The organism is Rickettsiella endosymbiont of Rhagonycha lignosa (assembly GCF_964031165.1).
Classification (GTDB): Bacteria; Pseudomonadota; Gammaproteobacteria; order Diplorickettsiales; family Diplorickettsiaceae; genus Aquirickettsiella.
On record NZ_OZ035011.1, the window covers coordinates 173,014 to 280,000 of the forward strand.

Sequence of the window (106,987 nt, forward strand, 5' to 3'; positions counted from 1 at the left end):
CAGGGTACGCTCGAGCCTTATCGGATGTTTACTAGCCGTGCTGAATATCGCTTGTTATTGCGTGAAGATAATGCCGATCTACGTTTAAGTGAATCGGCGTATCGATTAGGACTCATCAATGAAGCTCGTTGGCAAAGTGTCAATATTAAGCGCTCTACCTTAGAACAAGAACAACAACGTTTAAAACAACTTTCAATTAAACCTAATACGTCTTTGAGTACCGCTATAGAAGCACATCTAGGACAAGCTTTAACGCGAGATTATCGAGTTTCTGAATTATTGACTCGTCCAGAGTTAAATTACAAAAGTTTAATGAAAATTGAAGGTTTAGGACCAGGGGTTGACAATTTAGCGGTTGCAGAGCAAATCGAAATTCAAGCTAAATATCAAGGATATATTGATCGACAAATAGTGGAAATTCAACGACAAGCGCGTTATGAAAATATTACGCTACCACTGAGTTTAGACTATAACCTAGTGAAAGGCCTTTCTAATGAAGTGAAAGAAAAGTTGATTCAACATAAACCACTAACTTTAGGCCAGGCTTCACGTATTCCTGGGATTACACCCGCAGCAATTTCCTTGTTGTTGGTCTTTATAAAAAAGTAAAATAAATTAAGCAACTATGCCTATTTCTGACTTTTTAAATTTATCCATTCCCACAATAGCAGGGCAGCGTTTACGTTTAAGCAACCTACAACAAGATAGTCTTGCATTAGCTTTAAACCAGCTAGCGAATAGCTATGAAGGCGCAATTTTAGTGGTTACGCCAGATAATCTAATGGCAAATCGACTAGAAGCTGCATTAAAGTTTTTTTCACCACATTTAACCATCATGAATTTCCCTGACTGGGAAACTTTACCTTATGATCATTTCTCGCCGCATCAGGATATAATTTCGCAACGACTTTCGACCTTGGCGCAATTACATCAAATAAAGCAGGGTTTATTGTTGGTTCCCATCACCACCTTATTGCAGCGTATTGCTCCACTTAGTTACATACTAGCAACCAGTCTGAATGTTTCGAGTGGTGAAAAAAGATCTATCGAGGTTATAAGAAAAAATTTACAGTTAGGTGGTTACCATTGCGTATCACAAGTTTTAACGCGTGGTGAATTTGCTGTGCGGGGATCTATTTTAGATGTTTTTCCTATGGGCAGCGATTTGCCTTTTCGTGTGGACTTTGCTGATGATGAAATTGATAGTATTCGCTATTTTGATCCCGGTACACAGCGCTCTATAGAAAAAATAGAAAAAATAAATTTGCTTCCGGCACGTGAGTTTCCTTTATCCGAGTCTGCAATCAATTTTTTTCGTCAGCAATGGCGCGAAAATTTTGTCGGTAATCCTCTAAACTGTCCCCTATATGAAGCAGTGAGTGAAGGGCGCGCGCCAGCCGGAATAGAATATTATCTACCGTTATTTTTTCCACAAACACAATTATTGATTGATTACCTTCCAAAAAAAGCGTTAATTTTGCAAGTTAATAATATCCGGTTAGCGGCAGAAAATTTTTGGAAGGAAGTCAATGAGCGCTATGAACAACTTAGGTATGATATAGAACGACCAATATTAGCGCCTAAACAATTATATCTAGATGTCGATACATTATTTACGCGCTTAAAAGAGTTTCCGAGGATTTTGCTACAGCAAGCTTCAGCAGCATCTGATGATACTTATCATTCCCGCGTTAAAAACTTTCCTAATTTATCGGTTGATCATAAGCTTGAATATCCTTTACAACATTTAAGTGTCTTTTTAAATGAATTTTTAAAAGATCCACAAGCTCGAGTTTTATTTTGCGTGGAAAGCGCAGGTCGTAGAGAAGTGTTGTTTGATTTACTCAATAAATTTTCTATTCAAGTCCATCGTTGTGAAACTTGGCAAGAATTTCTGCAGGCTTCTGAACGTATTTATATCATTATTGCCCCATTAGAAGAAGGATTCTATTTAGAAAAACCGCCTTTGGTATTAATTGGTGAAGCGCAATTATTTGGTAATCAGATTATCCAAAAACGGCAAATTAAAACTAAAGGTTTAGATGCTCGTACGATTATTCGAAATTTAGCGGAGTTGGCCGAGGGTAATCCAGTGGTTCATGTTGATCATGGTGTAGGACGTTATCGAGGATTACAGCATTTAAAAATAGATGGTCAAGAAAATGAATTTTTGATAGTAGAATATGCTGCTAAAGCAAAATTATATGTTCCTGTATCGTCGCTTAATTTGATTAGTCGATACGGTGGAAATGATAGTGAGCATGCTCCTTTGCATCCATTAGGTTCTGATCAATGGGAAAAAGCAAAACGTAAAGCTGCTGAACAAATGCGCGATGTTGCTGCTGAATTACTCGATATCTATGCCCATCGCGCTGCGCAAAAGGGTTACGCTTTTCATCTGCCAGAACAGGATTATCAAGCATTTATCGCTCAATTTCCTTTTACTGAAACACAGGATCAGGAGCAAGCTATTCAGCAAGTTATCAATGATATGACTTCAGAACGTACTATGGATAGATTAATTTGCGGTGATGTCGGTTTTGGCAAAACAGAAGTTGCGATGCGTGCTGCATTTTTAGCGGTGCAATCCAATAAGCAGGTCGCCATACTGGTTCCGACCACATTATTAGCCCAACAACACTATCAAAATTTTAGCGATCGTTTTGCTGAATGGCCAGTACAGATCGAAATGATTTCACGCTTTCGTAGTGCTACGTTACAGAAAACAATTCTAGAGCGTTTGCAGAGGGGAAAAATTGATATTTTGATAGGCACTCACAAATTATTAAGCAAAGAATTACAGTTTCCGCGATTGGGTTTGTTAATCATCGATGAAGAACATCGTTTTGGTGTGCAACAAAAAGAACGTTTAAAAGCCTTACGCGCAGAAGTAGATATTTTAAGCTTAACCGCAACACCTATCCCGCGTACTTTAAATATGGCTTTATCCGGTTTGCGAGAGTTATCAATTATTGCTACACCGCCAGCGCGTCGTTTGTCGATTAAAACCTTTGTACAGATGCGTAATACCAGTTTGATCCGTGAAGCCATATTGCGGGAATTACTTCGTGGAGGCCAAGTTTATTTTTTACATAATCAAGTCGACAGTATTGAAAAAACAGCCAGAGAATTAGAAGCATTAGTCCCAGAAGCGCGCATTCAAGTAGCACATGGTCAATTACGTGAAACTGAACTTGAGCGTGTGATGGCCGATTTTTATCATCAACGTTTTAATGTATTGGTTTGCACAACAATTATCGAAACGGGAATTGATGTTCCGTCTGCTAATACCATTATCATTGATCGTGCAGATAAATTTGGTTTGGCGCAACTTCATCAATTACGTGGTCGTGTAGGTCGTTCTCATCATCAAGCCTATGCTTATTTAATGACACCACCTAAAGAAATGATGACAGGCGATGCGATGAAACGTTTAGAAGCCTTTACTTCTTTAGAAGATCTTGGCGCTGGCTTTACTTTAGCCATGCATGATTTAGAAATTCGAGGTGCAGGTGAAGTTTTAGGGGAACAGCAAAGTGGAAATATGCAATCCATAGGTTTTTCACTGTATATGGAATTACTCGAACAAACAGTAGCTGCACTAAAATCAGGTAAAGAGCCTGCGCTAAAACCTGCTAATCATGCAGTAGAAATTGATTTACATATTTCTGCATTAATTCCAGAAAACTATCTACCGGACGTACATACGCGTTTAGTGCTCTATAAACGTATTGCTCATGCAAAGGATGTACAAGAATTAGAGCAGCTCCAAGTCGAAATGATTGATCGCTTTGGTTTATTACCACAAGCGTTGAAAAATCTATTTCAACTAAGCGAATTAAAATTAATCGCCAACAAAATTGGCATTAAAAAGATTGTGTCCGGACCTCAGGGAGGACGCATCGAATTTAATCAAAAGCCAAATATTAATCCTGCAGATATCATCCAGTTAATTCAAAAATATCCAACCTTATATAAACTCGATGGGCCCACGCACTTACGTTTTAACTTTGAGCAGTCTTTACCTGAGATAAGAATAAAAAATCTTCACAATTTATTAAAAAAATTTACGTAGATATTTTTTTATTATGTAAACTTCTATGTTTTTTAAAAGGATTAGCTATGAAATTTTCAAACTTATTTGTATAAAATTTAGGATTTGGATGAAATACATCGCTTATAAATTATTTCAGTTAATTTTTGAAAAAATATTTTACTAGAAAATAATTTTATTTTTTATTATTATTTGCTTTTCATTAGGTTTTTTTATATTTTTAAATATAAAAAAATATTCGATGATAATTTTTAAAAGGATTTTTCGACTTATGAAAATATTTAATTATTCAACCTTGAGCCTATTATTTACAACTATTCTGCAAACAGTTTATGGATACACTTGCCCCAATCTCATACAAATTAATAAAAAAATAGATGCGAAACAACCGATGCGTTTTCCATTGGTAGAAGGGCAGCCTCCATTTTGGCGTTACAAAGATTTAAATAATAGAATTAAAAAATTTTATGTCGGAACGGCAAGAGCGACAGAAATTGGAGGTATATATTACCAAGAACCGTCAAAAGAAATTAATTCATCATTAACCTGTATTTATAAAAATAGCCAACCAACGTATTTTTCTTTGGCTGCAGCAAAAAAAAGGGTAAATGAAGTCAATTCTTCATCGATTACAAAGGATAAAAATTGGAGTGGATTTTATCGTAATGGTTTATATGTTTGTGGTGACGATAACCAGCCAAAAGAGAATATAGAGGTGTGTCAATTTAGTCTTAAAGTTTCGCGTTGATTTTTTTCTAAGTTCCAACACCTTACACAGCGTTACCAATAATTAGGCTATAGCGATTTACATAATTTTCACATAAGATTGGTTACGTATTTGACGTAACCAATTTTTTAATGCTTGTTGAAATTTACGTTGATAAACTAACTGTGCAGCTTGCTCGCGTGAAACGTTTTGTGATGTTTGTAATTTTTGCGCTCTACCTAATACTTGTACGATATGCCAACCAAACTGTGTTTGAAAAGGTAAACTAATCTGATTGATAGCCAATTTTTTGATTTGTGCTTCAAAAGTAGGATCGAATAGACCCGGTAAAGTCCAACCTAGATCACCACCTTTATAGGCAGAACCTGGATCTTGAGAGTATTTTTTTGCCAGCTCTGCAAAACTACCACCGCGTAAAATGTCCGCACGAATTTCTTTAAGACGTAGCTCTGCTTGCTGATTGTTAAGTAAAGGAGAGGTTTTAATTAAAATATGTCGAGAATGTGTGGACGTCACATAATGGGGAGTTGAATTATCGCCCCGTATTTCTAATAGGCGAACGAGATGAAAGCCATTGTCAGCTTGAATGGGGTTAGTTATTTCGCCAGGTTTAAGTTTTTGCACAGGTGTTTGAAAAATATCAGGTAAATCATTAAGCAGGCGCCAACCTAAATCTCCCCCGGTTAATGGAGGATTAAATTGCTTAGCTTTTTCTATCAATTCTTGAAAGGAAGTTCCGCTTTTTGCTTGTTGCAGTAGAAATAAAGCACTTGCTTTTATGCGAGTTATTTCAGCGGCCGATGGCTTGGAGGGAAATGGAATAAGCAAATCTTCTACATGGTAAGCTGCTTTTTGCGGAGTTGATTTTGGCATATGCATTAACATATCTTTGGTTTCTTGATCCGTAACGGTAATCTTTGCAGCGACTTCATCTTGCTGTAGCCGACTAATAATAAGTTGTTGACGGATTTGTTGTCGGTATTTTGCATAGGGTATATTTTCTTGTTGCAACTTCTGACGTAATTGCTCTAACGTAAAACCATTGCGTTGAGCGATGCTCATAATGGTTTTATCTAAAGCAGCTTCGTTAATTTTCAATCCTGCAGTAGCGGCTAATTGCAGTTGCAATTCATTATCTATCATTTCATTCAGTACTTGCTTGCGAAAAGTCGCTGCATCTGGAATAGGTTTGTTTTCAGCTAAGGATTGTTGGCGCGACATTTCAATGTGTTCGCTTAGCTGTTGCTGGGTGATGACACTGTTGTTAACAACCGCAACGATACGATCTAAGGTTTCAATAGCATATAAAGACTTAGGAAAAAATACACTACTGAGTAAGATAATGAATGGAAAAATTTTTTTAAGAAAGTCCATAATCGCTCGTTACTAAAAATGGGTTGCACTAGACTGAAAATTATCAGTATAGCCGGGGATATTACTAGTTAAAAAGCTGGTTATATCACTGATGCCTACGGTACTCAAGCCTTTGAGCTGAAATTGGAAATAAACAACATTATTAAATATTGGGCTGCTATTTTGATTTAGAGCAAAAAAAGTTCGGCCAGCGACAATTCGAAACGCCCAACAACAACTATCATATTGTAATCCATAGAAAAAGCTTTGCGAATATTTATGACTAAAATTATAGTTCCATCCGCCGACCGTGCTCCACTGACGTTTAAGTGGTGTTGAGAAAGAAAAGCCCAATCGATTAAAATCATTTTGATGACTATTCGGGGGTGTTGGCGGCGTAGTGACAAACAAATCGCCATAACGGATACGCCCATAATTTATATTAAATAACTGATTAGGACGAGGATGATACTGTACGTTAGCGGCAGCATTAATAATGTCATGACTGGTTGGATCCCAGGCAACATTGGCGGTAGTGCTCCATTGTGGATTGACATTGTAATTGATCTGACCTGCAATAGGAGAAAATTTTTCGGTAGGTGAGGTGGCGCCAGGAACTGCAATAGGATTAGCACATAAAGTTCCAGGTACGCTTAATTGTCTTTCTAAGGGACTACATAAAAAAACGCGCCTGTCTTTAAAATAATATATTTGACCGATACTAGCTCTTAGTTTTTCTTCTCCCGAGTATTGATCCAATAATCGAGTAGTGAGTGCATAACTAATTTGGTTAGCATCACCGATACGATCATAACCACTGAAACGATTTGTCATGAAAAGGCTGTCATAACTAAATGGAATAAGTGCGCTATCAAAAATAGGAATATTATTTTGATCACGATAAGGAACATTTAGATAAAAAAGACGAGGTTCTAATGTTTGTAAATAAGAATGTTCGCCCCAATGAGTCTTGCGATCAAAATACAAACCACTATCTACACTAAATAGAGGCGTTGTGCGTTGGATTTCGCTTTTATAACCTGTAACTTGATTCATTATATTATAGTGAGTCAGACTCAATTGAACGCGTGGAATAAGATAAGCGGCTTTACTTCGCATTGGATAACTGATGGAAGGAAAAAGATTAAGGCGAAGTGCTTGTGGCGGTTTAATTAACTCACCTGGATCATTTAAACGTTGAAAATAAGTAAGTTGATTGCTGATTTGAATATTAAACCCATGAAAATTTTGCGCGATACTATTTAAATCGATCTCAGGTAAACTATTATAAGGGTTGTTAACAGGGGATTGATTTAAAGGGTGGAGCGTTTGATAACGGTTAATACTCGTCGTAAAATTCCAAATATCGCCGGTATAATTTAATTGTGCCTGTTGTGCAAGTTGATTAATAGCGATACTCGGTGGTTGGTTAAAGTCCTCTAAATAATAGTCATCCCCGACCCAGTTAAAGTTAACCGTACTTGTCCATCGGGGCGCCCATAGACGTTGTTCTTGCCATGTAAAAGACTTTCTAGCAGTACTTGGGTAAATCAGTGGGTTGGTGTTGGGATAAAGTAACGGGATCTGGTCAGCAAGCCGCGCCGCAGCTCGGTCATAGGGAAGATAATTGGCAATGATATTCCCGCGACTATGATCAGTCAGGTAACGAAATTGACCGGCTAATTGTACTCCTCTCTTGCTTAAAGCAGTGGGTGTAAATAAAAAGTCATAATTACTTGCCATATTCCAATAATAGGGGAAACCAATACCTATCCCTGATTGTGAAGAAGTTCCAAAATTTGGAAATAAGAAGCCAGATTCACGTCTATCATCAATTGGAAAAGCAAGGTAGGGACTATATAAAATAGGCGTCCCGCGAAAATCCAACCAGGTATTATAGGCTTTGCCGCGACCCGTATCACGATTCAATATTATTTTTTTAGCAGATAGTTTCCAAGTTGGATTAATGGGTGAACAAGTTGAATAAGTACTATTATGTAAGATTATTAATCCAGGGGAGGTTTGCTCCACACTACTTGCCGAACCCCAAGCATTAATCGGCATACCTTCGTTGGTACCCATTAATATAGTGGTATTTCTTAATAAAATTCGATAAATAATATCAGTAAGATAACCCGTTTGGTTATTTAAATTTAAATGGGCTTTTTTAGCTTTGATTAAAAGATTAGGTTCTTGAAGTTTAATTTCACCGAGTAGATCCATATTCGTAATCCTCCCGGTTTTTGGATCACGATAAAAATAAACTTGATCGGCATATAATAAACGGCCTGGTTGCGTGATAATAACATTCCCACTTAAAGTAGAAGTTCCTTCAAAAGAAAAATGGGATTGTGCGGCATCAATATGCGTAAGAGCTTGCCGGACTTTACTTAAAGGTGTTTTCGCATAAGCTTGCAAGGGATCTAAGTATTTTCCTTTGCAAATACCTAATTTACTAGGTATCCAACCCAGTTGTTGTGCCATAGTCGATTCTGCCGCCAAACCAGGTGAAGCAAAACACAAAAAAACAAAATAAATTAGCCAATGAAGGGCTATGGAATTTTCTTTTTGAGGAATCGATTTCCTTTTTTTCCTATTGTTCATTTATTTTTTTTCGCTCTCTCTGGTTCGATCTTAGCCGAGAATTTTAAGGGAGAAAATTGCTTGAGACACAATTATCACCTTTAAAACTTATATGGATAATACGACCGTCAGGGGTTGTTTCAAATGAAGTCCGACAAGAGCGAACGATCGTTTGGTGTGTATTCCAAGGCTCATCATAGCTAGAGAAAAGGTTTCCATTATCGGTACGCAAAGGAGTGCGTTTAGGATTAGGGATAGAATACATTGTTTTTTGAGTGTACTGATAGATTTTATGACCATTTGGCAATTGGATCCCTGCATCAGGCTCACCCCATTTGGATATAAGGCTTTGAATATTTTTCCCTTGCCATTTATCGATTTTCTTTTGATAGTTTGCTGTACTAGCACAAGCACTTAATAAAAAAAAGAGTACGCAAGAGGCTAAGAAGTAACGCATATTATTTTTCCTTATAAATTTAATTCTGATCGTAATTCAGTTAAGGTGACGGCATAATTTTCAGTATTAAAAATACCAGAGCCTAAAATAAAAGTATCTGCACCCGCTTTGGCGATTTCAGCAATATTATTTTTTTTAATCCCTCCATCCACACCTAAACGAATAGTAGGATTGTGAGTTGAAAGTAATTGTTTGACGGATGAAATTTTGGTTAAAACTTCTGGAATAAAATGTTGTTCAGCAAATCCAGGATTAACAGACATCATTAATATTGAATCTAAATTTTCCCATTTATCATCTAAACAATTTAATGATGTTTGTGGATTAATAGCTAAACCGGCATTACAACCTAAACGACGAATTTGTTTCAAGTTTTTCATGACATTAGTACTGGCTTCAGGATGGAAAATAATTTGATTAGCGCCGGCTGCAGCAAAAGCATTAATTAAATGATCGACTGGATTTACCATCAAATGCACATCCAGAAAAGCCATAGGGAGATGCTTGCGTAAAGCACTACAGACTAATGGACCGAAGGTTAAATTGGGTACAAAATGATTATCCATGACATCGATATGCAAACTTTTTGCACCTGCTTGCAATACCGCAGTTGATTCCTTTGCTAAACACCCCATATCGGCAGATAAAATTGAGGCAGAAATAGTTAAATCGTGCATTATATCCCCTTAGCAGCACAAATACGATCGTAAGCAGCCTTGATATTTTGAGTTTTCTCAGTCGCTATTTTTATCATTTCTTCAGGTAAACCCTTAGCTAATAATTTATCAGGGTGATGTTGACTCATTTGTTTTCGATAGGCTTTTTTAATTTCGGCCGACGATGCTTGTTCAGAGATACCTAAGATAGCATAGGCGTCTCTTAGATTCAGCTGATGAGAAGAATGCGAGGATTGGTAATAGCCTTGCTGCCTCTGACCAGAAGATTGCTGGCGGAAAGCTTGCTCAAAATTAAATAGATGTTCAAAAAAGCTGAAATTGAGTGGTGCAAAACCTAAATATTGGCAGATTTTCTGCAATACTCTTTGCTTATCCGCTGTGAGATGACCTTCAGCCAAGGCGGTTTGCATTTGTATTTCTACGAAAAGCTTAAGTAAGACCTTGTTGCGATGGCAAGCTTGGACCAGTTTTTTTAAGGTTTCTTCTAAATTAAAAGAAGCTTGTTTACCCTGATTAAAAAGGTCGATAGCCTTTTGGCGCATGATTTCAGTAAGACCTAGGCGACTCATTATAGCCCTGGCAGCTTGAATTTCTGCCTCCGAAACTCGGCCATCTAGTTTTGCGATATGCCCCATCACTAAGAACGTGCTATCAAAAAAAACTTGTTGTGCTGCGCTTGGATTAACAGAAGAGAAAGTCCAACCCTGGTTTTGATTAAGACCACGATCAAAGAGGTGTCCAATAATGACGCCCAATATAAGCCCAAATGGTCCTCCAAGAAGGAAGCCAAAAAACCCGCCGATGAGCTTGCCCCATATATTCATGCTAAAACCTAAATTCATAAAATTTTGCGTACAAGATTAACAGGATATTATCTTGTCTTAAAGTTGAATAAACGATAAGCTCACCGTGAGAATATTTAATTATAATTTTATTAAGTCATGCGATTCTTATATACAATAATTTTTTATTTATTGGTGCCATTTATTTTATTGCGTTTATGGATAAAAAATCGTCAAATTCCCAATGGTTTGCAATTTTGGCATGAACGTCTAGGGTTCGGTTTACGTCCTTTCTTACCAGGTGGGATTTGGGTACATGCCGTTTCAGTAGGTGAATCCTTGGCTGCGATACCACTAATCAAGCTTTTACAGCAACGTTACCCAGTCACTCCTATTATTGTAACTAATGAAACTAAAACGGGGGCTGAACGTATCCGCGTTGAATTAGGTGATAGCGTCACGCAGCTTTACTTTCCTTATGATTTACCCCTGGTCTTAAGGAGGTTCTTCAAGGCTCTACAACCAAAATTGCTGATTTTGATAGAAACAGAACTTTGGCCTAACCTTTTAGCAAGCTGCCAGTTGTACCAAGTCCCAGTAGCCCTTGTCAATGCTCGATTATCTGAGCGTTCCGCCAAATCCTATCGACGTATTTTACCGCTCGTGCGAAAGATGTTAAATAGCATCAATGCCATCGCGGCACAGTTTCAAGCGGATGCCGATCGCTTTATCGCTTTAGGTTTTCCAGCTGAAAAGATGCAGGTTACGGGGAGTCTTAAATTTGATTTGACCCTTCCCCTAAGTCTGACTGAACAGGCACAGCACTGGCGGAAAATCTGGGGAGAAAACCGGCCAGTTTGGATTGCTGCCAGCACTCATCCTGGTGAGGAAGAGCTTATTCTTCAAGCTTTTACCGAAGCGCGTCGTTTTTATCCTGACTTATTATTAGTTTCTATACCACGACATGTGGATCGTGTTCCTCAATTAGAACAGCTATATAATCAAACTTATAAGAGTATTAAACGCAGTGATCATAATCAATCTAAGATGAGTGATGTTGATATTTTTATCGGCGATACCATGGGAGAATTACTCATTTTTTATGCAGCAGCCGATCTTGCTTTTGTAGGTGGAAGTTTAGTGGAAAAGGGCGGACAAAACCCTCTTGAGCCCGCTGCCGTTGGCTTACCTATATTGACCGGTCCTTATACTTTTAATTTTGTAACAATTACTGAACAGTTGAAACAGCGGCATGTGGAAATTCAGGTGACTAGTGCTAAAGAGTTGGCAGAGCAAGTTATTGCTTTATTATCTGATCCAGAACGACGCCAGCAAATGTCTCATGAAGCTAAAAAGTTTGTGGCAGAGAATAAAGGTTCTGTGTTAAAGCAAATGCAATTAATTGAAAATTTATTGATTTAGGTTAATTTTTTTATGTACTCTGGAATTACACAAGGTTTATTTGTTGTAAAGTCACTTATCAAACGATCTGGATTATTCCATTATAATGTCGCTTTAAATGAAGAGTTGGCAAAAGGTTTAAAAATAGGCTCTAGTGTCTCTATTGACGGTGTTTGTCAAACCGTAGTTGCGATACATGGATATGAAGTCAGCTTTGATGCGATGCAAGAAACTTTAGCTAAAACCACTTTGAATGAACTTTTTATTGGAAGAAAAGTCAGTGTGGAAAGAAGCATAGGTTTTGGTGATGAAATTGGAGGACATGAACTGAGCGGCCATATTTTTGAGACAGGGACGATAATCGATAAAAAAATCAATGGTGAGAATGTATGTTTATCTATTCAAACTTCTGAAGCGTGTTTTGCCTTTATCAAGCCAAAAGGGTACATTGCTGTGGATGGTTCTAGTTTAACCGTAGGTTTGACGGATAAAAAACAACATAGTTTTGAAGTGTATTTGATTCCTGAAACCTTACGTAAGACCAATTTTGGTAACAAAGATATTGATGATAAAGTTAACATCGAACCAGATATGAAAACTATGTTGCTGGTTGAAACTATGCAAAATTATTTTTCCGACATTGATGATCGATTAACAGCGATAGAAAAAAAATTACAACATTTCTTAACAAGCGCGCATTAAGTTTAAAATAAAATAGCCAAAATATCAGCTAATTGTTTAATCGTATACGTTGGATGTAGCGTTAGACAAGCTTTCTCATCTCCATATCCATATTCAGCCCAACACGAGTCTGCGCCAATATTTTGCGCAAATAGTAAATCAGCAGGTGTATCGCCTATCATTAAGATCTGTTTCGGGCTTATATCATTATATTTGGGTTTAATAAAATCGTTATAGGCCATAGGATCGGGTTTTTTTCTCAGTGTTTTCGTGTCGCCAATGACCATAGCAATATATTGCTTTAATTGAAAACGTTCGAGTGCCGTATTCACTGCAGCAATTGCTTTGTTGCTGACCACAATTAGAATGTAACCCGTTGCAAAAAGTTTCGCTAATACTTCAGCGGCTTTGGGAAATGGCGCACTTTTTTCTTCACCCTCAGCTAAATAAATGGCTTCGTATGTACTTAATAAGTGATGGATTTGTTGCTGGGTAAGATTGGGGCTAAGAATCTCTAGGCTTTTTTCCATGCCTAAGCCCGCACGGATGGTTTCATCGATGAAATCATGATTTGGTATCGTCATATGTAATGTTTTATATGTACGCTTAATGCAGAAAAGTATGGCATTGTGTGTAGCGCAAAGTGTGCCATCAAAATCGAGAATAAGTAATTTATAGTTATTCATAAAGCTTTACTTATGTGAGAAGATCAAAGTTCACAGCTCCTATTAAAAGTGTAGCTGGATAAATTTAATTGGTAAAGAAAAAGAATAATGCGACTAGTAACTATAGAATACTATTAGGCTTTAAAAAATTTCTAAAAACCTAATAGTGTTGTCAAATAATTTTATCTGGATGGGCGTGATAAAGGAGTTTCTGTTATTTGATCTGGATTTTGAAGCATTTTTCCTAATTCTTTCCACATGCAGGCTGAATAAGTTTCACCTTTAAAGAAAGCAAAAAATCCCCAGGGATCTCTGTGTTTTGAAAGGATTTCAACTTTATCATGTCTATTCAAAAAATCTTTAATACTTTCCAATGATTCCTTGTTACTAATCATTTTAGAGAGCTCTAAGAATATTTCGATTTTATCAGTGGCAGTTTTCCCAAAAAATTTTGGCCTTTCTAAATGCTCAAAGACTTCACCAATGCTTTGTTGTAGTGTTAGATAGATATCGCGATCAGGGTGTGTATCTCCTTCAAAATGTAGAATTTTTAATTCCTGAGCATTATCTGGGAATTCTTTCAGAGCTTTTTCACTAGCTAGATTTTGGATGGATGTAGATCTATAAGGAAAAAGATAGATTTTATTACTAAGTGTTTTTTCATTATTGATAGAATAGATACAGCAATTAGGGATGACGTTTTCAGTATAAGTTTCAGGAATTTCATAACCCAATTGAGTGTTTTTAGTATTTGTTTGATAAGAAAAAATTTTAAAAAAATTTATAATGTTTTTATCCTTTATTTCTTCTCCATCTTTTCTAAAAAGAACTTTATTATAAATGAATTCTGCATGTTGAATTTCTGGAAATAACTTAAAAAGTTCTTGGGCACGTGTAATTTTATCCATCTGCGTTGGCTTATAGCCTGGATACTGCAATATTCGTGTTTGATATATATTTTTGACGTTTTCTTCTAAATAGTCTTTTAGTATTGAAAAATCAATTTTTTTGGATTTTTCATGGATACATCTAAATTGCAATTGAAAATTTTTATCCTTTGAATCGGTGACATTTAAAATTTGGATGGATTGATTGTCGAAAATAGCATAAGAATTTTCAGAAAAAATTAAACAAGAATCAGTTTTTGGCATAACCCACCTTATTTATTATACTTATAATAAAACCATATCATACACTATAAGTATCAACAACTTGGAAATTTCTTTATGAAAGGTCTGATCTGGTTTCGTGAAGATCTGCGTTTGCATGATAATACAGCACTGTATCATGCTGCACGGCAATGTGAAGAAGGTATTATAGGAATTTACATCATTGATACCCATTTTTGGAAAAAACATCGCATGGCCGCATGTCGAGTTCAGTTTTTACTCACTGGACTATTGGAATTAAGTCAAAATTTGCAATCAAGAAATATTCCCTTAATAATCAAACAAGTAAAAAAAACTGGAGATATTCCAGAAATTTTATATCAAAATATAAAAAAATATAAGCTTGATACATTATTTTTTAATAAGCAATATGAAATAGATGAGAAACGACGGGATAAAATTGTTTGCAATTATTTAAACCAACATGGTATTAAATGTATTGCATATGATGATCAAGTGATATTAACACCAGGAATAGTACAAACAAAACAGGGAAAACCTTTTAGGATTTTCACTCCTTATAAACGCGCCTACTTGCAATTGTTATTGAATAATAAAACTAGCGTTCCGCATTATTCGCTGCCTAAACCTCAACATACACTCGAGATTCGATCCAGCAGAGTTCCGTTAAAGCTTATCGATTTCTCTACCACTATTATTTGGCCTTCCGGTGAAAAAGAAGCACAGCGTCGCTTAAAAAAATTTATAAAAAATGAGTTATTTAGTTATCATAAAACTCGTGATTTTCCAGCATTGGAAGGTACGAGTTTATTATCTCCCTATTTGGCAACGGGAATGATTTCACCACGCAAATGTTTACTGGCCGCCTTAATGGCCAACAAAGGTGAATTTGCTGGGGGAAATAAAGGTGCAACGACATGGATCAATGAATTAATTTGGAGAGATTTTTATAAGCATTTATTAGATGCGATACCACGTTTGTCGATGCATCAGCCTTACCGATTGGAAACTGAAAAATTAAAATGGAAATATAATCAAAAACAATTACACGCATGGCAACAGGGTAATACCGGCTATCCTATTGTTGATGCCGGTATGCGTCAATTAAAAAAAATCGGTTGGATGCATAATCGCTTACGCATGATAGTTGCAATGTTTTTAAGCAAAAACTTATTTTTTGATTGGCGCCTAGGCGAGGATTTTTTTATTCGGCATTTGATTGATGGCGATTTAGCAGCAAATAATGGCGGTTGGCAATGGAGCGCTTCTACAGGAACTGATGCAGTGCCTTATTTTCGAATTTTTAATCCGTTACGACAAAGTGAACGTTTTGATCCACAAGGAGATTTTATTCGTCAGTATTGCCCTGAATTGCGTTCATTTGATGCTCGAACGATTCATGATCCTCATCAGCGTGCACCGGTATTAGCTTTAAAAAGTGGCTACCCCAAGCCAATCATTGACTTTAAAAGTTCACGTATGGCTACCATTAAAGCTTTTAAATCACTTTAATGCTGACTGGAAAAATTAAAAATTTTCAACTATTTTTAAAATTTCTGATTTGAGGAAGCACTATGCAAGCAAAAAGCAAAGTTAGCATGATCCATTTATCAGCTTCATTCTTACTGCTGATAAGCATGTCTCATAAAAGCTTAGCGCTCCCTAATGTAATGAACGTTGCTATACAAGGGATGGAAGCTAAAAAATTATTTGTTTATCTTACGGGTCCGAAAGTACATCCTGATGCAGGAATGAGCAAACAATATTTACAAGGAATCAATGTGGTCTGCCAATATGTAACAGCACCTATCTCACATAATGGCGTAAATGTACCTGTGGGTGATCCCTCCCGGTATTCCTGTACCATGAACTTTGATTACAATGGCTTAGCAGGATCTACTACGCTCCCTTAAGAAGTTTGTTTATATGCGCCGGCCTGAGCAGAAAAATTTGCAGCTTGGTTATTAGCATTTTTTTGTTTAAAAAAACCACATGTCTTTTGCGGAAAAAAAAGACGATGAAATTTAAGCTTTAATTTTTCAATTTCCCTTTTGGTTGCTTTGATATCTGCACGAAGTTCATGAATAAGGACTTCGCATTCAGCATACAAACGCTGATCATCTGCCAATTTTTCTCTTAATATACTGATGTTAGAAGTTGGAAGATTTGTTTGCTGTAAAGCATGATTTAATTTTTCTTCTGAATCTTGAAAAAATAATTTGATTTCTCTTTTTAATTCGTTCTGCTTGGTGAGAGATTTTCGAATAGAAATTAAATGTATTCGTTGTTGTTTAATTTTTTGTTTTATATTTTTATACATATTTGTCCATAAATAGTTAAGCGACGAAGGTTACATTTTTTTTTAGAAAAAAAACAACCTATTTTATTTTAAATGTTATGTAAATAAATTAAAATATTAAAAATATAATAATTTTAAACTTAACCATTCTCTTTAGAAATATGCCTAAAAAGTTTTCTTACAGTTGATAAAGGTAGACGAAGAATGAGCATGTAAAACTTATTGACTTGCTAATGTAATTTATTTCAATCTAGTGACTATGGCTAAAATATGGACCATATACTGCCTTAACAACGTACTTATTTATAGTATTTTTCATAAAAATAACCCAATATTTTTCTCCTTCAGGCGAGACTCTTATTACAATGTCTCCCACAGTATTTTTATAATAGTGTTCGATAGGGTTTTGCTGATTTGGATTACCTAATACCGGTAATGCCAAATCGTTTAATTTAAAGTAATGAAGGGCAAACAAATCCCTTGAATAAGGATAATTTCTAATGTCTAGAGTTCTAAGAATCATTGGCAAACTCGTTTGGGAAACGGCCCAATTTTGTTGAATCCAAACCGTTGGCCTTAATATTTTTACAAAAATATTACTCTGAGCATCATCAAATCCATGATGATCCAAAGTAGCAACGTCCACTTTCCCAATAACGGGTGCCGCTAAAGCTTCAACCGAATTATCAATATCTTTGCCGGTTAATTCACGTCCTGTTATATCTCCACCGGTAAAATACCGAAATGCCCCGTAAGTAATACGAAATCCATTTGAGAGATCATTCTCTTTTTTAGCATTGAGCTGATCCTTGCCAGTATACTGAATACACTGGCAAGTACTTTCTTTCTCTCCAGTCCAAACATAACCATTACCAAGGATATTCCTGACTTTAAAATTAGGATAAAAATGATAAATTAAATGAATTTGTGAATTGCTGCCAACTTTGAACTTCTCAGCTTTTAAATGCTTATGCTTAATTTGATAATTTATAAAACGTTTATAGGATTGCATGGTTAAGGCGGTTAGTTGAGCATATTCATTTATTGTTGAATGAAGATAATTATTTAAGTTACCTGGGATATCTCCGTGATGATCATAATCAGGGTAACTGCGGTCAATAAGCGTATGGATATTTATTTTTTCTCCAAGTCCAGTAATCCCAAATAGTTTAAAATGACCTTGGGTTTGTTCTTCACGCTCTTTATTCCATTCGCCCATATGATCAAAATGGTAATGAGACAACACTACATAATCTAATTTTCCAGGGTGGGGAGAAAATTGATTAATAAATTGAGCAACCCATGCATAACTAGGTTTACTGGTATTGGGTAAAACCGAGGAATATTCAGGCAACAACGATTCCTGTTTTTTATAGCTAATAGAAGCGTCACCCATGTCATAGAGTAACGTAGTGCCATCTGGGAATATCATAAATGTTGAATTACCCGCACCTTCGTGTATGTGATAGATATCTAAATATCCTTTTTGCCAGCTTGGCAATGGTTTTCCTGCCTGAAGTTGAGCACCGAAACACCAGCTCATGCCACATAGAAATAATAAGTTTAAGATATAATATTTGAGTTTAATCATACACATCTTGCCCCTAGTTCGGAGACTTATTTTTTTAAAAATACACTCTGCGTTTATTAGCCCTGAGATAAAAGAAAGCCAGTTAAATCCCTTAATAATACCTTAATCTACTCTCTATATAGTTGATATTAGAAAGAGGATATATCCGGAAATATACCACCATTTACTTTAAAACCTCTAACTGAAAGTTCTTATTTAAAAGCGTTAACACGTTTTATGAGAGGTGTGCCAAAATGGAAAGAGATTTGACAGCAGAAGATAGTCTTTTATTTAATTTTGAAAAATATAAGTATCTTGGTAACCCATTCGACGATGCGATGGATGATGTTTATATTTCCTGTAATGCTGCCAATATTTTATTATATTTAGCACCCATAAGCTTGCCCACCATAATTTTAGGTACTGCGTGGAATCTTATCGATTCTTGTGGGGCATTTATACTTGCTTACCAAGAGGGAAGAAATCATGATCCATGGGCTCAAGGAATCAATGCTTTATCTGGCATACCGTTGCTAACGGGGACAATTGCAAGCCTGCTGTTAAATCCCGATATAGTATTTATAGGCCTCCATGCATCATTAGGGTTGTCAATTATTGCAGCAAGTGCATCTAGTTTTGCCTTTGCAGCGGCTATGTTTTTCTCTTTGGCCTTAGAACATCACAAGGTAAAATTATGCCGCGCCGAAATTGATAAATTAAATATTCCCATCAAAGAAACATTATCTAGGCTGGGTAATTTTTTAGAAGCTGATAAGTTTAAAGATATACAAGATGAGAGAGAAAAAATATCCTTCCTAAAAACATTTTTAGAGAATTTAAGAAAAGAAAAACTAATTGAAAATGAAGATTTAATAAAATTATTAGAAAGTTGGCATTATCAACAACAAAAATTAGAGATACATGAACGTGCTCGACGAGCATGGGGACTCTGTGCCGTATTTATGACCGTTGTTGCCATCGTGTCGGTGGTTATAACGGTTCTTCTTGGCTTAAGTATATTGACGGGTGGGATTGCCATGGCTTTAGCATCTTCGGTAGCGCTTTTAGGTAGTGCTTTGTATCGTCAAAAAGATGCTACTAATACGATAAAAAATGTGTACAGCTTTTTCAAACCTCAACCAACAGCGCATAATCAGGATGATAATTTCATTCCTACTAATAATAATCTAAGGCCTGCAGGTTTTTAAAGTAGAAAATTTGAACTATGCAAAGTCAGTGCTTTGCACAATAAGTAGTCTTTTAAATTAAAGGCTTCATTGCTATTATTCCCTTATTGGACTATGCATAGAATTTCTAAATTAAATTTTAAAAAAGTACTTTCCGCTATTGGAGGCACAATGAAATTAAAGACTCTGATTTTAGCAGTCAGCCTAGGATTAACAACATCTGTTTTGTCTTTGATCCACGCTGACGAGCTCCCAGCAGCTCCACATCTAAGCACGATAGGCACTGCCAGTATCGATGTAACCCCAGATATTGCAACTATAACAATTGAAGTAAACTATACAGCTAAACAGGCAGTTGATGCTAAACAGAAGGTTGATAAACGTGTCACGCAATATTTTGATTTTTTACGTAAAAATGGGATTGAACAAAAGGATATTAATGCAGCTAATTTAAGCACGCAAGCAGAATATGATTATCAGAATAATTCATCCGAACTAAAAGGATTCCGGGCAGTACGTCAGGTTCAAGTTACTGTGCGCGAGATCGGGAAACTTAATCAACTATTGGATGGTGCACTAAAATTAGGTTTAAATGAGATTCAAGCGATAAAATTAGGTGTAGCAAAACCTAGTAACTATCGTGAACAAGTACGTAAAAAAGCGATTCAAAATGCGATCTTACTAGCCAGGTCACTAGCGGAGGGGTTTAAAGTTAAACTGGGACCTATTTATAGCATTCATTATCAAGGAGATATTGACCAATTACCATTGCCAGTTATGTTTCTTCGCGCTGAAAACACATCTACAAGCACTTCCTCGCAAACTTATCAACAAACAAGCATTCATTTTAAGGATCAAGTTGCAGTAGTTTTTGACTTGGAAAATTCTATGAGTAAAAGATAACAAGACTGTCGAGATTTTACTGTGTGCCCGGAGGACTCAAATCTCCCACGCTCAGGTTGAAGTGAGAATGCAAGGTAAGATATTTAAAAAAACAACTTTTTAAGCTATCCATTCACGACGCAACAGATCATTTTCGCGCTTCAGTTGTTAAATTTATTCTTCCTGGAAAGGAGTTGTTTATAATTGACATTTTTTAATGTAAACTAAAAAAGTATTTTGAAAATTAAATTTAAAAAGAAGAAGGAATTTTTTTTATGAAAAAAACAATTGAAGCTGTTGACTCAAAAAAACAAGTTATAAGGAGTTGTTTAGAGGAAATGAATGGTTTTTTTTCAGGAGAGACACTAACTAACTCCCCCTGTAAATCAAGCTTAACGAGCTTGCCTGTTTCTACGCAACAAGCTATTTGTTTCAATCCATTAGCTGAGCTATTAAATGAAAAAAATATATTTAGCTTAGGCGAGAATTTTTTTAAAAAAAAGGCTATTAATGAACTGGGTTGTGATTTGGCAACTCAGTTAATCGTTAATTTTATTCATTTTATACAAAGAAAATCATGCCAATTAATTGATTCTAAAGAAATAATTTCTGTAGTACCTATTAATCAGGGTCTTGAATCTGTAAAGAAAAATAATTGCAGATCATCATTAAATCCCGAATTCATTAATGAATTAAGAGTTTGTTTACCGGATGACAGGAGAGCTAATTTAGAAAAACCAGAAAATTTGGCAATATGTATTGAAAAAATTAATAATCTTCCCTTAGGCGAAAAAATAAAATTATGTGACAATATTTTAAGAGCATTGAGTTCAGATGTTTCGTATCTTCAGGTGGAACCAAATAATTATTTTCCATTAAGCACAGCTAACTCCGATGAAATATTTCCTCAAAACAACCTTTACAAAATATTAAATTTGCAAAGAAACTATTCTTTAAACATAGATTCTATTCTATTTGAAAATTTATTGCATGATAGACGAATAGAGAAAATAGCTTGTACTTCTTTGCAGCGAGATAATGATCCATATGCAGAAGGTAAACCGTTAAATGTATTGTTAGATGAAACTTGTTTTTCCAAAAAAAGACAAGAAAAAAATGAGTCTTTGCAAATAGATTTATGTGAAATTTATACTAAAAAAATAGATAAAGAGGATAAAAGTCTTTTATGCAATGGTATTTCTAATTTTTTCAAATCCAACCGTTTCTGCAAAGAAGGTCTGCAGCGACTGCAATTAATTTGTAATAATTTGACTGAATCTATATTAAATAGTTCTGAAGTACGCCAAAAAATTTATGAGGTAAAGCAAAACGATATTTTTGAAGAAATTAGAAATACAAATCAGAGAAATGGGATTACATCAAATAATTTACAACAAGTAATTGAGCAAAATCAAAGTAAAAGTATGGGGATAACCAATAACACTTATAATAATTCACAATTATTTGCAATTAATCCAGCTAATTCGAATACTACATTAAGTAACTTAACCGATTCATCTTATTTATCCTTCCAATAATTTTAGTATGAGTTAAATGGAAATATTCGGGTGAACTAGCACAACTGCATTCCAACAAAGACGGCTAACAGCTAGCAGTTTCGAAACTATACGGTTACATCCTTTTTCCCTTATGAATGTAGGTCAACCTTACTATATAAAGCAATTGAATGTGCCATGCTTCTGAGTACACTAATTTGTGCGCATTTAATATTTTAATTATAAGGAAGTTTATGAATATTAAGAATGATCAAATAGTCCCCTGGGATCATCAAAGTGGTGCTGGACCTTTTTATGTGGTTTTTGCTAGTCAGATTTGGAAAAATGGTTGGTGGGTAGAAGCAGAACATTGTCCAGGGAAATGGGAAGAAAACCCGAACCAAAATCCTTGGCGTATCGATCGCCCAGCAACGAATGAAGAAATAGCGTTAGGAAATCCAACAAGTTGTGATAGCACTGAAGAGTGCAGCAAATTAATCTGCAAGGATCCTAAAACAGAAGTCACCTATCAACAAGTAGGTTATAAAGCAGATGGATCGGGTACCCATCTTTCGTATACTTCGGCGCGTGTCGCGAAGTCTGTTTACAATATTTATGAAAAGTCTGAAACAAAACCCAAGTTATCTGCTTATATCACTGATTGGTGTCAATATGATGCAAGATTGCAAAATGAGACGGATCCTACCCAAGCTGGACGTGGTTTTGATCTAAATAAAATCGATGCGAATGCATTCGATCGAATTATCTTTTCTTTCATGGGTATTTGTGGGGATTTTGGAGAAAAAGCCGAAGTAATGCAAAAATCAATTGACGGCTGGAATAAGCAAGTGCCCACTGCAATGAAAGAGGGACACATTGTACTAATGGATCCGTGGGGGGATCTCGCAACTTATACCAATGTAGGTTTAAGCCAAGGACATATGGACTTAACTTATGACAATTACCTCAATTTTTATCAACAAGAAAAAGCAGCAGGTTTATTAGGTGGAATGAGAGAACTTAAGAAAAAAAATCCCGATTTAAAATACTCTTTTAGCGTAGGAGGTTGGACCTTATCAGGATTTTTCTCTGATATGGTGAAAAATCAAGATATGCGCAAAGAATTTATCAATAGTTCTATTGATTTCATGAAAAGATTTCCGATGTTTGATGGTATTGATATCGACTGGGAATATCCAGGCGCCGAAGGAAATGCAGGAAATCATGTGGATCCAGAAAACGACGGTAATAATTATGCATTACTAATTAGCGAATTACGCTCGGCATTGGATGATAAGTTTGGTAAAAAAACAAAAACCATCACGATTGCGATGAGTGCTGATCCTGAAAAAATGAAATTTAGTAACATAGCAGGTTTAAAAAATGCGGGTCTAGATTTTATTTTTTTGATGAGTTATGACTTTTTTGGTACCGGTTGGGCACCCAGTTTAGCGCATCATAGCAATTTACAGGAATCACTACTTTCTAATTTTGCTGGGGTCAAAGCATTGGCTTATTTGGGAAGTGTAGGAATTCCAGCCAACATGATTCATTTAGGTGTGGCAAACTATGCACGTGCTGCAGCAGAAGCTGATTTGAGCTCATTAAAATATAATAAACAAGGTAAGGCTTTGGGTAGTTTTGAAAATGGTGCTTATGAATTCTTTGATTTAATCAAAAACGTTTTTGATTTAGAAGGAGAAGCGGCTCAAGGTAAGAATGACTTCCATCTTATGACCGATACTGATGCAGATACCGATGTTTTATATAATCCCAATACCAAACATTATATCTCGCTTGAAACACCCCGAACGGCAAAGAACAAAGGGGATTATGTTAAAAAGCATGGTCTAGCAGGTTGTTTTAGTTGGTCTGGCGATCAGGATGATGGGTTATTAGCCAATGCTTGCAGAGAAGGTATGGGTTATAAGGTTATTAAGGAAAATTTTCCTATGGGCTCTCTATATAATAAAGGCAAAGAATTTAATATGCCTGGAAAATCTAAAAAATAAATAATACTTAAAAATTTAATGTATTTAATTTTAAGAGTGCTGTTCAGGCACTCTTTTTTTAATCTAATCAAAAATCCCTTTAATTAACGTCAATTGTTTCAGCAATAAGCAGTACATGAGCTGGCTTTCAATCAATACACAATCGATTTAAAAAATGCAGCGCACAGGAAGAACTAGTTAACTTAATTCTATCTGCGAATAAATTTTATGATTCCGAGAACTTTTGATCGAAAAGATATTTAAGCGAGCATAGTATCTGTGATGAATGAAAAATATCTTTTGTAATTTTAGTAAAAGAACTATATACCATATAATGCATCTGGAAGCACAGCTTATTCTAATAATCTCAAATGCTTATGACCGATAAAAGTAAATCGTATTGACGACATAATGTTCCATTTGAAAAAACTGCTGCATCAAATATTTTTAATAATATCGAGCTAAATTGAAGCAATGCATGAGCTAAGTTTTAGTCATGACCACTTTAAGTAAAAACAAAACAAATAATTAGATTCTAATTGACTAAAATGATAATTCCTTATTGAAAATAAATTAGCTATTATCAATAATAATTACAACTTTAAAAATAAATAAAATAGTATGCCGAATATAAAAATTATTAGTATGGGAAAATATCTTCCAAAAAATAAAATTTTATCATTTGATCTTGATACTAAGCTTGGGTTGTCGCCTGGAAGCGTAGCAAAAAAATCTGGACTTATTTCTCGACATTTTTCCGAAGCCAATGAAACTACTTCCTTCATGGGCGCAGCAGCTTCTTTGGAAGCAATAAGAAATGCGAATATTGAGCTTACAAGTATAGATGTCATTGTCAGTGCATGTGGAGCGGGTGAACAGCCAATTCCCTCTACAGCCTCATTAATTCAAAAACAATTAGGTTTAGAAAAGTCAGGTATAGCTTGTTTTGATATTAATAGCACCTGTTTAAGTTTTTTGACCGCTATAGATATTCTCTCCTATTTAATTAGCAATGAACGCTTTAAGCGAGCTCTTATTGTATCCAGTGATATTCCATCCGCTGGAATTAATTGGCAAGATATGGAAACATGCACCATTTTCGGCGATGGAGCTGCTGCTTGTGTGATTGAAAAAAGTGATGGTTCCAGTCGAATTTTAAGTTCCTACATGGAAACGCATAGTATAGGCTCGGATTATTGCCGTTTAGAAGCAGGCGGGACGCGTATTCCACCTGCTCGACCATTTAATCATCAAAGTTATGGTTTATTTTATATGGATGGGAAGAAAGTATTTAAATTAGCAAGTCAATTAGTTGTTCACACGCAAGAAGTTGTTTTCAAAAAAGCAGGACTAACCATAGATGACATTGATTGGTTTGTTCCACATCAGGCAAGCTTGCTTGCCATGCATCATATTCGTAAAAAACTTCATATAGCTAAAGAAAAATTTGTTGATATTTATGCAACCCATGGAAATCAAATGGCTGCTTCCATTCCCACGGCATTATATACGCTTATCAAAGAAAAAAAACTAAAACGGGGGCAGTTAATATATCTTATGGGTACAGGTGCAGGCCTCTCATCAAGCGGTATGATTATGAGGTATTAAATGTTAGCTGTAGTAACAGGTGCAACAGGTTGTCTAGGAATGGCCTTGTGCCGCCTGTTAAAAGAACAAAAAGAATTTCATGTGATTGGTTTAGGTCGAAACAAAGCCCTTGGCGAACAGGTGTCAGCACTGGGTGTCGAATTCCGAGCATTAGATTTAGAGGATGAACCTGCTTTGCAGGAAGTGTGTAAAGAGAGTAGTCTGATTTTCCATTGTGCAGCATTGTCTTCTCCCTGGGGAAAATTTCAAGCTTTTTATGAAGCAAACGTGAGAGGAACACAACATGTCGTTCAAGCAACACCAAAAGGCTCCCGTTTAATTTATGTTTCATCCCCCAGTATTTATTTTAACTTTAAATCTCAATATGACATTAAAGAAGACGCATCTTTAGCCTCTAAAGCGGCTAATTTTTATATTGAGACAAAGCGAGAAGCCGAAAAAATCATTAAACATGCACACTTGAATCATGGTTTAGATGTCATCACTATTCGACCTCGAGGAATTTTTGGTCCTTATGACCGATCGATATTGCCCAGGATCATGGCGCTTTATAAAAGAGGTAAAGTGCCAGTTATTGGTGAAGGTCGACAGTTCATAGATATTTCTTATGTGGATAACGTTGCTGATAGTCTTATAAAAGCTGCCAATGCTCCTCCTATTTTTAGTGGAAACATTTATAACATTACGAATGACCAGCCCATGGCTTTGATCGATATTTTAAAGCTGCTCTTTGAACAATTGAATTTAAGTGTTCAATTTAAATATTTTCCCTATTATGCACTAAAACCTATTGCTCATCTATTTAACCTTGTTTATAAATTGCCATTTATAAAATCTGAACCTCCTATAACTCCTTATACGCTAGGCATTATGACATTCGGACAGACTCTTAATATTGAGCGGGCCAAAGCGGATCTGAAATACAAGGCTAGTTTAAGTATCGAAGAGGGCATTAAGCGCTATGTTCAATGGGTCAAGCAAGTATGTTAAGTTTTCAATGGTTCCAAGCAGGGTTTTGCAAGCACTATGCGTGTGTTACTTTACAGGGGGGCAAGTTTAAAAAATTACGATATCCTGCATTATGTTTTTTTATCCAACATCCCCACTTCGGGAATATTCTTTATGATACCGGCTACAGTCAGCGCTTTTGTGCGTTAACCTCTTCTTTTCCCGAGTGTATTTATCAATGGATAACTCCAGTCACACAAACCCAAGATTTAAAAGTACAGTTGCAGGCTAAAAATATTAATCCTGAAACAATTAACTTTATTATTATTTCTCACTTTCATTCAGATCATCTAGGCGGTTTAAGGGATTTCCCAAACGCAAAATTTATCTGTCATTCAGAGGCCTGGGAAAGCATTAAGCATCTAGGACGATATAGGAGTTTATTTAGAGCCTTTATTCCTCGTCTATTGCCAAAAGATTTTGAAATTAGATTACAATTATTAAATCACCGTCAAACCATAAAACTGACATCTGACATGAGACCTTTCGATACTGGGTATGACATTTTAGGAGACGGTAGCTTAATTGTTATTGATTTGCCTGGACACGCTAAAGGCCATATTGGCGTTTTTTTTCAAGACAACATGGGTAAGGTAATTTTTTTGGTCGGTGATAGTTGTTGGCACAAGCAAAGTTTTCAATCACTGCGAATGCCAAGTCTATTAACCTATTTATTTCATGATGATAAAAAAATCTATGTAGATACCATTCAGAAATTACATCAACTTTATTTAAAAAACCCAAAAATAAAGATTATTCCGTCTCATTGTCAACTCTCATTCAAAGATCTAGCATAGGATAACTAATAATGCTATTGACTATTTTAAAACAATATTTCAAAACTCGGTGGGATCAGAGAGTTATAACCAGTCAAAAACGTTTAGAAGATTATCAGAATAGACGTTGGAAGGTTTTTAAAAAAAATGTATTGCCTCATTCTCCATTTTATAGAGAATATATTGATAAACAACTAGAAGAATTTCCAATTATAAATAAATCGATTATGATGTCTGAGTTTAATTCAATTAATACTGTAGGGTTGAATAAAGAAAGTGCCCTTGAAATTGCCTTACATGCAGAAGAAACGCGAGATTTTTCCCCCACCTTAAATGGAATAACGGTTGGCTTATCTTCAGGCACCTCTGGACAAAGAGGGTTATTTTTAGTAAGTCCCAAAGAGCGTGCTTGCTGGGTTGGAGTTTTACTTGCCAAAATATTCCCTAATTTATCTTTTTATCAAGAGTCAATTGCTTTTTTCCTGAGAGCTAATAGTAACCTCTATCAGTCAATAGCGAATTCATCGCGGTTAGTATTTCACTATTTTGATCTAACAGAAAGTTTATCATCGCAATATCAGCAACTAATGAAAATTCAGCCCTCAATTCTCTCAGCACCAGCTACTGTTTTATTCGAGTTAGCACAAGCTAAGCGACAAGGCTTTATAGATATACAACCCCATACTATTTTTTCAGTGGCGGAAGTGTTGGAACCTGTTCATCAAAGCTTTATTGAGTCCGCCTTTAAAGTAAAGGTAAAACAAGTCTATCAATGCACGGAAGGGTTTCTAGGAATTAGTAACCAATATGGGTCTATACAGCTGAATGAAGAAAATTTAATTATCGAAAAAGAATGGATAGATGAATATCGATTTATCCCTATCGTTACTGATTTAAGGAGAACGAGTCAGCCCATCATCCGATATAGATTGGATGACGTGTTAGTTAGGGCGCAACAATCGTTTTCACCCTTTACTGAAATCAGAACAATTGAGGGGCGTGAAGGTGATATTTGTCTTGGAATAAATAGATTCACTGAAAATACCCACCCTGTTTTTTCAGACGTTATCCGACAAGTATTGGCGAAAGTGCGTGTTGAATTAATAGATTATCAGATTAATCAGATAGAACCTCTTTCCTTTGAAATAGCTGTCTTGGCACTATTAAGTAAAGAGGAAAGAAAAATAATTGAGCAAAATTTAAATAGTATATTTGTTAAGTTAAATTGTAAAATTCCGTATTGGAAATGGAAAAAATTTGAAAGAAAAAAATTTTACATAAAACGCCAACGAATCAGCTGTCAAATTACTTGGCAGGGAACTAGACAATGAATATTCTGGTTACCGGCTCTAGAGCACCTGCTGCTCTAGATTTGATGCGTGCTTTACATAGTCAGGGCCATAAAGTATTTAGCGCGGATTCAATGAGATATCCTTTAGGTCGGTTCTCAAAATCCATTGTAAAACATGTTATTTTACCTGCTCCTAACCGTAACCCACAAGTTTATTTTGATAGTTTAGTTCATGTCATACAGGAAAATAAGATTGAGTACCTGATTCCAGTATGCGAGGAAGTTTTTTTTATTTCTCGGTTTTATACAGAGCTCAGTGATTTCTGCCATTTATTCTTAGACCCACTGGAAAAACTATCCGCACTGCATAATAAATATAAGTTCACTCAACTTTGCCAAAATTGCCAGATAAAAGTCCCTTTCACTTGCTTGCTAAAATCAAATGAAGATAAAGATTTAATACCTAATGAAAATATAGTATTAAAACCAATTTTTTCTCGTTTTGGATCATTTGTTTTAATAAAACCCAATGCAAAACAGATCAGAGAGTTGAGCTTGCATGTTCCTTATGTTGCGCAAGTTTTTATTCCCGGCATAGAGTATTGTTGTTATGCTATTGCTCATCAAGGAAAGCTACTAACACATGCCATTTACCATCCTAAATATACGGCAGGTTCATCAGCTGGTATTTATTTCGAACCTAAAAAACTAGAATCTATAGATAAATTTTTATATGAATTTATTGAAAAGATTAAGTTCACAGGCCAAATTAGTTTTGACTTCATTAATGCTAGTGATGGTTTATATGTGATTGAGTGTAATCCAAGGGCCACAAGTGGTCTACATCTGATAGCTAATCAAGTCAACTGGAAGAAAATTTTTGAAGGACAGCCTCAAGAAATAGAATTTTTTAATAAGCCAAAAATGTTGAGACTAGCAATGTTGTTGTATGGCACAAAAAAAATATTTAGCAAAAATAGAAAAAAATTTATTCTGGACTACAGTAATGCAACAGATGTTATACAAACCTCCCAAGACCCATGGATCGAGTTAAAGCTAATATTTTCATTCGCTGAATTTTTTTTTAAAGGAATTAAATTGAAAAAATTCTTTAAAAATGTAACTACAGACGATATTGAATGGAATGGAGAGGAGTTATGAACATCCGCTTTGGTAATGATTTTGCCATTTCTTATTTGATGCCTTTAATAGAGAAGGGTAGTAAGCATTTTATTAATAATGCAGAAACTCAGGCACTATTTTTAACAATCAATGGCATTAAATTTCCAAGCGGTATCAACTATAAGGAATATACGAGTTCTTACGTTTGTTCTATCTATAATGCATTGGTTAGCTATGGCGCTGAAGAGTCACGAAAAATTGGTAACTTAATAATTGAATATCCCATAAGATTCTTAACGGCCGTTTTAAGCTCTCTCTTAAAGTTAGGAAAAATAAATAAAAATATTTTTGTTAACAATTATTTATTGTCGACTAACTTATATCCTGATTGGTTGGGTGAAGGACTAGGGGATTTTACAAAAGCTACAAAGATTAAATATCCTAACCATGCCATTATTTTCCGCTCTTTAAACTATCATACTAACGCCGATCAACTAATTGCTTTTAAAAAAGCGGGTTATCTTTTAGTCCCTACGCGACAAGTTTACATTTTTGATAAGAAATTAGAGGACTATGAGTTGAAGCGAGATTTAAAAAGAGATAGAAAAGTTCGAAATAATTCAAAATATATAATCGAAGAGCATGCAAATATCTTTTCTTCGGATTTTTCTAGAATCGTGGAGCTTTATAATAAACTTTATTTGAAAAAATACTCAAAACATAATCCGCAATATAATGTGAATATGATTTCGCATTGGCATAACAATAATTTATTAACTTTTTTTGGACTTAGAAATTCTGAGGGGGTATTGGATGGTGTAGTTGGCATATTTGAAAATGAAACAACCGTGTCAGCACCCCTTGTTGGTTATGATACTGTGCTTGCTAAAAAGCTTGGATTGTATCGTCAGTTAATTAGCTTAACTATCGATTATGCGGCTAAAAAAAGAAAAATTTTGAATTTAAGTTCAGGGGCGTCTGATTATAAACTTAATAGGGGAGGGAAGCCATTTATAGAGTATGCCGCTGTTTATACAAAACATTTACCATTTTATAGAAGAGTGATGTGGGAAATTATCCGAATACTGCTTGACAGAATAATTGTCCAAATTTTGAGAAAATATAAATTATAATAATTTTATTCATTCGGAGTTTTCTTTATGAAGCTTAATAGAATAGATTCATTGTCGTTGCGATTACCCTACTTACTTAAATTAAAGTTTAATTTACTATTTACTATAGAACATTTTTTCGGACAAAAATTTACAAATAAGTTTTTATTCGAATCAAGATTAAGACTGAAGAATCAAATAGGTGAACTTTTATCTGTAAATAATTATAGAGGAAAAGGCGTGCCTATCACCGAAATTTCTGATTTATCACCACAACAGTTTTATGCGTATAATTTCCTTCCAGGTATTCCTGTGGTTTTTAAAGGAGTGGCTAAAAACTGGTCGGCGTGTAAAGAATGGGACTTTGATTACTTCTCAAACAATTTTGGGAAAGAGCCTGTGATATTTGTAAATCATGAAGTTTATGGAAGTGCATCTAATAAGTCAGATTTTGAAATTTCATCTCTGGAAGAATATATCAAATCAATCAATGACGTAAATGATCAGCGTTATGCAAGATTTCATCCGTTATTGGATAGACATCCTGAGTTAAAAGAATACTTAAACTTGCGATGGTTAAAAGAAAGAATGATGCAGAAATTTTTTAGCGGATTTATATTCAATGTTTTATTTATTGGAAAGTCGGGTTCTACTACAAATTGTCATAATGAGGGTAATGATAATTTGTTTCTACAGGTATATGGAAAAAAGAAATGGTATCTTTGGCCCCCAGATTATTTGTATGCTTTTCATCCGAGAGCCAATAGAAGTCCTGCAAAGTATTGTGACATTAATCCAGAAAACCCTCAGATTAGAGAATATTTGGGATATGAAAATCTTGATTACTATGAAACAGAGCTAGAAGAAGGGGACATTCTCTATGTTCCATCTTATACATGGCATTATACAAAAAACATTACACCTTCAATTGGAGTTGGGACCCGCTGGACCTCTTTAAAAAACAATTTTAGGCGATCCCCATTGTTGTGTATTTTAGAATTTCTTAATACAAATCCCTCGTTATTTTCAGTCTTCTCTAGTAAAAATGAGTTTGATTTTAATAAAATAATACTTAAGTCTATGGGGTATAAGGACCATGATATAAATCAGAAAATGGGCTGCAAGAATATTCACAACAATTAGAAAAAGAGGTAACTCGATGCCATATAAATTTAATCCACATCGGCATGTTAAAATTTGGCTGAGCAAAGAAGCAGATCTATTTATGCCGATTGAAAATCGGATGAATCTTGTAGAAATGCGCCAGAAGAATCCTTCTGATGAAATTTATCTAGTTTATGATAATCGACTGCTCTCTAAAAAGGAAGAAATTAATTTACAGGAATTCTGTGTCTGTAATGAAATTAAGCCAATTAATGTTGTATCGGATATTGAGCCAAACTGTAAAACAATTCAAGAAAAGGAATTATTGGATTGCTATCAAAAGGAAATAGCGGCCATAGGCAAGGGTGGTAATCTTGCCGCAGCTAGTGATATTTTGCGTTGGATTGGTGAAGTCTATAATTTGGGGACCTATACTGATTTTGATATTAAAGTTGATACTCACTTACTTCCTAATAATATAAATGTAGACTTCCCACTTCTCTTAAATATAGGTAGTGTTTCTATTAGAGGAGCTAATATCCTTAGTCTTAATAATGATGTAATTGCTGTAGTGAATTCTGATGCTGCTCTTAGTAATATTCAATCTATTCAAAACGGCATTCTTAATTCTTATCAAAACCATGATGAAAATTTTTCTTACAGCACCTATCTTGATGATTGCATTAAAAAAATAGAGGAAGTGATCCCTATTTTCTTGGTTAATTTTCTAAAAAATTTAGCTAACTTGCAGATCAATGCTATGGCTGAATTGGATGCTATACAAAATGAATCAGAGGAGAAGTGGCTAACTCCCATAGATATACGTGCAAAATTAGAAAATGAGAAAAAGCATCTACCAGAAAAATTTATAAATCGTGTCTTTAGAGTTTTGGGATTATCTCCTGAAATTAATGCAGAAAGTTTGCGTATTTACTTTAGGAATAAAACAGGGTGGTTAGCATGGCTTACCATGCCACAGAATGAATATAATGCGATGCGTGAAAGAATAGTTTTTGATGATAATACACTTTGTAATATTATGGTTGAGGAGGTATATAATGCTCTATATATGCAAACTGTCATTGCTTCAACAGGCCCCTCAGTGGTATTACCGGCGCTTTTTAAGAAGCACTCTCTTAATGATACGCTACGACCATATACTTTTAAATGTTATGGTTTGGAATCGGCTTTTCAACTAGACAGTGCTCTGCCTTTAGACGCGTCATTTTGTAAGTCAATGGCAACTCTTGCGGCTTGTGATAAGCCTAGTGAAATAAGACATCTTTCTTGGACTGGCCGTGGACATGCTGCTCAAAAATTACGAGAAGAATTAATAAAAACAGAGTTTGATAAATTACCTCAGGAATTTTTGGAACTAAAAGAAAATATTCAATATCATATAACAAGGATCGAAGCGGATTTAAACGGTACCTTTAGTTTTTATAGAGAAAGTGCAAGGCATGCTAAAATTAATGCTTTAAAAAAAATTTTAAGTGCTTTGGATGGCGATCATGATAAGCTGCTTGATGTAGAGTCTCTTGCCAAAGAACTACACGATTTCGACAACAAATATCCAGGTTTTGATGCTTCTTTAGGGAAAAGTAAAACTCAAGCCTTAATAGAGAAGTTTAAAAAGAATATCTTTTTTGCCGTAAGTTGTGAGAGGTCGGGCATGGGTAGGGTTATGCTAAAAAGAGACTCTTCTAGCGAAGACTCTTGGCCTATTGCAAGCCTACTTACTTCTTGAGATTTTTTTCTGGCGCGTTATTTGTCCTTTTCATTGAGTCTTATGATCAAGCTTTCCACCCGTTTGGAATATGTAACTTACTCAGTATAGGAAATATTTTGCTACGGATGTTACAAAGTTTAAAAAGTTTTTCTGATAGTAAACTAAAAGAAAAACAGTGAAGAAATTACTCCGTTATACCCTGATTACATCATTATTTATTGGTCTTTAAATTGGCACACCAATTCGCGTAAGAATCTTTTGAAGTTTTATGAAAAAAAGAGGTAAGTATTTGATTTTGCTGGTGCGCCCGGAGGGACTCGAACCCCCGACACCCAGGTTCGAAGCCTGGTACTCTATCCAGCTGAGCTACGGGCGCATGATCCCAAAGAGCCCGGCATTCTAACAGTTTATCCTTCATCCAGCTAGCCTCCTTTTGCTGCCGTTTGGACCGAATGTACCAATTTTGTACCAGACACACGCTCGGCAGCCTTCATAAGCTGATCACTATTTAAATGCGCATAGCGTAATACAATGTCAAAAGATGACCACCCACTTAATATTTGCAATTCTTGTAAGGATGTTCCATTTTGAACATGCCAAGATGCCCATGTATGACGTAAGTCATGCCAGTGGAAATCTTCTATCCCTGCTCGCTTTAACACTTTACGCCATGCAGCTGTATTGCATTGCTTTACAGGTTTTCCTTCATAGGTAAAAACAAATTCAATATGTTTGCCTATTTGCCTAGCAATAATTGCCGCAGCTTCTGCATTAAGAGGTACTGGAATTGCTGTTCTAGTTTTTGACTGTGATGCACTCACAAAGGCATGTCGCCTAACTAAATCAACATTTTTCCATCTTAATCCTATGACGTTGGCTTTGCGCAAACCGGTAGCTAAAGAAAAAGCTGCCATATCGGATAAATGTGAGGGTAACTCTTTAAGTAACCGTTCTGCTTCATCTTTGGTTAACCAACGTTCTCGTTCAAGTCCTTCGTTAAGTAGTGATATGGAAGGAGATTTGTCAATCCAACCCCACTTAATGGAAGCTTTAAGGATAGCTCTTAATACTTCTAACATCCTATTCACAGTTGCTGCTGTTACACCTTTTTCTTTTTTGGCTTTAATAACTTCATCAACCGTAATGTCATTAATTTCATTCAATTTTTTATTCTTTAAATAAAAATCAAGCCATTTAAGATGAAATTTAGCTTCGTCTAAACTACGCATACTTCTACGATTACAAACGCCTAACCATTTAACTACGGCTTCTTGCCATAATGGTTCAGGTTTCTCATTTAGCTTGCTTTGTCGCCACAAGTCAGCTTTTAACTGATCATGTAACTTTTGTGCTGCTAATTTGTTTGAAGTCCCAGTAGATCGTTGTATTCTTTTTCCACTATGAGAAAGTCTGATCCACCAGATATCGTTTCTTTTACAGAGTGCCATATCTTTTCTCTCCTATTATTAGAGACACCCTGCGATACTTTGCAAGGATTATCGTAAAGCGAACGAAGATAATTAACAAGGTCTTCTTCCAAAAAACACCAACACTTTCCTGGTTTACCAGCAGGTATTTTTTTAGTGGCTGCTAATCTTCTAAGTCCTTCAGGATTCATCTTCAGAAACTCCGCAGCTTCTTCAAGATTAAAAGTTTTCATTTAAGAACCCCTTTTTTATTTTTTTAATAATCAAATTAATAACGTTATTTTATTTCAAAAAAACGTCCACATGCGGACGTTTTTTCTATTTAAAATAAAGACCTAATAAAAAATAAAAACAAGGAGCAATTAAAAACTCTAGCAGCTGATGATTGGGATGAAGTGAAAGATAATCCAAGCATGTTAAAAGCCATGGTAGAAACCTATCTCATGCTAAAAGGATTAGATCCCATAATACCTTCACCTATTTACACTAAAACAGTTAATTGTCGTCAGTGCGGCGAAATACAAACTTGGCCAAGTTGTCCTGATAACACCTTTTGCTGCCAATGGTGCTTAGTAAATAATAATTTGGTCTGGAATTAATAAAAAAGGAGATAAAGAGTATGTTCATAAAAAAATTACTACAACGAGTCATAGGCTCCCGAATGAGATTACGAAGAAAGGAACAAGAAAAGCAATTAATAAAAAATAAAAATAGCAGGCTGGCCAAACTGCTGAATGTAACGAGGAATATTAAATGAAATGCCTTAATTTAAAATGTAATTATTGCAAAACCAAAGTATGTGCCTCACTTGATATAGAAGATGGAAATTTCGCTAAAAGAAGACGTCACTGCCATAAATGTCGAACTCGATACACTACACTTGAAATCCCAATATACATAGGGAAGGTCAATATGGGTGCACGTAATACAATAAAACAAGTTACCAATTACTTTGCAGGGACAGATCCTTATTCTCAATGGCAACAATTCTTCGAATCAACCCATAATGATCTATTGCAATAACATAGCAGTATCAGGCACCAAGAAGGTTTGCCATGACCCGTCAAGTAGTATTTATAATAGCCCAAGAATAAGATATCCTGATTACAGTAAGTTTGGGCAATATTATAATAATCACAAGACATAGAGGCCAATAAAAAATGCTATTGAATAAATTGACTCGATTGGTTTTATGTAGCTTTTTCCTTATACCTGCAGTTACTTACGCTAGTGTGACTGTAAAAATAGAACCTAAAGTGGTCGATCCAAGTGATTCTTCTGCATATATCCAATTTTCCGGCCAAGAAGCAAAGAACCTTTGGGAATATTTAGAGAAAATACAAAAAAGCGGAAATGGGTTCGTATTAGGGGAGGCAAAAATGGGGGTATCGTCCCTTACCTCGCCTGTTATGACTTGCAGCAAGTTCAAACATAATCCTTATGGTAACAACATATCCGATAAAGATTCTCATATGTATGATTGTTTTATTGACTTAAATAGCAGAGGTTTACCCACCGTAACAAGGATCTTGACTGGGGTGGTGATGATAAAAACTCCGCATTCTCGTCAAATAACCGACGGCATTAGTTACCATGCTGGCCGCTAGGTACTTGGCGCACCTGCCGAAGATGCATTTATTGACACCACTATATAAGCCATTTGTCAGCTAAAAAAAATGGCAGGATAATTAAAAACTTAAAAGACGGAAAAGGATAATTTTAAGATGAGCAAATTACCTAATGGTTTAACAATTAAGCAAACTAAGTTTTGTCAAAATTTTATCATTCCTCCGCATAATGCGACTCAAGCGGCTATTTCAGCAGGTTATTCACCCCATATTGCTAAAACGATAGGACACCGATTAAAAGCAAACCCTAAAATCCAAATCTATTTAAAATCCTTACAGTCTGATTTAGAAAGTCAAATGACTGTTAGTTATGAATGGAAACTGGATAAGTTAAAGAAGATTGTTGAAGCGTTTATAGAAAATAAAGAAAACTTAATTTCAAGTAAGGTAAATAGTGCTATTCAAGCCATTGCTGAAATGAATAAAATGCAAGGTCACTATTCCCCCGAAAAGCATGTCAATGTCAATATAAAAACAGATCCTGATCTCCAACAATTAGAAGATCTCATAAAACAACATGGTAAAGAATATTGAGATTCCTCATAAAGAAACCTTAATAACAAAAGCTAAGCTTTGGGGATCCTTGTTATTATTTACTCAAGTGTTTTACTCATTACGCACAGGGCGTAAATTTAGCGTTTCTCAGCCTACTTGCCGCGAACCCCATGTGATGACTCTATGTCGAGCATTAACGCAGACCTTACGCGGTGAAGTACCCCTTCTGTTAATTAATATTCCCCCACATTATGGTAAGACGGAATTACTCATTCATTTTGTGGCATGGAGCCTATCACGTTATCCCGATTCACAATTTCTTTATGTTTCCTATTCACATTCTTTAGCAAAAAAACAAACACAGACCATTCGTCAGATTATGGCATTGCCGCAGTACAAAAAACTATTTAATGTTAATTTATCCGAAACCTCTAGCGCTAAAGACAATTTTGAAACAACACAAGGTGGCTGCGTGTTTGCAGCGGGTAGTGGCGGGACAATTACAGGACGTGGTGCAGGGTTACAGAATGTCGATCGTTTCTCAGGTGCGATTATTATTGATGATATTCATAAGCCGGATGAAGTGACCAGTGATGTGATGCGTGAAGGTGTCATTGATTGGTATTACAATACTCTACAAAGCCGTGTGAATTCGCCTGGTAAGACACCGATTATTTTTATTGGTCAGCGATTACATGAAGCTGATTTACCGAGTCATCTGATTAAAACACAATCCTGGGAAACGTTTATATTACCGGCTTTAGATTCTGCCGGTAATGCTTTAAATCCCTTGATGCACAATGAAAAGCAATTGTTTAAGCTTCAAATTGAGAGACCTTATGAATTTGCTGCACAATATCAACAAGATCCACAACCCGCTGGCGGTGGAATATTTAAGCCCGAATGGTTTTATTTATTAGATGAAAAACCTGAGTTTTTAGCAACCTTTATAACGATTGATACCGCAGAGACTGATAAAACTTATAATGATGCAACTGTATTTAGTTTTTGGGGCTTATATCACATTAAAAATGAATCAGCGGAAACGGAGGTATTAGGACTGCATTGGATCGATTGCGTTGAGTTGCATATTGAACCTAAAGATCTCGAAAATGAATTACGACATTTCTATCTACAAGCGAGCCGTCATAAAGTAAAACCTAGCTGTATTGCGATTGAGAAGAAATCCACCGGCGTCACGTTGCTTTCACTTTTAAAAAGTTGGCGAGGCGTTGAGATAAGAGAAATACAACGCTCCGCTCAATCGGGTAGTAAAATCACTCGCTTTCTTGAGATACAGCAAATTATTGCGAGCCATAGAATCTCCTTACCTCGTCATGGTAAGCATACTGAAGCTTGTATTGCTCACTGTAAAAAAATTACGGCTAATAATACACATCGGTTTGATGATATTGCTGACACTTTATACGATGGCATTAAGCTTGGATTAATCGAGCAATCTATTCTTTTTCAAAACCAGCAACGTCATGATGTTAATCGCGTTATCTCAAAATTAGCAGGACATTTTCAGCAAGTTAATCGACTAAAAGAAGAACGTCTATGGTAGCTCAAGCACATCAGGATCAATTATCTGCTATCAAAAAAAATATTGAAAAGAGTCATGAATACTTTCAAGAGAATGTAAAACGATTTAATTATTTTCGCCAATTTGTTTTTCAATCGTCCCTTTCAGAAGCTGATCGAGCTGCTTTACGCGAAACCAACAAACCTATTCTTGAATTTAATAGTCTAGAAGCGTTTATTTCTCGACTAAGAGGTGAGTTTTCTAAGCAAGAACCTTCTATTACCGTGCGTTTATTAGATCAGAGTGGATTAGATCCCAACTTACCTTTAATTTTAGAAGGTCATTTGCGATCGATCTTTGATGAAGCTAATCATAATGGCTGCTCCTATGAAGTTTATACCGATATCTTAAGTGGCGGCTTTAGTGCCATGAAAGTATGGACTGAATATCAACATGAAAAAAGTTTTGATCAAGTAATTAAAATAGGCAGGGTCTATGATCCGACCTTAGTTGGGTTTGATCCTTTAGCTATTTTGCCGCACAAAGGTGATGGTCGTTATTGTTTTGAGTTGATTCCCAAAACAAAAGAAGAATTTCGAGCAGAATATCCTGATATTGATTTATCCACGATTAAATTTTCTAAAAATCTACAAGGATTTAGTTGGTCTTATCAAAACCAACAGGAAGAGGTTTTATTGTTATGTGATTATTATGTAAAAAAGAAAAAATCTAAAAAATTGGTTCGTTTAAGTAATGGTCATACTTTGCTATCAGAAGAATACCAAAAACTTGTTCAACACTGGCAGGAAACAGGCAGATTGGATCAGATCCCTCATATCCTAGAGGAACGAACCACTGCTCTAGAAACAATCCATCGATATCGCTTGATCGAATCCACTGTATTAAGCCATGAAGAAACAAGTTATCAATTTTTACCGATCGTTTACGTCGATGGAAACTCGATACGTTTAAGTAACAATGGTCAAACTAAGCAAGTAACACGCCCATATGTCTATCATGCAATCGGTAATCAAAAATTAAAAAACTTTGCGGGTCAGTGCTTAGCGAATGAGCTTGAAAACATGGTCATGCATAAATGGAAAGTTGCTGCTGAAGCGATACCTGAAAAATATTTAGAAGCCTATACCAATCCTCAAAAAGCCAGCGTCTTAGTGTATAACGCCTTTCAAGAAGGCAGCCAAGGAACGATTCCGTTACCGCCACCACAAGAAGTTGGGCGTGTCAGTGCGCCGCCTGAAATCATTCAAACCTTTACCAGCACAGATGCAACCATGCAATCCATTTTAGGATCCTATGATGCATCACTTGGTATTAACAACAATCAACTCAGTGGAATCGCGATTGTAGAAGGTGCTACGCAATCCAATGCGGCCGCTATGCCGTATGTGGTGAGTTTCTTGCAATCCTTAAATCAAATAGCACAGATTATTGTCGATCTTATTCCTAAGTATTATGTAACACCTAGAACCTTACCCATTACTTTAGCGAATGGTAAACGTAATTATGCACTCATCAATCAACAAGGAGGCATTGATCTCAAATATCGCAGTGAACAGTTAGAAGTATCTATTAGTGCGGGTGTTAATTTTGCGATACAAAAATCTAGAGCTTTACAGAAAATCATTGCCTTGATGCAAGCCTCTCCCTTGTTTGCTCAGTTTATCAATACGGAAGGATTACCCATCTTATTGGACAACTTAGAAATACGTGGCATTGATCAATTGAAAGCACAAGCCGAAACCTTCGTTCAGCAATTAAAATTCCAGCAACAGCAGCAAATGAATCAACCAAATCCTCTTCAAGAAAAAATCAATTTAGAAAAAACCAAACTTGCAGCGGAATTACAACAGAATCAATTACAGCATGCACATAAAACGATGGAATTAGGCTTAACCAAAAACTCCATCGACACCGATCGAATGAAACTTATGGCAGATGTACAAATAGCTCACAACCAAAATCTTGTACAGCTGCAAAAAGCTCAAACTGAGCGTTTGGCAAAGGAAATTGAGTGGGCGATGAAAAATCGATAGTCAAGGTAAACTTTTTTTCTCATTCTTGAAGGCATCAAATTAAGATTTTTGTATATAAAAAATTATATTATCTTATATTTCGAAATAATATTGTATAATAGGTTTAATCAGTGAGAATGGAAATTTCAAATGAAAGAAAAGGATGTATTCGCTCCTCCAATTATATATAAAAATAATTTTTATACTTTAGAGCATACTACTTCTTTCAATATTCCTGGGTATCTCATTCTCTTTTTTAATAAAAATAAACCTTTTCACGAACAATCTCCAGAAATATTGAGCTCATTAGGCCATATTTTAGCCTTAGCAATTTTTTGCATTAAAGAAGTCATACAAACAAATTATGTATACTGTCTTTCTTTTGGTGAGGGATTAAAGATACCTCATTTTCATTTATTTCCAAGAACCGATCAAATAAAGGCTGAATATCAATTAATTAATCCGTCATCTATTCAGGGAAATATTTCTGGTCCAGATTTATTTGCATGGATAATGAAAAGCAAAAATGGCAAATATTCCAATGTAGAATTAATTTCCAATAGAATTACTGATAAATTTTTAGAACAAAAAAATAATTATTTAAAGGAATAAATTAATGTATAAATTAAACACAGAAAAATATTTAAATGATTCCTTTGATAAGGAACAAAGTATTGAAAAAAGAAAAAAAATATCCATAGCTGTCCTAGACTATTATTCAAAAATACCAAATATCTTCGGGATTATGTTAGTTGGATCATTGCAAGGATTACCCAGAGATAAATTTTCAGATTTTGATTTTTTTTTAATTTATCATAAAACTCCACCTGCATTGGAAAGTAGAACTCAATTTATACAAGATCATGTCAGATCAAATTTTATTTATGCATTAAATTATGTTTCCAATGAGTATGGTGTGTCTGATGATTTTGATTGGGACGGCATAGAGGTTTGTACTTCATTTTATTCATTAGATGAAATGAAACAAAATATACAAGATGTTCTTATTAAAATGGATTATAAAAGAAAAGGATTCTATTATCCCATGGCTTTTGTTGCCGCTGTTGCAGACGGCTCAATTTTATTTGAAAGGAAAAATAAATTAAGTGAGATTAAACAGCTATGTAAAATATATCCAGAAAATTTGAGACATAAAGTTTTATTCGAAGAAAAGGGATTTTTATCTTATTATCAAGATAGAATGAATTTAGCCGCATATCGTAATGATTATATATATTTCAATGATCTAGTTCAGCTTTTTATTGATAGTTCTCTACAAACTATTTTTTCTTATAATAAAATTTACTTTTACTCTAAAAAAGAAATCAATAAGAAAATTTACAAATTAATAGATAAACCTGATGATTTAGCGAATAATATACAAGAACTAATAAACATTGAAAATGATAAAGATATATATACAAAGAAAAAAGAAATAGTTGATTCGATTGCAACTAGTTTAAGAAAGTACAATTCTGACTTTCCTGTTTTAGATAAAACTCCTGCAAATGACTCACAGTTTATTTTAAATAAACACAATTGGTTACTACCAGTGGGTATAGTTACAGCGGCTGCGGGAGTAGCTTTTTTTAAACTGGGTTCGAAGAATGTAATAAATACTATTAGTGAAAATTTGTCGCTCTCTAAATAAATAATTTTAAAAAAATAAAATAAGTAAAATAAATCATGTTGACAGATAAATTTATTAATGAAAACTTTCTAGATCCAAAAGAAAAAAATTATAATATTTTATTAAAAAATATAGAATCAATATTGAAAATTAGTTCGGAAAATATATCTACAGAGTCGCCAATTAAGCACAAAAAAATAAAATTAATTGATAAGTCTATATCAAATGAAATTAATGAAATACCACTATTATTGAGTTCAACTGAAAAAATTATTGAAAAAATAGCGGAAATATTTGAAGGAAGAGTGCGTTGGAATAGCCCTTATGCTTTACTTAATATTGCGCCCGCGCCTCTTTTAGTTACAGTAGCCGCCACTACAGTTGCTTCTCTTTATAACCAAAATGCTTTATGGGATTTTACATCTGGTGATATCATATTTTTTGAAAAAAAAGTTATAAAAGCATTAACCGAACTAATTGGATGGGACTTTAAACTTTCAGAAGGACTATCAACCTATGGGGGGAAAGCCACTCTATTGTATGCTATTAAAATAGGCTTACATAAATTTAATATTGATATTATTAATGAAGGAATTAAAAAAGAATATTTTGTTATTGCAAGTGATCGTGCGCATTATTCTATTCCTGATATTTGTAATTATCTAGGTATTGGTTCTGCTAATTTTATACAAATCAATACAGATACTAAGGGAAAAATGATTTTATCTGATTTTTATAAAAAGACAGAAAAATTGCTAAAAGATGATAAAACTATTGTTTGTATTATCCTAAATGCAGGAACCACGATTGATATGTGCATTGACCCTATTTTTGAAATTAGAAAAATAGTTAATATCTTGTTTGAGAAATATAAGAAAGAAAAAATGCCCCACATTCATGCTGATAGTGTGGCAGGATGGGCTTGGCTCTTTTTTAAAGATATTAATATTAATAAGCTCGATATGAAAATAAATCCTAAAAAAATATTAACTATCTATAAATCTATTTCCCAAATAGCTCATGCAGATTCTTTTTCTGCTGATTTTCATAAAACAGGATTATCGCCTTATTGCTCAACTTTCTTTATTGTAAAAAATCATCAAGATATATATTCTCTTACTAAACATGGAGAATCTAACCTTAAAAATTTGAATAATTTTGGAGATTTTCATGTGCATCATTTTTCATTAGAGAATTCTCGAAGTTCACTTGGCATCGTTTCTGCTTATGTTGCTTTACAAAAATTAGGCTGGACTGGTTTTCAACACTATTTAATTAAAATGTTAGCAATTGGAAACCTATTTAGAAAGATTATTTTAGATTCTTATAATATGTATATTCATATAATTAACTCAAATACAAATGGTTTTGAAACTTTGATAAAAATAAACTTTTTTGCAGATAAAAAATCCTGGAATGAGATATTGCTATCATCTATAGATGAGAAAAATACTTACATTAATATTTGTTTAAAATTTAAGGATTTTATTTATAATAAAATATTTAATGAACTTCAAGACTTGCCACTTATAGGATTTGTACCATTTTATAAAATTCAAAGCATAGATGAGCCATTACCTTGTTATTTAATATATCCAATGTCTCTTTTTACAACCGAAAAGGATATAATTAATATTCTAGATTCCTTAATTAGTTTAAAGTATAAATTTGAATCTAATATGGATAATTTAGTTGTAAGTAATGTTTCTAACCTATCTACACCTCCTCGGTAAATTTTTTTTTAATTAATGCATATTAACTTTTCTTTACCTGTAGAAAGCAACCCTGAATTTTCAATCTAATACACTTTCAAGAAAATTTTCCTAACCATACCCCCATATATACCGTTGGCAATTTACATTAGGTATTTAGATAATAATCCAATAAATACTATAAAAGTATTTATTGAGACTCCTGCGTCGTGGAGATTTTACGGAGCTATCCGGAGTAAATAGTCGGGACTTAGACGATTTTAAGGCTTAATCGTGACGGGGATAATGTCGGAGGAAGTGAAGAATGAATGAAAATATAACGATGGAAAATATACCCAATACTGAAGCAAACATTGAAACTGAATCCGCCGTACCTGTTGAAAAAACGATACCGCAATCCGTGGTTGATAATGTCGTTAAACAAGCAAAAAATCATGCGTATGAACAAGGTAAAAAGGTAGCCAAAGAAGAATTAGCTCAACAAGCGAATACTTCTGCTTCTAGCCAAACTTCAACGCCGCTAACGACAGAAGATGTACAAAATATGATTTCCAATCATACGTCTCAACAAGTCAATGAATGGCAAGCTCAACAAATCGCACAACAGTTTTTAAGTAAATTAAGTTTAGCCAAAGATAAATATCCCGATTTTGAAGAAACATTAGCGAATCTAGAAGTACACAAATTTCCTGAAGTAGTGCAACTCGCTAATAATGTTGATAATACCGCAGAAATTATGTATGAATTAGGTAAAAATCCTAGTAAAGCGGTGATATTAAAACAATTAGCTCAATTGAATCCTAAAATGGGTGCTTTAGAAATACAGCGCTTATCGGATTCCATTAAACAAAATCAAGCTGCAAAACAAGGGCCAATCGCACATCCACCTCTTTCTCAACTCTCACCCTCATTAACAAAAATAGATAATGGTCCAGTTACCGTCAGTGATTATCGTAATCAAGCTTGGTTACGCGCTTAACTGCTGATTCACTTAACCATTATCTCCACAATAATAATACGAATGTACGGAGATTATTTTTCATGGCATTGCCAAATAACAATCTAGAACAAGTTGTTACCTATCAAGCCTCAAGTTTAGCTTATTTATTAAATCTTAATTGTTTTGTTTCCACAGCAAATACTCAATTTAAAAACTTTGAAAAAATCGAAGCGAATTTAGGTGATACGATTAGTTTTGATAAACCGCCTCGCTATGTCACCAACGATTCTTTGATTGCAAAATTTCAAGACTCTGAACATCGTGAACATACACTGACTGTTGATAAAGCCGCCAATACCGCATATGCCTTTAATGTGCAGCAGTTTATTTTTAATGTCAGAGATTATATGGAAAAATTTGGTAAAGCTGCCATTGCAGAATTATCAGCCAAAGTAGAAGCCGATGTTGCTTGCAATGCCTTAACACATACCTATCGTTTTTATGGTGATGGAAAAAAAGCGCTTAATAGTTATGGTGATTTGGCGCAGATGTTAGCTAATTACCGTAATTATGGCGCAACGCAAGATTCTCCCAAAGTGTATTTACCGGATATGGCTATCCCCTCCATTATTAATAGTGGTCTTAGCCAGTTTGTTTTAGATCGAAACAAAGAAACGGCTAATTCCTGGGAACTCGGCAACTTTGCACGTGCTCAATTTTATCAATCCAATTTATTACCCATTCATTTAGCAGGAGATTGTGGAAATGCGAGTACTCTTTTAACGGTAGAAAGCACCAATGATCCGAGTGGTAAAAATATCACGCAGTTAACCTTAAGTGGTGTTGATAAGAAATCAGCGAATGCTTTTAAAACGAACGATCTTATTCAATTTCAAGATACGGATGTATTTAAACTGCGTTACTTAACCTTCATTGGCCATCAACCCTCAGCACAACCTGTGCAATGTCGGGTAATTAAAGATGCGGCTTCAGATGATAAAGGCAATGTGACGATTAATATTTTTCCCGCTTTAGTGGCTGATTCGAGTACTGCGTATCAGAATATCACCACTAACATTGTCAAAGGCATGCAAATCAAAGCCTTACCTAACCATCGGGCAGGTTTAATTGTCGGGGGCAATGCCTTATACGTGGGCATGCCCCGTTTACCGGAAGAAGTTCCTTTTCCGACAGCTAATCAAGCTGATTCTGATACGGGTGTTTCTTTACGCATGTATTACGGTTCATTGTTCGGTCAAAATCAACGTGGTTTTGTGCATGATGTGATTTGGGGCTCGACCTTAGTGGATGAATATGCCATGAGGATTGTGTTTCCAGTATAAAAAATAATAAAAAGGATCCCGCATGAGTTGTACGGTGACTGAAATAATTACTAAGGCCTGGAATTTATCGGGCATCGTCGCAGCCCAAGCAGAAACCGTCAGTGGTGATCAACTAAGCGATGGGCTTGAACATCTGAATGATTTTTTGGCCTTGCAGAATGCGAATGCTCGAATGATTCCTTATACGCGTGTTCAACAACTCACTTGTGTAGCGCATTCGGAAGAACTGTTTGTTCAGCATTTACTGAGTTTAGATTCATTAACATTAAGTGAAGAAAAACCCAGTTGTTATTTATTACAGTCCTTACCTTTATTAGGAAGAAAACAATATTTTAATCAAGATTCTTCTTTATTTTTACGACCACGGTTTTATCATTTAGAAAAAACCAAAGGGGGAAGTCTTCTTTTTTTAAGTCCCACACCGGATAAGACTTATTCTCTTAAACTCGTTGGGAAATTTGGTTTAACCGAAGTCAATCCTAATGATGATTTAAGTGCGATCTTTGATCGCGATTATCTTCTCTATCTTCGCTATGGTTTAGCCGATTATTTATGTGATCTTTATAACCATCCCTTTTCAGCTAAAGGAAAACTAAAAGAAATAGAAAGAAAATTACTTGATGCATCCCCCCTTGATCTGAGTATGGAGAAGATCTTCATGTTTCATTCGAAAACAGTATGAAACAGCTTCCTGTCGCGATGGTCGGTGGCAATGGTTTTGGTCGTTACCCAAAAATATCTGCTGAACAAACTTTTAATATGCTAGTGAGTGATGAATTCCTCGTTCCATTTGCCGGTTATAAAAAAGTATTAGCGATTGCAGAAAAAGGATCGGGGCGCGGATTATTTAACAGTGTGCGTTTTAATCATTTAATTGCCGTCATCGATAACGGTGTCTACATCATCGGCCGAACCTTGTATGCACAACATATTGGTAGTCTAGAAACCTTTACAGGCGAAGTATTAATTACAGAAAACGAAAAAGAGGAGATAGCAATTTGCGATCAAAAAGATATATTTATTTTTAATGTCCGTGATTCAACGTTTAAAAAAGCGGAATTAGATTTTGTTCCTAGCTTTATTGCTTATCATAATGGTCGTTTTATCGCGCCTGATAGTGAACATGCTGAGTGGCGTTTGTGTGATGAAGAAAATAGTTTGCAGTGGCCTCAAGATAGCAGCCATGTCGGTGAATTTCAAACTAAAGCGGATAATCCCTTAGCGGTGGTCCCTTTACCAGGAAGAGGTAATGCGCTTTTTGTTATAGGATCTACGGTCACAGAATGTTGGTCTGATATAGGGTTAACTCTATTTCCCTACCAACGTGCTTCCAGTTTCAATATTGACTATGGCTGTTTAAATCCAGCAACGATTGCTGCAAGTGACCAGTTTACTGTTTGGTTAGCGTGTAATGAGAAATCAGGTCCTGTCATTCTATTAAGTGATGGGGGTTCGATTCAGCAAATTTCTACCGAAGGGATTAACTTTAAATTTTCGCAGTTAAAAAATCCAAACAATGCTTATGGGTTTTTATTCAAACAAGATGGACATTTAATTTATCAGCTGACTTTTCCAGAAGATAACTTAACGTACGCCTATGATTTTAATACCCAGCATTTTTTTACACTCACTAATGGATCGTTGGATGCACATATTGCTAAAAAAGCAGTTTACTTTCATGGCAGTTATTATTTTATTAGTTTTATTGATGGCCATGTGTATGAATTAAATTCCTGCTATAACGAAGCCGACGGAAAAGAGATTCCAAGAATTAGAATTACACCACCCATCCGTTCTGCTGATACGAATTATTTTATTGCACAAAAATTAACAATTCCTATCGAGCAAGGTCATAGTTCGTCTCTACAACGGGTGGATTTATCCTTATCCAAAGATGGAGGAATTACTTTTTGTTCAGCGCTATCTAAAGTTTTAAATCCCTTAGCGCATCGACAAAATCAACTAAGTTGGTGGCGCTTAGGTCGCACCAATGATCTGACCTTACAGTTTAATTTCTGGGGGCAGGATCGTTTTGTGGTGGGCAATGGCCTCTTGAGTATTCTATGAAGATTCCTAACTTACCGCATGAAAAACCGATTAATGAAGAGGGACAATGGACTTCTGCGTGGAGTTTATGGCTACAGCAAATAACAACTTTACTACAAACCCACTTATCCGATGAAGGTTTTCAACTGCCACTCAAACCGACTTCCATTATTACGCAATTAGATCAACCCAATAAAACGGGTCGTTTGATCTATGACATGAATACTCAGCAATTTAAAGGTAACGTCAATGGTCATTTTAAAGTATTTCAGTTGGACTAAGACATGAGTGTTTTTGGTGATATTGGAAACTTTTTATGGGGAGGTAATGATGCTGCTAGCCAGGCGGGGAATTATTACAATCAAATACCCGATATCTTAAAACAGTATTTAAAACCTTATGTTGACAGGGGTAATGCGGTTTTTCCGCAATTACAAGGACAATACGATCAACTATTAAACCATCCAGGTGATTTATTAAATAAACTCGGTCAAGGTTATCAACAATCTCCCGGTTATCAATTTCAACTCAATCAAGCATTAAGCGCAGGGAACAGAGCTTCAGCGGCTAAAGGAATGTTAGGTAGCCCTATGCAGCAACAACAAGCACAGCAAACAGCGAGTCAATTTACGAACCAGCTGCAGAATTATTAAATGGGACTGTATTACCATTTTTTGAATTAAATGAAATGGGAATATTACGCATACTGACCGATCGTGGCACTGAGTTTTGTGGAAAGGTAGAACAACATGATTATGAGCTGTATTTGGCCGTCAATGCGATTGAGCATACCAAAACAAAAGCCTATCATCCGCAAACTAACGGAATTTGTGAACGCTTTCATAAAACGATTTTACAGGAATTTTATCAAGTGGCATTTCGTAAAAAGATTTATGCTTCTCTTGACGAATTGCAAAAAGACTTGGATGATTGGCTCGCTTATTACAATAACAAGCGAACTCATCAAGGAAAAATGTGCTGTGGGCGTACGCCGATAGAAACATTTTTTGAGGGTAAAAAAATCTGGCAGGAAAAAGTTGACAGTCTTAACTTCAACTGACAGTAAGCACGACTGAAAAAATGGGTAACTGTCACATTAAGTTTGAACCACTACAACTAAGAAATTATGCTGGCTTTGGGGAGCCTGTAAATAAAATTGTGTAAGTGCTTATTATTAACTAAGCTAGCGGACAAAAGCGCTAGTGCTACTTGAGAAATAAGCAATGAAACAAGAACAAGAAATAAACCTAGACCCAAAATTAATAAACGAATTGGCTAAATCTATAAAGAGTGAAAAAGATATATCTGCTCTCAGCAAGCAGCTATTAAAACTCACCGTAGAACGAGCAATGGATGCTGAACTAGACGAGCATCTTGGCTACGAAAAGCACGCGATAGAAGGCAAGAATACGGGAAATAGCCGCAATGGTTATTCGCCGAAGCGATTAAAGGGTGATTTTGGCGAAGTTGAAATGAACACGCCTAGAGACCGAAATAGTACGTTTGAACCCCAACTTATTCGCAAAGGCCAAACGCGTCTCACGGAATTTGATGAACAGATTTTAGCGCTTTATGCCCGAGGTATGACCACACGCGATATTGCGGCTACGTTCAAAGAAATGTACGGTGCCGAGGTATCGCATAGCTTGATTTCTAAAGTAACTGAAGCCGTTATGGATGAGGTTACGGTCTGGCAGAATCGTCCCTTAGAAGCAGTCTATCCCATCCTGTATTTAGATTGTATCGTTGTTAAATGTCATCAAGATAAACGGGTCATCAATAAATCCATTTATTTAGCTTTAGCCATTAATGCTGAGGGGAAAAAGGAATTACTAGGCTTGTGGATAGCCGAAACCGAGGGTGCAAAATTTTGGCTCTCTGTATTAACCGAATTAAATAATCGTGGAGTTAAGGATATTTTTATTGCTTGCGTTGATGGATTAAGCGGATTTCCAGAGGCGATAAATGCGGTATTCCCAAAAACTAAAATTCAGCTATGTATTGTGCATCTTATTCGGTATTCGTTACGCTACGTACCGCATAAGGACATGAAAGCCGTTGTAGCGGATCTTAAGGTTATTTATCGTGCTATTTCTATTGAGCAAGCGGAAGAAGCACTTCTCTTGTTTAGTGAAAAATGGGATAAAAAATATCCAGCCATTAGCCGTTCATGGCATAAAAACTGGAGTAATATTGTGACCTTATTTGATTATCCTGACGACATACGGAAAATTATTTATACTACCAATGCCATTGAATCACTCAATAGTGTTATTAGAAAATCGATTAATAATCGTAAAATTTTTCCTAATGACCAATCGGCATTAAAAGTTGTATATTTAGCTGTACAGAAGGCATCACAAAAGTGGACTATGTCTTTACATGACTGGAGAGCTGCTATGAATCGATTCGCTATCGAATTCGAGGGCAGATTCTCCTAACTCGGCATTTACACAAAATGGTTTACAGGCTCTCGTGTCCCCAAAATTTGTTCGCATCACGTGACTTATGTTAAGCCCCGATTCGTCCGGCGTCCGCCACGCACTGGCTACCATCATGACTTGACGGCGTGATGCGTTTCCTGCTTCGCCCGTCAACGCACGCCTATCGCGGGCTCTTCGACCGCACTTCGTGCTCTCCATGTCTCATCGAAAGCTTTAGCCATTGCCGTGCATCAACAACCTTCGCAACAACGTTTAACTCAATTAATCCAACGTATGGCCGAAATATTTTAATAATTTTTATAAAAATTATTCTAGGTTATCTGAAATACATCCAAAGTATTATTAGAACGTTGTGTGCCAGAATTGTACCAGACTGAGATTTAATCTACGTAAACTACCGTGGTTTTCAGTAGGTTATTAAGTTTGCAAAGTACCGCAAGTTGTTGATTATTAATGATTTTTAAATTTAAATACCAAGTTCGAAGCCTGGTACTCTATCCAGCTGAGCTACGGGCGCATGATCCCAAAGAGCCCGGCATTTTAACAGTTTATCCTTCATCCAGCTAGTCTCTTGCTTAAGCAATTTGATAGTGATGTAGGGAATTTGTAACAATTCTCCCTGCTGCTTTCTGAAGATGTCCACTGTTTAAATGTGCATAGCGTAGAACCATTTCAAAACAAGACCATCCACCCAATTGCTGTAACTCTTGTAATGACGTCCCATTTTGAATGTGCCAAGAACAATGTATGGCGCAATCATGCCAATGAAAGTTGTCTATTTCAGCTCTTTTCAAAATGCTTTGCGCCAAGCAGCTGTATTACATTGCTTAACTGGTTTACCTTTATAAGTAAACACAAACTCAATGTGTTTACCCATCTGTTTTCGGATAAGATCTATCGCTTTATCATTAAGAGGGACTGGTATTGCCGTTCTAGTTTTTGATTGTGATGCACTCACAAAAGCATGTCGCCTTATTAAATCGACATTTCTTCATTTTAATCCTAAAACATTCCCCTCCAGAATTTTTTTGCCCTGTGCTGAGTTTCCTTTGAATATCTAATATTTCCTTAAGTCTAAGTTAATTTAAGTAATTTACTATAACTCCTACTATTTATGTTAAACAGGAAAGTAAAAAATGTCAGAGAATGTATATTCATTTATTATTGACTGCAGTCTGGATAAAAAAGGGAACATTCTTATTTACGAAGTACAGCCACTGGTTTTTTCAGGATTAGGGAGAAATACCTCGAAGATTGGACCAGCTTTCGATAAAGGATTCCCTGACTTTCATATTAAGCTAGATTATAGAAAACTTGGAATAGGATCCTACAAATCTAAAACAAAAACCGGTAAGAAAAAAATACTTATTACGGACAGAAGTCACTACAGGGGCAGTAAAGTAAAAAATAGTTATGACTACGTTGATAACAGCTCACTTTGGCTAATGCAACAATTATCTAATAAAGTATATCAAAGACTTTATTTGCCTCCTGAAGTTTCGCCAGAATATACCTTATTTAGTTTATCTTTAAACATAGACACAGAAATAAAAAGAGTACTAGAGTATTTTAGAGAAAAAAATATAGATAAAATAGTTTTAAAACACCCTGATACATTTATGGGTGATGGTAATGTGTTTATTGATTCTATCCAAAATGAGAAGGCGATAAGGCAGGGGATAGAAAAATTAAGAGCTATGAAATGTGTCAATACCAAGATATACCCAGAATATATTCTTGCAGAAAATCAAAAGACTTTACCAAGAATTAATAGGAAAACAGGAGAGAAAAAAAGTGGTTTTACTACCTATAGAATCGTTGGGGTAGCCGGAGAAAATGGAATGTTAGGTTATTTTATTGCAACAAAATCAATTTCAAATAATATAGATTCACATAAACGAACTACTTTAAAAGCTTATTTTGATGGCGAAAAAAAAATTCCTGCTTCGAGCATTGAACACTTTGGACTTAAGGAAAAATATTATAAGATTGGTGAAAATAGTATTGAGATTAATCCAGAATCTTTAGACAAAATTTCAAAAGCTGTTCAAAAACTTTCTGAGGATTTATCGAATAAGCAGAATTTTGAAGCTCATGTTGATTCTTTGATCCTAACTAAAAAAGAAAAAGAACGTCAAGAGAAAGCACAGCTAATATCTAAATCTTTTCTTTCAGCACTTAAAATTATAGATTCAGATAATGTAGTAAAAGTAGAGACACAGATTAAAACAGAAGAAAATCTTGCTTTGTGTCTCTCAACGCTGCAACCGCGGCTACCTTTGGAAGTTTGTTTGTTTTTAAAAAAAGTTGCTTCTCAATGTATTAACAGTAACATTTATTCGCCACGTTCAAATTTTTTCTCTGCGTTTCAGCGTATTGAGATTAATATTAACACTAACTCAAAAATCTTTATGAATATTGCTGAAGAAACAATAAGTCCACGTGCAGGAAAACAAAAAAATTCAATGTAAAGAACTTAAAATTATCCTCAGCAATAGTAATGAATTTTTTCATAATAGGGAATTTGTAACGCAGTGACGTTTATTCTAGCGCAATTTCAGTCATTTTAGATAAATTGTAGTGTAACCAATATATCGCAAGTTGTTGATTATTAATGATTTTTAAAACTAAATACCAAGTTCGAAGCCTGGTACTCTATCCAGCTGAGCTACGGGCGCAACTCTAAAAAGAATCGGCATTCTAACAGTTTATAACTCACTCAGCTAGTGGTTAGCTAGCTATCCATCGTTAGATTTAAGTTTTTAAACAGGAGAGCTATTGATGCTAAATAGCGGAAAGTTTTGTCTATCCGTATTTTCAGCAGCGTGATAAGTGTTAAAAAAATTGCTTACGGTATTAGGCAATTCAGTTTTAAAATTTTGCAGATTCGAAGCGTCTAAATTTTTAACTTGATCTTCAAGATGTTTCATTAAAACATTTAGTTCATCATTTATAACGGGTGCATCTTGGCCAAATCTGTTTGCTAAAGCTAACATTTGTGGGAAATTAAAAAAGAAAACAGCTCCTAAATTGCTGCTCCAATTTAGAGTTTCAACTATAGGACCAGAATATCCCATTTGTTTTAAACTATCCGCCATGGCTTTATGTGTGGTGAATCCAGAGAATGATGCAGGCAATACAAAAAAAGCAGCCAGCAAAGAGGGTTTTTCTAAGGACATCAATTTTTTACTGATGGAATTTATACCCTTAATAGAAAATCCTGCGCCAGGTATGCCGTTGCCAATAGCGGCCATCGATCCTAATATCGTGCTAACTGTTTTATCTATATTCCATGCATTCTCGGCTAAATTTTTCATGCCAAAATAACTTATTAATACATAAGCTACAAATTGTGGAAGACTCAGTAAGCTAATACCAGCATAAAGAGAACGGTAAATTATTTTAGATGGATTAAGTATAGTATTGAAGCGTGTTTCAGTTTGTTTCTCTATGGGTAATTGAGAAAAAATTTCAATGGTTTGGCTAATTCTTGCAATTAATTCTTTTTTTTGCGTATCGATATTATTTCTTTTTGCTAGTGAAAATATATTTTGAATTAATTCTAAAGTACCTACTAAATTCACCCAGATATTTAAAACAGCAGCACAACCCTGTAAAGCCATCTGGGTATTATTGGCATATTCCTTCTTTTCATCATCATATATATTCATGAGAAAATTAGGTGCCACACAAGCAATAGAAAATAGCATTGCAGTGACATATTTCCCAGGCATCGTACGAAATTGGGGTAATTCAGCAAGGTTAATAAAACTTTCATAATTAAAGATTGAATTCGTTAGACTTCCACCTAATGCAGCTAGATATTGAAGCGAGGGACTGACTGATTTAGCTGCATTGAAAGATGAAGGCCAATACATATACCCACTAAATGCTGAAACGCCAGCTAAACCTATTTTTTTAATGGTTAGCATGGGATCTCTTGTAATTTTTTGAAAAAAAGAAAAAGAATTAGTTTCTGCTGAACAAAGTAAAGGCGTATTTTCAGTAACTGGCATTTTTTTATCCTTTATAGCAGGAATAAATTTTTTCTTGAAAATTAATTATAAGAAAGAATAATTAAATTTTCCTTAACTAACAAGAAATTAATAAAGAAATTTTTATTTATTATTAATTTAAGCCGAGGATCAATACATGTCTTTTTTCATCAAGACCTGCAATTTGTAATGATTTCGCATCAATAAGTTTGAAATCAATATCCAATGCATTGATTTCTTCATTGGGATATTGCCCTTTCATCGCTAAAAAAATCCCATTTTCGCAGCATAAATGTTTTGTTTTATGTAAAAATTCATTGAGCTGGCTAAAGGCTCGACTTACTATGCTATTAAAACAATTTTCGGGATGGTACTTTTCAACGCGTACAGAAATGATATCTATGTTGCTAATCATTAAAGTCTGTTTGACGTGCGTTAAGAAGTGGGTTTTTTTTCCATTACTATCTAATAATACAAAACGATATTGAGGATGTGTAAGCGCTAAAGGAAGACCTGGTAAACCAGCGCCCGTACCCACATCAAGAATGTGTGGACCTTGTAAATAAGGACTAATAGCAAGACTATCGATAATATGTTTGGTGAGCATTTGTAAAGGATTGCGAATACTGGTTAAATTATGTATTTGATTCCATTTATGCAAAAGCAATATATATTCAATTAATTTTTTGCTGGTCACATCATCAATGTTAAAATGATTTTCGTTTAATTGTTTTAAAAGTTCGATATGTAATTGTTTAAAATCGGCCATTTTAGATTTTCCGCCTAATGTGCATAGTGCATTGATTTTTATAAAAAAGTTTCTAAGCCATAAACTAATTTTTTTAACGACATGACTTTGTTGCAAGCCAATAATACGCCGGGCATAAAGGCATTACGGTCTATCGTTTCATGGGCGATAACCAGATTTCCACCGAGATGACCAAATATTACATCTTGTTTGGCGAGAAATCCTGGTAGACGTAAGGCATGTATCGGAATTTGATCTTTAACGGCACCACGGGCGCCAACTAATGTTTCATGAATTTTTTTGGTGCTAGGTTGTTTTTTTCTGGCAGAATTAATTAATTCAGCTGTTTTTATAGCGGTTGCAGAAGGAGCATCCAATTTATTTTCATGATGTGTTTCTATAATTTCGCATTCGGAAAAATACTGCGCAGCTTTTTCGGCAAAGCGCATCATTAATAAAGCCCCTATACAAAAATTCGGTGCAATGATTCCGCCTAAATTTTTCTCAGCGCAAAGATTTTGAAATTCTTGTATTTGTTCCGGAAGTAAACCGCTGGTACCGATAACAGGATGAGCACCGGCTAAGATAATATTTTTTGTATTTTCGTATATGACGGTCGCATTGGTGAAATCAATGACAATATCGGCTTTTGCAGCAAGTATAGATTTTTTTAGATCATCTTTATCGTGTGTTTCTCCAACCAAATCTAGAGTTTTATCCGCATGAATAAATTTAACAGTGGTTTGCCCCATGCGGCCCGCAGCGCCGTTAACAAGAACTCGAATAGACACGGTAAATTCTCCTGTTGTTGCTAGGGATGGGAGTGACTATACTCTATATTCTTCGCATGTGAATTTTTGGCTGGTTGCTGCTCAACTCGTAATCCTCATGTATCTTGAATACATTTCGATTGCTTCATTCTCACGGGTCTTGCCAAAAATCCAATTCCAATGAGTATATATTTTATGAAATTATCTAGTAAAGCAAATCTTTATCTTCTTTTAGCCACCTTGATGTGGGGGATTACTTTTCCCCTGACTCGAAATGCGTTGACTGAAGTCGATCCATTTGTATTTGTGAGTTTACGTTTTGCTTTAGCTACGTTGGTTTTGCTGCCCAATGTCTGGATTTTGCTTAAAAATACGACCCGAACTATTTTGCGTGGCAGCTTAATCATTGGTATCCTGAATGCGGGAGCTTATCTCTGTCAAACCATCGGTTTGCAGACAGTGCATTCCTCGCGCGCGGCGTTTATAACGGGCGCAAGTGTTATTTTAGTGCCTTTTCTAGCGCCGTTGTTTAAATTAGAAAAACCAAGCAGCTTGGATTTATTGTGTGCGGGCATAGGATTTATAGGTCTGTATGTCTTAATGGATATCAAACATCTTTATATAGGACATGGTGAACTATGGGTTTTTTTGGGTGCTATCTTTTTTTCTTTACAAATTACTTACCTTCAACGCATTAATCAATTAATAGGTGATTATCAATTATTAGCTTTTTATCAACTTTTGTTTACAGTGCCTTTTGTATTTTTATTTACTAAAGACCATTCTTTTATTGCTGCTTTGCAACCGCAAGCTTTAGTTGGCATCTTATTTTGTGCTGTATTTGCTACCAGCTTGGCGTATTATTTGCAGAATAAATACCAAAAATTTACAAGTGCTCCCAAAGCGGCGTTGATATTTGCATTAGAACCGGTATTTGCTAGCCTATTTGGAGTGCTAATTAATCATGAAATGCTGGCAAAAACTACAGTGGTTGGTGGCTCACTATTATTATTAAGTTTAATTCTTCCGGCGATAGTGAATATGAAAAAAGAATCTGATCCTCTCATCAAATAATAGGTAATAAAATGACTGAAGTAAAAACTACCTTCCTTAACGATTATACCCCACCTAACTTTTTAATAAATACGGTTGAATTAACCTTTAAGTTAAATGAAAATTTGACTCAAGTTAATTCACGTTTGACGATCATTCGTGATTCGACACCAGAAAATAAAAATAAACCGTTGATTTTGCAGGGCGAGAATTGTGAATTGGTTTTTATTAAACTCGATGGTCGATCTTTATCAACTAAAGAATATCAACTTAAGGATCAGGAATTAGTTATCCCTCAAGTGCCTGATCAATTTAATCTTGAGATTGAAACTAGAATTAAACCTAAGGAAAATACTGCATTAAGTGGATTGTATGTTTCTCGAGGAATTTTTTGTACTCAATGTGAGGCAGAAGGTTTTCGTCGTATCACTTATTTTCTAGATAGACCGGATGTATTAGCGCGCTATACAACTACTATTATCGCTGACAAAACGAAATATCCCATTTTGTTATCTAACGGAAATAATATCGCAACGCAGGATTTAGGAAATAATCAACATTCCATTACCTGGCATGATCCTTTCAAAAAACCTAGTTATTTATTTGCATTAGTTGCGGGTGATTTAGAACATATACAAGATGAATTCACAACTCAATCGCAACGAAAAATAAAATTACAAATTTTTTCAGAAAGAGGTGAGAAAAATAAATGTTATCACGCGATGGAATCGTTAAAAAAAGCCATGCTTTGGGATGAACAAGCTTATGGTCGTGAATATGATTTAGACATATTTATGATTGCTGTTATCGATGATTTCAATATGGGTGCAATGGAAAATAAAGGACTTAATATTTTTAATGCACAGACTATTTTGGCGGATCCGAATTCAGCGACTGATGCAGATTATAGTTATATTACTAAAGTGGTAGGTCATGAATACTTTCATAATTGGACGGGTGATCGGATTACCTGTCGCGATTGGTTTCAATTAAGTCTTAAAGAAGGATTAACCGTTTTTCGTGAACAGGAATTTAGTGAATCGATCGGTAATCCGGCGGCTGAGCGAATCAATACGGTAAGACAATTAAGAGCTATGCAGTTTGCAGAAGATGCGGGCCCTTTAGCACATCCCGTGCAGCCTGATTCTTATATGGAAATCAATAATTTTTATACCATGACCGTGTATGAAAAAGGTGCTGAAATCATTCGTATGATGAAGGTCTTAGTTGGTCCAAAATTATTTCGTAAAGGTATGGATGATTATTTTACTTCTCATGATGGACAGGCAGTCACTATAGAAGATTTTGTTAAATCAATCGAAAAAGGAAGTGGTTATGATCTGCAACAATTTCGTCGTTGGTATAAGCAATCTGGAACACCTGAATTACAGATTGATTATCATTATTCATTCGAAGACAAAACGTTTGATTTGATTCTTAAACAACATTGTCCTGCTACACCAGGCCAAATAACTAAGAAACCTTTTTATATTCCTGTAGTCATGGCTTTATTGAATCCAGAGGGTCATCCAATTGATTTACAATTAGTCGGCGATGCAACATCAATGGGAACACAATGTACATTAAAGCTTAGAGAATCTGAGCATGTTTTTCAATTTGTTAATGTCGATGCTAAACCTATACCGTCTTTATTAAGAAATTTTTCTGCTCCTGTAAAATTGAAGGTTAAATATTCTGATGAGGATCTTGCTTTTTTAATGCAATCTGATACCGATGGCTTTAATCGCTGGGATGCTACGCAGGAATTGGCCAATAGAATTGTATTAAGCCGTATTCAATCCTCAGCTGCTGCGGAAGATTCAGCAGTCAATCAACTGATTAAGGGATATAAAATTCTATTTGCAGATGACAATCAGGACAGTAAGGATTTATTAGCCGAGCTATTGAGTTTACCGAGCGAAGCTTCTTTGGCAGAACAAATGCCTATCATTGATATTGATGGTATTCACGAAGAAAGAGAATGGTTACGTTTTCAGTTAGCTAAAAAACTAGAAAATAATTTTTTACATTGCTATCAAAGTTGTCATGATTTAGAGCCTTATGTTTTTGATAAACAATCGGTAACCAATCGACGTCTAGCGAACATAAGTTTAACTTATCTCATGTTATTGCAAGATCCTAGTGTGCATCATCTTTGTGTCGAACATTATAGGAAAGCTGATAATTTAACTGATCGGATTGTGGCATTGAGTGAAATTGTTAATCATAATTTATCGCAAAGAGATCGTTTTTTAAAAGAGTTTTATGAAAACAATTCGGCTAATTCTTTGGTGGTTTGCAAATGGTTGGCCATACAAGCACGCGCTCCACTGCCAGATACCTTACATCAGGTTAAAAAATTACTAGAGCATCCTGCTTTTGATTATAAGAATCCAAATAAAATTCGATCGCTGATTGGTGTTTTTTGTTCAGAAAACCGGAGTCAATTTCACGATCGTTCCGGTGTGGGTTATTTATTTTTAAGTGAACAAATACAACATCTTGATCCTATAAATCCTCAGATAGCCGCACGCTTGGTAAAATCTTTTACACAGTGGAAGCGTTTTGATGCGGGTCGGCAGACTTTGATGCGCGAACAGCTAGAGAAACTTATCAAAATACCAGGACTTTCTTCAGATGTGTTTGAGATGGTGAGTAAGAGCTTGCTATAAATTATTTTATACTTTCGTATTTAAATTTTTGAAGATTAGGATGAGCGAAGAAGAATTGTTTTGAGTATCGTAACGGAGCATACACGAGTATGTGAGTAACGAAACGCAGAAAAACGATTCTTTTTAGCCATCATTGTGTGCAATTGTAAATACATCCTAAATGGTTTGTTTGGCTAAAAAGATACCGACTAAGGCGATTAGCATGCCAATCATTTGACTAAAACCTAGATACTCTGCAAAAAAGTACCAACCTGCCATGGCCGCGACCATCGGTTGGATAAGCAAAGCGGTTGATGAAAAGGTAACTGGTAAATAGGGCAAGGCATAAGCAATTAATCCTTGCCCTAAAATATGCGCAAACAATGCTAAAGCAAATAAGATGATCCAAGCGGTTTCTGTTTGCGGCATTGCAAGCTCGCCGGAGAGACAAGTGATGATAAGCAAGGTAAGCATGCTGGCAAAAGTTGATATCGCCATACTTGAAAAGGCAGTAAATTTTTTACGTGCACGATTCAGTACTAATAAATATCCGGCATAGAAAAAAGCAGTGATAAAAGCCAACCCATCACCAATGCGGATATTTTTGTCCATATGTAAGCTAGGATGGATTAAAACAGCTATACCTAAAATGGCTAATAATAAACCAATTACTAATTTTTTTTGTGGTGGTCTGCGTAAAACAATCCATCCCCATAAAGCGATAAGGATAGGCGAAAAGTTAGCAATTAAAGTCGAGTTGGCGATGGTGGTATATTGAATAGAAAGATGCCATGTGGCTAGGTCGCCGCCAAATAAAACACCAGAAAATAATAACCAAAGATAATCTTTTAAAAGGGGCACATGACTATCATCGGGACGTGTATAGCCTTGTCCTATGGAAAGTAAGGTTAAAATTGGAAAAGCAATAGCCACTCGCCAAAATCCTGTCGCAATGGGGCCAACTTCGCTTAATCGGACAAAAATAGGAGCAAAACCTATGGCTACAGCGCCTATTACTAAATACAATAGAGCAAGTTGACGCTTTTTTTCTGAACCAATTCTTTTTAGATATTTGACCATAAATTAAGCTCCAATAAGAGAAGCAGGTTGTTTATTCTTTAAAATTACCAAAGAGTAAAGCGGCTTCTGATTATTTAATTAAAGCATAGTTTGTTGTGAGTATACTGATAAGTTTTATATCAGCTTGATTAGGCGTGAAAGAGACAGAATTGATTTCGATTTTCAACTAAGTTCTAAAAATATCGTCTATGATATGAAAGTACACATTAAGAAAAATGTGTATACAAAACAGAGTAAAAATGGACAAATATTAAATGTGGGTTTTCTACAGGAGCTGTTATCAATTTTCCATGATTGCCATGATGTTGGGTAGTCTCAGTGCTTGCCTGGTGGGACCTGATTTTGCATCACCTGAGCCTCCAAAAGTAAATCATTATACAAAACCTCCTTGGCCTTGTAAAACTGCCAACGCGCCAGGTCATGGAGGGGCGTCACAGCAGTTTATTCAGGCTAAAACCATTTCCGCAGAATGGTGGCGTTTATTTCATTCGCCTAAAATAAATAAACTCATTTGCCAGGGTATAACCAACAGTCCCAATTTGCGAGCGGCTAAAGCGACTTTACTTGAAGCACAGGAAAATCTAAGTGCGGGTATAGGAAATAATTTGTTTCCAAATATCGCAGCCCAAGTGACAGCACAACGTGGTTCTAATACAGGGTTTTTTAATTCCTCCAACGCCACGAATAACTCAGTAACTACCAGTGGGATTCCTTCATCAGTATTTAATCTGTTCAATGCTTCAGTCAATGCTTCTTATCTGCTTGATTTTTTTGGAGGAATGCGCCGGCAAATACAAGGTTTGCAATCCCAAGTAGAATATCAATATTTTGAACTTCGCGCGGCATATCTGAGTTTAACGTCCAATATTGTGACCACCGCAATTACCATAGCCTCTTTGCATAGACAAATTTGTGTTACTAAGCAATTGATCCGAGAACAAGCTCAACAATTGGCGATCATAAAAAAACAATTTGATCTAGGAGGTGTTTCACAAATCGAGGTGGTCGCACAACAAACACAATTGGCGCAAACTAAAGCAACTTTACCGCCCTTAGAAAAAAATTGGGCACAAACACGTCATTTGCTAGCTATTTTAGTCGGTGCTTTTCCTAGTGAAAGACATATCGTTCCCTTTTTGGATTTAAATGAATTGCATTTACCGACTAAACTGCCATTGAGTGTACCTTCTGCCTTAGTTCGACAGAGACCTGATGTACGTGCGGCTGAAGCATTGTGGGAAGCGGCTAATGCTCAAATAGGTGTCGCTACGGCTAATCTATATCCACAATTTACGCTCAGTGGTTCTTGGGGTAAATCTAATTCTGTGGGTAGTCAAGTGTTTGGTTCGCAAAGCAATTTGTGGAATATTGGTGGGGCATTATTTCAACCGTTATTTCGTGGTGGTGCTTTACTTGCTGAACGTCGTGCGGCTATTGCTGCTTATGATGCTGCTGCTGCCCAGTATCGAGAAGTTGTGCTACAGGCTTTTAAAAATGTAGCGGATACGTTACGGGCAATAGAAGCGGATGCTTGTGAAATGCGCGCACAAAAACAGGCTGAAACAGCGGCTTATGCTAATTTGTATTTGGTTAAACAACAATTTTATTTAGGGGGTGTAAGTTACCTTTCATTATTAGATGCACAACGTCAATATCAGCAAACGCGTATTAGTTTGGTACAAGCAGAAGCCAGTCGATATGCAGATACAGCTGCTTTATTTCAAGCTTTAGGGGGTGGATGGTGGAACTCGAATTGCCAGTAGAGGATCACAATCATGCATAGATTAAAAAAGCATTTTAATAGACCCATGATCATTATGTTGATCAGTGTCGGAGTGCTTTTTATTCTGGTTTTCGGTTATCAAACTATTAAGCATCTCTTTATTCGACATGCGATGCAAAAGAATACTGCACCCGTCGTCACGGTTTCCGCCATGCGTGTTCATTATTCATGGTGGCAACCAAAGATTTTGACCTATGGCAGTATGCGATCCGTGAACGGTGTGTATGTCACCACAGAGTTAGCCGGATTAGTGCGCACAGTTTATTTGAAACCAGGGGCGGAGGTTAAAGAGGGAGATGTTTTAGTACAACTCAATGCGGACTCAGATATAGCATTATTGCATTCATTAGAAGCACAAGAGAAATTAGCTGAAATTATATATCATCGTGATAGTGCACAATTTGCTGTCAAAGCAATCAGTAAAGCTGTGCTTGATACCGATGAGCAAAATCTAAAGAATTTGCAAGCACAAGTAGCTCAACAAGAAGCCATTGTTGCTAAAAAAACCTTAAAAGCCCCTTTTACTGGTCGCTTAGGTGTTTCGACTGTGAACGTAGGTCAATATCTAAATCCGGGTGATCAAGTCGTTACTTTGCAAGCCTTAGATCCACTTTACGCTGATTTTTTTATTCCACAGCAAAAGTTAGCGCAATTACATATAGGATCTATAGTTAACATTAAAACAGACACCTACCCAGATAAAATTTTTACTGGAAAAGTGACTACCATCAATCCTATTGTGGATGTTAATACACGGAATGTGCAGATTGAAGCGACCATCGCAAATCCACAGTCTGAAATATATCCTGGTATGTTTGTTTCAGCTGAAGTACAAACCGATCCAATGAAACAATACTTAACTTTGCCACAAACAGCGATCAGCTTTAATCCTTATGGAGAGATAGCTTATATCGTGCAACAAAAAGGAAACGATAAAAGTGGAAAACCACAACTTACCGTACTACAAACTTTTGTGACAACGGGCGAGAAACGCGGCGATCAAATTGCTATCTTGGGTGGTTTAAAAGAAGGTGAAATGATTGTAACTAGCGGGCAACTCAAACTTAAAAATGGCAGTAGTGTGGTGATTAATAATTCTGTGGTACCGAATAATAATCCTGCACCGATAGCTATTGATGAATAATGAAACAGAAAGGAAGTTGTATAAGCCATTTTTTTAATAAAATGAGCTTGTTTTAGTTTAAGGATAGCTGTTTTTATGCGCTTTACGGATATTTTTATTCAGCGACCTGTGTTAGCAACAGTGATTAGTTTATTAATCTTGGTGCTAGGAATACGTTCGTTAACTTTACTTCAGGTTCGACAATATCCTTATACTGAGAATGCAGTGATAACCGTTTCTACGGTATACACTGGTGCAGATCCCGCTTTAGTTGCTGGATTTATCACAACCCCTTTAGAAAATTCTATTGCACAGGCACAAGGAATTGATTATTTAACTTCAAGTAGTACACAAGGTAGTAGTTCGATACAAGCTAATTTGTTACTGAATTACGATCCGAATAAAGCATTAACTGAAATTAATACCAAAGTTAATGCTGTTATCAATCAATTGCCTAAACAATCTCAACAACCGACATTAAATATAGCGATTGGTGAAACGATCGACTCCATGTATATCGGGTTTTATAGTCCTAAGTTAGCCAGCAATCAAATTACCGATTATTTGATTCGAGTGGTACAACCGAAATTACAAGCTGTAAATGGTGTTCAGCAAGCTGAAATCGTCGGACAGCATTTATTTTCACTTCGTGCCTGGTTAGATCCAGCCAAATTAGCTTCCTATGGTTTAGGTGCTGATGATGTGGCCAAGGCATTAGCTAACAATGATTTTATTGCGGCTGTTGGACGCACTAAAGGTGATATGGTTACAGTCGATTTAACCGTAAATACAGGATTAAACAACGTAGAACAGTTTCAGAATTTAATTGTCAAAGCACAAAATGGCGCCATTATACGTTTAAGAGATGTTGCCAAAGTGACTCTAGGTTCGCAAAGTTATGATACTACCGTAAAGTTTGATAATAAACCGGCCGTATATATAGGCATTAAAGTGGCACCCACCGCAAATGTACTTTCTGTTATCAAAAATATACGGAAAGCCATGCCGGGCATTACTGCACAGCTGCCGCGGGGTTTAAATGGAAAGATTGTTTATGACGAAAGTCGTTATATCAATAGTTCTATCCATGAGGTGATGACCAGTTTGATAGAAGCCTTAGTGATTGTTACGTTAGTTATCTTTTTGTTTTTGGGTTCTCTTCGCTCAGTAATTATTCCAGTGATTGCTATGCCCCTATCCTTAATAGGTGCATTTTTTATAATGTTGTTATTGGGCTATACAATCAATTTACTCACTTTGTTGGCCTTGGTATTAGCCATAGGGTTGGTTGTCGATGATGCAATTATTATTGTAGAAAATATTTATCGGCATATTGAATCGGGTCAATCGCCTGTCGAAGCGGCTATTAAAGGTGCACGCGAGTTAGCTATTCCTATTATTTCAATTTCTGTGGTTTTAATTGCGGTTTATGTACCAATCGGTTTTATGGGGGGGTTAACCGGCGCATTATTTACTGAATTTGCTTTCACATTAGCCGGAGCGGTTGGAATTTCTGCAATTATTGCCTTAACACTTTCTCCCATGATGTGTTCTCTCTCCTTAAAGCCGAGTGTTAAGGATCAACACAGAGGTTTTGTTGGTTTTATCGATGAAAAATTCGATAAATTACGTGATTATTATGAACATCTTTTGCAAGGTTCATTAAAGAATGTTCAAGTGACCATAGTATTTGCATTAATTATTTTAAGTAGCATTTATTTTTTGTATGCAACTTCTAAAAATGAGCTAGCCCCTCAAGAAGATCAAGGGCTTATTATTAGCTTACTAACTGCAGCACCTAATGCGACTTTGCAGCAAACACAATTATATTCGAATCAAGTATTCAAAATTTTTCAATCTTATCCTGAAACCGATCATGTCTTTCAATTAGATGGAGTTAATGGACTTAATACCAGTATTGGTGGAATGGTCTTTAAACCATGGAATGAACGCAAACGCACAACTAATCAACTCCAATCACAGATACAACATTTATTTGATGGCATAGCAGGAGCAAGAGTAGCTGCCTTTCAAAAACCTTCTTTGCCTGGCGGAGGTAGTGGATTACCTGTGCAATTTGTTATTACTACTACCGATGATTATGTAAAATTGAATGACATTTCCCAAACATTATTAGACGAAGCGCGTAAGAGTGGACTTTTTGTTTATTTAGATAGCGATCTTAAATTAGATAAACCTCAATCAGCAATACAACTCGATCGTGATAAAGCATCGCAGCTGGGTTTAACGATGGCAGATGTGGGGAATTTGTTAGCCTCTGCGATGAGTGAGAATTATATTAATTATTTTAATTTTGATGGTCGATCTTACCAAGTTATTCCACAAGTGATGCGGGGGTCGCGTTTGAATGCCGACCAATTATTGAATTATTATTTAAAGATTCCAAATGGTGCAGTGATTCCATTATCGACAATTGCGCGATTAAAAACTATTGTGGTGCCAGAATCAATTAATCATTTCCAGCAGCTTAATTCAGCAACTATTTCAGCGGTTCCTTTTCCGGGTGTCACTATGGGTGATGCATTACAAGGGTTGCAAAAAATAGCTAAAAAAATATTTCCGGAAAATTACAATATGGATTACGCAGCTCAATCACGTCAATATCAGCAAGAAAGCAGCGCTTTGATTTTAACCTTTTTCTTAGCCCTAATTATTATCTTTCTTTGTTTAGCAGCTCAATTCGAAAGTTTTCGCGATCCATTAATTATTTTAATCAGTGTGCCAATGTCAATTTGTGGCGCACTTATCTTTATAAGTATAGGAGTAGGGGGAGCGAGTTTAAATATTTATACTGAAGTGGGTTTGGTGACATTAATAGGTTTAATTAGTAAACACGGGATTTTGATTGTGCAATTTGCAAATGATTTGCAACAAGAAGGCCATAAAAAACAGGAAGCAATTCAAATGGCTGCTGGCATTCGGCTCCGACCTATTTTAATGACTACAGCTTCAATGGTTTTAGGGGTTATTCCCTTAATTTTAGCGTCTGGCGCAGGCGCAATTAGTCGCTTTAATATCGGCTTAGTCATTGCTTCTGGTATTTCTATCGGCACTTTATTTACTTTGTTTGTTGTGCCTGCCATGTACTTATTATTAGCTCAGGATCACCACGTTCATACTGCAAGTGATCTGCCAGGCGATCCGGTATTAAATGGATAAGTCTATTTATTTGAGATATTTAACAAGAGTTGTTAAGCTTTAGCAACACTGTGAATCTTTTATAGGGATGTAGATATGAGACTCAAGCTAGTTATTTTTTCCTTGTTAGCTTTAGGAGTCAGCTGTCCTGCCTTGGCTGCAGGTATCTATGTCATCGATAGCGCTTACGAACAAGAAGTTATGCAGGCTCAAGTTAATGAGATGGACTGGTTATTAGGTAGAAACCAACCGGGCGGTTTTGACCAACCCTGTGGTTGGAAGTGTCGAATTAATGTGAGTGGTTGGATCAATTCCGATGCGTATATAACTAATACACCGCCTGTTTTTTTAAGGGTGACTCCGTTTGAAAATATATTATCTCTTCGAGGCTTTCCTTTTAATTTTACAAGTAATAGAGCTAGTGATCTTATATTAAATAATGCTAATTTGTTTATAGATACACGTGTTAATAATTGGATGAAAGCCAATATGTCACTGGTGTATACATCCTTAACGGGTGTTCCGGGTGCGCAAGGTGTCTATGAAATACCTAACTCATTCTTAATCTATCACCCGGTTAGTAAGACTAAGCTTGATACAGCCTATGCAACCTTACAGCACTTTAATGTTTCACCAGTTTATTTGCGTATTGGTAAAGAGTATGTCCCTTTTGGAAATTATGATCCTTATAGTTTTGTAAGCAGTGAAAATCCTACGCAATTACTAAGTGAAATCAATGCAACTACTATTCAGTTAGGTTTTACCATGCCAAGCGGGCTGTATGGTTCTATTTATACTTTCCCAGGTCAACCTAGGCTGTCAGATGGGGGTTCAACGCGTCGAATACAAAACGGTGGAGTCAATTTAGGCTATACCTATACTGATTGTATTAGTAGTTTTAATTTCGACGCCGGGTACGTGGCGAGTATTACTGATACTAATTTTTTATCCTCTTATTATACAAATAGAAACATAGAGGTTGCAGGTATTATTTCTGGTGTACCTAATCCTAATCAAACAAACATTGCTGGGTTACCCGATCAGAAAGCTCCTGCTTATAACCTAAACGCAGAATTTCAATGGGGTCCTTTAGATATTAATGCTCATTATATTGCTACAACACGAAATTTTACCAAACCATTTTTTTTAGCTTTTCCAATTCCTCCCCTTACTCCGGGGCTGTTGCCTACATTTTTTAATAAACCCAAGCTTTGGGGTTTCGAGTTAGGGTTGACTTTTCCAGCTATCGCCAAACAAACCAGACTAGCGGTAGGTTACCAAGCAACCAAACATTTAGCAGGAATTTTACCTAATAGGCGAATTTACGTTGATTATCTTATGAATGTTAGTCAATGGTTTGACGTGGGCGTGGCAATATTTCAAAATAAAGATTATAGCTTAGCAGAGGGTCAATTGATCGGCGATAATGGAGTTGCGATTTTTCCCGGTGGCTCAGGCAACAAATCCACAGTCGGTCAGATACGCGCCAGTATTAAATTTGCTTAACAGCTGAGCCAAAAAAATTTTTAAGTTGAAATCTTAAAGCGCGTTTAAAAAATTATGCTGTTGAGGTTTGAGGATTAAGGTACATTGAGAAGGCTCTACGGCGGTTCCAATTTTTTAAATAAATAGTCGCTAATGTCCTATCATTGATGATTAATAAATTTTCTGCATTTCTATTTTGCGCTGCTTGAGTAAAATTAAATGAACCTGTAATAACTTCTTTCTCATCAATGATCATAATTTTATTATGTGCAATGGCGGGTTTGTAATCTATCCAACAGGGAATATGTTGGTTAACTAAAAAACGAGAAGCACTATATCTTTGCTTTTTTTGACTTTTATCCAATATTACATTGACCTTGACTCCGCGTTTTTTTGCTGCAACCAAATGAGCGGCAATGGGTGCAGAAGTAAAACTGTAGGCTTGGACAAAAATTGATTGTTTAGCAGCATCGATTACATCTGTTATTTCAGCCGTGCAATTTTGGCCAGGCGTAAAACAAACTTGGATTTTGGGGCAAGTATTGGAGTTGCTAATTGCTAAACTGGTGGAAATATAGCAAACGCTGAATAAGAATAAACCATAGATTATTTTTTTTAACATAAATATTCTTTTTAAGTATTAATAGTGTTGTTTATAGTCTATTTGATTTTCAGTTAATTAAAAGATTAAGTTAACAAGGTTTTTAAAAGAGGTGCGAGTTCTTTTTTTTGTATACTACAGCGTAAACGTCTTACGCGTAAGATAGCATTCAAATCGGCGAGAGCATTCGAAAAGTTTTCGTTCACAATTAAATAATCATATTCATCATAATGAGTTAATTCAGCCTTTGCATCAGCCATGCGTTTTTTTATGACGTCTTTTTTATCTTGTGCTCTAAGATGCAATCTTTTTTCTAATACCTCCCAGGAAGGAGGAATGATAAATATTCCAATGGATTCAGGCATCTTTTCTCTAATTTGCTGCGCCCCTTGCCAATCAATTTCTAAGATAATATCGATCCCGGCTTTAATTTTTTTTGTTACCCAATCGAGCGATGTGCCATAATAATGACCGAAAACGATAGCATGTTCTAACAAAGATTTTTTTTGAATAAGTTGTTTAAATTCTGGTTGATCAATGAAGTGGTAATCTACTCCTTCTTTTTCACCCGGGCGCGGGGGGCGTGTAGTATAGGAAATCGAAACTTCTAAGTTAGAGACAGATTCTAACAGTGCATTAACAAGACTGGTTTTTCCACCGCCTGAAGGTGCTGATATAATATAAAGTGTTCCTGGTATATTCATAATTTACTCGATATTTTGCACTTGTTCGCGCATTTCCTCTATCAAAACCTTGATGTTAACCACGGATAAGGTCAGTTCAGCATTTAGTGATTTAGACGCTAAGGTGTTTGCCTCACGATTCAATTCTTGTAATAAAAAATCAAGTTGTTTACCTTGGGCTTGGGTTTTCGCTAATAAATTCTTAAATTCATGCAGGTGGATCTGTAGACGATCCAGTTCTTCTGCGACATCTGTCTTCTGAGCAAATAATAACATTTCCTGTTCTAAACGGTTAGGGTCTAAACTGGTTTTAATTTCATGTAATCGAGTCAGCAGCTTTTTACGTTGTAAATTCAAAATATGCGGTAATTGAGCTTGAATGTGTTGAGTAAGATTTGCGAGCTTAATCAAACGTTGATTTAATAACTCAAAAATAGCATTACCTTCAATGCTACGGACTTTACAAAAATCGTCTAAGGTTTCAGAAAATAAGCTCATTAATTCGGGCTGTATTACTTCAGTATTTAATTCAGGGAATTTAAGTAATTGTGGCCAACGCAATAATTCTCCAGGATTTAAAGACGTGTTGGTATGGGCAAGATACGCAATTTTTTTATAGGCACCGATAAGAGACTGGGTTAATTCTTCATCGATCTCAATCGGCATCGCTTTATTGATATAGGGTTTATACCGTAACTTTGCTTCGACTCTGCCGCGTTGTAAGCGTGCTTGCATTTGTTTTCGGATTAAGGGTTCTAGATGACTAAAGGTATCAGGTAGAGAGAGAACGATTTCTAAATAACGATGATTGACGCTACGAACTTCCCAAGCAGCTTGACCCCATTCGGCTTGTTTTTCTTTTCTGGCAAAAGCCGTCATGCTATTGGTCATGGTATTTTTCAGGTTAAAAAGTATAATGCCTATTTTTACCGATTCTATTTTAATCACTCTGCAAATAAAATCTAGTTTTATAAAAGGAAAGTAATCATGCGTGCGACACAACGTGCTTTTGACGAGCTTCGAGTCATCAAGCTAACGCGTTCCTATACACACTATGCTGAAGGTTCGGTGTTGGTAGCATTTGGTAATACTAAAGTAATTTGTACAGCCAGTGTGGTACCCGGCGTACCAAAATTTTTAAAAGGTTCAGACCAAGGTTGGATTACGGCAGAATATGGGATGTTACCTCGTGCAACACATACTCGTTCTGAACGAGAGGCAAGTAGAGGGAAGCAAACCGGTCGAAGTTTAGAAATTCAGCGTCTAATTGGTCGCGTTTTACGTGTAAGTGTTGATATGAAAAAATTAGGTGAAAATACTATCTTTTTAGATTGTGATGTGATTCAAGCCGATGGGGGAACTCGAACCGCCGCTATTACCGGTGCGAGTGTCGCATTGAGAGATGCTTTAAACGTAATGAAACAAAAAGGTGAATTGACACACGATCCACTACGGTTTCTTGTTGCTGCAGTATCAGTAGGAATCTACCGCGGACAAGTGATCTTAGATCTTGATTATGCAGAAGATTCCCAAGCTGAAACGGATATGAATGTCATAATGACAGAGCAGGGCGGCATATTGGAAGTACAAGCCACAGCTGAAAAAAATGCGTTTTCTAAACTACAACTGGATCAAATGTTAGCTGTAGCTGAAAAAGGAATAAATCAACTGTTCAAAAAACAAACAGAAGTTTTAGCAATTAAATGAAAACTAAAAAAAATTATTTAAAATCAATTCAAAAATTAGTTTTTTGTAACTATTAAACTAGTACTTAAGTTTTTCTTAATAATTACGCATTACACTTTAAATTATTATATTTAAAGCGTGATACTACGCTCAAATTTTGTGTTCTTGAAAAATACCGCTTACCAGCTTTAACAAAACACGCAGAATATTTAAAAGTTAAAAAAGAAGAAGAACAAAAAATATTATCTGAAGTAGGCGATGAGAATATTAAAAAATTAAGATTTAATGGTTATTCTAAAATTTTTTTAGCAGGACCCAATGCAAATTTGAATTTAAGTTTGCAAGTAAGAATCGAAAAAAAACCTACGTTTAATAAATAAGCAGTTTGTACAAAATTACATCAGATTCAATAACGTCACCTATACCTTTTAAATATTGCCATAATAAAAGATATTTAAAGAATAAATTTTTGAATAATTGCTAAACTATTACTATCGATTTAGGACTAAATTTATCTATTTGCAAAAGGATTTAACAATTGTTAAAGCGTGATATCTCCACGACTAATATCTTAATTGCTGCGGCGGGTGGCATGATAGGTTCTGCTTGGCTATTTACGCCTTTTACTGGCGCGCAGATGGCTGGGCCGAATGCGCTCATTAGTTGGATGATAGCAGCAGTTTTTATGTTATTCATAGCCCTACCGTTATGCGAATTGGGGACTATGCTGCCGATTTCCGGAGGCTTGTCTAATTATCCGACCTATACGCATGGCAGAGAAGTAGGGTTTTTATTTTCTTGGGTCACATGGTTGGCGTATGTGGTGATGACGCCGATAGAAATCCAGGCCATTTTGCAATATAGCAGTCATTTCTTTCCTTGTTTGTTGATCAAAGAAGCTAGTTATTTTAAGTTGTCGCACACGGGATATCTTGTAGCGGTCGTGATCATGTTTTTTATTGTGCTGCTGAACAGCTACGGCATTAAATTCTTAGCAGAATGTAATAAATATGCCAGCATTGTGAAATTCCTTTTACCGTCAATTGCTATTGCTGCTTTAATACATGTTTCTCCTACTTTGCAAAATATCAGCTTTGATTTAACTAATAAAGCGAGCTGGATAGATATATTCTCAGCTTTATCTGCGGGTGGTATAGCTTTTGCATTTACCGGTTTTCAAAATGGGTTGATGCTAGCAGGGGAAGTTAAGAATCCGCAAAAAAGTATTCCTATTGCCATTTTAGGTGCTGTGTTAGTTGGGTTTATTCTCTATTTTATGTTGCAGTTAAGTTTTTTAATGGCAGTTCCGCAAACTTATCTACAGCAAGGCTGGCAGCATCTTAGTTTTCCCGGTGATAGTGGTCCATTAGTTGGTTTATGCTTGTTGTTAGGTCTTAGTGTAGTGGCGGTATTATTGCTATTTGATGCGGCATTTTCTCCTATAGGCACGACATTAGTTTACACTGCTGCTACCTCGCGAATTTTATATGGTATGGCATTAAATAAACATTTACCGCCATTTTTTTTAAAACTTAATCGCTATCAAATCCCGTATGTTACGCTTTATGCAAATTTTTTCGTTGGAATTTGTGCTTTTTTGCCGTTTCCCGGTTGGCAAAAAATGGTGGCTTTTTTATCCTCGGCAAGCATACTTTCGTATGGGATAGGACCTATTTGCTTGTTAGCATTACGTAAAATGCAACCTGAGCAACATCGTCCATTTAGATTATCCGCAAGTTTAATTATTTGTCATATTGCATTCTATGTAGCAAATTTAATGCTTTATTGGTGCGGATTTTCGGTGATATGGAAACTTTATATTGCTATTTTAGTGGGGTTTATTATCTATCTTTGTTATCAAAAGCGCCGTTTTTGGAACAAAAATTTTAGTTTAGTTTGGTTTTTTTCTTATCTATCTATTTTATTATTATTTTCTTATTTAGGTCCCTTTGGTGGGATAGGTCGGTTAAAATTTCCATTGGGCATGTTAGTAATACTTCCTTTTAGTATATTGATGCTTTATTTATCTCAATACTGCTTAGTTAGAGATCAAGCTGAGGAAGAATCATTTACATTGATGAATAAACAATTACAAGATTTATGAATTCAAAAAATAGTGTGAATGGATTCTAAACTAATAAATGTGTTTTATCTTGTATAAAAAACTTGTTTTTTTATACAAGAATGTCATAATTATTTTCGTTCGCGCCAATTTGACATTCAGCTTGCAGGCGCATAATTAAATTCAGCTAAAGCGACGCCTTCTATGAAAAATTTTCTTTTCTATATACAAAATTATTCTAAGTTACATTTATTATCTTTTATTTTTTTTCCAATGCCGTAAGGCATATCTACCTTCGATCTTCGATTAATTATTTAAATCATAGTTAATACTACGTTTTAAAAAAATGGCGCATGTCAATTTTAGACAGCTATTAAAATCAATCATATAAAAAATTTTTAAATAAAAAATATTTTATGGAGATATTCTATGCCTAATAATTTAGAAAATTACGAGCGCTCTACCGAAAATTCTAATGTAAATATATCACAAAATTTATTTCCAGATCCTTTGGTGGGTGATACTCAATGTCAAATTCATACTATCGTGTTATACGATATTTACAAAAAGGAAAAGGAAAAGGAAAGGCAAAAGCAAAAGCAAAAACAAAACCAAAAGCAAAAGAAAAAGCAAAAGAAAAAAAGAAAAAGAAAACAAAAGCAAAAACAAAAAGAAATAGAAAAACGAAAAGAAATAGAAAATAAAAATTATAAAAATGACTGTATGTTTTTGACATCGGCAAAATCTCCAGAAATAGATCAAAATGGAAAAATCTCTTCCGAAAAACTTTGCATTAAAAAAGCTCTAGAAGAAATAATAAAAAAATTAAAAAAACCTAATAATGGAAAAATTAGTAATAGAGGCATACGAAGCTCATTTGCTATAGCTAAACAGAATATCTCTGAGAAAGATATTAAATTTTTAAAAGATAAAAATGAAAATTTAACTAAAAATCATTTAATTAAATTTTTTCTTAAAAAAGAAAATTCAATTTATATTAAGAGTGATAGGAGGCGTTTATATGCTATACCATGTTATTTAAGTTTTCTTTTTTTTGTAAATTATATTTTAAAAAATAATGTATTGCTGATTATTCATTTAACGCGATTTTCAACAAAAATTAATAAAGCTACAGACGAACTTAAAGTTTCTGTCAAGCCTAATGATTGTGCGAATACTAGCAATAACTATGAAGAATTTACGTTATTTTACCGTTATCAACCACCTGATCTTTCAGAAGAAGCAAACCAGCCAGAAAAAAAACTACACTTTTTAGGTCTTTTAGAAGAAACACCCGAGCTCAAAAATGAAATGGCTATCGTGATCGCAATTCATAGTTATTTAATTAAGAAGTTGCCAGAAATTACCAGTAGTTGCTTTTACGAATCTGATTCAGATAAATTTATAGAACAGTTTAAAAAACTTGATATCTGTACATTGTTAGGCGTGATTGGCGCTGCACATCGACAAATTCCTAGATCGGCGGAGGGACCAGGGGTGGAGGAATGTTCAAAAATTTTTAATCAAGAAAAAATATTTGAAATATCAGATAGCAAATTCAACAATGCTGAATATGATAACGATGCGTATTTTAAAAAAACAGGAGGCTTTGAAGGAACCAAGGAATCATACAATACAAACTTAACAGTAGCCTATAAATATGGAATTTTTAGATTTGATCCCGAAAAGCAGAATGAAGAAATTAAAATTAAAAAAGAAACGTGTTTACATGCTAAACATATATATTTAGCGACCGGTAATACAATAAATTCATCTTATTAACTCCTTATTGTATTCATTAATTAATTTCAAACTCGAATTTTTTAGGAATCATTATGTTTAAATTAGAATTAAAACAGCTTAAGCCATTAAGTTTTGGAGCAAGTATATTAGGCTCCGGCGGTGGTGGAAATCCAGAAATTCTATTAAATCTTGTTGAGTATTATTTTAATAAATACAATACAGTTGATATCATTTCCACTTATGAGTTAGATAATAGCGATTTAATTGTACCTCTAGGGTTGCTGGGTGCACCCCTTGTCTTTTTGGAGAAAATACCAAACTTAATTCCGTTTGAGGAAATTTATAAGCAAATCAAGCAAGACTTTCCAGGCCGTCGAATTGTATTGATGCCTGCTGAAATAGGAGGGAGTAATGCTTTATCCCCCTTGTTATTGGCTGCAAAGTACAATTTACCTGTTTTGGATGGTGACTTCATGGGTCGAGCTTTTCCAAAAACCAATATGACTAAACCGGCTGTTTTACATAAAACCAATTTTTTATCTACTTACATTGCCGATTGTGTCGGAAATTTCGTTAGGCTTAAAATCAAGCAAAATACACAGCTTTTAGAAAGATTATTGCGTGATATAGCAATAAATTTTGGTTCTGCGGCAGTCGTGGCTATTTATTTATTTTTTGCGGAACAGGCAAATGAATATATTATTCAAGGGAGTATAACGCGAGCGCTTAAAATCGGTCTAAAGGTCTCTGAATTTGCAACGGATTCTGAAAAAGCATTAACGTTGATGGGTGGAAAAATTATTGCAATCGGGACAATCGATCACGTTATTCACACGATAAAAGAGGGTTTTCTCACTGGTTATGTAACTATTAAAACCCAGCATACTTCGCTTATTATTTACTATCAGAATGAATTTTTGTTGGCCATGCAAAATAAAAATGTTTTAGCATCAAGTCCCGAAATTATTACTCTCGTTGATGAACAAACCGGCTGTGTTGTTACTACTGACATATTGCGTTTTGGAATTAAAGTGAAAGTTATTGTATTTGAGCCTCCACCATTTTGGCAGCATTCAAATCATAAAAAATTTGTTAATTATAAAATTTTTAATTTGGAGCTGCAAAATGAAAGCAATTAAGTATAAATTGGGTATTGATGTGGGAGGAACGACACTCGATTTTGCAGTTGTCGATAGCAAAGCAAATTTACTTTTTTCTTATAAACTGCCTATAGTTGCTCCACTCGAACAATCAATAAAAACAGGTATTCTAGAGCTTATATCGACCTACGATATTGATCCAAAAAACTGCCTGGGAATACATATTGGTACAACCATTGCAATAAATGCTCTGCTAAACTTAAATTCGCTTTACAAGGTAGGAATCCTTCGGATTGCTGGCCATTCCCCTGAATTACCACCCGCATACGAATTTCCGAGTAAGGTTCGTACGGCTATTTTTTCTGGATATGAAACTATTTCAGGAGGGCGGGAATTAGATAATCGAGCAATTTCTAGTTTAAAAGCTGCTGACATCATTTTGGCAGTGACTAAACTTTTATCTGGCGGTGCTGAAGCGATAGGGATTATTGCTGTTTTCTCACCACTGTATTATGAAGATGAATGTTTTGCTGAAACTGTAATTCGAGAACACTTTAAAACCCATGTTCCTATTACTTTATCACACCAACTTGGAAGCCTTGGCTTTATACAAAGAGAAAACAATACATTAATTAATACCGCGCTTAAAAAAACAATGAGTAATAGCATTAGCAGTTTTTCACAATGTTTTAATGAACTTGGTTTTATTTGTCAGTTTCATATGACACAAAACAATGGGACTTTAATTTCTTTTGATGAAGCCATACAATTTCCTTTAAAAACAATTTCTTCTGGTCCGACCAATTCATTAGTGGGGGGTTGTAAATTAACTGGTTTACAGAATGCTATTGTTGTTGACATAGGTGGAACTTCTACCGACATTGGTATTGTAGAAAATGCATTTCCTCATTTAAGTAGTCAATGTGCTCGTATCGCTGATTTGCCGTTAAGTTTTACTTTACCGCATTTAAAAATTCTTGCCTTGGGTGGGGGGAGTATCTTTAATCACACATCCGAAGGCTATGTACCGAATGGTAGTTTAGGTGCTGCGATTTTTTCTGAAAGCCAATCGGTTGGTGGAAATTACCTGACATTTTTTGATATTGGAAATATTTTAAATGAGACGTTATTACCAAAAAATCATACTATCAAAATCGATAAAAACCAAGCCAAAGCAATTATGCAATTTAGTATTAAAAAAATTCTGGAAGTTGTAGATTCAATAAATTCTAATCGAAATTTACCTATTATATTAGTTGGTGGTGGCGCACAAATTATACCAAATGAATTCTTAGATAATCGTTTTATCCGTCCCAAGCACTATAATGTTGCAAACGCTTATGGTGCAGCATTGGCTGAGATTTCTGGTGTAATCAGCAGGATCATTTGTTTAGATAAGGATCCAGAAAAAAAATTGCAAACACTGGAAAGGGAAGTAAAAAAAATAGCTATAGCCAATGGATCTAAACGTCATAAGGTACGTCTTATTGAAAAAAAATTATTGCCGTTATTTTATATGCCAAATCAAATGACACTGGTGTATATGATGGCAGCAGGTCCATGCAAGAATTCCTCTTTTTGATTACATTATGTGGCGACTTAAAATTGCAATGTTAACTCAACATTATCGTGTAATTGCTCCAATGTAGGGTCTAATGTGGTCTATACTAAGCTTCGCCGATAATACGCACTTCAGGTATTAAGCGAATATGAAATTTGTGGAAAACACAGTCAGCAATTTTTTCAATTAAGGCTTCAATATCAGTAGCACTGGCATGGCCATTATTAATAATAAAATTAGCATGCTTGTGCGATATTGTGGCATCACCAATAGTTAAACTTTTGAGCCCACACGCTTCGATCAAGCGTGCTGCATAATCGCCAGGAGGATTGCGAAACACCGAGCCGCAATTTGGTTCGTTAGTAGGTTGAGTGTCTGCACGATGTTTAAGTAAAGAGCGAATTTTACTTAATGCTTTTTCTTTATTCCCTGGTTTTAATTCAAATTCAGCAGCCAAATAAAATTCATTTGGAAATACACTGACACTCCGATAAGTAATTTCATATTCATTAGGATAACGAATTTTTTTTTCGCCTTGACGATTAATAGTTAGGACTGACTTGACTATATTCCAGGTTTCAGCGCCATCGCATCCTGCATTCATGACCAAAGCGCCGCCAATAGTACCAGGAATACCCGCTAAAAATTCAGCGCCGATTAAATTTTTTCTTGCTGAAAATCGAGCGAAGGCTGGCGAAGCGACTCCTGCTTCTGCATAAAGCGTCACAGCGTCGATACTTTTTAATTTTTTTAGGGCACCTTGTGTGACAACAACGGTACCTTTGATGCCATTATCGCGTATCAGTGTATTGCTTCCCAAACCTAAAAAAAATAAAGGTTCTTGTTTAGGTAACTGTTTAATAAAGTGAATTAGATCGTTCATATCAGCAGGTTTGTACAGACGATCTGCCTTACCACCGACTTGCCATGAAGAATATTCGGCCAGTGTTGCGTTTTCTATAAGTTGACCGCGTAAATTTTGCATAAATTGGACTCACAGTAGGTTTTTTTGAAGTTTACCGCGTAATGGCAACCTTCGTTTATTCAGAACACATAAGGATTGCGAGTTAAGCGGCAGTCAAAAATTCAAATGCGAAAAGTCTATTCATTATCAATTGAGAGTGCTAGTTTTTGTGCAATACTGCCAATATCGCCTGCACCTTGTAATAGCAGAACATCACCGTCCTGAATAACTTCATCTAAAGTTTGAGTAAGATTTTCTTTATCTTCGATATGGATAGGACTTGATTGATTATTTAAACGTATGGATTCTAATAAATCGGCGCTATCTGCGCCAGGTATGGGTATTTCTCCAGCCGAGTAAACATTTAGCAAGAGCAAACGATCAACCTCAGATAAAATTTCTACAAAATCTGCAAACAAATCGCGTGTTCGAGTGTAACGGTGCGGTTGGTAAGTCATGACTAAACGTCGGTCAGGCCATGCGCTACGAATGGCTTTTAAAGTAGCAGCAATCTCACGTGGATGATGCCCATAATCATCTATCAATAAAGCATGTCCTTGTCGGCATTTTAGTTTTCCTAATATTTGAAAACGTCGATCGACACCACTGAAATGAGATAAAGCACCCAGTATCACATCGTCTTTAATGCCGAGTTCGGAAGCAACGGCAATAGCAGCTAATGAATTTAAAGCATTGTGTTCGCCAGGAAGGTTTAAAGTTATATCGAGCGGTTTCTTCTTCGGCCGATTGACGGTAAAGTAATTTTTAATCCCTTTTTGCTGAAAAGAAGTGATACGAATATCAGCATCTTCACTAAATCCATAGGTGATAATAGGACGCATAATATCAGGTAAGATCGATCGGACAAATGGATCATCACAGCACATAATGGCTAAACCATAAAAAGGTAGATGCCATAAAAATTCCAAAAAGCTTTTTTTTAGTTGCTGAAAATTACCATCATAAGTTCCCATATGGTCCATATCGATATTAGTCACGATAGCAATCATGGGTTTTAAATAGAGAAAAGAAGCATCACTTTCATCGGCTTCAGCGACTAAATAACGGCCAGCGCCTAAACGTGCATGTGTACTGGTGCTATTCAATTTGCCGCCAATAACAAACGTTGGATCTAATCCCCCTTCTCCTAGTAAGCTTGCAACTAAACTTGTTGTGGTTGTTTTTCCGTGCGTTCCTGCAACAGCAACACTATAACGAAAACGCATCAATTCAGCGAGCATCAAGGCCCTTGGAACGACGGGTACTAGCGCGTTACGTGCAGCCACAATTTCTACATTATCGGGGGATACTGCACTAGAATAAACAATTACATCGGCATCACGTATGTGTTTTTCGTGATGACCCAATTGGATCTCAGTGCCTAATTTTCTCAGGTGTTGAGTCATGGCATTTTCTTGAAGATCAGAACCGGAAATAATGTAACCTTCATTTAATAAGATTTCAGCAATACCACCCATGCCAGCACCGCCAATTCCTACGAAATGGAGGTGTTGTATACGTCCCATTTGATGGTCAACAAAAGGGATTTTCATGTCTACAAACCTTTGTTCTGAAAAAAGGAGGTATATTGTGGCATTAGTTGTGCAAAGGCTCAACCAATTCAGCTTTTATAGATTTTATTCTAAAGACGCGGTTGTTGCTATTATGAGGGAATAAAATCGATTTTCTGGTCTAGTAAGTGGGCTTATAATGATTTCATAGCCTTTTAGAAGCCTTGTAAAAAAGCCTATTAAGCTTGTAGTGAGCTTCTTTCGTTCAATGGTGTAAAAATAAGCATAATGAAGTTGAGTCAAATAGTCAAAAATGGCTTGAGAACCCATTTCCCCTTGGGAAGTATGTGCTTCAAAGAAAATAATAGGTTGATGGCGAATTAAAGTTTGCTTAAGTCCCTGTAGGGCAGGTAGTTCAAGTCCTTCAATATCGAGTTTCATTACACCGATTGAAGAAGATGTAAAGTCTCGAGATAAAATCGTATCACCTTTTTCTAAATTAAGTTTTTGTTTAGAAATTGAGTGATAGTTTTTAAAGTTAAACCCAGCGCCACCTAGATTTTCTGGGTCTTCAAAAAAAGGTAGAGTGCCAGGTACATTACTTAAACCTACGGGGATAACATGAATATTTTTTGTTTGATTTAAAAAAATGTTGATGTCCAGTAATTTTAAAGCCGTTGGATTAGGTTCGAAAGCGATAATTTCTTTAAAGTAGCGTGAAAAAAACAGTGCATGATTGCCAATGTTTGCACCGACATCTATTAAGGTTTGTTGTTTAAATTTGTCCAAATAATTTTTAAAAATTATTTCAAAACTGATTAAGAATTCTTCTTCGTAAAGACCGTTAAGTACTATCGCTTGACCTATGGTATCACTAGGAACACAGGCCAATTGAGGATAATTTTTTAAACGATTTTTTCTATGTATCTTTCTAAGATAGCATCCTAAATGGTGTTGTGAGAATCTTGAATACCAAGGTAAGTGATATACAAGCCGTTGTATTTTAGAAGATTCCATTCGGAAACGACATAGAATTAGGTCATAAAGATAACTGATCATACTTTTTATGGCGCAGAAAGGGTAGGACAATATTTTAATCATAGATTCTAAACCCAAGCTGGACTAAACGATATTCATAATCGATACGCAACAATAAAGCCAGCATGATACAGGTCATGAGTAAACTGCTTCCTCCATAGCTCATGAGGGGTAATGTTAAACCTTTCGTGGGTAAAACGCCGGTATTGACACCAATATTAATCATGAATTGTAAAGCAATGTTTAAACCGATCCCATAGGCAAGATAAGCTGAGAAACGTTGGCCAATATTAAAACAACGATAGCCTATATATAATGCCCGCCAGACTAATAGTGAAAATAATAGAATCATAAATAATCCACCGATCAAGCCTAGTTCTTCGGTAAGCACGGCAAACAAAAAATCTGTGTGTGCTTCAGGAAGATAAAATAACTTTTGTATGCTTTCCCCCAGTCCCACGCCAAACCAACCTCCACGACCAAAAGCAATTAATGATTGAGTTAATTGATAGCCTGAATCAAATTGGTTAGCCCAAGGATTAAGAAAAGTTGTTAGACGTGCTAAACGATAAGGTGAACTAACCGCTAAGATACCTAAAATAATTGCTACACCGACTAACAAAACAATAAATTGCCAAATCCTTACGCCCGCTAAAAATAACATTCCTAAACTAGTGACCAATATCACTGTGGCGGCTCCAAAATCAGGTTCGCGTAAGAGTAAAAAAGTAATCACCGCAAGAACCATTAATGGCTTGAGGAAGCCACGAATTTGATTTTGCACTTGTTTTTCTTGGCGTACTAAATAACCAGCCAAATAAACAATCATGGTTAATTTGACGAATTCAGACACTTGTAATCCAAATGGGCCAAAGCCTAACCAACGCATACTTCCATTAACTTGTCTGCCGATACCAGGTAATAAAACTAAAAAAAGTAAACCAATACTGAGTATTAACAATGCAAGACTGATTTGTTGCCAATATGAGGTTTTTATTTGAACTACAATTATTCCAGCGGCGACTCCTAAGATTAAGTAAAATAGTTGATGGAAAAAAAAATGGAAAGATTGGCCATACTGGTGTTCAGAAATCACAATTGAGGTAGAAGCGACCATTAATAAACCGAATGCAAGTAAAGTAACAATGACAACTAGTAACCAACGATCATACAAAACGATGGATGTAACATCGGGATTGCTGGTTTTTGACATATCAATGGATTCCTCGTGCTAAATCGCTAAAAACATCACCACGCTCTTCATAATTTTTAAACATATCCATACTGGCACACGCAGGAGATAAAAGAACAATATCACCTTGAGTGGCAGTTTGATGAGCTATTTTTACGGCCTGCGCCAAATCTGCAGACAGTTCGATGGCTGTGCTTTTTTTTAATGAATTTTTTAATAAAGCAGCATCTTGACCAATTAAAATCATTTTTTTAACATAACGCTTTATGGGATCATTTAACAATGAAAAATCGGCGCCTTTAGCTAAACCTCCAGCAATTAAAATAATTTTACCTGAAATAGCTGGGCCTAATCCATTAAGCGCGGCAAGTGTTGCCCCAACATTGGTTGCTTTAGAATCATTATACCAAGTTACACCTTCATGCTTTTTAACCCATTGGCAGCGGTGAGGTAGACCTTTAAATTGACACAATGCAATTAGCATAGCTGACGTGGATAATCCAATCGCATGGCCTATCGTTAAAGCTGTCAAGGCATTGGTCCAATTATGTCGGCCTTTGATAGGTATTTTTTCAACAGGCAATAAAATTTGATTCCCTTTTGTAAAATAGGTTTTTTGATTAATAGTTTGCAAACCAAATTCTTTTAAATCAGATTTTAGTGGTTCTAAACCGAAACTGATTATTTTTTTTGCTTTAAATTTAGGATAAGTATTTGAATCTTCTCGATTCCATAAAGCTATTTCACATTCTTGATAAATTCGTTGCTTTGCTTGTATGTAGGCAGTTAAAGTTTTATGACGATCTAAATGATCAGGACTGATATTTAGTATGCTTGCTAATTTAGGACGCAAACTATAAGTAGTTTCTAATTGAAAACTTGAAATTTCTAATACATAAAAATCGGGTATGGGTTCATCAAGCAAATCTAATGCCGGTTTGCCGATATTTCCACCCACTCCAACCTTTAATTTTGATTGATCTATCATATTGCCTACTAAGCTAGTCACAGTTCCTTTGGCATTGCTCCCAGTAATCGCGATGATAGGTGCACGAGCGTGTTGGGCAAATAATTCGATATCACCGAAAGGTTTAAGTTTATATCGCTTAATGGCACTGCAAATGTTTTTCTCGTTAAGATCGACACCGGGACTAACAATCAACTCTTTACAATTTTGGAAGTGTTGCGGATTAAAAGGTCCTAAATAATAGGCAGCGTGCGAAAATTCTTTTTGAAATTCCGATAATCTTGGTGGATTTAAACGACTATCCAGGAGCGTAAAAGGCAAGTTTAATCGGGTAAAATAACGTGCACAGGAAAGTCCAGTTTCTCCTAAGCCGATGATCAAACGGGTATTACAAGAATTAGACAGTGGCATCAATGACTCCGCCTCCCAAGCAGGTTTGACCTTGATAAAAAACAACCGATTGACCAGGTGTAATCGCTCGCTGCGGCATTTCAAATTCTACTAGATATTTATCGTTGCTTGAAGGTTTGATTAGGCAAGGCGTTTCAACTTGCCGGAAACGTGTTTTTGCTGTGCAATACAATGGGCTGTTGGGAGGGCAATCGTTGACCCAATGCAATTGTGTGCAGGCCAAAGCAGTCGAAAAAAGTTGAGGATGGTCGTGTCCTTGTACCACGATTAAGGTATTTCGCGCGAGCTGCTTATCGGCGACATACCAGGGCGATCCGGATTTTTCTTTCCGACCCCCGATGCGCAATCCTTGGCGTTGACCTAAGGTGTAAAACATCAAGCCATCATGTTCTCCAATGACTTCACCGGTTAATGTTTCAATCTTGCCTGGCTGCGCAGGTAGGTAGGTTTGTAAAAAATGTTTAAATTTGCGTTCGCCAATAAAGCAGATACCGGTACTATCTTTTTTAGTTGCATTAAGAAAACCTGCGTGATTAGCAATTTGTCGTACTTTCAATTTGGTAAGATTGGCCAATGGAAATAAGGTTTTGGCTAATGGCTTTTGACCTAAAGTATACAAAAAATAGGTTTGATCCTTATTTTTATCGGCACATTTAAGTAATTGATAGGTGTTATTTTCATGAGATATTCCCGCATAATGGCCGGTGGCAATAAAATCGGCGCCGCATTGCAGGGCATAATCAAGAAAAGTTTTAAATTTAATTTCCCTATTACATAGGATATCCGGATTGGGTGTGCGACCTAATTGATATTCGGCTAAAAAATGTGTAAACACACGATTCCAATATTCGGCTGCAAAATTAATAGTATGCAATGGAATCTCTAATTTATCGCAGATAGCTTGTGCATCCGCAATATCGGCACTGGCAGAACAGTAATCTTCGGTGTCGTCTTCTTCCCAGTTTTTCATAAACAGCCCTTCGACTTGATAGCCTTGCTCTTTAAGCAACAAAGCAGTCACTGAGGAATCCACGCCCCCCGAGAGGCCGACCATGACACGTTGTTTTTTCATGTAATTTTTTAAATTTGACCTAAGTCATATTATTATGAGAACACTTGTGGGTTAATTTACCTCCATTTAGGCTAACTTTCTAGTTATTCGATGAACGCCACCCCTAATTTACGTTAAGCTACTCTAGTTATCAGTAGAATAGCCGAAAAAGATCTATTTTTTCTTTTTTATTATTGATTAATTAAGTTTTTATAGTCTTGTTTAATGCTGCTTACATCATGTGGAGGAGAGAAAATAGCCGCCAATTTAGCTTCAGGATTGATTAAATATAAAGTCCCGCTATGGTCAATTTGGTAGTTATTTTCTGAAGATTTGCTTTGCTGAGCTTGAATATACACCACACCCATTTGCTTGCTCAGTTGCTGGATTCCTGCTAACGGTCCGGTAAGACCGATGAAATTAGGATTAAAGGCTTTAACATAAGATCCCACTACTTTAGGAGTATCTCGTCTAGGATCGAGTGTAATAAATATTACTTGCGGGAGAGGGATTTTTTCGGCTTTTAATTCCGTATAAAGTTGTGTCAACATAGCCATTGTTAACGGGCAAATACTTTGACAATAAGTGTAACCAAAAAACAGGAAGCTGAAATGACCTTTTAAACTATGATTAGTAAATGGTTTGCCTAGTCCATTTACTAGATGAAACTCAGGTATTAATTGAGGTTGATCGATGCTAGTTCCCGCAATGGGTAGCGTTACTCGAGTTTTTGCAGAATACCAAAGATTAACGCCTAAGCCTAAGACTAAAGCGAGTATGGTAAAAATGATAAAGGTTAAAAATCGTTTATTAGAGACAGGGCAGGTCATTAAATATTCCTCATTAAAGAATGGTCCATGAACAAACACGCAAACAGCATGAGTAAATAAAAATTCGAGTAATGAAATGTTTTTATCGCTGTTGTAGCTTTAGTTTGCTTTAATAAATTAGCCGCTGCAACTATAAATCCTGTATTTAATAATAAAGCGGCAATTAAATAAAAATATCCACTCATGCCTATGCTGAAAGGTAACAAACTGATTCCAGTTAGAAGCAAGGTATAAAGTAAAATTTGTTGCTTAGTAAAAGCAATACCATGCGTCACTGGCAACATAGGCAAATTACTTTTTGCATAGTCGCTATGTCTTGCAATAGCCAATGACCAAAAGTGCGGGGGTGTCCAAATAAATATAATTAACACTAGGAGTAAGCCACCCGGATCAATATTTCCTGTTACTGCTGTCCAACCCAGCAAAGGAGGTGTTGCACCTGCTAAACCACCGATAACGATATTTTGCGCGGTATGCTTTTTTAAATATAAAGTATAAATAAATGAATAAACAATTAAACTTGAAAAGCTTAAAAAACAAGTTAATAAGTTACTCGATAATCCTACTATGACTAACCCAAATAAACTGGTTGCTAATGAAAATAGCAAAACATGCATAGAAGAAATTTTTTTTTGTGGTAATGGTCTTCGCTCAGTCCGTGTCATTAGGCTATCCAATCGATATTCTAATAAATGGTTTAGTGACCCTGCAGAAATGGCTACTAAACCGATACCTAATAATGTAAATAAACTTAGCTGTAAAGAAATCGGTTTCGAAGTAGCGAGTGACATGCCGACCCAAACGGTAATTAACATTAAACTAGTGACGCGCCATTTCCCTAATTCTAAATAAATTCGCGTCTTACTAACCAGACAAATAGTAAAATTCTTTAACATATTTTTCCTTATGCTTTTTAGCACATCCTTCATTCATCGAAAAAAATTATACGAGAATAATTCTATTATGGGTAGAGTATTGAGAAAAAATAAATTAATTATTAGTAGGTATTTGTAAATTTAAAACTAAATTTTAAAGTAAATAAATAATTTATATTATTAAATATTTTTTTTATTTTTTTAATTTTTAAAAAAATAAAAAAAATAACTAGACAAAATTAATTTATTAATGATAAATTGTTTTCGATTAAAAATTAAATGAAATAAAAATATCATTTAATAAATATAAAAATAATAAAAAAGAGGTTTGATTTATGCCAACTATCTATCTAGCTACGCCTAAAAATTCGTTTATACCTGAAGATGAGCTTAAAGAAAAAAACTTTAATTATATTGTAATAAAAAAACATAATTATAAGTTAAAAAAAATAATTAAAAGCCAAGGGTCAATTAGTATTGATTTAATGGATAATTACGCATCTTCTGATAAATATTTACTATCTTTTAAAGTCGAGGAATCTCAAGGAAAAAATCTACAAAAATATTTAGACTCCAAACAAAAAGATTTTTTAGAAGAAAATAATTTGATAAATGAAGATTCCATCGAGCATTTTTTTAAATTTATACAAGCCGAGCAAGATTATGATTTTAAGAGATTGGATGAAAACGAAAATTTAGAAGAACAAATTATTTCTAATGCAACCCCTGAATCACCTCAATATCCAAGGACTTCTGACATAGTGCACAATTTACTTGATAAAGAGCATGAAGACTTACTAAATAATATACCTACACAAACCTTGAACTTCAATCGACAAACTTCAGTATACAGTGAAGATTCTAAATCTATAGATGAAAGTTTTAATAGAAGAGTATCTATGCATGATGATCCACTTGGAGAAAATGCAGTAGAAAATGCAAAAACAACTTTGTTTGCAGAGAAAAAAATTAATTCATTTTTTATTAAAATAAACAGTTCAGAACATTTTAAAAATATAAAATGTCATGGTGAAAAGATTGAAAACGGATCTTTTAATGGAAAAGAAAAATCAGAAATATTATTATCGATTACCGAATTAGCTGCACAGATAAGAAAGAACAGTAACGACAAAGATAATATATCATCGACTGATCAATTAAAAACATTAAAACAAAATATCTCTAAATTAGACGCCATAATTAATAATACACAGAATCTTAAAATTTTAGAACGGTACCGTGGTTTTTCGCCCTTTAAATGTCTTGCTACGCTTTGGGGTGGTGGAAAAGTGAAAAGTAAAGAGTATGTAGAGCAATTACGGAATGAACTGAACCCGTTAATCAACGAGGTCAACGAAGTGCTTTCTGTTCGTCCGACTGCTTAGATAAACAAGGGCAGATTTTTCTGCCCTTTATGAAAATAATAAGGGGTTAGCACATGCCATCAATATATCCATTTGTACATTCAGTTAAAATTAATGAGTTATTGGAACAATTATCTTTAGTAGAAGAACAATTAAAAATCTTTGATGAATTTTATGGATTTGATAAACTACTAAAGGAATCTCAAGATCTACTCAATGCTAAAGAAAATATTAAAGGTGAAGCAATAACTGCATCAATTAATAAAATTAATGATTTCATTAAACAAAATTTTTCAATAAAAGCTAAAATTGAGCAAATAAATTATTTAATGTCGATCATAGAGATATATTTTGATCAAAATGAAATTCAAACTATAAATAGTGCTTTAGCCATACAAAAAAACAAGTTTGAAATTTTAAAAAGCAATGAATTTAATAACTCCGATGATGTGATAGAGTCAATTGCGGCAATTGATTCAATCTTCGGTAAAAGAATTGATGAGCTATTGAAAAAAATAAAAAAAACTTATTTTGAAAAAAAATTTTCACCTTGCTATCAAATTTATTTGGAGAAGCAATTAGAATTAATACAATTTATAGAAGGAGACGAAAAAATCCAAATTGATTTTTCTTTTCAGCAGCTATACTGGCTAATAGATTTTTTAAAAAAATTTGAAAATTCACATCAACATTTTAATGAGTTGCAAACCAAATTTGAGGTTATTGGCAATAAGTATTTAAATTTATGTATACATCCTAATAGATCTAAAACAATTGACATTTTAAAAAATGCAGTTGAACTACAAGTCAATTTTTTGAAGGAAGAATTCGCTGAATTTGATCCGCATTATAAACTGCCTGGATCTTTAGATGATGAAGTGAACAAACTTGATCAACAAATAAATGAGTTGTACCAGCTCAATCAAAATGAACTAATAGAACTTATAGAAAATTCCAAACAGAATTTGATTGACTATGGCCAAAAATTATATTTACTAAAAAGTAAATGTGCTAACAATAAATCTCAACAATTAAAGCTGATTATCCAAGAAATTGAGTCATTGTTAAATTCTGAAACGTGCCAGCCACAAGAAAATATTTCTAGTAGAAATATTACCCAAAGCAAAATTTTAGGTCTAAAGAAAACAATCAAGGAAGCAAAAACTATTTTATCTGAATATCGAGGGATATCGTTGTTACGTTGTGTTGCAACATTTTTTGGTGGAGGAAAGGTTAGGAGTGAGTTGTTAGTTAACAAGCTTGAAGAACAATTAACAGGCCTGCAAAGCAATATTAATGTCCAACCGTTGAGTCTATAAATACTTGTTAAGTTAAAAAGGGACTTTTAAACTGTTTCTTTCTAATTTAATGAGATTAATAAGAAGATGCGGATTTTTTTTGATATTGTTAACAATGCAAGTTTTGCTTTGTATCCCAATGGTAATAAGGAGCTTGAACGTACTAGCCAAGAGTATCGTTTAAATATTGACCAATATTGTAAAAATGGTAGTAAACTCCTCAATGATAATACACTTAAAGATTTTTTAATCGGTATGCAACTAATCTGTTTGGGGCTGGCGAACAAAAACTTTAAGAAATTTAAAAAATTAAAGCCTGAAATAACGTTTAAAAAACTTCAAATAGTGCAAAAAGGTAATTTTTTAATTAAAAAAGAATTTCGTACGCCAGATACTAACAATCCTTATCCTTTGTTAATGCTTTATAAAAAAAAATTAGGTATTTCCAGAAAAAATCAATTATTCGATCTTTTAAAACCTTTCTTTAACGAAATTATTAAAATTCATAACCAAAAAAATGATCATTTAAGACAATCATGCACTGAAGAAACTACTCTGAACATAGACAGCGAGCATCAAAACAAAATAACAGAAATAGCTAAAGATATTTTTGAAAAGCTAAAAATTACCCGTGAAGACATAAGTATAATTGGTTTATTTATTGACCCCTATTTCGTTAGAAAGGAACAGAATGGTTTTGTCCTAACTGATACTAGGCCTGCTGACACGCTGCCAAGAAAAAAGAAGGACATGCAACAAGAACAATCATACGAAAATAATGATAATCAAGAAACTATTCATTTTGAAACTCATGGTTCTGCTAATAAAGATAATAATTCTGATGAGGTATCTTGGTTTTTGGAACGACTATTTGCCGGGCCCTTGGACAGTGAGAAAACTAATGTTTATAAAGTCTCAGAAGAAGTGAATGAAAATATTCCTAATCGTGTTCAATTAGATGCATCCGATACAAAGTCTGACTCTATAACTAACAACACGCTTGTGGCTTCGGAAACTAATTTTTTTGCTTGGAATTTTGAGACTAAAGAGAAGATTGAAAATTTATTAAAAAAGTATCAAGAACATTTACATAAAAAACACTTCTTTTACGATGCAAACATCACTAAGAGTAAATTAATTACTATCAATGGTTTATTGATTAAGCTAGCCAAGCCGAATTGCCAAACCTTTTTTCGTCAGATTCGTCAAGAGGCTACTACTAATATTCTTAACAAGCATCGTAATTTTTTATTCCTCCCTTTAAGTAATTTGTTTAATTATAACAAGAAAACGAGAGGAGGGATATTATTAGAAAATATTCATTTAAATATAAAAGAGGATAATTCCACTACTTTTTCCGCCTAAATAATAAAAAAAAGAGAAAGATAAATTATGAAAAAAAAGTATTATTTCGACAATACTAATGTTTTTTCTGAACTGAATGGAACATATAGAAAATCAGTTAATATTCAACATTTTACAACTTATGACTTAAAAGAAAAAAAATTAATAACGGTTTTGATTTAAGCCAAAAAAGTGTTAAAACAAAAAAATTGAACGGTTTAATAAGAACCATTAGCAAATTCTTTTCAATAAAAGAAAAATTTTATACTAATGGGAGTAAAATTTGTAATAGTGAATTTATATTTGATAACAAATTTAATTAAATTAAAGTTTTTTTAATGAATATTTGTTTAAACTAATATTTAATGTAATTAAGGTTAATAATAATAGTGCTGCGATGGCATTGTGTGCCATCGCAATGGGCAAGGGGAGCATCCATAATACGTTTAAAACACCAAAGCTAATTTGCAGCACTAGCAAGAATAACAGTAATACCCCAAGGTTGCGTAAAAAATTTATTTTCGATACCTTAAATAGTTTATAAACCAATAAAACAAGGTAGATACTTGTAATTATAGCCATAATCCGGTGACTCATTTGAATGGCGGTTCGTGCTGTTTGCGATAGGATTCCGCCTTCGTAGGTGATATTAGTACTTAACCAAAGATGAAAAGCCGCAGAAAAATTCATCATTGGCCACCATTGTCCCTGGCATCGGGGAAAATCAGGGCAAACAAACGCGGCATAATTAGCGCTGGTCCAACCACCTAAACTAATTTGTATAACGATCAAAAATAAACCTAATGCTGCCCATGATCTTAATTTATGTTCTCCGAAAGATTGTCGTATGGGTAACTGATTGAGTCGTAGAATTAATAGCCAAAGCAGACTTAATAATCCTAAGCCTCCTAGTAAATGAGACATAACCACCAAAGGATGCAGTCGCAAGGTGACAGTCCATTTTCCTAATAAACCTTGCAAAAATAGTAAAAAAAGCAAACTAGTCGCTATCCATACGGGTTGTTGAGGAAGTTTATATTTATAAATAATTAAAACAACCCCAGCAAAACATAATATGACTAATGTAGCTGCAGCATAGCGATGGATCATTTCCGGCCATGCTTTTTCAGGAATTAGTTTTTGACCACTATAAGGTCCATTCATTAATTGGATAGATTTATTGGGCAAGGTTAATTTTCCATAACAGCCTGGCCAATCGGGGCATCCTAAACCAGCATCTTTTAAGCGAGTTAAAGCTCCAAGCTGTACAACAATGAAAGCCAAAAAAAAAGCAATATACAAAAAATATAAAGCGGATTTGTTTTGCAATTGCATGATTTATCCTGTTGTTGAAATTGTTAAAAGACGCATTAAATCTTGATAGATATCTTCGCCATCAACATTGCTAGGGTAATATAAAATAATTTTTCCAACCGGATCGGCTATAAAATAGGCTTCGCGGAGATTTCTAAAGTCCAAAGCAGAAAAATTTTTTTTAAATTCTAATTTAGAAATTGTATAGTTCTGCAAGCCTACCCCTTGATGTATAAATGGATAAATATTCGATGAATTTTCTTTAACTAAGATTAAGCCATAACTTACACGATAACGATATTTTCCTAATGCAACTGTAATTTGCCGCATGGTATGCAAATTTTTTTTACACAGTTCGCGACAGGGAGCAGTTGCCAAATAAAATAAAAACCAATTATGTTTAAACGAAGGGAGTGTCGATTTATCAGGGTTTAATTTTATCTGCTGCAAATTTAGGCTTGAAGCAATAAGAATACCTTTATTGATTGTTTTATGATGTAACCAGATTGGATTTTTTTTATAAAGTATGGCGGATAGTATTAATGGAATAAAAAATATAGCTAATAACAATCCAAAGATAAATAAATAATTTTTTGATTTTTTCTTTTTCATAAACGGCGGATATGCGTAGAAAAATAAGCAATAAGTAAAGTTAAACTTAAACCAAACCATTGAAAGGCATAGGCATAATGTCGGCTGGCTTGTAGGGATATGGGTTGCCAGATCGGCGTAAAGCTATAAGCTGATGGAGTGTTAATAATGAATATAAAAGACTTAAAATTATTTTTTTTTAAAAATTCTGGATTGATAGATTGTATCCTCTTTGGCCACCCATTTTCATATGCTTCTGTAAAGCTAAAGGTTTTGCTTGGAAATACAATTAATCCATGCAAATTTATCTTTTTAGCAAAAGACGGTATGCTTGGTATGTGTTTTCTATCTATACCTTGTGTGATCCATCCTCTATTTACTAATATGGCTTTTTGTCCAGCGTTTAAAATAAATGGAGTTAGTATTTCATAACCTACTTTATGTAAATATATTTTATTTTCTAACAAAAAAGTATGTTTATTATCGAAGTGACCTTGCATTTCACTAGGAAAATAATTTTTATCTAAATCTATATTTTTGTTTTGATTTAAATTGATAGGTATCGGCAACGATCGTTGAAAAAATAATTTTTGAATATGGTTTTTAATGTCACCACGATGGATTTGCCAAAATCCTAAATAAACAAGCAAGGGAAGTAAGATGATTGTTAATAAGCTAGGAAGTAACGTAGGTGCAAAGCAATAGTTATACAACTGAATATAAATGATATTTTTTTTCATTAGCTCAAAAAATCCAAAAAAAACCTAATATCCAGATTGCTGCTAAGAAATCCCACCACCAAACAGCAGCATCGAAGGAAAAAACATTTTTTTCTAATAAATTATTTTTATAAATTCGGAAACATAAAATGCTTAAAAACAACAATGCAGCCACAATATTTAATAAATGTAATCCTAAGAAGCCAATTAAAAAACTACCATAAACTCCACTTTGCGCAATGATATGGACATGAATCAGGTGGATAAAGTAATAGGTTTGTGAAATTAAAAAAATATACGCTAGAAAAATAGCTATATTTAGAGTTATGCGACATAATTTATAGCGCAATTTTTTAAGATGATATAATGAATCTGTCAGAAGTAAAGCACTTGACAGTAATATTATTAAATTGATAAGTGGCATTTGACGCATAGAACCAATAGCCAGTGTGTTTGCAGCAGCATTTGCGCTTGGGGGTTTTATTAGGGGCCAATGCCTAGCAAAATCTGGCCAGAGTAAATAATGGGTTAACTGTGATGCATCGCCACTTTGCCCGGCTAGCCATGGAGTAATAGAAAATCGTACCTGAATAATAGAGCCAATTAATAAGCCAAATAAAAATAACTCAGAGATTAAAAACCATAACATTCCCCAACGAAACGTTTTATTCATTTGTTGATTGTATAATCCGGCATTACTTTCTTCTGTAACATGCCATAACCAACCGCTTAACATAAATATTAAACCAGCTATGCCGACTATAAATGCAATAAGCCCCCAATGTTTATCTAGGTTGAGTGAGCCAAATGCTAAAAAGAGCAAAGCTAGTGCGCCTATAATCGGCCAAGCACTTTGTTTGGGCACATAATATAAAGAATCTTTGTTTTTCATCAGCGTTTGTCCTTTAACGTGATCTTATGTTTGTTGAATCTACTCTAGAAAAGTCAGAACTTCCATTTAAAAAAGCTATGAACTGATCGGCTAGTATAGGCAAAAAGTGTATTTTAGATTCAACTTAATCTAAAAAAATTAAACAGAATTTGATTTCCCACTATTTACACCTATATTTCCCAAAATTGTCTGGTTTAAATATAAGAGCAATTTTAGTATGCGATTAAATGTTTAAAGTTTAATCTAGCATATAGCTAAAAGACAACGGCTACAGTATTAGAAAAATGAATCTATTTGTTTTTTTGTAGCTTTTAAGTCTTTATCTAAAATTAAAAGTTGATTTTTAAGATCTTTCCATCCAGAGTTTATATTATTTTTTAATTGAGTCGTACTACTCATTTGAGGTTGGCTTCCAATGGGAGGATACTTTTTAATCAACGCTTTCAATAGAGCAACTGTTTTCAGACTAGGGATTCCAGATGCATTATCGGGTTCAAAATGCCATTGAAAGGCACGTATGGCATCTTTACTTTGTGTATCTAATATTTTTGTCGTTTGAATATTGTAACCATATAAACGTAAATTATCTTGTAACCAAATGAGATTGATATTTTTATTTTTGGTTGATTCTTTTAGAAAAGAATCAACATCCTGTTTATTAGGCCAAGCGCTTATTCCTTGTTCTGCTAAATATTTCCACGGAAATCGCGGACCTGGATCTGATTTTCTATCTGGGGCGATATCTGAATGGCCGACGATGTCAGTTGGTTGGATTTTTTCACAAACCTTACCATTTTTGTCTTTCACTTCTAATTCTTTAGTTAATTTTTTAAGCAAAAATACAAGAACTTTACGTTGATGAGGCGTGTAATCGTCCCAAACTAATTTACCTTGTTGCTGTAATTCATAGAGATCGTTAATTTTAATATTTAAAAAAGGATCATGTTGTTCTCGAAGAGTATTTGTCAAGTTAGTATATTTTTTGATAATTTTTTCCGATATATATTTTTTGTAAGTTTGATCATCGCGTGGAGGAACTAAACCGCGCATAATATCTTCAAGAAATGCAGAAAGTAAGTTTTTTTTAATTAACAAAGCATAAAAACTCTTATCCTTTTTTATTGCCTGAATAAGAAAAAATTTAATCTTATTTTCTACTTGATAGGGCCATAAAATTTTTCCGGAAGCTTGTTTTAGCCCATATCCATAATTAATAATTTCAATTCCTATCGACGTATCATTGAGATGATTACGTGTTTGCCAGTAGCTTTGCCCTGCATGCCAGGCGCGATATTTTATAGGAACTAATTGCCATAAATCCGTTCCATTGGGTTTAGCTTCTTTTGGAATTAAATAGTGTGCACTAACATCTCCTTCTTTGAGTACTTTTAGAGAGTCTTTTTCGTCTGAAACGGTATAGTGCAGGACTATAAATTTTATTCGCTGATTATAATTACAACGATCAGCAGGATTTGGAGTTATTACCCACTGGTTTTGATTCATTTTCCGGTCTAATGATTCGGAATGGATCGGATTGAAGGCTTGTAGTAAAAATGAAAAGCTAAGAATTAATAAAATATTGAATTTTGTTAAGTGAAAATAGCGCATCGATAAATTTTAAAGAAAGATTATGAAATAACAAATGAATATAGTTATATAATAGGTTAATTACAATAGCAAAGAATAAAAAGCGGTGCAATAGTAGGTGAATTTGTTTGCATAAACAGATAATTAGGCCGGAATGTGCTTTAAAGTTTGCGACGTTAATTTGGTATTTTTTAAACCACTGGTGTCGAATAAAGTATAAGCTAAAGTAATGGTATTAATATTTTTAGGTAAATGTTGATCGATATGAAATAAAACCGGCATATCGCGGCGTTGTCCTGGATTAAATGTTTGTTGGGTAAAACAAAAACATTCAGTTTTTTTTAAGTAACGTGCGGCTAATCCTGGAGAAACGCTGGGAATCGCTTGCACTGTCATTAGACGATTTGAATTATTTTGCGCAGCAAAATAAACTAAAATATTTTCTCCGGGATGTAATTGAATATGCTGAAGTCTAGGATAAAAATCCCAAGGAAGATAATTATTGTTATTTGTCAAAAATTCCACACGAATACTACGTGACCAATCAATCTCATTCGAAGTGAGATAGGCATTTTTATCGGTTTTACCATTAATGCCTAAATTTTTACAAAGTACGTTATAAAGTGGAATCATGGCAAAGCCAAAACCAAACATAATTAATGTTGTAAAACCCAGCAAAATTAAAATTTTTTTATTGGATAATTTTGTTCGGATAACAGACACGTTATTTGCATTACTCGAATTTTGGGGGTGTAGTAAAACTATGAAGAGGAGGAGGTGAACTTAAGGTCCATTCTAAGCCTTCAGCGCCTTCCCAAACTTGAGCACTGGCTTTTTTTCCTTTTCCACGCATAGATTGAATAATAATATACAGAAAAAATAATTGCGCAAAGCCAAATAAAAAAGCGCCTAAACTGGCAATGGCATTAAAATTTGCAAATTGTAATGAGTAATCAGCTACTCGCCTTGGCATACCGGCAAGGCCTAAAAAGTGCATCGGGAAAAACGTCAGATTGACGCCGATAACCGATAACCAGAAATGCCATTGACCTAAGCGTTCATTGTACATAACTCCAGTCATTTTAGGTAACCAATAATAAGCTCCGGCAATAGCGCCAAACAAAGCACCAGGAACTAAGACATAATGGAAGTGTGCGACCACAAAATAGGTATCTTGATATTGAAAATCCGCTGGAACCATGGATAGCATGACACCCGAAAAACCACCGATAGTAAATAAGATAACAAATGCTAAAGCAAATAACATGGGGGTTTCAAAGCTTATAGAGCCCCGATACATGGTGGTTACCCAATTAAAAACTTTCACGCCCGTCGGTACAGCAATCAGCATAGTGGTGTACATAAAAAATAATTCCGCGGCCAACGGAACGCCTGTTACAAACATATGATGCACCCAAACAATGAAAGATAAGAATGCAATGGCTAACAACGCATACACCATAAATCGGTACCCAAAAAGTTTTTTTCGGCTAAACGTCGGAATAATCTGTGAGATAATACCGAAAGCAGGAAGTATAATTATATAAACTTCAGGATGACCAAAAAACCAAAAAAGATGTTGATAAAGTAAAGGATCCCCTCCACCCGCAGCGTTAAAAAAACTTGTAGCAAAATGTCTGTCCATAAGCATCATCGTAACTGTAGCCGCTAAAACCGGCATCACTCCTATAAGCAAAAAAGCCGTAACAAACCAGCTCCAACAGAAGATGGGCATTTTCATCATTGTCATTCCAGGTGTTCGAAGATTCAGAAGCGTGACAATAATGTTAATTGCACCCATTAACGAAGAAAGTCCCATTAAATGGATTGCAAGAATTAAATAATCTGTGCTTGCCGGTCCATAGGTAGTTGATAAGGGGGCATACATAGTCCAACCAAAATTAGGTGCCGAACCATCCATAAATAAGGTACTAAAAAGTAAGATTGCCGCGACGGGCAAAATCCAAAACGCCCAATTATTCATCCGCGGCATAGCCATATCAGGCGCACCTATCATCAATGGGATCATCCAGTTTGCAAAACCGGAAAATGCCGGCATGATGGCAAGAAATAACATCACTAAGCCATGTAATGTTGTCATTTGATTGAAAAATTCTGGATTAAGTAAACGTGCTCCTGGTTGAAATAATTCTGCACGGATCAATAGAGCAAAGATTCCGCCGATAAAAAACATGAGTAAACTAAATAAGAGATACAATGTTCCAATTTCTTTGTGGTTGGTTGTGAACAGCCAACGTTTTATGAATGCTAAAAAACCATGAGGAGCCGAATGTTCCAGATCAAGTGCTTGTTCCATGCAGAAGTTCTCCTGATTGTTGTTTGGCCCATAAATTAAAATCCTTTTCGCTAACCGCTTTTACGACAATAGGCATAAATGCATGGTTTGTTCCACACAATTCTGCACATTGGCCACGATAAATGCCTTGAGTATCTATTTTTGCCCAGGCTTCATTAATAAATCCTGGAATGGTGTCGCGTTTAATACCTAAGGTTGGCACCCACCATGAGTGTATGACATCATTCGAAGTAAATAGAAATCTAATTTTTTTATGAATAGGTACGACTAATGGATGATCAACCTCTAATAAATACCATTGATTTTTTTTTGCCAGATTCTGTAATTCTTGAGTAGGCGTAGAGAGATTGCTAAAGAAATCGATGCCTTGATCTAAATAAGCATAGCGCCAACGCCATTGATATCCGGTAACTTTTATGGTTAGTTCCGGATCACTATTGTCATTCATTTTAATTAAGGTTCTAGTGGCGGGAATCGCTATGACGATTAATATAATAAACGGTACAATTGCCCAAGCAACTTCTAAGGCCAAATGCTCATGAAATTGAGCAGCTTGAGCGCCTCGCGATTTTCTATGTCGAATTAACGAATAAATCATGATGCTAAAGACTACAACTGCAATGCCTACGCAGATCCAAAATACCAACATATGTAAGTGATAAATAGCATGACTGATAGGTGTTACGCCTATTGGCATATTGGTTTGCCATGCTGCGAAAGCCAATCCGGGAGTAACCAGAAAATAAAGGAAAATAAAAAAAACTAAAAAAAATCTTTTAACACGATCCATGTCAACACTATCCTTTTTATTACTCTCACAATTAAAGACATTATTTTATTTTTTAATTTTAAATGTTTTTTTATCTCAGTTTTTTAAATAAAAAAAATAATTAAAAAAATGCTAAATTTAAAACCTTACCACAAAGAATAATTTCCAATGGTTTTGCTTTGTTGAACCATATATTTTACGCTCGCTTCCAATTCAGAATTACTACAATTTTTGCAGTCACCTTTTGCAGGCATTTTTTTATATCCATAAATCGTATGTGTAAATAACACATCGATATTTTTTTCAATAATGGGTTTCCAGGCTTTTTTATCTCCTAAAATAGGGGCACCTAATTTTCCATAGTTATGACAAATGGCGCAGTGTTGCTGATAAATTTGTCTTCCTGCTTCTAAGCTAAGCGGTATTTCTTGTACTGGAATGGTTTGAGTTGATCCACTTTGATCATTCAGAATAAGATAATCAACAGCAGCTTTTACTGCATCATCAGAACAGCCGGTGCAAGTCCCTTTAGGTGGCATCGAGTTAAAACCGTGAATAGCCCGATCATAAACGATATTTTTTCCTTGCTTTAGACGTTTTTTCCATTCAGTGGTATCTCCTAGCTTAGGAGCGCCTGCGGCTCCGCTGGCATGACAAACTGCGCAATAAGTCTCATACACTTTGTGGCCAGTTTTAGCAGTAATGGGTCCACTAAAGGGGGAATAAGGAACTTGGCTTTTTACAGTTTTTAAATAAATGGCTATGGCATTTAGATCATCGATAGATAAATATTTAAGGCTATTACTATTTACTTCTGCCATGGGCCCAGCGACGTCACCTGCGTTTCTTAGCATTTTGTTTTGTTTAAAGACAGCACGGATATCATCGATACTAACTTTTTTTAAACCACTTGCACTAATATTAGGTGCATAATAACCTTGGATAAAACCTCCTGTTAGATAGTTTTTCTTTTTTTCTGCGCCTAGCAAATTCAAAGGGGTATGGCACATGCCGCAGTGACCTAAACCTTGGACTAAATAAGCACCACGATTCCAAGCTTCAGTTTGGTGCTTATCTGCTTCATAATTTCCCGAGCGAAGAAATAAAATTCGCCATCCTAACTGCAAGAAACGCCAATTAAATGGCCACATCATTTCGTTGGCCTGGTTAGCTTTTTTAACAGGAGTTAAACTAAATAAATAAGCTTTGATAGCTAATAGGTCATCAGAAGTGATTTTTGTGAAGCTAGCAAAAGGAAAAACCGGAAAATAATAACTTCCATCAGGTGCTATTCCTTGGTGCATGGCACGGATAAAATCTTTATCACTCCAAGATCCTATTCCTGTGGTTTTATCTGGCGTAATATTAGGAGAATAAATACTTCCGAAAGGGGTGTAAATTCCTAAACCTCCTGCAAAAGGTTTGCCATGATGTTTGGTATCGGTATGACAAGCAATGCAATCTCCAGCTTTACTTAAATATTCGCCGCGCTTAATGAGTTGGCGTATTGCAGCATCTTTAGGGTAATTAATGGTAGGATAGGGGATATTGAGCTCTGGATTTTTTTTTATTTTATCAACATTCGAGTTGGCGAATGCTAAATTTGCTATGAGAAAAAGTAAAAATAGAAAAAAAGTATCTTTTAAAAATTTATAGAGATAGCTTAAGATTATTTTATTCATAGTCCTTTACGAATCCAATCTTTTATATGTATTGAAGCTAAATGCATGTGCTTCATGCAGCGTAGGGCTTCAAGTAGTTTGTTCAAATTAAGTCAAAACATTATAATCTATTTAGTAGCATGACAGATAACTTTTTTAAATATTGCCTGCTAATTAAAGTGAGCTTTATCAAATGATTAATTCAAATGAATTAGCTAACGCTGTTAAGCGTTTAAAAGAAGGAAAATTGATTGTTTTTCCTACTGAAACGGTCTATGCCTTGGCGGGAGATGCAAGAAATTTAGCAGCAGTTCAACAAATTTTTGCATTGAAAGAACGTCCCACTAATCAAGCTTTAAGCGTTTTATTGGCTAAAGAACATTCATTGGATAAATGGGCTCGTGATGTTCCATTGATAGCTGAAAAATTAGCTCAGCATTTTTGGCCAGGTCCTTTGACGCTTATTTTATATAAAGAAAAATCTGTGTTGACAGCATTAACTGGCGGACAAGATAAAATAGGTTTACGAGTGCCGGATCATCCTATTGCACAAGCCATCCTAAATTCTTTTGGTAGTGGCTTGGCAGCACCTTCTGCGAATCGTTCGTCTCATTTTAGTCCTACGCAAATTGAGCATGTGCGACAGGAATTTGATAATGAGCTCGAGCTTATTATAGATGGTGGACCTTGTGCTATTGGGATTGAATCGACAATTATAGATGTGACTTTTGATATTCCGCGTATACTTAGATTGGGTGCTATTTCATTAGAACAACTAAAACCTATCACGCCATACGAAATTGAGGAGTGCACATTATCTCATTCCTTGTCTAAAAAGCCGCGATTAAAACAAGTTTCCAAGCAAGAATTAGCGTTAATTATCGATAATTATTTAAATCAACATAAAACATTAACTGTGCTTGGATTGAGTTCAACAAAGAAAAAATCTAAAAACTTAACTTGGATTCACATGCCCAATGATGCTAGCCAATATGGAAAGGTGCTATATAAATATCTACATGAGGCCGGACAGCATGTCAACGATGCAATTTTGGTGGAATCGGTGCCAATGCTTAAATCATGGGCAGGGATACAAGTGATATTAGATAAGTATTCAACATAGATTTTTTAACAAAACTAGGCTAGATTAAAAGCACTTATATGTTGGACACTTATGTTAGCGCTTTTCTTTCTCTATAGTCTTTGTGTGCTTTTGGCTTGGTGCAAGCAGAGAAAGCTTGCTATAGGTTTATTTATCGTCTTTTTGCTATTAACAGCGTTTGTGTTCATCCATCATATAACTAATCAGTTATCTCTGCAATTTTAGGGGTAATTATTATGCATCCCTCCAAAGTAGTAAAAATTCTTAAAACTCTTAACGCGATAGATGCTTTAGGGTTGGCTTTTTTGTTGTTAGTCGCGTTTATTTTACAAATAGGTTATCACGAATTACCTTGTCCTTTATGTTTATTGCAACGGCTTGGTGTATTGGCAATAGCATTTGGTTTTTTGTTGAATGTACAATTTAAGATACGTCCAGTGCATTATACTTTGTCGTTATTATCGGCAATGCTTACCGCTTCTATTTGCGTGCGCCAAATCTTTCTTCATGTAATCCCAGGTGACCCGGGTTATGGTTTACCTTTATTGGGATTACATCTTTATACCTGGCTATTTCTTCTATGTGTAGGTGTTATCGTTTATATCTCGATTATTTTTAGTATTTTCCCTCAATATAAATATGATGAGCCATCTAAAAGCAAAGGCATGCAATTATTAACTCATGCTGCTTTTGCAGTGGTTTTTCTTTTAGCCATTTTTAATGGTATTTCTACTTATTTAGAATGTGGAATTAAAGCTTGCCCAGAAAATCCAGTCAAATATGAGATTCAGTTAGTAGCCTCTCATTCTAAACATACTTAATTTTCTGTTTTTAACAATGCTAAAAAAGCGATAAAAATTAGCTTGTTATTTTTGAGGTTTTATGAATCTGAAAGATCTTAAATATTTATTAGCTATAGCTGAGTATCGTCATTTTGGAAAGGCCGCTAAAGCGTGTTCGGTTAGTCAACCGACCTTAAGTATACAATTGAAAAAATTAGAACATGCTTTAGGTGTGCAATTATTTGAGCGTGGTCAAAAAAGAGTATTAATTACAGCTTCGGGCCTGCGTATTGTTGAACAAGCAAAACATGTATTGAATGCAGTAAATGAGCTTGAGCGATTGGCAAAATTAGCTAACGATCCTTTTTCTGTTGAGTTACGTTTAGGACTGATTCCCAGTTTGGGCCCTTATTTACTTCCACATATTTTATCTTTCATAAAGCAGCAATTACCGAAACTCACGTTATATTTATATGAAGATAAAACAGAGGTTCTTTTAACCCAATTGAATCAGGGTAATTTAGATGCTGTGATATTAGCGTTACCGGTTCAGCATAAAGGCATGATTGTACAAACTTTATTTAAAGAACCTTTTTTTCTGGTTATGCCTGCATCACACCCATTACATAATTCTAAAGAGCTGCATTTAAACGATTTAAACAACGATAATTTGCTTCTTTTAGAAGAAGGACATTGCCTTAGGGATCAGGCATTAGAGGTTTGTCATAAAAAAAGTAATCTAAAAGAAAAGATGAATTATCGTGCAACGAGTTTAGAAACTTTGCGGAATATGGTAGCTAGCGGCGCGGGAATTACTTTGCTCCCTTTATTAGCTTTGGAAGAGCATCCTTTGACAATCAACAAACCGTTTGCTGCTCCTATCCCAGAGAGAATAATTGGAATTTTATGGCGTAAAGATAGTGCTTTGGAACCTTGTTGCCGAAAATTAGCGACAGTAATTGAAGATACGCTTCCAGATGTATTAGCCGATTTAGAAAAAAAACTCAAATCAACTAATACTCTTCGCACTTGAATTTTTGTCTGCATTCTCGCTCAATTTGCAATCCTCATATATCTTAAATAGACTCCGGTTGCTTCATTTTCGCGACGCCTTGCCAAAAATCCTATTGCTATGAGTTTATTCTTCGCATTTGAATTTTTGCTTATGTTTCTAGTCAATTCGCAATTTTTTGGCAATTGTCAAAAAATTAGCGCTTACTTTTTTAAAAGATTATTTCTTCATTGAGTCAAAAAACTCGTCATTAGTTTTGGTATTTTTTAAACGTTCAATTAAGAACTCCATAGCGGTGACTTCATCCATGGATTGTAAAATTTTCCGTAATATCCACATTTTTTGTAATACATCGGGTTTAGCCAGTAATTCTTCACGTCGGGTACCGGAGCGATTTAAGTGGATAGCAGGATAAATACGCTTTTCAGCTATTCGTCGATCAAGATGAATTTCCATATTTCCGGTTCCTTTAAATTCTTCATAAATAACATCATCCATTTTTGAACCGGTATCCACCAATGCCGTGGCGATGATGGTTAAACTACCACCTTCTTCTATATTACGTGCGGCTCCAAAAAAACGTTTTGGTCGTTGTAATGCATTCGCATCGACACCACCGGTTAATACCTTTCCAGACGAAGGAATAACGGTATTATAAGCACGCGCTAAACGGGTGATAGAATCTAATAAAATAACAACATCTTTTTTGTGTTCGACTAATCGTTTCGCTTTTTCAATAACAATTTCTGCAACTTGGACATGGCGTGTTGCAGGTTCATCAAAGGTACTTGCAATAACTTCTCCACGAACCGAGCGACGCATATCGGTTACTTCTTCAGGACGTTCGTCAATTAACAAAACAATCAAATAGCATTCTGGACAATTATGCGAAATCGATTGTGCAATGTTTTGCATCATCATCGTTTTACCGGCTTTCGGAGGAGATACAATTAAACCTCGTTGTCCTTTCCCAGTGGGAGCAACTAAATCAATAATTCTAGCGGTGATATCCTCTGTGCTGCCGTTTCCACGTTCCAGCGTCACTCGTTCGTCGGGAAATAAAGGAGTTAAGTTTTCAAATAAAACTCGATTTTTAGCATTTTCAGGGGCATCAAAATTAATTTCGCTGACTTTAAGTAAAGCAAAATAACGTTCAGATTCCTTAGGAGGACGAATTTTTCCTGAAACAGTGTCACCAGTGTGAAGATTAAAGCGTCGAATTTGACTAGGAGAAACATAAATGTCATCAGGGCCGGCAAGGTAAGATCCTTCTGCAGAACGTAAAAAGCCAAAGCCATCCGGTAATATTTCTAATACGCCATCTCCATAGATGTCTTCTCCTCTTTTAGCGAGTGCTTTGAGAATTGAAAAGATCATATCTTTTTTGTGCAGGCGGCCTAGACCGTCTATTTTTAATTCTTCAGCGATGGCAACGAGTTCGGCCGGGGAGTTTTTCTTGAGTTCTGTTAAATTCATAGTATTGTTTCTTTCATAAAAGGAAGTGTAAAAAATTGAGTAAAGTTTAAGTATTTAATTGGAATATTTAATATAAAGGATGTGTCAAGAATTTAGAGCGTGTTAAATAAATTCATTTTATAATGTTATATCCGAGTAGAGATACAAATAGTGCTCCTACGCATAGGTTAAAATAAATGATGCGAAAAAAGTTACCTGAAATCCCAAAAGCAGTATTAATGCCTGGTAATAATGTTTATCTCAAGACTCATCCTACTTAGAAAAATAGTTATAGAATACATTGGTCTTTAAGCAAGATGTTTATCTAAAAATGTTTCTAACTGAGATTTCGATAAGGCGCCGACTTTAGTTTCAAGTGCTTTCCCATCTTTAAATAGGATTAATGTAGGAATACCACGCACACCGTATTTTGCCGGGGTATTAGGGTTCTCGTCAACATTTAATTTGGCAATCTTTATTTTTCCGAGATACTTTGTGGCTAGCTCCTCTAAAATAGGGCTGATCATTTTGCAGGGCCCACACCATTCTGCCCAAAAATCAACGAGTATAGGTGACGAAGCTTGTAATACTTCTTTTTCAAAGGAAGTATCGTTAAGAGTAATAATGGAAGAGTTATTCATGGTAGTAACCTATTTGACCTCAAAAAAAATATTTGGCAAGTTATTATTCATGCTCAGGGGCTACAACGTAAATACCTGGAGCATTCCGTAAGTAACCGTTATAGTCCATTCCATACCCAAAAACAAAACCGTGATCCATAGTAATCGCTGTAAAATCTGCAGAGGTAGTTCCTCCAGGCAAGCGTTCAGCTTTTTGTTTGTCCAGTAAGACGGCGGTATACACTGTATTTGCTCCCTGTGCATGACAATAATCAACGATAGCCGCTAATGTCAAGCCACCATCTAGAATGTCTTCTATAATCAATATATTACGACCTTTGAGCGATACGCGCGGTTTAGCAATCCAGAGTATTTCAGATTGCCCAACTGTATCATGTGCGTAGCGAGTAGCATGAACATAGTCGAGTTCTAAGGGAAAATCTAGGCGCGGTAGTAAATTTCCTGCTGGGATAAGACCTCCAATCATGACGCATAAGACTAGAGGATTGCTTTCACTTAACTTATTGCTAATTGCCTTTGCCATATTATCTAAACTTTTTTCGATTTCTTCTTTAGTAAAAAGACGAGTCGCTTTTCTTTCGACTTCTTGTATATGACTCGGAATTAACATGAATGCATCCTAATATTCGAATAATGGTTTTAATAGATTAACCGCACTAAGCCAGGCATCAGTTTGTTGCAGTGCGGGGAGCGTTAGTGTGCGACGAGGAAATAATTTTTGCAAGTGCTGAGAATTATAAAGTTTAATTAATTCAGGGTAGCGTTCTAAATATTCTAATGCCAAGATAGCATCTTTTCGAGAATTACAAACTAATAATCCATTACATCCAGCTTGTAAAGCAAGATGAACGCGTTCAGAAATAGTGCCCATATGCTGTACTGCTTTCATTGATAAATCATCGGTGAAGATTGCACCCGTAAAATTCAATTGTTGACGCAAAATAGATTGTAGCCAATAAGAGGAGAAACCACAGGGTAACGGATCAACCTGATTGTAGACTATATGTGAAGCCATTATGCCATCTAAGTAAGGTGTTAATTGAGAAAATGGAATTAAGTCCTCGGCCTCAATAGTTTGAAAATCTCTGTCGTCGACGGTGAAATGTGTG

The 106,987-nt window shown here is 35.3% G+C and carries 94 protein-coding genes, 1 tRNA gene and 1 pseudogene (2 of these 96 running past the window's edge); 55 read left to right on the forward strand and 41 right to left on the reverse strand.

The features are described from left to right. From mnmG to AAHI99_RS00810, 3 genes are all read left to right on the forward strand, one after another. Nucleotides 1-609, forward strand: the 3' portion of a protein-coding gene (gene mnmG / locus AAHI99_RS00800; RefSeq protein ID WP_425288739.1) for a tRNA uridine-5-carboxymethylaminomethyl(34) synthesis enzyme MnmG. It extends 1,260 nt beyond the left edge of the window; 609 of the gene's 1,869 nt are visible here — the last part of the coding sequence; its start codon lies off the left edge, out of view; it ends in the stop codon at nt 607-609. 16 nt (nt 610-625) lie between these two features. Beyond that, entirely contained in the window at nt 626-4,075 is a 3,450-nt protein-coding gene (gene mfd, locus AAHI99_RS00805; protein ID WP_342227800.1) for a transcription-repair coupling factor, read from the forward strand. Between the two features lie 250 nt (nt 4,076-4,325). Further along, nucleotides 4,326-4,802: a hypothetical protein gene (locus AAHI99_RS00810; RefSeq protein WP_342227801.1), complete on the forward strand. Its 477-nt coding sequence runs from the start codon at nt 4,326-4,328 to the stop codon at nt 4,800-4,802. Nucleotides 4,803-4,859: 57 nt separating this feature from the next. On the opposite strand, the gene AAHI99_RS00815 is transcribed toward AAHI99_RS00810, so the two are convergent. From AAHI99_RS00815 to djlA, 5 genes are read right to left on the reverse strand one after another with little or no spacing between them, the layout of a single operon-like run. Next, nucleotides 4,860-6,155 (reverse strand): peptidylprolyl isomerase, encoded by a 1,296-nt coding sequence (locus tag AAHI99_RS00815; RefSeq protein WP_342227802.1) that lies wholly within the window; start codon nt 6,153-6,155, stop codon nt 4,860-4,862. Between the two features lie 12 nt (nt 6,156-6,167). Beyond that, the gene (locus AAHI99_RS00820; protein ID WP_342227803.1) at nt 6,168-8,738 is read right to left on the reverse strand and encodes an LPS-assembly protein LptD; all 2,571 of its coding nucleotides are present in this window, start codon (nt 8,736-8,738) and stop codon (nt 6,168-6,170) included. A 43-nt stretch (nt 8,739-8,781) separates the two neighbouring features. Beyond that, the gene (locus AAHI99_RS00825; RefSeq protein WP_342227804.1) at nt 8,782-9,174 is read right to left on the reverse strand and encodes a hypothetical protein; all 393 of its coding nucleotides are present in this window, start codon (nt 9,172-9,174) and stop codon (nt 8,782-8,784) included. 11 nt (nt 9,175-9,185) lie between these two features. Then, nucleotides 9,186-9,851 (reverse strand): ribulose-phosphate 3-epimerase, encoded by a 666-nt coding sequence (gene rpe / locus AAHI99_RS00830; protein ID WP_342227805.1) that lies wholly within the window; start codon nt 9,849-9,851, stop codon nt 9,186-9,188. Beyond that, complete coding sequence (djlA, locus tag AAHI99_RS00835) at nt 9,851-10,675, reverse strand: co-chaperone DjlA (RefSeq protein ID WP_342227806.1); 825 nt, start codon at nt 10,673-10,675, stop codon at nt 9,851-9,853. Before djlA ends, rpe begins: the two co-directional genes overlap by 1 nt. Before the next feature lie 153 nt (nt 10,676-10,828). Between djlA and waaA the strand changes: the two genes are divergently transcribed. Both waaA and AAHI99_RS00845 read left to right on the forward strand, forming a co-directional pair. Continuing rightward, nucleotides 10,829-12,055, forward strand: a complete 1,227-nt coding sequence (gene waaA / locus AAHI99_RS00840; RefSeq protein ID WP_342227807.1) for a lipid IV(A) 3-deoxy-D-manno-octulosonic acid transferase — start codon at nt 10,829-10,831, stop codon at nt 12,053-12,055. Between the two features lie 12 nt (nt 12,056-12,067). After that, the gene (locus tag AAHI99_RS00845; protein WP_342227808.1) at nt 12,068-12,736 is read left to right on the forward strand and encodes a riboflavin synthase subunit alpha; all 669 of its coding nucleotides are present in this window, start codon (nt 12,068-12,070) and stop codon (nt 12,734-12,736) included. A 2-nt stretch (nt 12,737-12,738) separates the two neighbouring features. On the opposite strand, the gene AAHI99_RS00850 is transcribed toward AAHI99_RS00845, so the two are convergent. Together AAHI99_RS00850 and AAHI99_RS00855 are read right to left on the reverse strand one after the other, a co-directional pair. After that, complete coding sequence (locus tag AAHI99_RS00850) at nt 12,739-13,401, reverse strand: HAD family hydrolase (protein ID WP_342227809.1); 663 nt, start codon at nt 13,399-13,401, stop codon at nt 12,739-12,741. A gap of 161 nt (nt 13,402-13,562) precedes the next feature. Beyond that, entirely contained in the window at nt 13,563-14,531 is a 969-nt protein-coding gene (locus tag AAHI99_RS00855; RefSeq protein WP_342227810.1) for a hypothetical protein, read from the reverse strand. 75 nt (nt 14,532-14,606) lie between these two features. Between AAHI99_RS00855 and phrB the strand changes: the two genes are divergently transcribed. Together phrB and AAHI99_RS00865 are read left to right on the forward strand one after the other, a co-directional pair. After that, nucleotides 14,607-16,022 (forward strand): deoxyribodipyrimidine photo-lyase, encoded by a 1,416-nt coding sequence (phrB, locus tag AAHI99_RS00860; protein WP_342227811.1) that lies wholly within the window; start codon nt 14,607-14,609, stop codon nt 16,020-16,022. Between the two features lie 62 nt (nt 16,023-16,084). Then, the gene (locus AAHI99_RS00865) at nt 16,085-16,423 is read left to right on the forward strand and encodes a hypothetical protein (protein WP_342227812.1); all 339 of its coding nucleotides are present in this window, start codon (nt 16,085-16,087) and stop codon (nt 16,421-16,423) included. Here the strand turns inward: AAHI99_RS00865 and AAHI99_RS00870 are convergent. Both AAHI99_RS00870 and AAHI99_RS00875 read right to left on the reverse strand, forming a co-directional pair. Beyond that, a complete protein-coding gene (locus AAHI99_RS00870; protein WP_342227813.1) occupies nt 16,420-16,830 on the reverse strand; it encodes a hypothetical protein in 411 nt (136 codons plus the stop codon). The genes AAHI99_RS00865 and AAHI99_RS00870 overlap by 4 nt on opposite strands. Nucleotides 16,831-17,059: 229 nt before the next feature. Further along, nucleotides 17,060-18,400, reverse strand: a complete 1,341-nt coding sequence (locus tag AAHI99_RS00875; RefSeq protein WP_342227814.1) for an MBL fold metallo-hydrolase — start codon at nt 18,398-18,400, stop codon at nt 17,060-17,062. Nucleotides 18,401-18,633: 233 nt separating this feature from the next. Here AAHI99_RS00875 and AAHI99_RS00880 point away from each other — a divergent pair, with 233 nt between their 5' ends. The 12 genes from AAHI99_RS00880 (at nt 18,634) to AAHI99_RS00935 (ending at nt 33,703) form a co-directional block, all read left to right on the forward strand. Continuing rightward, complete coding sequence (locus AAHI99_RS00880; RefSeq protein WP_342227815.1) at nt 18,634-19,587, forward strand: hypothetical protein; 954 nt, start codon at nt 18,634-18,636, stop codon at nt 19,585-19,587. Between the two features lie 150 nt (nt 19,588-19,737). Continuing rightward, nucleotides 19,738-20,469, forward strand: coding sequence for an oxidative stress defense protein (locus tag AAHI99_RS00885; protein WP_342227816.1), 732 nt, complete (start codon nt 19,738-19,740; stop codon nt 20,467-20,469). A 254-nt stretch (nt 20,470-20,723) separates the two neighbouring features. Further along, on the forward strand, nt 20,724-21,986 hold the full coding sequence (locus tag AAHI99_RS00890) for a hypothetical protein (protein ID WP_342227817.1): 1,263 nt from the start codon (nt 20,724-20,726) through the stop codon (nt 21,984-21,986). A 212-nt stretch (nt 21,987-22,198) separates the two neighbouring features. Beyond that, nucleotides 22,199-23,956 (forward strand): glycosyl hydrolase family 18 protein, encoded by a 1,758-nt coding sequence (locus tag AAHI99_RS00895; RefSeq protein ID WP_342227818.1) that lies wholly within the window; start codon nt 22,199-22,201, stop codon nt 23,954-23,956. Nucleotides 23,957-24,556: 600 nt separating this feature from the next. Beyond that, nucleotides 24,557-25,543 carry a beta-ketoacyl-ACP synthase III gene (locus tag AAHI99_RS00900; protein WP_342227819.1) on the forward strand — a complete coding sequence of 329 codons (987 nt, stop codon included), beginning with the start codon at nt 24,557-24,559 and terminating at the stop codon, nt 25,541-25,543. Then, complete coding sequence (locus tag AAHI99_RS00905; RefSeq protein WP_342227820.1) at nt 25,544-26,533, forward strand: NAD-dependent epimerase/dehydratase family protein; 990 nt, start codon at nt 25,544-25,546, stop codon at nt 26,531-26,533. Next, nucleotides 26,527-27,348 (forward strand): MBL fold metallo-hydrolase, encoded by an 822-nt coding sequence (locus AAHI99_RS00910; protein ID WP_342227821.1) that lies wholly within the window; start codon nt 26,527-26,529, stop codon nt 27,346-27,348. The genes AAHI99_RS00905 and AAHI99_RS00910 overlap by 7 nt, the downstream gene beginning before the upstream one ends. An 11-nt stretch (nt 27,349-27,359) precedes the next feature. Further along, nucleotides 27,360-28,658: a F390 synthetase-related protein gene (locus AAHI99_RS00915; protein ID WP_342227822.1), complete on the forward strand. Its 1,299-nt coding sequence runs from the start codon at nt 27,360-27,362 to the stop codon at nt 28,656-28,658. A gap of 44 nt (nt 28,659-28,702) precedes the next feature. Continuing rightward, nucleotides 28,703-29,779, forward strand: a complete 1,077-nt coding sequence (locus AAHI99_RS00920; RefSeq protein WP_342228385.1) for an ATP-grasp domain-containing protein — start codon at nt 28,703-28,705, stop codon at nt 29,777-29,779. Beyond that, a complete protein-coding gene (locus AAHI99_RS00925) occupies nt 29,776-30,873 on the forward strand; it encodes a hypothetical protein (RefSeq protein WP_342227823.1) in 1,098 nt (365 codons plus the stop codon). The genes AAHI99_RS00920 and AAHI99_RS00925 overlap by 4 nt, the downstream gene beginning before the upstream one ends. A 27-nt stretch (nt 30,874-30,900) precedes the next feature. Then, complete coding sequence (locus AAHI99_RS00930) at nt 30,901-31,995, forward strand: cupin-like domain-containing protein (RefSeq protein ID WP_342227824.1); 1,095 nt, start codon at nt 30,901-30,903, stop codon at nt 31,993-31,995. Nucleotides 31,996-32,011: 16 nt separating this feature from the next. Then, complete coding sequence (locus AAHI99_RS00935) at nt 32,012-33,703, forward strand: glycosyltransferase family 88 protein (protein WP_342227825.1); 1,692 nt, start codon at nt 32,012-32,014, stop codon at nt 33,701-33,703. Nucleotides 33,704-33,984: 281 nt separating this feature from the next. Here the strand turns inward: AAHI99_RS00935 and AAHI99_RS00940 are convergent. From AAHI99_RS00940 to AAHI99_RS00950, 3 genes are all read right to left on the reverse strand, one after another. Continuing rightward, a tRNA-Arg gene (locus AAHI99_RS00940) sits at nt 33,985-34,061 on the reverse strand. A gap of 46 nt (nt 34,062-34,107) precedes the next feature. Further along, complete coding sequence (locus tag AAHI99_RS00945; protein WP_342227826.1) at nt 34,108-35,133, reverse strand: tyrosine-type recombinase/integrase; 1,026 nt, start codon at nt 35,131-35,133, stop codon at nt 34,108-34,110. Continuing rightward, nucleotides 35,040-35,345 carry a helix-turn-helix domain-containing protein gene (locus tag AAHI99_RS00950; protein WP_342227827.1) on the reverse strand — a complete coding sequence of 102 codons (306 nt, stop codon included), beginning with the start codon at nt 35,343-35,345 and terminating at the stop codon, nt 35,040-35,042. Before AAHI99_RS00950 ends, AAHI99_RS00945 begins: the two co-directional genes overlap by 94 nt. 162 nt (nt 35,346-35,507) lie before the next feature. Here AAHI99_RS00950 and AAHI99_RS00955 point away from each other — a divergent pair, with 162 nt between their 5' ends. The 17 genes and pseudogenes from AAHI99_RS00955 to AAHI99_RS01035 all read left to right on the forward strand — a co-directional run bounded on the left by AAHI99_RS00955 (nt 35,508) and on the right by AAHI99_RS01035 (nt 50,905). Further along, nucleotides 35,508-35,711: a hypothetical protein gene (locus AAHI99_RS00955; RefSeq protein WP_342227828.1), complete on the forward strand. Its 204-nt coding sequence runs from the start codon at nt 35,508-35,510 to the stop codon at nt 35,709-35,711. Nucleotides 35,712-35,865: 154 nt separating this feature from the next. Next, nucleotides 35,866-36,135, forward strand: a complete 270-nt coding sequence (locus AAHI99_RS00960) for a hypothetical protein (protein ID WP_342227829.1) — start codon at nt 35,866-35,868, stop codon at nt 36,133-36,135. A 137-nt stretch (nt 36,136-36,272) separates the two neighbouring features. After that, nucleotides 36,273-36,719 (forward strand): hypothetical protein, encoded by a 447-nt coding sequence (locus tag AAHI99_RS00965; protein WP_342227830.1) that lies wholly within the window; start codon nt 36,273-36,275, stop codon nt 36,717-36,719. A gap of 117 nt (nt 36,720-36,836) precedes the next feature. Next, complete coding sequence (locus AAHI99_RS00970) at nt 36,837-37,274, forward strand: terminase small subunit (RefSeq protein ID WP_342227831.1); 438 nt, start codon at nt 36,837-36,839, stop codon at nt 37,272-37,274. Continuing rightward, complete coding sequence (locus AAHI99_RS00975) at nt 37,258-38,802, forward strand: hypothetical protein (protein ID WP_342227832.1); 1,545 nt, start codon at nt 37,258-37,260, stop codon at nt 38,800-38,802. Before AAHI99_RS00970 ends, AAHI99_RS00975 begins: the two co-directional genes overlap by 17 nt. Then, entirely contained in the window at nt 38,796-40,814 is a 2,019-nt protein-coding gene (locus AAHI99_RS00980) for a hypothetical protein (protein WP_342227833.1), read from the forward strand. Before AAHI99_RS00975 ends, AAHI99_RS00980 begins: the two co-directional genes overlap by 7 nt. Before the next feature lie 129 nt (nt 40,815-40,943). Further along, nucleotides 40,944-41,405, forward strand: a complete 462-nt coding sequence (locus AAHI99_RS00985) for a hypothetical protein (RefSeq protein WP_342227834.1) — start codon at nt 40,944-40,946, stop codon at nt 41,403-41,405. Between the two features lie 4 nt (nt 41,406-41,409). Beyond that, nucleotides 41,410-42,444, forward strand: coding sequence for a DUF4037 domain-containing protein (locus AAHI99_RS00990; RefSeq protein WP_342227835.1), 1,035 nt, complete (start codon nt 41,410-41,412; stop codon nt 42,442-42,444). Nucleotides 42,445-42,479: 35 nt separating this feature from the next. After that, complete coding sequence (locus AAHI99_RS00995; RefSeq protein WP_342227836.1) at nt 42,480-44,156, forward strand: pyridoxal-dependent decarboxylase; 1,677 nt, start codon at nt 42,480-42,482, stop codon at nt 44,154-44,156. A gap of 283 nt (nt 44,157-44,439) precedes the next feature. After that, nucleotides 44,440-45,114: a hypothetical protein gene (locus tag AAHI99_RS01000; RefSeq protein ID WP_342227837.1), complete on the forward strand. Its 675-nt coding sequence runs from the start codon at nt 44,440-44,442 to the stop codon at nt 45,112-45,114. A gap of 62 nt (nt 45,115-45,176) precedes the next feature. Continuing rightward, nucleotides 45,177-46,418: a hypothetical protein gene (locus AAHI99_RS01005; protein ID WP_342227838.1), complete on the forward strand. Its 1,242-nt coding sequence runs from the start codon at nt 45,177-45,179 to the stop codon at nt 46,416-46,418. A 22-nt stretch (nt 46,419-46,440) separates the two neighbouring features. After that, complete coding sequence (locus AAHI99_RS01010; RefSeq protein WP_342227839.1) at nt 46,441-47,100, forward strand: hypothetical protein; 660 nt, start codon at nt 46,441-46,443, stop codon at nt 47,098-47,100. Then, nucleotides 47,097-48,485 (forward strand): hypothetical protein, encoded by a 1,389-nt coding sequence (locus tag AAHI99_RS01015; RefSeq protein ID WP_342227840.1) that lies wholly within the window; start codon nt 47,097-47,099, stop codon nt 48,483-48,485. The genes AAHI99_RS01010 and AAHI99_RS01015 overlap by 4 nt, the downstream gene beginning before the upstream one ends. Further along, nucleotides 48,482-48,745 carry a hypothetical protein gene (locus AAHI99_RS01020; RefSeq protein ID WP_342227841.1) on the forward strand — a complete coding sequence of 88 codons (264 nt, stop codon included), beginning with the start codon at nt 48,482-48,484 and terminating at the stop codon, nt 48,743-48,745. The genes AAHI99_RS01015 and AAHI99_RS01020 overlap by 4 nt, the downstream gene beginning before the upstream one ends. Before the next feature lie 3 nt (nt 48,746-48,748). Continuing rightward, nucleotides 48,749-49,117 (forward strand): hypothetical protein, encoded by a 369-nt coding sequence (locus tag AAHI99_RS01025; RefSeq protein WP_342227842.1) that lies wholly within the window; start codon nt 48,749-48,751, stop codon nt 49,115-49,117. Continuing rightward, a pseudogene (locus AAHI99_RS01030) lies at nt 49,102-49,524 on the forward strand (integrase core domain-containing protein); the annotation flags it as partial. The gene AAHI99_RS01025 and the pseudogene AAHI99_RS01030, both read left to right, overlap by 16 nt. A gap of 163 nt (nt 49,525-49,687) precedes the next feature. Continuing rightward, nucleotides 49,688-50,905 carry an IS256 family transposase gene (locus tag AAHI99_RS01035; RefSeq protein WP_342227843.1) on the forward strand — a complete coding sequence of 406 codons (1,218 nt, stop codon included), beginning with the start codon at nt 49,688-49,690 and terminating at the stop codon, nt 50,903-50,905. Between the two features lie 578 nt (nt 50,906-51,483). On the opposite strand, the gene AAHI99_RS01040 is transcribed toward AAHI99_RS01035, so the two are convergent. Next, nucleotides 51,484-51,639 carry an integrase gene (locus tag AAHI99_RS01040; protein WP_342228386.1) on the reverse strand — a complete coding sequence of 52 codons (156 nt, stop codon included), beginning with the start codon at nt 51,637-51,639 and terminating at the stop codon, nt 51,484-51,486. A 405-nt stretch (nt 51,640-52,044) separates the two neighbouring features. On the opposite strand from AAHI99_RS01040, the gene AAHI99_RS01045 reads away from it, so the two are divergent. Then, nucleotides 52,045-53,379: a hypothetical protein gene (locus AAHI99_RS01045; protein WP_342227844.1), complete on the forward strand. Its 1,335-nt coding sequence runs from the start codon at nt 52,045-52,047 to the stop codon at nt 53,377-53,379. A gap of 291 nt (nt 53,380-53,670) precedes the next feature. Here the strand turns inward: AAHI99_RS01045 and AAHI99_RS01050 are convergent, their stop codons facing one another. The 3 genes from AAHI99_RS01050 to dapB all read right to left on the reverse strand — a co-directional run bounded on the left by AAHI99_RS01050 (nt 53,671) and on the right by dapB (nt 56,442). Then, the gene (locus AAHI99_RS01050) at nt 53,671-54,924 is read right to left on the reverse strand and encodes a hypothetical protein (RefSeq protein WP_342227845.1); all 1,254 of its coding nucleotides are present in this window, start codon (nt 54,922-54,924) and stop codon (nt 53,671-53,673) included. Between the two features lie 112 nt (nt 54,925-55,036). Then, nucleotides 55,037-55,672 (reverse strand): 16S rRNA (guanine(527)-N(7))-methyltransferase RsmG, encoded by a 636-nt coding sequence (gene rsmG, locus AAHI99_RS01055; protein WP_342227846.1) that lies wholly within the window; start codon nt 55,670-55,672, stop codon nt 55,037-55,039. A gap of 38 nt (nt 55,673-55,710) precedes the next feature. Continuing rightward, on the reverse strand, nt 55,711-56,442 hold the full coding sequence (gene dapB, locus AAHI99_RS01060; protein ID WP_342227847.1) for a 4-hydroxy-tetrahydrodipicolinate reductase: 732 nt from the start codon (nt 56,440-56,442) through the stop codon (nt 55,711-55,713). 174 nt (nt 56,443-56,616) lie between these two features. Here dapB and AAHI99_RS01065 point away from each other — a divergent pair, with 174 nt between their 5' ends. Beyond that, nucleotides 56,617-57,495, forward strand: a complete 879-nt coding sequence (locus AAHI99_RS01065) for a DMT family transporter (protein WP_342227848.1) — start codon at nt 56,617-56,619, stop codon at nt 57,493-57,495. A gap of 11 nt (nt 57,496-57,506) precedes the next feature. After that, on the forward strand, nt 57,507-60,146 hold the full coding sequence (gene pepN, locus AAHI99_RS01070) for an aminopeptidase N (protein ID WP_342227849.1): 2,640 nt from the start codon (nt 57,507-57,509) through the stop codon (nt 60,144-60,146). A gap of 156 nt (nt 60,147-60,302) precedes the next feature. Here the strand turns inward: pepN and AAHI99_RS01075 are convergent, their stop codons facing one another. Further along, nucleotides 60,303-61,205, reverse strand: coding sequence for a DMT family transporter (locus tag AAHI99_RS01075; protein WP_342227850.1), 903 nt, complete (start codon nt 61,203-61,205; stop codon nt 60,303-60,305). A 254-nt stretch (nt 61,206-61,459) separates the two neighbouring features. Here AAHI99_RS01075 and AAHI99_RS01080 point away from each other — a divergent pair, with 254 nt between their 5' ends. The 4 genes from AAHI99_RS01080 to AAHI99_RS01095 all read left to right on the forward strand — a co-directional run bounded on the left by AAHI99_RS01080 (nt 61,460) and on the right by AAHI99_RS01095 (nt 68,776). After that, nucleotides 61,460-62,968 (forward strand): efflux transporter outer membrane subunit, encoded by a 1,509-nt coding sequence (locus AAHI99_RS01080; protein ID WP_342227851.1) that lies wholly within the window; start codon nt 61,460-61,462, stop codon nt 62,966-62,968. A gap of 12 nt (nt 62,969-62,980) precedes the next feature. Then, nucleotides 62,981-64,132, forward strand: a complete 1,152-nt coding sequence (locus tag AAHI99_RS01085) for an efflux RND transporter periplasmic adaptor subunit (protein WP_342227852.1) — start codon at nt 62,981-62,983, stop codon at nt 64,130-64,132. A 75-nt stretch (nt 64,133-64,207) separates the two neighbouring features. Further along, nucleotides 64,208-67,291 (forward strand): efflux RND transporter permease subunit, encoded by a 3,084-nt coding sequence (locus AAHI99_RS01090; RefSeq protein WP_342227853.1) that lies wholly within the window; start codon nt 64,208-64,210, stop codon nt 67,289-67,291. Between the two features lie 75 nt (nt 67,292-67,366). Further along, on the forward strand, nt 67,367-68,776 hold the full coding sequence (locus AAHI99_RS01095; RefSeq protein WP_342227854.1) for an LbtU family siderophore porin: 1,410 nt from the start codon (nt 67,367-67,369) through the stop codon (nt 68,774-68,776). A 52-nt stretch (nt 68,777-68,828) separates the two neighbouring features. Here the strand turns inward: AAHI99_RS01095 and AAHI99_RS01100 are convergent, their stop codons facing one another. The 3 genes from AAHI99_RS01100 to AAHI99_RS01110 all read right to left on the reverse strand — a co-directional run bounded on the left by AAHI99_RS01100 (nt 68,829) and on the right by AAHI99_RS01110 (nt 70,930). After that, entirely contained in the window at nt 68,829-69,377 is a 549-nt protein-coding gene (locus AAHI99_RS01100) for a phospholipase D family protein (RefSeq protein WP_342227855.1), read from the reverse strand. Between the two features lie 65 nt (nt 69,378-69,442). After that, nucleotides 69,443-70,060 carry a guanylate kinase gene (gmk, locus tag AAHI99_RS01105; RefSeq protein ID WP_342227856.1) on the reverse strand — a complete coding sequence of 206 codons (618 nt, stop codon included), beginning with the start codon at nt 70,058-70,060 and terminating at the stop codon, nt 69,443-69,445. Nucleotides 70,061-70,063: 3 nt separating this feature from the next. Continuing rightward, nucleotides 70,064-70,930, reverse strand: a complete 867-nt coding sequence (locus tag AAHI99_RS01110; protein WP_342227857.1) for a YicC/YloC family endoribonuclease — start codon at nt 70,928-70,930, stop codon at nt 70,064-70,066. Nucleotides 70,931-71,026: 96 nt separating this feature from the next. Between AAHI99_RS01110 and rph the strand changes: the two genes are divergently transcribed. The 5 genes from rph (at nt 71,027) to AAHI99_RS01135 (ending at nt 78,212) form a co-directional block, all read left to right on the forward strand. After that, nucleotides 71,027-71,746, forward strand: coding sequence for a ribonuclease PH (gene rph, locus AAHI99_RS01115; protein ID WP_342227858.1), 720 nt, complete (start codon nt 71,027-71,029; stop codon nt 71,744-71,746). Between the two features lie 517 nt (nt 71,747-72,263). After that, the gene (locus AAHI99_RS01120; RefSeq protein ID WP_342227859.1) at nt 72,264-73,829 is read left to right on the forward strand and encodes an APC family permease; all 1,566 of its coding nucleotides are present in this window, start codon (nt 72,264-72,266) and stop codon (nt 73,827-73,829) included. A 387-nt stretch (nt 73,830-74,216) separates the two neighbouring features. Further along, the gene (locus tag AAHI99_RS01125; protein ID WP_342227860.1) at nt 74,217-75,569 is read left to right on the forward strand and encodes a hypothetical protein; all 1,353 of its coding nucleotides are present in this window, start codon (nt 74,217-74,219) and stop codon (nt 75,567-75,569) included. Nucleotides 75,570-75,622: 53 nt separating this feature from the next. Beyond that, the gene (locus AAHI99_RS01130; protein WP_342227861.1) at nt 75,623-76,669 is read left to right on the forward strand and encodes a DUF917 domain-containing protein; all 1,047 of its coding nucleotides are present in this window, start codon (nt 75,623-75,625) and stop codon (nt 76,667-76,669) included. Next, entirely contained in the window at nt 76,656-78,212 is a 1,557-nt protein-coding gene (locus tag AAHI99_RS01135; RefSeq protein ID WP_342227862.1) for a hydantoinase/oxoprolinase family protein, read from the forward strand. Before AAHI99_RS01130 ends, AAHI99_RS01135 begins: the two co-directional genes overlap by 14 nt. 85 nt (nt 78,213-78,297) lie before the next feature. Here the strand turns inward: AAHI99_RS01135 and murB are convergent, their stop codons facing one another. The 8 genes from murB to cyoE all read right to left on the reverse strand — a co-directional run bounded on the left by murB (nt 78,298) and on the right by cyoE (nt 87,051). Then, nucleotides 78,298-79,176, reverse strand: coding sequence for a UDP-N-acetylmuramate dehydrogenase (murB, locus tag AAHI99_RS01140; protein ID WP_342227863.1), 879 nt, complete (start codon nt 79,174-79,176; stop codon nt 78,298-78,300). 116 nt (nt 79,177-79,292) lie between these two features. Further along, nucleotides 79,293-80,708: a UDP-N-acetylmuramate--L-alanine ligase gene (murC, locus tag AAHI99_RS01145; RefSeq protein ID WP_342227864.1), complete on the reverse strand. Its 1,416-nt coding sequence runs from the start codon at nt 80,706-80,708 to the stop codon at nt 79,293-79,295. A gap of 84 nt (nt 80,709-80,792) precedes the next feature. After that, nucleotides 80,793-81,683, reverse strand: coding sequence for an FkbM family methyltransferase (locus tag AAHI99_RS01150; protein ID WP_342227865.1), 891 nt, complete (start codon nt 81,681-81,683; stop codon nt 80,793-80,795). 76 nt (nt 81,684-81,759) lie between these two features. Further along, entirely contained in the window at nt 81,760-82,917 is a 1,158-nt protein-coding gene (gene ftsW, locus AAHI99_RS01155; protein WP_342227866.1) for a putative lipid II flippase FtsW, read from the reverse strand. A 1-nt stretch (nt 82,918) separates the two neighbouring features. Further along, nucleotides 82,919-84,274, reverse strand: coding sequence for a UDP-N-acetylmuramoyl-L-alanine--D-glutamate ligase (murD, locus tag AAHI99_RS01160; RefSeq protein WP_342227867.1), 1,356 nt, complete (start codon nt 84,272-84,274; stop codon nt 82,919-82,921). Beyond that, on the reverse strand, nt 84,261-85,346 hold the full coding sequence (mnmA, locus tag AAHI99_RS01165) for a tRNA 2-thiouridine(34) synthase MnmA (protein ID WP_342227868.1): 1,086 nt from the start codon (nt 85,344-85,346) through the stop codon (nt 84,261-84,263). Before mnmA ends, murD begins: the two co-directional genes overlap by 14 nt. 170 nt (nt 85,347-85,516) lie before the next feature. Further along, nucleotides 85,517-86,155 carry an SCO family protein gene (locus tag AAHI99_RS01170; protein ID WP_342227869.1) on the reverse strand — a complete coding sequence of 213 codons (639 nt, stop codon included), beginning with the start codon at nt 86,153-86,155 and terminating at the stop codon, nt 85,517-85,519. Continuing rightward, nucleotides 86,155-87,051 carry a heme o synthase gene (gene cyoE / locus AAHI99_RS01175; RefSeq protein ID WP_342227870.1) on the reverse strand — a complete coding sequence of 299 codons (897 nt, stop codon included), beginning with the start codon at nt 87,049-87,051 and terminating at the stop codon, nt 86,155-86,157. Before cyoE ends, AAHI99_RS01170 begins: the two co-directional genes overlap by 1 nt. Before the next feature lie 314 nt (nt 87,052-87,365). Between cyoE and AAHI99_RS01180 the strand changes: the two genes are divergently transcribed. The 3 genes from AAHI99_RS01180 (at nt 87,366) to AAHI99_RS01190 (ending at nt 91,057) form a co-directional block, all read left to right on the forward strand. Beyond that, nucleotides 87,366-88,415 (forward strand): hypothetical protein, encoded by a 1,050-nt coding sequence (locus tag AAHI99_RS01180; RefSeq protein ID WP_342227871.1) that lies wholly within the window; start codon nt 87,366-87,368, stop codon nt 88,413-88,415. A 53-nt stretch (nt 88,416-88,468) separates the two neighbouring features. Further along, complete coding sequence (locus AAHI99_RS01185; RefSeq protein ID WP_342227872.1) at nt 88,469-89,713, forward strand: hypothetical protein; 1,245 nt, start codon at nt 88,469-88,471, stop codon at nt 89,711-89,713. Nucleotides 89,714-89,779: 66 nt separating this feature from the next. After that, nucleotides 89,780-91,057, forward strand: coding sequence for a hypothetical protein (locus AAHI99_RS01190; protein ID WP_342227873.1), 1,278 nt, complete (start codon nt 89,780-89,782; stop codon nt 91,055-91,057). Nucleotides 91,058-91,360: 303 nt separating this feature from the next. Here the strand turns inward: AAHI99_RS01190 and AAHI99_RS01195 are convergent, their stop codons facing one another. The 9 genes from AAHI99_RS01195 to AAHI99_RS01235 form a co-directional block, all read right to left on the reverse strand. Further along, a complete protein-coding gene (locus AAHI99_RS01195) occupies nt 91,361-92,371 on the reverse strand; it encodes a COX15/CtaA family protein (protein WP_342227874.1) in 1,011 nt (336 codons plus the stop codon). 3 nt (nt 92,372-92,374) lie between these two features. Next, complete coding sequence (locus tag AAHI99_RS01200) at nt 92,375-92,962, reverse strand: hypothetical protein (RefSeq protein ID WP_342227875.1); 588 nt, start codon at nt 92,960-92,962, stop codon at nt 92,375-92,377. After that, nucleotides 92,959-93,681, reverse strand: coding sequence for an SURF1 family protein (locus tag AAHI99_RS01205; protein ID WP_342227876.1), 723 nt, complete (start codon nt 93,679-93,681; stop codon nt 92,959-92,961). Before AAHI99_RS01205 ends, AAHI99_RS01200 begins: the two co-directional genes overlap by 4 nt. A gap of 4 nt (nt 93,682-93,685) precedes the next feature. Further along, nucleotides 93,686-94,552, reverse strand: a complete 867-nt coding sequence (locus AAHI99_RS01210) for a cytochrome c oxidase subunit 3 (protein ID WP_342227877.1) — start codon at nt 94,550-94,552, stop codon at nt 93,686-93,688. Between the two features lie 276 nt (nt 94,553-94,828). Continuing rightward, nucleotides 94,829-96,055 carry an N-acetylmuramoyl-L-alanine amidase gene (locus tag AAHI99_RS01215; protein WP_342227878.1) on the reverse strand — a complete coding sequence of 409 codons (1,227 nt, stop codon included), beginning with the start codon at nt 96,053-96,055 and terminating at the stop codon, nt 94,829-94,831. A gap of 228 nt (nt 96,056-96,283) precedes the next feature. Next, entirely contained in the window at nt 96,284-96,793 is a 510-nt protein-coding gene (locus AAHI99_RS01220) for a cytochrome c oxidase assembly protein (protein ID WP_342228387.1), read from the reverse strand. A 79-nt stretch (nt 96,794-96,872) separates the two neighbouring features. After that, on the reverse strand, nt 96,873-98,456 hold the full coding sequence (gene ctaD / locus AAHI99_RS01225; RefSeq protein ID WP_342227879.1) for a cytochrome c oxidase subunit I: 1,584 nt from the start codon (nt 98,454-98,456) through the stop codon (nt 96,873-96,875). Then, entirely contained in the window at nt 98,440-99,246 is an 807-nt protein-coding gene (gene coxB, locus AAHI99_RS01230) for a cytochrome c oxidase subunit II (protein WP_425288721.1), read from the reverse strand. Before coxB ends, ctaD begins: the two co-directional genes overlap by 17 nt. Before the next feature lie 125 nt (nt 99,247-99,371). Then, entirely contained in the window at nt 99,372-100,907 is a 1,536-nt protein-coding gene (locus AAHI99_RS01235) for a c-type cytochrome (protein WP_342227880.1), read from the reverse strand. 172 nt (nt 100,908-101,079) lie between these two features. Here AAHI99_RS01235 and AAHI99_RS01240 point away from each other — a divergent pair, with 172 nt between their 5' ends. The 4 genes from AAHI99_RS01240 (at nt 101,080) to AAHI99_RS01250 (ending at nt 103,803) form a co-directional block, all read left to right on the forward strand. Continuing rightward, nucleotides 101,080-102,009: an L-threonylcarbamoyladenylate synthase gene (locus AAHI99_RS01240; RefSeq protein WP_342227881.1), complete on the forward strand. Its 930-nt coding sequence runs from the start codon at nt 101,080-101,082 to the stop codon at nt 102,007-102,009. 51 nt (nt 102,010-102,060) lie between these two features. Further along, nucleotides 102,061-102,213 carry a DUF5993 family protein gene (locus AAHI99_RS07570; RefSeq protein ID WP_425288722.1) on the forward strand — a complete coding sequence of 51 codons (153 nt, stop codon included), beginning with the start codon at nt 102,061-102,063 and terminating at the stop codon, nt 102,211-102,213. 11 nt (nt 102,214-102,224) lie between these two features. Further along, nucleotides 102,225-102,809, forward strand: a complete 585-nt coding sequence (locus AAHI99_RS01245) for a disulfide bond formation protein B (protein ID WP_342227882.1) — start codon at nt 102,225-102,227, stop codon at nt 102,807-102,809. Between the two features lie 61 nt (nt 102,810-102,870). After that, nucleotides 102,871-103,803, forward strand: coding sequence for a LysR substrate-binding domain-containing protein (locus tag AAHI99_RS01250; protein ID WP_342227883.1), 933 nt, complete (start codon nt 102,871-102,873; stop codon nt 103,801-103,803). A 198-nt stretch (nt 103,804-104,001) separates the two neighbouring features. On the opposite strand, the gene rho is transcribed toward AAHI99_RS01250, so the two are convergent. The 4 genes from rho to nagZ all read right to left on the reverse strand — a co-directional run. Continuing rightward, nucleotides 104,002-105,258 carry a transcription termination factor Rho gene (gene rho, locus AAHI99_RS01255; protein WP_339050874.1) on the reverse strand — a complete coding sequence of 419 codons (1,257 nt, stop codon included), beginning with the start codon at nt 105,256-105,258 and terminating at the stop codon, nt 104,002-104,004. 287 nt (nt 105,259-105,545) lie between these two features. Further along, nucleotides 105,546-105,878 (reverse strand): thioredoxin TrxA, encoded by a 333-nt coding sequence (trxA, locus tag AAHI99_RS01260; protein ID WP_342227884.1) that lies wholly within the window; start codon nt 105,876-105,878, stop codon nt 105,546-105,548. Between the two features lie 43 nt (nt 105,879-105,921). Continuing rightward, nucleotides 105,922-106,488 carry a hypoxanthine-guanine phosphoribosyltransferase gene (locus AAHI99_RS01265; RefSeq protein WP_339050878.1) on the reverse strand — a complete coding sequence of 189 codons (567 nt, stop codon included), beginning with the start codon at nt 106,486-106,488 and terminating at the stop codon, nt 105,922-105,924. Nucleotides 106,489-106,497: 9 nt separating this feature from the next. Next, on the reverse strand, nt 106,498-106,987 hold the 3' portion of the coding sequence (nagZ, locus tag AAHI99_RS01270; RefSeq protein WP_342227885.1) for a beta-N-acetylhexosaminidase. It continues 536 nt past the right edge of the window; only the last 490 of its 1,026 coding nucleotides appear in the window; the start codon falls outside the window, past its right edge; its stop codon occupies nt 106,498-106,500.

Coding starts and splice junctions, on each gene's coding strand:
- mfd (WP_342227800.1), top strand. CDS start 626: ATGCCTATTTCTGACTTTTTAAATTTATCCATTCCCACAATAGCAGGG.
- AAHI99_RS00810 (WP_342227801.1), top strand. CDS start 4,326: ATGAAAATATTTAATTATTCAACCTTGAGCCTATTATTTACAACTATT.
- AAHI99_RS00815 (WP_342227802.1), bottom strand. CDS start 6,155: ATGGACTTTCTTAAAAAAATTTTTCCATTCATTATCTTACTCAGTAGT.
- AAHI99_RS00820 (WP_342227803.1), bottom strand. CDS start 8,738: ATGAACAATAGGAAAAAAAGGAAATCGATTCCTCAAAAAGAAAATTCC.
- AAHI99_RS00825 (WP_342227804.1), bottom strand. CDS start 9,174: ATGCGTTACTTCTTAGCCTCTTGCGTACTCTTTTTTTTATTAAGTGCT.
- rpe (WP_342227805.1), bottom strand. CDS start 9,851: ATGCACGATTTAACTATTTCTGCCTCAATTTTATCTGCCGATATGGGG.
- djlA (WP_342227806.1), bottom strand. CDS start 10,675: ATGAATATATGGGGCAAGCTCATCGGCGGGTTTTTTGGCTTCCTTCTT.
- AAHI99_RS00845 (WP_342227808.1), top strand. CDS start 12,068: ATGTACTCTGGAATTACACAAGGTTTATTTGTTGTAAAGTCACTTATC.
- AAHI99_RS00850 (WP_342227809.1), bottom strand. CDS start 13,401: ATGAATAACTATAAATTACTTATTCTCGATTTTGATGGCACACTTTGC.
- AAHI99_RS00855 (WP_342227810.1), bottom strand. CDS start 14,531: ATGCCAAAAACTGATTCTTGTTTAATTTTTTCTGAAAATTCTTATGCT.
- phrB (WP_342227811.1), top strand. CDS start 14,607: ATGAAAGGTCTGATCTGGTTTCGTGAAGATCTGCGTTTGCATGATAAT.
- AAHI99_RS00865 (WP_342227812.1), top strand. CDS start 16,085: ATGCAAGCAAAAAGCAAAGTTAGCATGATCCATTTATCAGCTTCATTC.
- AAHI99_RS00870 (WP_342227813.1), bottom strand. CDS start 16,830: ATGTATAAAAATATAAAACAAAAAATTAAACAACAACGAATACATTTA.
- AAHI99_RS00875 (WP_342227814.1), bottom strand. CDS start 18,400: ATGATTAAACTCAAATATTATATCTTAAACTTATTATTTCTATGTGGC.
- AAHI99_RS00880 (WP_342227815.1), top strand. CDS start 18,634: ATGGAAAGAGATTTGACAGCAGAAGATAGTCTTTTATTTAATTTTGAA.
- AAHI99_RS00885 (WP_342227816.1), top strand. CDS start 19,738: ATGAAATTAAAGACTCTGATTTTAGCAGTCAGCCTAGGATTAACAACA.
- AAHI99_RS00890 (WP_342227817.1), top strand. CDS start 20,724: ATGAAAAAAACAATTGAAGCTGTTGACTCAAAAAAACAAGTTATAAGG.
- AAHI99_RS00895 (WP_342227818.1), top strand. CDS start 22,199: ATGAATATTAAGAATGATCAAATAGTCCCCTGGGATCATCAAAGTGGT.
- AAHI99_RS00900 (WP_342227819.1), top strand. CDS start 24,557: ATGCCGAATATAAAAATTATTAGTATGGGAAAATATCTTCCAAAAAAT.
- AAHI99_RS00905 (WP_342227820.1), top strand. CDS start 25,544: ATGTTAGCTGTAGTAACAGGTGCAACAGGTTGTCTAGGAATGGCCTTG.
- AAHI99_RS00910 (WP_342227821.1), top strand. CDS start 26,527: ATGTTAAGTTTTCAATGGTTCCAAGCAGGGTTTTGCAAGCACTATGCG.
- AAHI99_RS00915 (WP_342227822.1), top strand. CDS start 27,360: ATGCTATTGACTATTTTAAAACAATATTTCAAAACTCGGTGGGATCAG.
- AAHI99_RS00920 (WP_342228385.1), top strand. CDS start 28,703: ATGCGTGCTTTACATAGTCAGGGCCATAAAGTATTTAGCGCGGATTCA.
- AAHI99_RS00925 (WP_342227823.1), top strand. CDS start 29,776: ATGAACATCCGCTTTGGTAATGATTTTGCCATTTCTTATTTGATGCCT.
- AAHI99_RS00930 (WP_342227824.1), top strand. CDS start 30,901: ATGAAGCTTAATAGAATAGATTCATTGTCGTTGCGATTACCCTACTTA.
- AAHI99_RS00935 (WP_342227825.1), top strand. CDS start 32,012: ATGCCATATAAATTTAATCCACATCGGCATGTTAAAATTTGGCTGAGC.
- AAHI99_RS00945 (WP_342227826.1), bottom strand. CDS start 35,133: ATGGCACTCTGTAAAAGAAACGATATCTGGTGGATCAGACTTTCTCAT.
- AAHI99_RS00950 (WP_342227827.1), bottom strand. CDS start 35,345: ATGAAAACTTTTAATCTTGAAGAAGCTGCGGAGTTTCTGAAGATGAAT.
- AAHI99_RS00960 (WP_342227829.1), top strand. CDS start 35,866: ATGAAATGCCTTAATTTAAAATGTAATTATTGCAAAACCAAAGTATGT.
- AAHI99_RS00965 (WP_342227830.1), top strand. CDS start 36,273: ATGCTATTGAATAAATTGACTCGATTGGTTTTATGTAGCTTTTTCCTT.
- AAHI99_RS00970 (WP_342227831.1), top strand. CDS start 36,837: ATGAGCAAATTACCTAATGGTTTAACAATTAAGCAAACTAAGTTTTGT.
- AAHI99_RS00975 (WP_342227832.1), top strand. CDS start 37,258: ATGGTAAAGAATATTGAGATTCCTCATAAAGAAACCTTAATAACAAAA.
- AAHI99_RS00980 (WP_342227833.1), top strand. CDS start 38,796: ATGGTAGCTCAAGCACATCAGGATCAATTATCTGCTATCAAAAAAAAT.
- AAHI99_RS00985 (WP_342227834.1), top strand. CDS start 40,944: ATGAAAGAAAAGGATGTATTCGCTCCTCCAATTATATATAAAAATAAT.
- AAHI99_RS00990 (WP_342227835.1), top strand. CDS start 41,410: ATGTATAAATTAAACACAGAAAAATATTTAAATGATTCCTTTGATAAG.
- AAHI99_RS00995 (WP_342227836.1), top strand. CDS start 42,480: ATGTTGACAGATAAATTTATTAATGAAAACTTTCTAGATCCAAAAGAA.
- AAHI99_RS01000 (WP_342227837.1), top strand. CDS start 44,440: ATGAATGAAAATATAACGATGGAAAATATACCCAATACTGAAGCAAAC.
- AAHI99_RS01005 (WP_342227838.1), top strand. CDS start 45,177: ATGGCATTGCCAAATAACAATCTAGAACAAGTTGTTACCTATCAAGCC.
- AAHI99_RS01010 (WP_342227839.1), top strand. CDS start 46,441: ATGAGTTGTACGGTGACTGAAATAATTACTAAGGCCTGGAATTTATCG.
- AAHI99_RS01015 (WP_342227840.1), top strand. CDS start 47,097: ATGAAACAGCTTCCTGTCGCGATGGTCGGTGGCAATGGTTTTGGTCGT.
- AAHI99_RS01020 (WP_342227841.1), top strand. CDS start 48,482: ATGAAGATTCCTAACTTACCGCATGAAAAACCGATTAATGAAGAGGGA.
- AAHI99_RS01025 (WP_342227842.1), top strand. CDS start 48,749: ATGAGTGTTTTTGGTGATATTGGAAACTTTTTATGGGGAGGTAATGAT.
- AAHI99_RS01035 (WP_342227843.1), top strand. CDS start 49,688: ATGAAACAAGAACAAGAAATAAACCTAGACCCAAAATTAATAAACGAA.
- AAHI99_RS01045 (WP_342227844.1), top strand. CDS start 52,045: ATGTCAGAGAATGTATATTCATTTATTATTGACTGCAGTCTGGATAAA.
- AAHI99_RS01050 (WP_342227845.1), bottom strand. CDS start 54,924: ATGCCAGTTACTGAAAATACGCCTTTACTTTGTTCAGCAGAAACTAAT.
- rsmG (WP_342227846.1), bottom strand. CDS start 55,672: ATGGCCGATTTTAAACAATTACATATCGAACTTTTAAAACAATTAAAC.
- AAHI99_RS01065 (WP_342227848.1), top strand. CDS start 56,617: ATGAAATTATCTAGTAAAGCAAATCTTTATCTTCTTTTAGCCACCTTG.
- pepN (WP_342227849.1), top strand. CDS start 57,507: ATGACTGAAGTAAAAACTACCTTCCTTAACGATTATACCCCACCTAAC.
- AAHI99_RS01075 (WP_342227850.1), bottom strand. CDS start 61,205: ATGGTCAAATATCTAAAAAGAATTGGTTCAGAAAAAAAGCGTCAACTT.
- AAHI99_RS01080 (WP_342227851.1), top strand. CDS start 61,460: ATGTGGGTTTTCTACAGGAGCTGTTATCAATTTTCCATGATTGCCATG.
- AAHI99_RS01085 (WP_342227852.1), top strand. CDS start 62,981: ATGCATAGATTAAAAAAGCATTTTAATAGACCCATGATCATTATGTTG.
- AAHI99_RS01090 (WP_342227853.1), top strand. CDS start 64,208: ATGCGCTTTACGGATATTTTTATTCAGCGACCTGTGTTAGCAACAGTG.
- AAHI99_RS01095 (WP_342227854.1), top strand. CDS start 67,367: ATGAGACTCAAGCTAGTTATTTTTTCCTTGTTAGCTTTAGGAGTCAGC.
- AAHI99_RS01100 (WP_342227855.1), bottom strand. CDS start 69,377: ATGTTAAAAAAAATAATCTATGGTTTATTCTTATTCAGCGTTTGCTAT.
- gmk (WP_342227856.1), bottom strand. CDS start 70,060: ATGAATATACCAGGAACACTTTATATTATATCAGCACCTTCAGGCGGT.
- AAHI99_RS01110 (WP_342227857.1), bottom strand. CDS start 70,930: ATGACCAATAGCATGACGGCTTTTGCCAGAAAAGAAAAACAAGCCGAA.
- rph (WP_342227858.1), top strand. CDS start 71,027: ATGCGTGCGACACAACGTGCTTTTGACGAGCTTCGAGTCATCAAGCTA.
- AAHI99_RS01125 (WP_342227860.1), top strand. CDS start 74,217: ATGCCTAATAATTTAGAAAATTACGAGCGCTCTACCGAAAATTCTAAT.
- AAHI99_RS01130 (WP_342227861.1), top strand. CDS start 75,623: ATGTTTAAATTAGAATTAAAACAGCTTAAGCCATTAAGTTTTGGAGCA.
- AAHI99_RS01135 (WP_342227862.1), top strand. CDS start 76,656: ATGAAAGCAATTAAGTATAAATTGGGTATTGATGTGGGAGGAACGACA.
- murB (WP_342227863.1), bottom strand. CDS start 79,176: ATGCAAAATTTACGCGGTCAACTTATAGAAAACGCAACACTGGCCGAA.
- murC (WP_342227864.1), bottom strand. CDS start 80,708: ATGAAAATCCCTTTTGTTGACCATCAAATGGGACGTATACAACACCTC.
- AAHI99_RS01150 (WP_342227865.1), bottom strand. CDS start 81,683: ATGGAATCTTCTAAAATACAACGGCTTGTATATCACTTACCTTGGTAT.
- ftsW (WP_342227866.1), bottom strand. CDS start 82,917: ATGTCAAAAACCAGCAATCCCGATGTTACATCCATCGTTTTGTATGAT.
- murD (WP_342227867.1), bottom strand. CDS start 84,274: ATGCCACTGTCTAATTCTTGTAATACCCGTTTGATCATCGGCTTAGGA.
- mnmA (WP_342227868.1), bottom strand. CDS start 85,346: ATGAAAAAACAACGTGTCATGGTCGGCCTCTCGGGGGGCGTGGATTCC.
- AAHI99_RS01170 (WP_342227869.1), bottom strand. CDS start 86,155: ATGACCTGCCCTGTCTCTAATAAACGATTTTTAACCTTTATCATTTTT.
- cyoE (WP_342227870.1), bottom strand. CDS start 87,051: ATGTTAAAGAATTTTACTATTTGTCTGGTTAGTAAGACGCGAATTTAT.
- AAHI99_RS01180 (WP_342227871.1), top strand. CDS start 87,366: ATGCCAACTATCTATCTAGCTACGCCTAAAAATTCGTTTATACCTGAA.
- AAHI99_RS01185 (WP_342227872.1), top strand. CDS start 88,469: ATGCCATCAATATATCCATTTGTACATTCAGTTAAAATTAATGAGTTA.
- AAHI99_RS01190 (WP_342227873.1), top strand. CDS start 89,780: ATGCGGATTTTTTTTGATATTGTTAACAATGCAAGTTTTGCTTTGTAT.
- AAHI99_RS01195 (WP_342227874.1), bottom strand. CDS start 92,371: ATGCAATTGCAAAACAAATCCGCTTTATATTTTTTGTATATTGCTTTT.
- AAHI99_RS01200 (WP_342227875.1), bottom strand. CDS start 92,962: ATGAAAAAGAAAAAATCAAAAAATTATTTATTTATCTTTGGATTGTTA.
- AAHI99_RS01205 (WP_342227876.1), bottom strand. CDS start 93,681: ATGAAAAAAAATATCATTTATATTCAGTTGTATAACTATTGCTTTGCA.
- AAHI99_RS01210 (WP_342227877.1), bottom strand. CDS start 94,552: ATGAAAAACAAAGATTCTTTATATTATGTGCCCAAACAAAGTGCTTGG.
- AAHI99_RS01215 (WP_342227878.1), bottom strand. CDS start 96,055: ATGAATCAAAACCAGTGGGTAATAACTCCAAATCCTGCTGATCGTTGT.
- AAHI99_RS01220 (WP_342228387.1), bottom strand. CDS start 96,793: ATGTTTGGTTTTGGCTTTGCCATGATTCCACTTTATAACGTACTTTGT.
- ctaD (WP_342227879.1), bottom strand. CDS start 98,456: ATGGAACAAGCACTTGATCTGGAACATTCGGCTCCTCATGGTTTTTTA.
- coxB (WP_425288721.1), bottom strand. CDS start 99,246: ATGGATCGTGTTAAAAGATTTTTTTTAGTTTTTTTTATTTTCCTTTAT.
- AAHI99_RS01235 (WP_342227880.1), bottom strand. CDS start 100,907: ATGAATAAAATAATCTTAAGCTATCTCTATAAATTTTTAAAAGATACT.
- AAHI99_RS01240 (WP_342227881.1), top strand. CDS start 101,080: ATGATTAATTCAAATGAATTAGCTAACGCTGTTAAGCGTTTAAAAGAA.
- AAHI99_RS07570 (WP_425288722.1), top strand. CDS start 102,061: ATGTTAGCGCTTTTCTTTCTCTATAGTCTTTGTGTGCTTTTGGCTTGG.
- AAHI99_RS01245 (WP_342227882.1), top strand. CDS start 102,225: ATGCATCCCTCCAAAGTAGTAAAAATTCTTAAAACTCTTAACGCGATA.
- AAHI99_RS01250 (WP_342227883.1), top strand. CDS start 102,871: ATGAATCTGAAAGATCTTAAATATTTATTAGCTATAGCTGAGTATCGT.
- rho (WP_339050874.1), bottom strand. CDS start 105,258: ATGAATTTAACAGAACTCAAGAAAAACTCCCCGGCCGAACTCGTTGCC.
- trxA (WP_342227884.1), bottom strand. CDS start 105,878: ATGAATAACTCTTCCATTATTACTCTTAACGATACTTCCTTTGAAAAA.
- AAHI99_RS01265 (WP_339050878.1), bottom strand. CDS start 106,488: ATGTTAATTCCGAGTCATATACAAGAAGTCGAAAGAAAAGCGACTCGT.